This is a genomic window from Enterobacter kobei, assembly GCF_001729765.1.
GTDB lineage: Bacteria > Pseudomonadota > Gammaproteobacteria > Enterobacterales > Enterobacteriaceae > Enterobacter > Enterobacter kobei.
On the sequence record NZ_CP017181.1, the window covers coordinates 1,376,021 to 1,490,427 of the forward strand.

A 114,407-nucleotide genomic window follows, 5' to 3' on the forward strand; every position below is an offset into this window, starting at 1 on the left:
TCGTTACCGGAGCTCAATCAGGCATGGCAGTCGGTGGATGAACAGCCGCACGCCAACCGCTTTTTGTCATATGAGCAGGTTACGCAGGCCCTGGCAGGCTGGCGCTGTCGCAGTACGGTGCAGACCATCACTCTCGATTTTAGCGATGCTTTAAGCGCGATGCGCTCGCTGAAGGGCATTGGCGCCACGCATCTGCATGCCGGGCGCGAGAAAAAACCGCTGACCCGGGGCCAGCTGCAGCGCCTTGAGCTGGCCTGGCCGCAGCAGCGGGGCCAGTTCCCGCTCTCTTATCAACTTTTTCATGGGATTATTGAACGTGACTGAACGTTATTTTGTCACCGGGACGGATACGGAAGTGGGCAAGACGGTTGCCAGCGCTGCCCTTTTGCAGGCGGCGCGAAAGCTTTGGAAAAACACCGCCGGGTATAAGCCTGTGGCTTCCGGCAGCGAGATGACGGCGGAGGGGTTACGTAACACCGACGCGCTGGCGCTTCAGCGTAACAGCACGCTCGAACTCGCCTATTCAGCGGTGAACCCGTATACCTTTGCCGAGCCTACCTCGCCGCACATTATCAGCGCCGATGAAGGCCGTCCGATTGATTTTACCGTGCTCTCTGCCGGGTTACGAACCCTGGAAAGCCAGGCCGACTGGGTGCTGGTGGAAGGTGCAGGCGGGTGGTTTACGCCGCTCTCTCAGGACCAGACGTTTGCTGACTGGGTGCAGGCCGAGCAACTCCCGGTCATACTCGTTGTCGGCGTCAAGCTCGGCTGTATTAACCACGCCATGTTGACGGCGCAGGCCGTTCAGCAGGCAGGGCTGCGTCTCGCGGGCTGGATAGCCAACGACGTGGTCACGCCGGGCAAGCGACACCATGAGTATCTGACGACCCTCAAACGGGTGCTCCCCGCGCCATTCCTGGGGGAGATCCCCTGGCTTGCGGACGATGCCGAACAGGCCGAAACCGGTCAGTATCTTGACCTCAGCGTCTTGCTTCCAGCGACATCCAGTGGGCAATAAGCTCATCGTTGAGTTCGTTAACGTGGCCCTGTGCCACGTTACGTCCGCGGTAGAGCATGCAAAACCGATCCGCTACCCGGCGGATAAACGACAGCTGCTGTTCTGCTAGCAGCACCGTCATCCCAAGCTCCCGGTTTAGCCGTACCAGCAGTTGTGCAAGCTTATGGGCAAAGCCCTGGCCGGCACCGTGCATAGGTTCATCCAGAATCAACATACGCGGGCGATTGACCAGCGCATTTGCCAGAGCAAGCTGATACTGCGCCTCTGGCGAAAGGGCGTTGCCTCGCGTCTGACGCAGCGCGTAAAGTTCGGGAAAGAGCTCGTACACTTCACTTTTCGCTGCCGGGTCGGATTTATCCATCGCCCGCATGGCAATGTGCAAATTTTCCTCAATCGTCAGCTGAGAAAAAATCCGCCTGTCCTGCGGGACATAGCCAATCCCCGGTCCGGAACGTTGTTCGGCCGTCTGGCTGAGTAAATCACGCGGCGGCGCACCCGCTTCATGCCAGATGATGGTGCCGCTATCCACGGGCACTTTCCCGGCAATGCAATTCATTAGGGTGGTTTTTCCCATCCCTGGCAGGCCAACAACGCCGGTACACATCCCTTGCGGAAAATCTAAATCCACGTTCCATAGCGTATGTTGGCTTCCGTAAAACTGATTCACTGCACGCAGACTCAACATCTTTCTCTCCTTAAAAATGTGTCGGTGATGCTCGGTTTTTGATTGTGCAAAACCCCTGCCAGAAACCGTGAAGTGATTAAAAAAGCGGCTTTTTTAAGAATGTTCCACCACTAAGTGGGGTAAGGAAACCGGGAATTGCACATCGACGGTGCTGGCGGTGTTGAGTCGTGGTGCAGGGGAAAATGGCGGAAATGTGAGCAAGATCCCATCAGGTGGTTATGAATGACGCAACTGTTTATCGACAAAAAATAGCGATAAAAATTTTTTGTTGCCGTCCCGTGGGAAAATCCGGGAATTTGCCGAGCGGCACTCTGCACGGGCTGGAAGCAGTTATCCACTATTCCTGTGGATAACCATGTGCATTAGAGTTAGAAAACACGCGATAAGCGAGAGAAGACGCGGCTTTCGCCCAAATTGACGCGAAACGCGGCTTTAGAAAATATCGTTTAAAATTTAATTGCTTAGATAAAAGCAATTACCGTAATGAAAGTGTCACGCGCTGCCATAAAACTCTCATAACCTGGCTTGACAAATGTTAAAAAAGAAAAAGTTCTGGGGATAACCCACGTTGACTGGTTTTTTATCTCGTCAGAGTCGAAATTTTATCCATTAACGCGCTAATCCTTAAGCCGCTATGCTAAATATCCTGACATGATACTGGTTTTTCATCCAGTGTTTTTTACTGGCATTCCTGGCAACAACGAGTAAAATTACTCACCTGCCGCTTATAACGTCATCAGGTCGTCGCCCATGAGTAAACCGTTCAAACTGAATTCTGCTTTCCGTCCATCTGGCGATCAGCCTGGGGCGATCCGTCGTCTGGAAGAGGGGCTGGAAGATGGGCTTGCGCACCAGACGCTGCTGGGGGTAACCGGTTCCGGTAAAACGTTCACCATCGCCAACGTGATCGCGGATCTGCAGCGCCCTACGATGGTGCTTGCCCCCAACAAAACCCTCGCGGCACAGCTTTACGGCGAGATGAAAGAGTTCTTCCCGGAGAACGCCGTTGAGTATTTCGTCTCCTACTACGATTACTACCAGCCGGAAGCCTATGTGCCGAGCTCTGACACCTTCATCGAGAAAGATGCCTCAGTGAACGAACACATCGAGCAGATGCGACTGTCGGCGACCAAGGCGCTTCTGGAGCGTCGCGATGTGGTTGTGGTGGCGTCGGTTTCGGCGATTTACGGCCTGGGCGACCCGGACCTCTATCTGAAGATGATGCTCCACCTGACGCAGGGGATGATCATCGATCAGCGTGCGATTTTGCGCCGACTGGCGGAGTTGCAGTACACCCGTAACGACCAGGCATTTCAGCGCGGAACGTTCCGCGTGCGCGGGGAGGTGATCGACATCTTCCCGGCGGAATCGGACGATATGGCGCTGCGCGTTGAGCTGTTTGATGAAGAGGTTGAACGTTTATCGTTGTTTGACCCGCTAACCGGTCACGTTGAGTCGGTGATCCAGCGTTTTACCATCTACCCTAAAACGCACTACGTGACGCCGCGCGAGCGTATCGTGCAGGCGATGGAAGAGATCAAAGTGGAGCTGGCTGAACGCCGTAAGGTGCTTCTGGCGAACAATAAGCTGCTGGAAGAGCAGCGCCTGAGCCAGCGAACCCAGTTCGATCTGGAGATGATGAACGAGCTCGGCTACTGCTCCGGTATTGAAAACTACTCCCGTTTCCTCTCAGGTCGTGGGCCGGGTGAGCCGCCGCCGACGCTTTTTGACTACCTCCCGGCCGACGGCTTGCTGGTGATAGACGAATCCCACGTCACCATTCCGCAGATTGGCGGGATGTACCGCGGTGACCGCGCGCGTAAAGAGACGCTGGTGGAGTACGGCTTCCGTCTGCCGTCGGCACTGGATAACCGGCCGATGAAGTTTGAAGAGTTTGAGGCGCTGGCGCCGCAGACTATCTACGTGTCGGCCACGCCGGGCAACTACGAGCTGGAGAAATCGGGCGATGAGGTGATTGATCAGGTGGTTCGTCCGACCGGGCTGCTGGATCCGATTATCGAAGTGCGTCCGGTGGCGACCCAGGTGGACGATCTGCTCTCTGAGATCCGCAAGCGTGCCGCCATCAACGAGCGTGTGCTGGTGACCACGCTCACCAAGCGTATGGCGGAAGACCTGACGGAGTACCTGGGAGAGCACGGCGAGAAGGTGCGTTATCTGCACTCGGATATCGATACCGTGGAGCGTATGGAGATCATCCGCGATCTGCGTCTGGGTGAGTTTGACGTGCTGGTAGGGATCAACCTGTTGCGAGAGGGGCTGGATATGCCGGAAGTCTCGCTGGTGGCGATTCTGGACGCGGATAAAGAGGGCTTCCTGCGTTCCGAGCGCTCGCTGATCCAGACCATTGGCCGCGCCGCGCGTAACGTCAATGGCAAAGCGATTCTCTACGGCGACAAAATTACCCCGTCGATGGCGAAAGCGATTGGCGAAACGGAACGCCGCCGTGAGAAACAGCAGCGCTATAACGAAGAGCACGGCATTACTCCGCAGGGGCTGAACAAGAAAGTGGTGGATATGCTGGCGCTCGGTCAGAACATTGCGAAGACCAAAGCGAAAGGCCGCGGCAAGGCGCGTTCCGTGGTGGAAGAAGATACCGTCGTACTGACGCCGAAAGCGCTGCAGCAGAAGATCCACGAGCTGGAGGCGCAGATGATGCAGCACGCCCAGAACCTGGAGTTCGAAGAGGCGGCACAGATCCGCGATCAGCTTCATCAGCTGCGGGATTTGTTTATTGCGGCATCGTGAGTTGGTGATGTGTTTTCTCCCTCTCCCTGTGGGAGAGGGCCGGGGTGAGGGCAACAGGCCGCATAAAACGAACCTAACCCAGCGCCTGAATCGCCTTCTCCAGCGCTTCGCGCAGCAGATGGCGGTCGTGGCGGTATTTAATATCGCTGGCCTCCAGCGGCACCTGAATCACCACCCGCTCGCCGATACCGGAGACATCCACCTTAGGCCCAACCACCACGCCGTCGATGATTTTCTTGCCGACGTACTGCTCCACCAGGCTCAGTTTGTCTGCCAGCGACAGGCTTGCCGCCGCCGGGCTCAGCTCACGCCCCAGATTACCGATGTAAACCATCGGAGCAGGGGTGCGACGCAGCGCCTGCGCCAGCTCTTTGACCAGCAGGATCGGCATCAGGCTGGTATAAAAACTGCCCGGGCCAATCAGGATTAAATCCGCTTCGCCAATCGCTTCGACGGCTTCACGCGTTGCCGGTACGCTCGGGTAGGTCATCAGCTCTTTTGGCGGCAGCAGAAGCTGGTCGATATTCACTTCGCCGTACACTTCGTGATCGTCAGCATCAATGGCCATTAAATCCACCGGCTGTTCAGACATCGGGATCAGGAACGCATCCACTTTCAGCAGATTTCGTATCAAGTTGATGGCTTCAAGCGGGCGCACGCTCAGGTGATCCAGCGCCTTAAGCATTAAATTTCCAAGGTTATGCCCGGAAAGTTCCCCATTACCGCCAAAACGGTACTCAAACATCGCTGATGCGACGCTCGGTTCGGTAATCAGCTGGTTGAGACAGTTGCGCATATCCCCCCAGGCGATGCCGCCTTCGGCACGTCTGATCCGCCCGGTTGAGCCGCCATTATCGGTGGTTGTCACTATCCCTGTCAGCCTTGAGCCCAGTGACGACAAAGAGGACATCACCCGGCCCAGACCGTGGCCTCCGCCAAGAGCGACCACTCGGTCAAGATCCGCAAAAGTGCGATTGCGCATACCAATTCCTTATCACGTTTGATCTGCGTAACACTACCTGAACTACCCCTAAAAGACGATGCCTCATACGAAGCAAAATGACGTATATCAATGCGAAAAGAAGGTTTTTAGGTAATCTGTAGCGAAAATGCACGATTGAGTCGCTATATACATAATTATATAGCGAAAGGCGATGATGGCGAAGTGAGAATTTCCGCGCTACTATCGCCATAACCACGTTTTCGAATTTGAAAACATACACTCTAGCCTTTGTGCCTGTGTCGAAAGATATGGCGCTCTGGCCGTGGCGGATCTGCCACCAGGGTACAGAAAGAAATGACTGTGCCTCCCGTATCTGGAAAGGTGTACATGGCTTCACAACTGACTGATGCTTTCGCGCGTAAGTTTTATTACTTACGTCTGTCTATTACCGATGTGTGCAACTTCCGTTGCACCTACTGCCTGCCCGACGGTTACAAACCGGGCAGCGTCACCAATAACGGCTTTCTCTCCGTGGATGAGGTGCGCCGCGTTACGCGCGCGTTCTCCGGGCTTGGCACCGAAAAGGTCAGGCTGACCGGAGGCGAACCTTCTCTGCGCCGTGATTTCCCCGACATCATTGCCGCCGTGCGTGAAAACGAACATATCCGCCAGATTGCGGTGACCACCAACGGTTACCGGATGGCGCGTGATGTGGCGACCTGGCGCGACGCGGGCTTAACCGCCATCAACGTCAGCGTGGACAGCCTCGATGCCCGCCAGTTTCACGCCATTACCGGCCAGGACAAGTTCCGCCAGGTGATGGACGGCATCGACGCGGCATTTGCGGCCGGGTTCGAGAAAGTCAAAGTCAATACGGTGCTGATGCGTGATGTGAACCATCATCAGCTCGATACCTTCCTGGCGTGGATAAAATCTCGCCCAATCCAGCTGCGTTTTATCGAGCTGATGGAAACCGGTGAGGGCAGTGACCTGTTCCGCCGCCATCACATTTCCGGCATGGTGTTGCGCGACGAGCTGCTCAAACGCGGCTGGATCCACCAGATCCGCCAGCGCAGCGACGGCCCGGCGCAGGTCTTCTGCCACCCGGATTACGAGGGTGAGATTGGGCTTATCATGCCCTATGAGAAAGACTTCTGCGCCAGCTGTAACCGTCTGCGCGTCTCCTCCGTGGGCAAGCTCCATCTCTGCCTCTTCGGCGACGGCGGCGTAGATCTGCGCGATCTGCTGGAAGACGATACTCAGCAGGAAGCGCTTGAAGCGCGCATTTCTGAAGCGCTGACGCACAAAAAACAGACCCACTTCCTGCATCAGGGCAACACCGGCATTACTCAGAACCTGTCTTATATTGGCGGGTGATCAGGCTTAAGAAGGAATCAGAAGATGAGTCAGGTAAGCGCAGAATTTATCCCGACACGCATTGCTATTCTTACCGTTTCCGACCGCCGTGGCGAAGAGGATGATACGTCCGGCCACTGGCTGCGCGAGGCGGCCCATGATGCGGGGCATCACATCGTCGATAAAGCGATTGTGAAAGAGAACCGCTACGCCATTCGCGCGCAGGTTTCGCAGTGGATTGCCAGCGATGAAGTGCAGGTGGTATTGATCACCGGCGGCACCGGTTTTACCGCAGGCGATCAGGCGCCTGAAGCGCTGATCCCGCTGTTTGACCGCGAAGTGGAAGGCTTCGGCGAAGTATTCCGCATGCTCTCCTTTGAGGAGATTGGTACCTCCACGCTGCAATCGCGCGCCGTCGCCGGGGTGGCCAACAACACCCTGATTTTCGCCATGCCGGGCTCGACCAAAGCCTGCCGCACCGCATGGGAAAACATCATCGCCCCGCAGCTGGATGCCCGTACCCGTCCGTGTAATTTCCATCCCCATTTAAAGAAATAAGCTATGTCACAACTGACCCACATTAACGCCGCCGGCGAAGCGCATATGGTGGATGTCTCCGCCAAAGCGGAAACGGTGCGCGAGGCGCGCGCGGAAGCGTTCGTTACCATGCAGCCGGAAACGCTGGCGATGATTATCGACGGCAGCCACCACAAGGGTGACGTCTTTGCCACCGCCCGCATCGCCGGTATTCAGGCCGCCAAGCGCACCTGGGACCTCATTCCCCTTTGCCATCCGCTGATGCTTAGCAAGGTGGAAGTGAACCTGCAGGCGCAGCCGGAGCATAATCGGGTGCGCATTGAGTCCCTGTGCCGCTTAACCGGGAAGACCGGCGTTGAGATGGAAGCCCTGACGGCAGCCTCCGTTGCCGCGCTGACCATCTACGACATGTGTAAAGCGGTGCAGAAAGATATGGTGATTGGCCCGGTTCGCCTGCTGGCAAAAAGCGGCGGCAAATCCGGTGATTTTAAGGTGGACAGCCATGATTAAGGTGCTCTTTTTTGCCCAGGTGCGCGAGCTGGTGAATACCGACAGCCTGACGCTGGAGGGCTCTTTTGAAAACGTCGCCGCCCTGCGTGCGCATCTGGCCGCACAGGGCGAACGCTGGGCGCTGGCGCTGGACGAAAGTAAGCTGCTGGCCGCCGTGAACCAGACGCTGGTTGAGTTCAGCCATCCACTAACCGCAGGGGATGAAGTGGCCTTCTTTCCGCCGGTCACAGGGGGTTAAGATGGCTGAGACCCGAATTCTGGTGAGCCCGGCGCGTTTTAACGTGGGGACAGAATATGACTGGCTGGCCGAACGTGACGAAGACGGCGCGGTCGTGACGTTCACTGGCAAGGTGCGTAACCACAACCTCGGTGACAGCGTAAAGGCGCTGACGCTGGAGCACTACCCGGGCATGACGGAGAAATCGCTGGCGGCCATTGTGGAAGAAGCGCGAGGCCGCTGGCCGCTCGGGCGCGTCACGGTGATCCACCGCATCGGCGAGATGTGGCCAGGCGAAGAGATTGTCTTCGTGGGCGTGACCAGCGCGCACCGCGGCAGCGCGTTTGCGGCAGGGGAGTTCATGATGGATTACCTCAAAACTAAAGCGCCGTTCTGGAAGCGGGAAGCGACGCCGGAAGGGGAGCGCTGGGTGGAATCCCGCGATAGCGATAAACAAGCCGCCAGCCGTTGGTAGTCGGTTGACGTGGATGTGTTAATCTTAACGTGTGTGTCTACTTAATCTTAATCAGGAGTGAATCATGGACCGATTTCCGCGTTCCGATTCAATAGTACAGCAGACCCGTAGCGGCCTGCAGACGTATATGGCTCAGGTGTACGGCTGGATGACAGTTGGCCTGCTGCTTACCGCGTTTATCGCGTGGTATGCGGCGAACACGCCTGAACTGATGATGTTTATCTTCTCCAGCAAAATCACCTTCTTTGGGCTGATTATCGCGCAGCTGGCGCTGGTGTTTGTCCTCTCCGGGCTGGTGCAAAAGCTCAGTGCGGGGATGGCGACCACGCTGTTTATGCTCTATTCGGCGCTAACGGGGCTGACGCTTTCCAGTATTTTCATCGTCTACACCTACTCCTCCATTGCCAGCACGTTTGTGGTAACCGGCGGGATGTTCGGCGCGATGAGCCTTTACGGCTACACCACCAAACGTGACCTGAGTGGTTTCGGCAGCATGCTGTTTATGGGGCTGATCGGGATTGTGCTGGCGTCGCTGGTGAACCTGTGGCTGAAGAGTGAAGCGCTGATGTGGGCCGTGACCTACATTGGTGTGGTGGTCTTCGTTGGGCTGACGGCGTATGACACCCAGAAGCTGAAAAACATCGGCGAGCAGATCGACGTGCGCGACAGTTCAAACCTGCGCAAATACTCGATTCTGGGCGCGCTGACGCTCTATCTGGACTTCATCAACCTGTTCCTGATGTTGCTGCGTATTTTCGGCAACCGTCGTTAAGGTTGTTTTGCCGGGTGGCGGCTTCGCCTTACCCGGCCTACGAAACGCGAACCGTAGGTCGGGTAAGGCGAAGCAGCCACCCGACTTATTCACTTCGCTAACATCCTCTCATTCTTCGCCCGTAGTTTCTTCGCCCGACTCTCCAGCACCAGATAACAGACCGTGGCCAGCGCCAGCGGCAGGAAGTAATAGAGCATGCGGTAGGCGAGCAGGGCGGCAATAATCGCTCCCTGAGAAACATGCTCTCCGGCCAGAAGCGCAATGAACACCGCCTCCAGCACCCCAATCCCCGCCGGGATATGCACAATAACCCCGGCGATACTGCTCACCAGCAGCACGCCCAGCACGAAGAAGTAATTCACGTCCTCGCCAATCAACAGCCAGATAATTGCTCCCATCGCCATCCAGTTAGCGCTGGATACCGCCATCTGCAGCATGGCAAACTTCCACGACGGCAATACCAGTTTCTGCCCTCTGAGGGTCATATGACGGCGTTTAGCAAACGCGCAGGCCCACAGATAAAAAGCGATAATCAGCAGCAGCACGATGCCGAGAATACGCAGCGTGGCTTCATCGATGTACCAGTGCGCGGGCAGCTGGACCACGCCGATGGTGAAAATCACCCCGCCGAGCAGAATATAGCCCAGCCAGTTAGTGGTGATGCTCAGGGAAAAAATGCGTGTTATGGTCCCGCCCGGCAGCCCGAGACGCGAGTAGAGGCGATAGCGCATGCCAATCCCCCCGACCCAGGTACTCAGCGTCAGGTTGAAGGCGTAGCAAATAAACGACACCAGCATCACCTGGCGTTTAGCCAGCTTGTGGCCGCAGTATGCCCGGCCCAGCAGGTCGTAGCAGCCGTACATCAGGTAGCTCACGATCACCAGCCCTGTCGCGCCCAGCAGCACCATCCGGTTGTAGTTGCGGATAACTTTCCACACCTCCTCCCAGTCAACTTTTTGGGCATACACTACCAGCAGCACGGCGACCGCAATAAAGAACACCCAGGTGAGAATTTTTTTCGCCAGCCGCCAGCGCGGATGTGATTTCGACATCAGGGTTTGCCTCCATCTTCCGCTTCAACGCGGTCCTGGGTTTCCATTTCGGGTTGTACCGGCGGGTCCACCTGCGCCAGCTTCGGCGTATGCGCTGGCAGCCAGCCGACCATCGCCGGGAAATGACGCAGGAAGTGGAACACCACTACGCTGATGCCCAGGTTCCACCAGGTGCGTTTCGGCACCATAGACTCATCCACGCGCACGCAGTCGTTAACAATCAGGGCCTGCAAATTATCCCGCAGGGTCTGATTAAACTGGCGATCGTGGATGATCAGGTTAGCTTCGAGATTCAGCGATAAGCTCAGCGGATCCAGGTTGCTGGAGCCGACGGTGGCCCAGTGATCGTCCATCAGCGCGACTTTGCCATGTAGCGGCCGACGGCGATATTCGTAGATCTGAACGCCGCCTTTGACCAGATAGTTATACAGCAGCCGCGCGCCAACTTTGACTATCGGCATATCCGGCTCGCCCTGCACAATCAGCTTCACCCGTACGCCGCGCCGGGCCGCATTACGCATGGCATGCAGCAGGCGATAGCCCGGGAAAAAGTAGGCGTTAGCAATGATCACTTCGCGCTTCGCGTTGGCGAGCATCTTCAGGTAATGGCGTTCAATATCGTCCCGGTGCTCGCCGTTATCGCGCCAGACGAAAAGGGCCTGCGCTTCGCCGGGCTTGCGGTTCTCCTCCGGGCGATGGCGGCGTTTCCACCAGCGGCGAACGGCCTCTTTCCCCGGCAGGTTCTCCAGTTCGAATAATACGATGTCCTGTACTACCGGGCCCTCAATGCGAATGGCGTAATCCTGTTTTGCTTCCGGGCCGTAGTCGGACATATGTTCAGCGGAGTAGTTAATGCCGCCGACAAACGCCACCGTCTCATCCACCACCACAATTTTGCGGTGCATCCGCCGGAAAAGGTTGGTACGCATGCCAAACAGGCGCGGGCCGGGATCGTAGTAGCGGAACACCACGCCCGCAGCGGTCAGTTCATTCACGAACCCGTCGCTGAGGTCCGGTGAGCCATAGCCGTCCAGCAGCGCTTCAATTTTGACGCCGCGCCGGGCGGCACGCAGCAGTACGCTGTGTAACTGTTTGCCCACGTCGTCCTCGAACCAGATAAAGGTTTCGAGGATCACTCTCTGCTTAGCGTTATCAATCGCCTTAAAGACGGCCGGGTAATACTCGTCGCCGTTGACCAGCAGCGAGATCCGGTTGCCTTCCTGCCAGGAACATTTCATAAGTGGATCTCCGCGCTGAGCGGGGCATGGTCGGACAGATGTCGCCAGTTAAGTAAGGCCAGCGCCGTCGGGCTGCTGGCATGGGCATTTTTCACGTAGATACGGTCCAGGCGCAGCAGGGGAAAGCGCACCGGGAACGTCCGTGCCGGGCGACCATGGGCCCGGGTAAAAATCTCCTCCAGCCCTGCATTGACTTTCAGAGGATGGTTCGCGCGCTGCCGCCAGTCGTTAAAATCACCGGCCACGACCACGGGTTCTCCGTCGGGAAGCGCATTGGTCCAGTCAGCCAGCATCTGTAGCTGCGCCTGACGGTGGGCTTCGCGCAGGCCAAGATGCACGCAACCGACATGAATGGGCACCGTGAGTGCCGGTGGCGCGATGCGGCAGTATAGCAGCCCGCGCTTTTCGCTCTCACCCACGGAAACGTCCCGGTTCTCATAATGTTCGATAGGAAAACGTGACAGCACCGCGTTCCCGTGATGGCCTTCCGGATAGACCGCGTTGCGCCCGTAGGCGTAATCACTCCACATCGTGTCGGCCAGAAATTCATAGTGCGGCGTATCGGGCCAGTTCTCGAAATGCATGGGATGCACCTCGTGCGCGCCCATCACCTCCTGCAGGCAGACAATGTCCGCGCTGACGGTGCGAACCGCGTCGCGCAGCTCCGGTAAAATGAAGCGGCGATTAAATGCTGTGAAGCCTTTATGAATGTTTATCGTCAGCACTTTAAGCGAGAAATGCTGCATTTTTTGAGTCATAAGCCCCTTCCTGAGTGACTATCCCAATGAAAATAAAGTGTAGTCGGCGTCACAAAAAGATGCGGCGTTACGGAATTTTCCGTAAAGTGCGGTAGTCTGATTAAGCAGATAAAATCCTTCAGGAGAGAAGCCATGAAGTGGCAACAACGTGTTCGTGTCGCAACGGGGTTAAGTTGCTGGCAGATAATGTTGCATTTACTGGTCGTGGCCGTACTGGTGATGGGCTGGATGAGCGGCACGCTGGTGCGTGTTGGCCTGGGGCTATGCGTCCTCTATGGCGTCACCGTGCTGTCGATGCTGTTCTTACAGCGCCACCATGAAGCGCGCTGGCGCGAGGTGGGTGATGTGCTCGAAGAGCTCACCACCACCTGGTACTTTGGTGCCGCGATGATTGTGCTTTGGCTGCTGTCACGCGTGCTGCAAAACAACCTGCTGCTGGCCCTGGCGGGTCTCGCAATCCTTGCAGGGCCTGCGGTGGTCTCATTGCTCACCAAAGAGAAAAAGCTACGCAATGTTGCGTCTAAACATCGCGTACGCCACTGACCCCGTCGTGGCCGCTATGACCAGTAGCGGCCACAAACTCCCCCAGACAATATCCAGACTCGCATCCTTCAGATAGATCTGCTTGGTAATGTCCGTGAAGTGGCGTATCGGGTTTATCCATGTGATGTCCTGCAGCCACACCGGCATGTTCTCGACAGGGGAAACGTACCCGGAGAGCAAAATCGCTGGCATCATAAAGACAAACACGCCGATAAACGCCTGCTGCTGCGTCGAGCACAGCGCCGAAATTAACAGCCCAAACCCCACCAGCGACAGCCCGTAAATCACCATCGTGAAGTAAAACAGCGCCAGCGAACCGGCAAACGGGATTTGATAGGCCCAAATTCCCACGCCCAGCACGATAGTGGCCTGAAATGTCGCGACAATCAGCGCCGGCACCGCTTTGCCAACAAAGATTTGCCAGGTCGCGAGCGGGGAAACCAGCAGCTGATCCAGCGTACCTTGCTCCCGCTCGCGGGCGACGGACAGGGAGGTGACGATCATCACCCCGATGGTGGTGATCATGGCGATCAGCGACGGCACCACAAACCATTTGTAGTCCAGATTCGGGTTGTACCAGTTACGCACCACCAGCTCGCTGTTGTTGGGCTTTGGTTTGCCGTCCATCAGCTCCTGCTGATAATTCTTCACCACCTGCTGCAGATAGTTGGCCGCAATCTGGGCGCTGTTAGAGTTGCGCCCGTCGAGGATAAGCTGCATCGGCGCGGTCTGGAAGGTATCCAGGTTACGGGAAAAATCTGCCGGGAAGCGCACCAGCAGCAGGGCTTTTTGCGTATCGATGGTCGGCTGGATTTCCTGCGGGCTTTTCAGCAGCAGGATATGGGTAAACGCTTTTGCACGGGCAAAGCGCTGCGTCAGCTCGACGGAATGTTTACCGTTGTCTTCGTTGTAAATGGCGATGGTGGCGTTGGTCACCTCAAGCGTCGCGGCAAAGGGGAACAGCAACACCTGGATCAGCACCGGCAAAACCAGAATGGCGCGGGTTTGCGGCTCGCGCAGCAGGGATTGCAGCTCTTTTCGTATTAACGTCCATAGTCGGTGAAACATGTTCGCTCCTTAATCCAGACGCCGTTTGGTTTTCAACCACGTCAATCCGATAAACATCACCGCTGACGCCATTAAAAACAGCGTGTTGATAATCAGCACCACCGGAATATTCCCCGCCAGGAACAGGCTTTGCAGCGTGCTCACGAAATAACGCGCCGGAATGATGTAGGTCACGGCGCGGATCACCGCTGGCATACTGTCTATCTGGAAAATAAACCCGGACAGCATAATCGACGGTAAAAAGGCGGCGTTGAGCGCCACCTGCGCGGCGTTAAACTGGTTGCGGGTGATGGTGGAGATGAGCAGCCCCATCCCCAGCGTGCTGAGTAAAAACAGGCTGGTGATAAAAAACAGCACCACCAGCGAGCCGCGGTACGGCACGCCGAGGATAAAGACGGCGACAAGCATGCAGAGCAGCATCGCCAGCATGCCGAGGAAATAGTAGGGGATGAGCTTGCACAGCAGCAGCTCGACGCGCGTCACTTCTGTGGAGAGCAGCGCCTCCATGGTGCCACGCTCCCACTCGCGGGCGATCACCAGCGAGGTCAGGATCGCGCCAATCACCGTCATGATAATCGTCACCGCGCCCGGAATGATAAAGTGCTGGCTGATAGCGGCAGGGTTAAACCAGTAGCGTGTTTGCACGTCGATGAGCGGTTCAAACGTCTCCCCCCGGTCTTCGGCACGCTGCATCTGCCATAGCTGCCAGATCCCCTCCACGTAGCCCTGAACGAAGTTCGCAGTGTTCGGTTCGCTGCCGTCGGTAATCACCTGGATCGGCGCGTCGGCATTCGCCCGCGCCATATTGGCGGCGAAATCCACCGGGATGACCACCAGCCCGCGAATTTTCCCGGCCTGCATCTTCTGGATCAGCGCCTGCCGGTTATCGCTGATGGTGGCGTCAATGTACGGCGAGCCGGTCATGGCGTGGGTGAAGTCCAGCGCCTCTTCGCTCTGCTGCTCCAGCAAAATGCCGACCCGCAGCTTGCTGGAGTCGAGGTTGATGCCGTAGCCAAAGATGAACAGCAGCAGCAGGGGGATCACCACCGCAATCAGCCAGCTACTCGGGTCACGCACGATCTGCCGCGTCTCTTTTATGCATAACGCGCGCACCCGGCGCCAGGAAAGGGCGTTACTGCGCATGGGCATTCTCCTTATCCCAGTCGTGGATGAGGGTGATAAACGCCTGCTCCATGGTCGGGTCTGGCACGGCATCGTCGGCGGCCTGGTTTTTCAGGTCGTCCGGGGTGCCGTGGGCAATCAGCTTGCCGCGATAGACCAGCCCGATGCGGTCGCAGTATTCCGCCTCATCCATAAAGTGGGTGGTCACCATCACCGTCACCCCTTTCTCCACCATGCTGTTGATATGCAGCCAGAACTCGCGGCGGGTGAGGGGATCCACCCCGGAGGTCGGCTCATCGAGGAAAAGAATATCGGGCTCGTGCATCAGCGAGCAGGCCAGCGCGAGGCGCTGCTTAAAGCCGAGGGGCAGTTCGTCGGTGGCGTGGGAGGCAATATTCGTTAACCCGAAGGCATCGCTCATGCGGCGGATTTTCTCGTTCTGCGCGCGCCCGCGCAGGCCGTACACGCCGGAGAAAAAGCGCAGATTCTGCTCGACGGTCAGGTTGCCATACAACGAGAATTTCTGTGCCATATAGCCCAGATGCTGGCGCGCCTTGCCGGAGCTGACTTTGAGATCCATATCCAGCACCAGCGCCTTGCCGGACGTCGGCACCAGCAGGCCACACATCATTTTAAAGGTGGTGGATTTCCCCGCGCCGTTCGGCCCGAGCAGGCCAAAAATCTCGCCGCGTTTTACCGCAAAGTTGACGTTATCGGTGGCGGCGAAATCGCCGAACTTTTTGGTCAGGGATTTGGCTTCAATCACCGTCTCGCCCGGCGTACCTTCAACCGTGTGGAGGATCGCGCCGAGAGGCGATTCCGATGTCCCCGCACCGCCCAGCAGGTCGATAAACGCATCTTCAAAGCGCGGCGCCGTCTCTGCCATTTCAATTTCAGGCATGCCAGGCGCGCGGCGAATATCCTCGACGGTGGCCTCCTTTTTGAGGATTACGCGCACGGACCGACCCTGAATCATCCCGTCGCTCACCTGCGGCAGTTTCAGCACTCGCTGCAGCAGCCTGCGGTTGGACTCCTGCGGGCTGTGGAGGAGGAAACTGCGTCCGGCCATGCTCTGCGTCAACGTCGTTGGCTCGCCTTGATAAAGCAGCTCGCCTTCGTTCATCAGCAGCACGTCCCGGCACTGTTCCGCTTCGTCGAGGTAGGAGGTGCTCCAGAGGATCAGCATCCCGTCGCCTGCCAGCTCGTGCACCATCTGCCACAGCTCACGGCGGGAGATGGGGTCCACGCCGACGCCGGGCTCGTCCAGCAGCAGGACCTTTGGTTCGCCGACGAGCGTACAGGCCAGCCCCAGCTTTTGCTTCATCCCGCCGGAGAGCTTGCCCGCCAGCCGGTCGGTGAACGGGCCGAGGGAGGTGAACTCAAGCAGGCGGGCGAAGGTTTTCTGCCGGGTTTCGCCGGTCACGCTGCGCAGGTCGGCATACAGGTTCAGGTTTTCCATCACCGTCAGATCTTCATACAGACCAAACTTCTGCGGCATATAGCCGAGCATGGCGTGGAGCGCGCCGTCGTCTTTGATGGGGTCAAGGCCAAGCACGCTGGCTGTGCCTTCATCCGGCTTTAGCAAACCGGCCAGCATCCGCATCAGCGTGGTTTTGCCTGCGCCGTCCGGGCCGACCAGGCCGGTCACATAGCCTTTCTGAATGGTGCAGTTCAGCGGGGCGACCGCCGGTTTGTCCATCCCTGCGAAGCGTTTGACCAGATTGTTGAGCTGGATAACCGCGTCATTCATGTCGTTCCCCGTTGTTCACTTTTACGGTAACGGGCATGCCCTGACGCAGCGCGTCGTCCGCATCGGTGACGATGATGCGCAGACGGTACACCAGGTCGGTACGCAGGTCCGGCGTTTCAACGGTTTTCGGGGTGAATTCGGCGGTGGGGGAGACAAAGCCGACTTTGCCGTGATACGGCTTATCCGGACGACCATCGGTATAGAGCAGCAGCTCGCGGCCCGGCTGCATCTGGCCGAGATTTGGCTCGTCAATGTAGGCGCGCACCCAGACCGGGCGGGTCAGGGAGAGCGTTAATACGGTGCTGCCCGCGCTGAGCATGCTGCCCGGCTCCACGGCACGGGTCATCAGCGTACCGTCAGACGGGGCGATGAGGGTTGTATCATGCAGATCCAGCTCTGCCTGGGCCAGCTGCGCCTGCGCCTGTTCAAGGCTGGCTTTGGCCTGGGCAATGTCCTGCGGGCGGTTACCGGTGGTGTACTGGCTTAATTTATCCTGCGCGGATTTCAGCGTCGCCTGCGCCTGGTCGCGGGATGAACGCGCATTCTCCAGATCGTTGGCTGAAATGGTGCGGCTTTTCCACAGCCCCTGCTGACGGTTATAGAAATTCTGCGCGTAGTCGTAGGCAGCTTTCGCCTGCTTAACGGCAGCGGCGGCCTGGGCGATCTCTTCGTCACGATAACCCGCCAGCATCAGGTCATATTGCGCCTGGGCAACGGAAACGCCGGCTTTGGCCTGCATCAGGGCGTTCTCGTAGGGGGCTTTATCCAGCATGCCCAGCGTCTGCCCGCGTTTAATGGCATCGCCTTCGTCAACGCTCAGCGAGGCGAGACGGCCACCCACGCGGAAGCTCATATTCACGGTACGAATATCCACATTACCGTACAGCGTCAGGCCCCGGTCCTGATGGCTCTGATACCACAGCCAGCCACCGACGCCCGCGGCAAGCAAAACAACAACCACCAGAATGATGGCGACAGGTTTTTTCATGACTTCAGGCTCCTTTGCGTTAAGCCTTGCAGGATCAGATCGAGATGACAGGTGATGACCTGGCTAATCTGCGCGGCTTTATCCTCATCGAATTGTGTCCAGCCGGTGCGTAACAGGATGGTTTCCCGCCCCAGACGAAAGGCAAGGATTTCACCCAGCAGGGCATGGGTATGCAAAATGGTCACGGTATCGCTGGCGTCCCGCCCAGTATAGGCGGCGATCAGGTGGGTCAGGTGGGTATGCATCGGAGCAATGACCTGATCGTGTACCAGCTGATAGGCAGTTGTAGGGGAGAGCTGCTCGCGGGAGATAAACTTACTCAGGTTGAGCGTATCGTCGTGCGTCAGCAGGCGGATCATATTATGGCAGGCATTCAGGATAAGCCGCCGGATAGCGTCACGATCCGGCGTCGGCTGGCTCAACAGCTCGCTGGCTTCTTCAACGTGCGGACGAAAATGTGTGCCGATAAAATCGGCAATCCACTGGGCGCAGGCGAGGTACAAATCCTCTTTTGAGCCAAAATAGTAGGTGATCGCCGCAATGTTTTGCCCGGCCTGGGCGGCGATATCTCGCGTGGTCGCGTGCAGGCCATACTCGCCAAACTGCGCCAGCGCGGCAGCAATCAGCTGGCTTTTGGCCTGTTCACCTTTGGTTGTCGTTGGGGTCGTATTCATGGCGGCATTAAAAATCAATCAATCGATTGATTAAAAATAGCCCCGAATTGCTGAACCGTCGAGCGTTCGTGCTGGGATATTTTATGCGCCACGTCACAAAAGCTGCTACACTCCGCACCTTCACGACATTGTGGTTTTTGTCCTTCCCCTTTTCGTTATATCTCCCTGAAAACTACACCTGTGATGGTCGGGGCGGTTCGGAGTTTTTATGTCTTTTGATTCCCTTGGCCTGAACCCGGAAATTCTGCGTGCCATCGCAGAGCAGGGCTACGTTGAGCCAACCCCCATCCAGCAGCAGGCGATCCCCGCCGTTCTTCAGGGGCGTGACCTGATGGCCAGCGCCCAGACCGGCACCGGTAAAACCGCGGGCTTTACGCTGCCGCTGTTAGAGCTGCTGGTAAAAAACCAGCCGCACGCCAAAGGCCGTCGTCCGGTTCGTGCGCTGATCCTGACCCCAACCCGTGAGCTGGCGGCGCAGATTGGTGAGAATGTGCGTGACTACAGCCGCTATCTCAACATTCGCTCGCTGGTCGTTTTCGGTGGCGTCAGCATTAACCCACAGATGATGAAGCTGCGCGGCGGCGTGGACGTGCTGGTGGCAACGCCGGGCCGTCTGCTGGATCTCGAACACCAGAACGCGGTGAAGCTCGATCAGATTGAAATTCTGGTGCTGGACGAAGCCGACCGCATGCTCGACATGGGCTTTATCCACGACATCCGTCGCGTGCTGGCCAAGCTGCCTGCGCGTCGTCAGAACCTGCTGTTCTCTGCCACCTTCTCCGACGAGATCAAGGCGCTGGCAGAAAAGCTGCTGCATAACCCGCTGGAAGTGGAAGTGGCGCGTCGCAACACCGCCTCTGAGCAGGTGACACAGCACGTTCACTTTGTTGATAAAAAGCGTAAGCGGGAGCTGCTCTCCCAGATGATCGGCCAGGGTAACTGGCAGCAGGTGCTGGTCTTTACCCGCACCAAGCACGGTGCGAACCACCTGGCGGAACAGCTCAATAAAGACGGTATCCGCAGTGCCGCCATCCACGGTAACAAGAGCCAGGGTGCGCGTACCCGTGCGCTGGCGGACTTCAAATCTGGCGACATCCGCGTGCTGGTGGCAACCGACATCGCCGCGCGTGGTCTGGACATTGAAGAGCTGCCGCACGTAGTAAACTACGAGCTGCCAAACGTCCCGGAAGATTACGTTCACCGTATCGGTCGTACCGGCCGCGCGGCGGCAACCGGTGAAGCGCTGTCACTGGTCTGCGTCGATGAACACAAGCTGCTGCGCGACATCGAACGTCTGCTGAAGAAAGAGATCCCACGCATCGAAACCCCGGGCTACGAAGTGGATCCGTCCATCAAGGCGGAGCCGATTCAGAACGGTCGCCAGGGCGGCGGTGGTCGCGGTCAGCAGCCGCGTCGTGCTGAAGGCGGCGCGCCGAAATCATCCGGCAAACCCCCGCGTCGCAACAACGACAGCAAACCGGCCGGTGAAAGTCCGTGGCGCAGCGGTGAAGGGAAACCGGCAGGGGAAGGGCAGCGTCGACGCCGCCCGCGTAAACCTGCTAACCCGCAGTAATCTGGAAGCCCGGTCGTAAAGCCGGGCTTTTCTTTTTGCGGCAGCGAAGAGAAAGTGCCACAATAGTGGCTGTTTATACAGTATTTCAGGTTTTTCGATGGCTTTAACCGCGGCGCTGAAAGCGCAAATTGGCGCATGGTACAAGGCGCTACAACAGCAGATCCCCGACTTTATCCCCCGAGCGCCGCAGCGGCAGATGATTGCTGACGTGGCAAAAACGCTTGCCGGGGACGACGGGCGACATCTGGCGATTGAAGCGCCGACCGGCGTCGGGAAAACCCTGTCATATCTCATTCCCGGTATTGCCATCGCGCGGGAAGAGGACAAAACGCTGGTGGTCAGCACCGCCAACGTGGCCCTTCAGGATCAGATTTTCAGTAAAGATTTGCCGCTGCTGCGCAAAATCATCCCCGACCTGCGCTTTACCGCCGCCTTTGGGCGCGGGCGCTACGTGTGCCCACGTAACCTGGCGGCGCTCGCCAGCAGCGAGCCGAATCAACAGGATCTGCTCGCGTTTCTTGATGACGAGCTGACGCCGAACAATAAGGCCGAGCAGGAGCAGTGTGCAAAACTCAAAGCCGAACTCGACGGCTATAAGTGGGACGGCCTGCGGGATCACACCAGCCAGGCCATCAGCGACGACTTATGGCGCAGGCTCAGCACCGACAAAGCCAGCTGTCTGAACCGCAACTGCCACTACTACCGCGAGTGCCCGTTCTTTGTCGCCCGGCGCGAAATTCAGGAGGCGGAGGTGGTTGTCGCCAACCACGCGCTGGTGATGGCCGCGCTGGAGAGTGAGGCGGTGCTACCGGAGCCCAAAAATCTGCTGCTGGTGCTCGACGAAGGCCACCATCTGCCCGACGTGGCTCGGGACGCGCTGGAGATGAGCGCCGAGATCACCGCGCCCTGGTTCCGCCTGCAGCTGGATCTGTTCTGCAAGTTGGTGGCAACCTGCATGGAGCAGTTCCGCCCGAAAACCACGCCGCCGCTGGCGGTGCCGGAACGGCTAAGCGAGCATTGTGAAGAGGTTTACGGCCTGATCTCCTCGCTCAATAACATCCTCAACCTTTATCTTCCCGCAGCCCAGGAGGCGGAACATCGCTTTGCGATGGGCGAACTGCCGGAAGAGGTGATGGAAATTTGTCAGCAGCTGGCAAAGCACCTTGAAAAGCTGCGCGGGCTGGCGGAGATGTTCTTAAACGATCTGAGCGAGAAAACCGGCACGCATGACGTGGTGCGTCTGCACCGTATTCTGCTACAGATGAACCGCGCGCTGGGCATGTTCGAAGCGCAGAGCAAACTCTGGCGGCTGGCCTCAATGGCGCAGGCATCAGGCGCGCCGGTCACCAAATGGGCCACCCGCGACGTGCGGGACGGGCAGGTGCATCTCTTCTTCCACTGCGTGGGCATCCGCGTGGCCGATCAGCTGGAAAAGCTGATCTGGCGCAGCGTGCCGCACGTGGTGGTGACCTCTGCCACGCTGCGTTCTTTGAACAGTTTTTCTCGTTTGCAGGAGATGAGCGGGCTTAAAGAAAAAGCGGGTGACCGCTTTGTGGCGCTGGACTCGCCGTTTAACCACTGCGAGCAGGGCAAGCTGGTCATTCCGCGCATGACGTTTGAGCCGCTGATCGACAACGAAGAACAGCACATTGCGGAAATGGCGGCCTATTTCCGCGAACAGGTCGAGAGTAAAAAATACCCTGGCATGCTGGTGTTATTCGCCAGTGGACGCGCCATGCAGCGTTTTCTGGAACACGTCACCGATCTGCGTTTACTCCTGCTGGTGCAGGGTGACCAGCCGCGTTACAGGCTGGTGGAAACCCACCGTAAACGCATTGATAACGGCGAGCGTAGCGTGCTGGTGGGATTGCAGTCTTTCGCGGAAGGTCTTGACCTGAAAGGCGACTACCTGACGCAGGTCCACATTCATAAAATTGCCTTCCCCCCCATCGACAGCCCGGTGGTGATCACCGAGGGCGAATGGCTGAAAAGCCTTAACCGCTATCCGTTTGAGGTGCAGAGTCTGCCTGCGGCATCGTTTAACCTGATTCAGCAGGTGGGGCGTTTGATTCGAAGCCACGGCTGCTGGGGCGAAGTGGTGATCTACGATAAACGTCTGCTGACCAAAAATTATGGACAGCGGCTGCTCAACGCGCTACCGGTCTTCCCGATTGAACAGCCGTCGGTACCGGAGATAAAAAAACGCCCGGCAAAACAGGCTGCCGGGCGTCGAAAAAGCATCCGTGCTAAGGGGCGCGGTCCTACTGGTAAGTGAAGGTCACCTGAACGACGCTGCTGAACGTGCCTGCGGTAACAGGCATAGCGGTGGCGTAATAGCGTGCGGCCAGCGGGAAGGTGGCGGTATGGTCGTTCTGGTCAATCAGCGCGTTAAAGCTGGCCTGCGGTGCGATGAGTATATGGTCCTGGCTGTCCGCCAGCTCCAGCGCCAGCCCCTTCGCGCTGCCCGTGTTGGCAAATTTGGTTGGGTGCGTGGCATCCGCCTGACCGTAAAAGAAGGCAGTCGCCAGGGCGAGGGATTTCGGACAATGCGTTACCTTCAGGCTGAAGGTTTTCCACGCGCCGGTATCCCCCACGTCGTGGAATTCACTGGAAGCCGCCTGGCCTAAATCAACGGTTAAATCCTTACTGGCGCTGTCCACGAGGCAGGTGTTGGCATAAATGTTACCGACCATTTGCAGCTGAATATCGTCAGCCCGGGCCAGAAAGGTGAGCGTGCTGGCCAGCGCGGCCAGCACAAAGAGACGTTTCTTCATTTTCATCACTTATAGGCCAGAGTAATGGTGGCGACGGCGTTCGCCGGGCCAGGGGTGACTTCATCTGCCACCTGCAAATAGTTCAGCTTGACCGGGATATCCATCGTCTGGTTGGCATAGGCCAGGGTTTCAGTTGGGGTGTAGGTATCGAACGTTGCCAGCTCGTTGTCGATCACCATTTCAATCCCGACCCCCGTTGCCACGCCATCCTCCGGCGTGAGCTTAAGCACCCCCTGATAACCGGGTACGTAGCCGTCGCTGCTGGTGACCTTAAATTCCGGCTGAACGGTGGAGTTACAGTTCACCGTGATGTTGAACTCCTTCGCGGGCATCGCCAGCGTGCCGACCATGTTGAAATCGCTGACCGGGAAATCGCCCATGTTGACGGTCAGGCTTTTTGGCAGTACGGAGCAGGTGACGTTTTCAAGGTTTACGTTACCGGCATAGCTGACATTGTTGGGTGAACCGATGCCTTCGTGACCAAAAACGCCAATGCCAAAAACGGTCTGGCTTTGATTTAGCGTACCGGATTCTACGGCGGTATCCGTTTTTACCAGCTCCAGCGTGACGTTAAAATCGAACGTCTGGTTGCCGTCAGTTGAGACATAGCCAATTGGCGTGCCGCGGGAGTCACAGGTGACCCCGCCCGCACCGCTGATGCGCTGACCTTTGTCATTCATCAGCGCAATACCAACCCCCTTCACGCCGGATTCATAGACCCCGGAAAGGCCGGGAATTTCCGTGCCGTAGCCGTAGTAGCAGGAGACGATCTCCAAACCCTTATCTGCAGCATTATCACAGTGGCCCGCGACGTGTACCGTCTGTTCGGTGCCGGGGATGGTCGCGCCGACGGGAAGCGTGGTGGAGACGGAAACCGTGGACAGGTTAATGGTCTTTGGCATATCCGGCGACGTACAGGTGGCTTTTGCATGCGGCATAAACAGCGATGCGGTTGCCAGTATGAGTAAGAAAAAGCATTGTTTTACAAGCTGCATAGGTGAACCTGCTCGGTTGATTACTGACACTGCGCGGCAGCGTTAATAATGTCTGTTTTCTCTTTTTCATCCGTGAGCGTGTATTCCGCAACGCAGTGGTCGCTGGCTTCCTGTCCCCATGAGACGGAAAGCTTGCCGCGATCGGGCATTCCGGAAAGATAGGTTTGGCCATCAGTGCCGACGATAAATTCGCTGTCCTTATCCTCGGTGGTAACCGTTGCGCCGAAGGGCAGCGGCTTCCCGTTGTGCGTCAGCGTCATCAGGACGCGATGACCCACGCGGGTATTGAAGCTTGCCCGCACCACCGCACCGCGGGTTGGCGTGACGATCTGCGAAGCGTGCGTCACGTCAGCCTCGTCAGGCAGCGTTTCGGTATCCAGCGAAATCGTGTTGTGGCGATAGGCGGTGACAAAGGGCACCACGGTATAGCCGCGGAAGTCAGTTTCCACGCCCGTCTGGTTGGCGATGTGCGTGCCGCTGGCTCCGGGCGCTTTCACCAGCGCGATGGTCTCGCCCAGCGGCTGGCTCAGCGTCAGGCCGTTAGCGTGGGCTATCATGCCCCCCTGCAGACCGACGTTGGTGGTCCGCTGGTATTTGTCCTGGCTGAAACCGCCACTCACTTCCCCGTAGGTGGCTTTATAATCGGCGTTCAGACTGGTAGAGGTACCGTTCTCTGATGAGTCATAGCCTTCCTGCACGTTCCAGTTAAGGTTGTTCTCCTCCAGCGCCGTCCCGTTCAGGCCCAGCGTGTGCGTGGTGCCGTCTTTATTGTTATTCATGTTGTAGGAGGCCCAGGTGTTGCTCATCCAGCGATCCAGCGGTACCGACACGCTCAGCGCGAACAGGTTATCGTTACTGACCGAATCGCCTTCGTCATCACGGCTGTTGGTGTTTTTGTTGAGGCTATAGCTCATGCTGTAGGTGATTCCCTTCCAGCTGTTGTTATAGCTGACGCTCATCGAGGTCATGTCCTGACCCTGGTTCCAGTAGGTCTCTTTGACCAGGCTCAGCGTAAACGATCCCCAGCCTTCGCCGAGGGTTTGATCGATGGTGGCCTCGGTACGCGCGCGGCGCTGCTGCGGTGCTGACCAGTCATCGGCGCGGGTATAGGATTCCATGGTGTCTTCGAGGGTGTAAAACCCTTTACTGTTGTAGCGATAGCCAGCCAGAGCGAAGTTTGTGCCCGTACCCGCGAAATCTTTGCTGTAGCGCAGACGCCAGGATTGCCCCTTGCTGGCCTGCTGTTTTTTGAGCAGCGCTTTGGCGCGCGTCACGTCGACAGAAAACGCGCCAAGATCGCCAAAGTTTTTACCGGTGCCCAGCGCCTGTGACTGATAATGGCTGCTTTGCTGCACGCCACCGTAGGCGGTGAATCCGTACGGCAGGCCATAAATGACACTCCCCTGAGCGAAGGGCGTTTTTTCCACGTCTTTGTCATAAGAGCGGTAGCGCCCGGCAGTGACGCTGTATTTCAGATGCTTTTCGCGCTGGAGGACCGGTACGGAGGCGTAGGGCACCACAAAGTGACGTTCGCTGCCGTCCGTCTCTTTCACGGTGACCTGGAGATCGCCGCTGCTGCCGGTGGGATACAGGTCATTGATTTCAAATGCACCCGGCGCAACGGTATTTTGATAAATCACGTAGCCGTTCTGACGTACCACCACCAGCGCATTACTGTGGGCCGTGCCGCGGATGATCGGGGCATAGCCTTTTTCGCTGTCCGGCAGCATATCGTTGTCGGAGTTCAGCTGCGCGCCGGTATACGGAACGCTGTCAAATACGTCTGCCGGGGAGCTGCTTTGGCCTACGGTCAGATCGCTTTTTAACGCCACGATATCGCGCTGGGCATAGGTGTAGACCGAGTTAAAGGATTGCTCTTCTTCGTGACCGCTGGTGCTGCGACTCCAGGTGGAATAGTTGCGCAGGCGCCACGCGCCGACGTTCATGCCCGGACGCAGGTTAACGTACTGGCTGCTGTTGTCCTGCATGCCCTGCTGACGGGCGTGGCTCTGGCTGGCGCTGGCGCTGTAGTTGAGGATGCCCGCCGTGATCCCCTCATCAAATTCTGTTGGGTCAATATAGCCACGGGGAACCTGACCGAGCGCGGACTGCGGAATGCTCAACAGAAGCTGCTGGTTGCTGACGCGAAATGTCGCCGTCGCCGCCGGTATGGCGTGCAAATCCGCGCATGCGCCCTTCACGGCAAGCTGAGGATAGTCGTCAGTTTTAATACCCAGGCTTTTTAAATCGGACAGAGTAAAGCAGGGCTGAAGGGAATTTTCTCCATTATCCTGCTTTTGCAATATAAAGGTCACGTCGCGTGTATCAATTTTATTATTATTGATAAAGATCGTGACCTGATATTTCCCTGGCGCCTGTCCCGGGCCTTTTTCATAAATGGAGAGATCGGTTTTTCCCTGCTGTGGATTATCCACATCCAACAACGCTGGATTAAAATAATCATCCGCCCGCGTTTGCTGCGAAAAACCCACGGCCGCTAACCCGCATAGCAGGGTCAGCAGCGTAAGCATCCGATAAACGGAAGGCAATTGCCTTCTTGGGGTTGAAGAATAGGTAATCATAAGGTGCGTTATTGGGTACGGTATTAATGCACGGATGCAGAGAGCGTTTTGCTGATGCTGCCGTAATCAGTAATAATTGACCAGGACACGGTTGAACCGCCGGTATGTGCAGGCAACGCAAAATGGGTTTCGGTTTTTGGTACGGCCCAGGTCGCTTTATCGACCTTATGACCGTTAAGGGTGACCGACTGGAAATTCATATAAAACGGCGTCGGGTTGTTAACCACTAAATCATTGCCCTCGCGGTGCCACTCAAGCTGATCCGCGACCGCTTCCGGTTTACCCTTGACGGAGGCCGGGCGGTACATCAGCTTAATGCGCGTGTTAACCGCAATTTGCAGGGTATTGACCCCAGCCACCTTTTTTGAGGAGGGGATGGCTTTTATATTCAGCCAAAACATCGACTCGCGATCTTCAGGCAAATTTCCGCCGGTACGTACGACGCGCAGAACGTTTTCCTGCTTCGCATCAAGACGAAACAGTGGCGGCGTAATCAGAAAGGGAGCTTTGGCCAGGTCTTTACCGCCAGAATCCGCCCAGGATTGCACCAGATAATCCGTTGCATCTGGGTTTGAAATACCGATAGAGGATTCCTTTTTGCCTCCCTGGTAGACCAGGCGCGTGCCGTTAATAATAACGCCTGCATGTGCCGTTGCAGCTACCAGTAAAAGGGTGCTGAGTAAATAACCGTGACGCATAGTTTTTTCTCAAAATAAGACGGGACTATCTCTTTCTTGCAAAAGGAAATAGTCCCTGGTGAGCAATATCAGTTATAAATAACCGTGAATGTTGAAACAGAGTTTGCCGGGCCAGCGGTAATAGCCGCACCGGTTTGAATATAACGCGCGGCAAACTGCAGATCGTTTACTGCGGTGCCGGAGGCCAGCGGATACTCTTTTGACGGAGTATATAAACTGACGGGCTGTTCAGAAGAGTCGATCAGCTGAATGGCTACGCCGGTTGCGGCATCTGCATCGGGGGTTAACGCCAGGGTGCTGTTGTTATTGGCATCCGGGGTTCCACCGAAGTTGATTGCCGCCGCCGTAACGGTTTCCGGGCAGTTTTTTAACTCAATATCAAACTTCGTGGCGGTGCTGGTGGAGCCGGCACCGGTAAAGACCGTCTTGGAGACTTTGCCTAATGTCACGTTCAACGGGTTACTTAAACCATTCACAACCTGACAGGCGGAATCGATGATTTCGCCCGTAAAGTTGATCTGTCCTTCACCGTCTGTTGCTGCAAAAGCGGATGCCGAGCAGCCAATCACCGACGCGATAAAAAGACCTAACGCAATCTTGTTCATAATAGTTCCTGGTGTGTGGGTAAAAACGTGCCTAAGGTTTTTGCCCGTTGTCCTCAATGATTTCCGTTCGTTATTTAATCAAAGAATGGATGGATAAGAATCTTCTATAGGCATCACAAATAATTGAATCAGTGCTTGCATAATTTTTTTCTTCGGTAAAACAGATGGCTCTGGCGGTGGGGATAAAAAGCTACCTGGCAGGTTTCATCGGGGATATAGTGTTAACAAGGTGACGTTTTCAGGAGAGATACCGTGGATTATCGTAAAATTATCAAAGAGGTAGGGCGTGGAAAAAACCATGCCCGCGACCTGGATCATGAGACAGCGCGTGCGCTTTACACCCGTATGCTCAACGGTGAGGTTCCCGATCTCGAACTCGGCGGCATTCTTATCGCCCTGCGCATTAAGGGAGAAGGTGAAGCGGAGATGCGCGGCTTTTATGAGGCGATGCAGGCGCAAACGCTGCGTCTGACGCCACCGGTGGCAAAACCGATGCCGATCGTCATTCCCAGCTATAACGGCGCGCGCAAGCAGGCCAACCTGACGCCGCTGCTGGCTATTCTGTTACATAAGCTGGGTTTTCCGGTGGTGGTGCATGGGGTGAGTGAAGATCCGACCCGCGTGCTGACAGAAACGATTTTTGAACTGCTGGGGATCGAACCCACTCTCCACGCCGGGCAGGCGCAGGCGAAGCTCGATAGCCATCAGCCGGTCTATATTCCCGTAAAGGCTCTCTGCCCGCCGCTGGAAAAGCAGCTCGCAATGCGCTGGCGAATGGGCGTGCGTAACAGCGCGCATACGCTGGCGAAGCTGGCCACGCCGTTTGCCGAAAATGCCGCGCTGCGCCTTTCCAGCGTTTCGCACCCGGAATATGTGGGGCGCGTGGGGAAATTCTTTGAAGAGATTGGCGGCAACGCGTTGCTGATGCATGGGACGGAAGGCGAGGTCTACGCTAATCCGCAGCGCTGCCCGCAAATAATGCTGATCGACGCGGCTGGGACGCGTATCGCGCTTGAACGTGGGGAAGAGAACAGCGGCGTTATTCTGCCGGAGGCGAAAGATCCCTACATCACCGCGAAGTGGATTGAACAGTGCCTTGCCGGAAATGTGCCGGTGCCGCAGTCCATCAAGTTACAGATGGCCTGCTGCCTGCTGGCGACCGGGGAAGCTGACACGGTCGAGGCTGGCATGAAACGGGTTGAGGCGGCATTTTAGGCAAAAAAAAGCCCGTCCAGTGGCGGACGGGCAAGCAAGGGTAACAAACAACAGGGTCAATGAGGGTTGGAGCAGCTCACCAGAGGGTTTGGTGAGGGTACAGCATTCATTCAGGCGATTATTTGTAGATAACCGCAGTACCGCTCAGCTTGTTGTTGGTGTTAGCGGAGGTGATGGTGTATCCGCTTGCACCGGCAGCAGCCGCTTTCTCAGCCAGTTTGGCTTCCAGACCGTCCAGCGTGGTCGCGCCTTCTGCACTCACCACACCGATTTTATTCATGTTCTGCGCCTGAGTAGATGAAACAGGCTCTACAGCGAATGCGCCAAAAGACAGAGCGGACAGGGCAACAGCAGCAACAGCATATTTGATGGTTTTCATAATTAATCTCTCGCAGGTTATTCTGTTAAGGGGACGATGTTCCGTCGATGTGATAAGTATCACGTTTTTTCTGCAGAGATAAAATCGAAGAGAATTGACGTGGTTAATCAAAAAAATTGAATGACAAATAACTTATTGATTATTAATAAATTCAAATTACGGCTTTACACTTCTTGTTGATACGCTTTACAGAAGAAAGATGAATGGCACATTTTGCTACGCGGTTCGCTAAAAAGCGTGAGCGTAAAGGTAAGCATTCGGGCGGTTAAATTAGGTAAAGGAAAGTCAGCGTAACTGGCTGTCTTTCGATCCTCTGCGATTATATCCCGAATGTGAAGCGTTTTTTGAATCTTTATCCTGCTGGCAGGTTATACATAACCTTACCCCGGGAATGGCTTTTTGCCGCGCCTCAGGAATGGGCTCTCCGCACTCTTCGCATTCCGTTAAACTTTCGCCGCGCGGAATTTCGCCGCGAGCGCGCGCAACCGCATCTTCAATCGTACTGTTGATCTGTTCGTTCACGGCATCATCATTTGCCCAACCGGAAGCCATCTTGCTCTCCTGATATCGGTTTAAGCCATAGCGTTAATATGGGGTTAAAAAATGCACAATCAAGGTGAGAGGGGAGACAAACTGCATCTGGCTGGCAGATGCAGTCGGGTGAAAGGAAACACGTTATTTATAGATAGTCGCTGTGCCGTACATATGGTTATCTCCACCTGCGGAGTTCACCACGAAGCCTTTAGCGCCTTCCTGGCGAGCTTTTTCAGCCAGTTTATCCTGAAGATCGTCAAGGTTGCTTGCGCGGCTTACCGAGACGGTACCGGCCGGGCGCAGCTGGCTGGTGTCCGTGCTTTGGGTCAGGGACTGAACGGCCATAGCGGAGAAAGAGGCGCTCGCCAGGGTACCGGCGAGAAGAGCAAGGGTTAGATACTTTTTCATAATCACATCCTCATGAGGAAACAACAGGTGATTCCCTATAAGTTTAGAAGCCTGACGAGTGTGATTTAGCGCAAATATTTGATGATGATCTGCTTATTTTTTGAACGATAAAAGCTGACAATCCGCTGACAGATCATAGACATAAAGGTGTTTGATTTATGGCGGTTTTTTAAGGGTTGCAGAGAAAGATTTACCGTAGAGCCAGCACAAGGTATCTTACGCCGCTGTTTAAAGGAGAATGCCATGACTTCCCAAAAGCCGGGATTGCACCCACGAAATCGCCATCGCAGCCGCTACGACATGAACGCACTGTGCCAGAGTTGTCCGGCGCTGCAGGACTATATTGTCGAGACCCCCGCGGGTGAACCGTCGGTTAACTTTGCCGATCCGCTGGCGGTGAAAACCCTGAACAAGGCGCTGCTGGCGCATTTTTACGGTGTGGCGCACTGGGATATCCCGGAAGGCTTTCTCTGTCCTCCTGTTCCGGGCCGTGCTGATTACGTTCATCACCTTGCCGATCTTCTCGCCGACGATCGTGACGGCGCGATCCCCCAGCAGGCTTCAGTCCTGGATATTGGTACCGGGGCAAACCTGATTTACCCCCTGATTGGCGTGCATGAGTACCACTGGCGCTTTACCGGGAGCGAAATCGGTGCCGAGGCGTTTGCCAGCGCGCAGGCGATAATCAGCGCTAACGCTGGCCTGAGTCGTTCCATTCGTCTGCGTCGCCAGAAGGAGGCGACGTCAATCTTCAACGGCATCATTCACAAAAACGAAAGCTATGACGCCACGATGTGTAATCCGCCATTCCATGATTCGGCGGCAGCGGCCCGTGCAGGCAGCGAGCGCAAACGCCGCAACCTGGGTCAGGCCGAAGATGCCGCGCTGAACTTTGGTGGACAGCAGCAGGAGCTGTGGTACGAGGGCGGTGAAGTCGCCTTCATCCTGCGGATGATTGCCGAAAGCAAACAGTTTGGTCGCCAGGTGAAATGGTTCACCACGCTGGTTTCCCGCGGAGATAACCTGCCGCCACTCTACCGGGCCCTCACCGAAGCAGGCGCGGTGAAAGTGGTGAAAAAAGAGATGGCGCAGGGCCAGAAGCAGAGCCGCTTTATTGCCTGGTCGTTTATGGATGACAACAAACGCCGCAAATAAGGTGTCCCGCAGGCCGGGTCAGGCGAAGCCGCCACCCGGCAACACGGCTACAATGTCGGCTCCTGCGGAGGTGGCATCGATGCCGGTGAAGGCAACACCTGATACGTCTGCACCGGCATCCGCACGTTAGCCAGATCAAAATGTTTTTTCACCATGCTGTCGAGCGCAAAGCGCACCGTCCACTGCTTCAGCGGCTGGGTGGTGAACGACACGCGAAGCGTAAATGCCGTATTCGTCAGCCCGACGATCCCGGCAAATGACGGCTCGCCAATTACCAGGCCGCGAATATCCTCCATCTGCATTAACTCTTCAACGGCGTCCCGCAGCGCCTGCTTCGCTTTGTCCGCATCCTCATGACGATCCACATCGTAGTTCGCCACAACGGAGCCAATGCCGCGCACAAAGTTGGCGAAGGTGGTGATCGATGACCACGGAATAATGTGGTATGCCCCGGTATCCTGACGCACGCCCACAGAACGAATCGACATCCGCTCGACCGTGCCGGTCAGCGGCCCGATGGTTACCAGATCGCCGGTGTTCATTCCGTTCTCAAACTGGATAAAAATGCCGGTAATAATATCCTTCACCAGCGTTTGTGACCCGAAGGAGATCGCCAGTCCCAGCGCACCGGCACCTGCCAGCAGCGGAGCGATGTTTACGCCGATTTCCGACAGCACAATCATGATGGTGATGGTACTGATGATCACCGCCAGCGCATTGCGGAACAGGGTCAACAGCGTGCGCGCACGGGCGCTGGGGAGCGGTCTGCCGTGAATATCGGACACCAGACGGTTCTCGATAAGGCTCGCCAGCAGCGTCCAGCCTACGGCGGAGAAAAACAGAATCAGTGCGATACGAATTAAAATATCAACGGTCTTCTCACCTGCGCCGTTATGCAGCCAGTTCCAGAAATCAAACAGGTTCCACGCATTCAGCAGCAGCATAATCGCCACGCAGACGGTCAGAATGCGCGCCACTTTGAGGGAGACTGACATCCAGCCGTTCACGCGTTTTTGCAGTTCCGGATAATTACGCTGTACGTGCGGGGACAGGGTGATGGTTTTCGAAATCCAGCGCGACAACAGCCCCGACACAAATGCCGCGATGCCGATAATCGCCAGGCTTTTGAACGTCGCCCCCATCATAAATTTCAGGCTATTACCCGGGTCGAACAGCGAGAAGAAGCACAGCACTATGAAGTAAGCGCTTGCCAGCCAGTGCCACACCAGCGCGAAGGCGCGAATGAAGAGGCTGAAGAACGACAAAGAACGATCGGCCAGATGCAGCAGACTCTCCGTGATCGCCTTTTTATTGTGGAAGATAAGGTACAGCGACCAGACGGTAATACAGAGCATGATCAACACGTTCGCCAGCGCGCCAAACTGCACGTTGACCTGGTTGGAGATGATCGGCACCGCAACCAGCAGGCCGTAGCCAATCAGGCCGCTGAGCACGCTGAGCCGCACGGCCCAGTATTTCGCGCTGTCGTTACCGATCGTAAACGGGCGGAGTTCAGGCACGCGCGGGCAAAAGATGACGCGCAGTACCGCTTTAAAAAATTCGATGAGCGCAAACGCATTCAGAAAGAGCGCCTGCTGGAAGGCAATGGTTTTGTTGCCCGTATTGAGACGGTCCGCCAGCACCTGACCCACAAACAGCGTCAACGCCAGCAGCAGTAAATCAATAATAAAGGCTCCGGCGATCATAGCGGGGAGGTGCAGCCAGCTGTTTTTATGCTGGTTCTTTTTTCGACCCCAGTAGCCCATCTTGCGGTAAAGCGGCCAGGCACAGAGGCGTACCAGCCAGTAAAAAATAAATACCGCGCCCGCCAGCATCAAAAACTGGGTGGCGGCGGCGCTAAAGGTTTGCGGGTTAAATGCCTTATGGGGCGATCCCATCAGGTTGCGAAAGAGCTGGGCAAAGCGTGTGGAGAGCGCTTCACCAAAGCGTCGGCTCACGTCGGTGACGTTTTCCAGCACGGTTTTTTGTTCCTCTACCTGCGGCGGGGTGAGGGTGGGAACGGTCTCCTTTGGCGGCGTGGCGGCGGCTTTACGCAGCTGATCGATTAACTCTTTTCGGGAGGCATCGTTTTCAAGCACGTCGGCAAGTGCGCCGTAAGCCGCTTTTTTTTGTTCAACATCCGGTTCCGGGGGCGGCGTACTTTGCTGGGACGCGGTCGTTCCGGTGGTCACGCCGGGGATCGCCACGGCGAGGGATGGCGCACTAAACAGGCTTATCAACAGCAGCAGGAACCACGGCACGGCGTCCTCCGACAAAATATCGTGCAAAATGATAAGTATAGAGGGCGCGGGGAGGAGGAGAGTTTTTGGGAACAATCTGGCGTAAAAAAGCCGGGCAAGCCCGGCTCAGCGTGAAGCGTAAGATCAGGAGACGTGCTGCAGAAACTCCTGCAAACGCTGGCTCGGCGGATTGGCAATCAGTTCCTGCGGGTTACCGTCTTCCGCGATACGACCTTTATCGATAAAGATCAGGCGGGACGCGACTTTCTCCGCAAAGCCGATTTCGTGGGTCACGATAACCATCGTCATCCCTTCCTCTGCCAGATCCTGCATGACTTTCAGCACTTCGTGGCGCAGCTCCGGGTCGAGTGCGGACGTTGGCTCATCAAACAGCATCATCTTCGGCTTCACTGCCAGCGCGCGGGCAATCGCGACGCGCTGCTGTTGACCACCGGAGAGCTCGGAAGGGTAGTGGTGCGCACGTTCTGCCAGACCCACTTTTGCCAGCAGATCTTTTGCCAGCGCTTCCGCCGCCGCTTTGCTGGCACCGCGCACGCGCAGCGGGCCGAACATCACGTTTTCCAGCGCCGTCAGGTGAGGGAACAGGTAGAACTGCTGGAACACCATGCCCGCTTCCTGACGAATCAGGCGCTCGTCCACTTTCGGGTCATTGACCTTCAGACCGTCGACAATCAGATCGCCGCTGGTGACCCCTTCCAGTTTGTTAATGCAGCGCAGCAAAGTGGATTTACCGGAACCGGACGGCCCGATAATGACCACCACTTCACCCTGGGTAATGTTCAGATCAATATTGTGCAGCACCTGGGTTGGGCCAAAGTGCTTGGAAACGTTTTTAAATTCAATCACAGGATTTTCATCCTTCTTTCAAGACGACGCAGAACGAAGCTCAGAACCAGAGTAATGATCAGGTAGACAACGGCTACCGCACTCCAGATTTCCAGCGCGCGGAAGTTGCCAGCAATGATCTCCTGCCCCTGACGGGTCAGCTCAGCCACGCCGATAACGATGAACAGCGACGTATCTTTAATACTGATGATCCACTGGTTACCCAGCGGTGGCAGCATGCGACGCAGCGCCAGCGGAAGAATGACGTGGCGGATCGTTTCGCGACGCGAAAGGCCCAGCGCCAGACCCGCTTCACTGAAACCTTTATGAATCGACAGCACCGCACCGCGGGTGATTTCCGCAATGTAGGCGCCCGAGTTGATCATAATGGTCACGACGGCTGCGCTGAACGGATCGATACGCAGGTCGGTGAAGGCCATTGGCAGGGCGAAGTAGATGAACATGACCTGCACGACAATCGGGGTGCCGCGGATCACTTCGATGAAAACCAGTGCGATGTGGTTTGCAATCCAGCCGCCGTAGGTGCGGGCGAAACCGGCGACAAGACCGATAATCAACCCGCCCACCAGACCCAGGACCGAAATCCACAGGGTCATTTTAGCGCCTTCAAGCAAGAGTGGAATGGCAGGCCAGATGGCGCTCCAGTCAAACTGCATGATGTATTCCTGTATACCGTGGTGAAAAACGAAAAATGTAGGCCCGGTAAACGTTAGCGCCACCGGGCGTTACAAACCTGATTTCAGGTGAAATTATTTAGGCTCAGTACCGAACCATTTTTTGTAGATTTCGTTATACGTGCCGTTCTCTTTAAGCGTTTTCAGCGCGCCGTTCACTTTCGTGCGCAGATCGTCGCTGCCTTTCGGGAATGCGATACCGTACTGCTGTGCTTCCAGAGAGTCGCCTACCGCTTTAAACTTGCCGTTACCTGCGGTTTTGATGAAGTACAGGATGTTCGGTGTGTCGTGCAGAACAGCGTCAGCACGGTTGGTGCCGAGTTCCATGTACGCGTTGTCGATGTTCGGGAACTGACGCAGGTCTTTGGTTTTAATGTTCGCTTTTGCGTAATCCACGGAACCGGTACCGCCCTTCACGGCGACAACTTTACCGTCGAGGTCTTTCACGCTTTTGACGTCATTGTTATCGGCTTTGACCATGACCAGCAGACCACTTTTGTAGTAACCGTCAGAGAAGTCGATCGCTTTTTTACGCTCTTCGGTGATGGTGATACCCGCCAGGGCCAGATCAACGTTTTTGGTTTGCAGTGCCGGGATGATGCCGCTGAAGTCCATTGGCTTCAGGGTGTAATCCAGTTTGAGTTCTTTTGCGATAGCGGCCCACAAATCAACATCGAAACCAACGTATTTATCACCCTGTTTGAATTCAAACGGAACGAACGCCGTGTCGGTCGCCACAACCAGTTTGTCGGCAGCCTGAGAGGACACCGCAAAAGCCAGGGTAAGTGCAGCCAGTGAAACTTTTAATACAGACTTCATAGCATTTCCTTTTATATCCACGGGGCGATCCCCTGAGAGAACGACAGGCACAATGAAAAAATCGTGCCAACTTTACAAGCTGTTGTTTTGCAAAGGGGATAGAGTCATGCATTGCACAAAAAACGGGGCAATGATGTTATGTTGCACCATGATGGAGCACCATTTTGGTGCGCGTCGTTTGGCTCAACTGACGGGGAGATATTTAGCGTAAATTCTGACGAAAAAACAATCTTCCATTAACGGTTGTGTGAGGTGATTATTACAATTTCTTCACTTTTGCACCGTAGCAGGCCAAAAGTGTGCACCATAGATGTGCAAAACCCTCACCGGAAGGCGAGGGTTCGATAGAAAAATCGTATGGATTACTCGATGTTAGATTCGATAAACCACAGGAACTGATCCAGATCGCGGGAGGCGGCGGTGAAGATATCTGCCGTATCCTCATCTTTGGCTTCGCTAATCGCTTTGCGCACGTCATTGGCCACAATCGCGTAACGGTCTGCCAGCTCTTTCAGGTGATCCTGAACGGTATGGATATCCAGCGGGTAGCTTTTCAGTGGCGTTTTACTGTTAATCACCTGCGTGGTACCCAGCGCAACACCACCCAACTGTACGGCACGTTCAGCCATCGTATCGAGGTGTGTCACCAGTGCTGTGCGGAAGCCATCCAGCATTTCATGAACGGCAATAAAGTTTGCACCGCGCATATTCCAGTGGGCCTGTTTGGTGATCAGCGAAAGATCGATGAACTGGATCACCTGGCGATTCAGCAACTCAATGGTCGCTTTTTTGTCGCTATCCGATACATCGTTACGGGTATAAAGCAGATTAGACGCTTTCGTTTTCACCAGTTTAGCGGTACTCATAATCTCATATCCTCTTGATGTTAATGTCCCAGGTAATTACGGAACTAAGTATAGCACCGGATTTTTTCTCTGCGGTCTGGCTGTGCCTATCGGTTTAATAGCAACAAGGAGGTTGATAATATAATTTACTGATATAAATAGATTATTTTAGAATTGATACAGATCAATCTTAATTGAGGACAGAGAAAACAGGCCTGGCAGGATATTTCGATAATATGACAAAGTATGTAAGAAATTATAACGCCTGACGATCTGGCCTTTATTCTGCATGGCCAGAAATCCATGCAGAATATATGGCATCAGTTGATGTCGATTTTCTCAACTTTGGGTTCCGGGCGCATGGTGAGCGTTGACCCCATTGAGGCTGCAATAATAGAGCAGAGTGCCAGCGTCTGGGTAAACGTCAGCGTTTCGCCAAGGAATACCATTCCGGAGATTGCCGCCAGGGCAGGCTCCATGCTCATCAGGGTGCCAAAAATGCGTGTCGGCAGACGCGTCAGGGCGATCATCTCCAGAGAATAGGGGAGCGCCGTTGAGAGCACTGCGACCGCCAGCCCAATGGGCATAACTGACCATTGCCAGATAGACGCCGTGGCCTGCGCCATACCGATCGGCACAAAAACGATAGCCGCAATCACGGAACCCAGGGCGACCGTTGCCGGGCCATGTTCTTCGCCTGCGCGCTGCCCGGTGAGGATATAAACGGCCCAGCAGGCACCGGCTCCGAGAGCCAGCGCGGCACCCGTAAGATCAATCTCAGTGACATTCTGGCCGAGCGGCAACAGGAACCATAAGCCCAGCACCGCCAATACGACCCAGATAAAATCCACCGGACGACGGGAAGAGAAAAGTGCCACCGCAAGCGGACCGGTAAACTCCAGCGCGACGGCGATCCCGAGGGGGATGGTCTGGATGGAGAGGTAGAACATATAGTTCATCGCCCCAAGGGACAGACCATAAAACAGCAGGGGGAGACGTTGCTCTTTTTTGAAGCGCAGACGCCAGGGTTTGAAAATGGCAACCAGTATCGCCGTGCCCAGCACGATACGCAGGGCCGTCACCCCGGGTGCCCCTACCAGTGGAAAGAGCGATTTTGCCAGCGAGGCACCGCTTTGAATGGACAACATGGCAATGAGTATGACTGCTACCGGCAACCAGACCGACGACGTGCGGGATAACCCAGGCATCCTTTCTCCTGTCAGCTTCTGTCAAATGAAGTAAAGGTTGCAGTGTAAAGGAAATATACAGCGACGGTTGAGACTCTGTTGAAAAAAAAGCCCCATGAAATCCGTAAAATGGTTAACTACTGCTGGATTAATCGTCTTAAAGATTAGGAATAATCTGGATGAATGTAACAGCACAGACGCGCAATATGGGCGTTTTGTAGGAAAAATCGCATGTGATTTGAAAGAGTTAGCTGAGGTTGGAAACGTTCTGTTACAGGAAAGACTTCGTTAGACATCACGAATCACAAAGAGTTTCGCAAAATTTTTTGATATATTTAAAACTTACGGACTTACTTGAAGCACATTTGAGGTGGTTATGAAAAAAATTGCATGTCTTTCAGCACTGGCCGCTGTACTGGCTGTTTCCGCAGGTACCGCTGTAGCGGCTACTTCTACTGTAACCGGTGGTTACGCTCAGAGCGATATGCAGGGCGTAATGAACAAAACTAACGGTTTCAACCTGAAGTATCGTTACGAGCAGGATAACAACCCGCTGGGCGTGATCGGTTCTTTCACCTACACCGAGAAAGATCGTACTGAAAACGGCGCGTACAACAAAGGCCAGTACTACGGTATCACTGCTGGTCCAGCTTACCGTCTGAATGACTGGGCAAGCATCTACGGTGTTGTAGGTGTTGGCTACGGTAAATTCCAGCAGACCGAAAACCAGGGTCTGAACCGCACTGCAAGCACCAGCGACTACGGCTTCTCCTATGGCGCAGGCCTGCAGTTCAACCCAATCCAGGACGTTGCTCTGGACTTCTCCTATGAGCAGAGCCGTATCCGCAACGTTGACGTTGGCACCTGGATCGCGGGCGTAGGTTACCGCTTCTAATCACTCCGGTGATCGAATAAAAAATCCGCCCAATGTGGCGGATTTTTTTTTGTTTGTTCCCTCTCCACGTGGGAGAGGGTCAGGGTGAGGGCATCAGTCTGACGGCAGAAATCACTTACTCTTAATATCAAAAATATCCGTACCCAGATGGTTATAGTCAACTTTCTGTAACTTGAAGTTGGTAACGTACACTGGGGGCGCTTTCTTGTTGGAGATAAATGGATACGCATTTTTTATCTCTTCGGCTTTAATCCCCGTCCACTGAGAGAAGAACTGCAGGAAATCATTCGCCGAACGGCGCGCTTTAATCACGCGATGCGTTTTATCATCACTCGACAGCACCATAAACGGTACCTGGAAGTTCTGCTGGAACTTGTCGTCATGGGCCAGGTATTGCACTTCTTTGCCACGCTCTTTAAACGCCAGCCCGTGATCCGAGAAATAGACCACAGAGAAACTGTCGCCCGTGTTGCGCAGCTGATCGTACAGCTTGCTGAGTAGGTCGTCGGTTTGCGTCATGGTGTAGAGATAACAAGAGGTCTCTTTGGACTGCACGAAATCCGCGTATTTCCCGTCAGTACGATCGCAGGCCTGCGGGTGTGAGCCCATCAGGTGAAGGACAATCAGCTGAGGCTGGGTGCGTGGGGTGGCAAACACCTGCGCCGTCATCTTCAGCAGCGCCTCGTCTTTCGTATTTTTGTCGGCCTCAAAATCACCGCTCTTCAGGAACTGCACTTCGTCAGCACGCTTCGCGATACTGGCGATGGCCGTATCGTATTCGCCAATTTGCCCCTGATTGGAGAACCACCATGTCTGGAAACCTGCGCGGTTTGCCAGGGTAACAAAATTATCCTGGTACTGGGGTTTGCCCTCTACCACACGGTTCAGCGTCAGGCCCAGCGATTTCTGCGTCGAGCCACTGGCCGCGACATAATCAGTAAACAGGGTGCCATTGACCGAGCTGGCAAACGGCGTGTTATTCCAGTGTCCACCGAATGCGCCCATTGCGTCGCGACGGGCACTCTCGCCGATCACCACCACGTAGGTATGGTATTTCGGCTTCACCGCCAGCACGTTCCAGGTGTCTTTCTTATTGGAAAGTTCAGCCATGCGGGCCTGCTCGTCGAGCACTTCTCTGTTATTCACGACAACGTCTTTCACGAAGCGGAAAACCGGATAGCCTACGTTAATGAGCCTTAACTTACCGTCCCAGGGAATATTCTGGATGGGGGCGACGAACGCCACGGCAATACTGAATACCAGACAGAGAATTTCGATCTTGCCCCAGGATTTTTTCTCAACTGACTGACGGCGGAGGGCAATAATCCCCAGCGCGAAGATAAAGAGCCCTACCACGTAGCTGTACCACGGGAAGATGGTCAGGATCTCCGTCGACTCTTCCATATTGGTCGAGTGCAGCGCGAGCAGGGTATTAAAGTTTGGCGAGCCATAAGCCTGGCCAAACGGGAAATAGAGGGCAGCGACCAGCGAACAGATTCCAATCAGCGTTTTTTGCACGCGCGGTGCTGCCCGCCACAGTACATGCAGAATGCAGGTGAACGCCACCGCATACAGCAGGCTGAAGGGATAGCCGAGTGCAAAGTTAATCAGCAATGACTGCAAAAAGTAAAACGCCGTCCACGGGCTTAAGGCCCGGCTACGGGTAACGACAGAATCTATCAGGGTTAAATTCATAGGTCACTATCATGGATAAAAACGCCATGTGCTCACCCTGGCGTCAAGGGTCATAACCTGCCTGACAGTGCGTAGAAAGGGAATGAGGGTCCGCTTCAGCGAGCCGCAAATAGTGCAGGGCTGCAAGAAGATAGTGCGAGCGCAAAATAATAGCAACAGTTGCTCAACAGATGTTTTGCGAAGAGGATTGCAAATCCGTAAAAAAGATCGGGAATAGGGCGGCCGGAAGCCAGTTTACAGCGGGAATGTGACGCAGAGATGAAGCGGCGTACCGCAACGCCGCTTAGTGGGAAGGTTTGTCGTCCTGATGCGGTTTGTTGTTAAACATATCGCACAGCATGTTCAACAGCATCAAGCGCACTTTAAAGGGAGAGTGGGTAAACACGGTCATACACCTCTTGAATTCGTTCATAAGACCTCCTGATTTTTGATCCCTTCGATCCGTGAAGGGTGACTGCATTACATACAGATATAGCACAGGCTATATTGTATAGCTATGGCTATTTCGTTAATTTTTTGTGCTTGCAGAGGGATGGTTTACAATGTGCGCTCTCGATACCGGGCGCTGGAAGCGTCACCCCACTGAGGAAGTACAATGAACCGTCGCGCAGGTAAGCCAACAATCAGAAAAACGACGCAGCTGGTGAATGTTGAAGAACATGTCGAAGGGTTTCGCCAGGTCCGTGAAGCGCACCGTCGTGAACTGATTGATGACTATGTTGAGCTGATTTCCGATCTGATCCGTGAAGTCGGGGAAGCGCGGCAGGTCGATATGGCCGCCAGACTGGGGGTATCACAGCCGACAGTGGCTAAAATGTTAAAACGTCTGGCTTCGGTGGGCTTAATTGAAATGATCCCCTGGCGCGGTGTATTTCTGACGCCGGAAGGGGAGAAGCTTGCACAGGAGAGCCGCGAGCGTCACCAGTTAGTCGAGAACTTTTTACTGGTACTGGGCGTTAGCCCGGAGATTGCCCGCCGGGATGCGGAAGGAATGGAGCACCACGTAAGTGAAGAGACGCTGGTGAAGTTTCGTGAATTTACCCTTAAATACGGTCCCTCCGCTGAATGAAAATCCCCGGACTGCATGCCCTGGCACGCGATCGTTTCTTCCATCTCTTATTAATCATTGGCGCAGGGTTAAGCCTCTTTGTGCCGTTTGCGCCCCGCGCCTGGGTTGCCGCCATTGACTGGCGCACCATCATTACCCTGAGTGGGTTAATGATGCTGACCAAAGGGGTTGAGCTGAGCGGCTATTTTGACGTGCTGGGCCGTAAAATGGTGCGCCGTTTTGCCACCGAGCGCAGGCTGGCGCTGTTTATGGTCTTCTCCGCTGCGGTGCTGTCGACGTTTCTGACCAACGATGTGGCACTGTTTATCATCGTGCCCCTCACGCTGACGCTACGCAGGCTTTGCGAGATCCCGGTCAGCCGGCTGATCATCTTTGAAGCGCTGGCCGTGAACGCCGGTTCTCTGTTGACCCCTATCGGCAACCCGCAAAATATCCTGCTCTGGGGGCGGTCCGGCCTGTCGTTTGCCGCCTTTACCTGGCAGATGGCCCCGCTGGCACTGGTGATGATGCTGTCGCTACTGGCGGTATGCTGGTTTGCTTTTCCGGATAAAAAACTGCAGTACCATAGCGGAACCGCGGGCCCGCAGTGGCAGCCGCGTCTGGTCTGGAGCTGCCTCGGGTTGTACATCGTCTTTCTCATCGCGCTGGAACTGAAGGTTGAGCTGGCGGGTGTACTGCTGGTCGCCGCAGGCTTTGTCGTGCTGGCACGCCGGGTGCTGGTGAGCGTGGACTGGACGCTGCTGCTGGTCTTTATGGCGATGTTTATTGATGTGCATCTTCTTATCCAGCTTCCGGTGCTGCAAAACGTGTTGCACAGCGTCAGCACGCTGTCTCAGCCGGGTCTGTGGCTGACGGCCATTGGCCTGTCGCAGTTTATCAGCAACGTGCCTTCCACCATTCTGCTGCTCAACTATGTTCCGCCTGACACCCTTCTGGCCTGGGCGGTGAACATTGGCGGGTTTGGGCTGCTGCCCGGCTCGCTGGCAAACCTCATCGCCCTGCGTATGGCCAGCGATCGTCGTATCTGGTGGCGCTTCCATCTCTGGTCTCTCCCCATGCTGGTGTGGGCTGCGGCGATCGGTTTCGGATTATTCCTTCTCAGATAGTGCGCAATTTGTCAGTTTTTCCTGGCAAACGTATAGCAACGTCCTAGCTTTAGTGAACGGCATAGTGTGATGCCGCTCACTGACAGGACCGTTGCTGAACTATGGCTGAAGATCAAAAAACGCCTGCTGACGAGCAGGAAAACAACAATAATGAACGTAAGCGACCGGGCAAAAAACCGTTAATTATCCTCGGCATTGTCGTGGTAGTGATGGTTGTCGTGGCGCTGGTCTGGTGGTTTTTAACCCGTAACGAAGAGACAACTGACGACGCCTTTACCGATGGCGATGTGGTGACGATTGCCCCCAAAACAGCGGGCTATGTCACCGGGCTGCACGTGCGCGATAACCAGCGCGTGAAAAAAGGCGATCTGCTGGTGGTTATCGATCCACGCGATACCACCGCCCAGCGCGATCAGGCTCAGGCTCAGCTTGGACTGGCTATCGCGCAGCTCCATCAGGCCCAGGCGCAGCTGGCGCTCTCAAAAGTGCAGTATCCTGCCCAGCGTGACGAAGCGAAAGCGCAGGTACTGAAAGCGCAGGCCGATCTGGCGAACGCGCAGGCGGAGTACCGTCGTCAACGCGGCGTCGACCCGCGGGCGACCACGCAACAAAGTATTGATTCTGCGAACGCACAGCTGCGCAGCGCGCAGGCTGCACTGGCCAGCGCCCAGGCGCAGCTGGAAGTGGCGGAGCAGGTTCAACTGCAAATTCGCCAGCAGGAAACCAACGTTGAAGCACGTGAGCGTCAGGTCGAGCAGGCGAAAGCGCAGCTCGAAACGGCCAATCTGAATCTCTCCTACACTGAAGTCCGCGCCCCGTTCGACGGCTTTGTCACCAAACGCAACGTGCAGCCCGGGACGCTGGTGCAGGCGGGCACCGCGCTGTTCTCACTGGTTTCCCCTAACGTATGGGTGGTGGCGAACTTTAAAGAGTCCCAGCTTGAACGCATGAAGCCCGGCGATAAGGTCACCGTCTCCGTGGATGCGTGGCCGGATATGGAACTTGAGGGCCACGTCGACAGTATTCAGCAGGGCAGTGGCTCACGCTTCTCCGCTTTCCCGGCAGAAAATGCCACCGGCAACTTCGTCAAAATTGTGCAGCGCGTGCCGGTGAAAATCGTGATTGATAAGGGACTCGACCCGAATAAACCGCTGCCGCTGGGGCTGTCGGTGGCGCCGAAGGTGACAGTGGAATGACGGATCATAGCCACGACAGCTGGAAACCCGCCAGTAACCCGTGGGCGGTGGCGATTGTTGTCACCCTGGCGGTGTTTATGGAAATTCTGGACACCACCATCGTTAACGTGGCGCTGCCGCACGTCGCGGGTTCGCTCTCCTCCAGCTATGACGAATCGACCTGGGTTTTAACCAGCTATCTGGTGGCGAACGGCATCGTGCTGCCCATCTCGGCGTTTCTGAGCCGGGTGTTTGGCCGCAAGCAGTTCTTCTTAATCTGCATTGTGATGTTCACCGTCTGCTCGTTCCTGTGCGGGATCGCCACCGAGCTGTGGCAGATCATCCTGTTCCGCGTGATGCAGGGCTTCTTTGGCGGCGGGTTGCAGCCTACCCAGCAGTCGGTGCTGCTCGACTACTTCAAGCCGGAGGACCGGGGCAAAGCGTTTGGTCTCTCCTCTATTGCGATTATCGTTGCGCCGGTGCTCGGCCCGACGCTCGGCGGCTGGATCACCGACAACTACTCCTGGCGCTGGGTGTTCTTTATCAACATCCCGGTGGGGATCGTCACGGTACTGGCGATCTATCAGCTGCTGGAAGATCCGCCGTGGGAGAGTAAATCGAAAGAGAAGCTAACCATCGACTGGACGGGGATCGGGCTGATCGCCTTAGGGCTCGGTTGTTTGCAGGTGATGCTGGACCGGGGAGAGGATGAAGACTGGTTCTACTCAAACTTTATCCGCACTTTCGCCGTGCTGACGCTGATCGGCATCATCGGCGCGATCTACTGGCTGGTGTATGCCAGAAAGCCGGTGGTGGATCTCTACTGCCTGAAAGACCGCAACTTCGCGATCTCCAGCCTGTTAATGGCTGGGATGGCGATGATTTTATACGGCAGCTCGGTGGTGATCCCGCAGCTGGCGCAGCAGGATCTGGGCTATACCGCCACCTGGTCCGGGCTGGTGCTGTCGCCCGGCGCGGTGCTGATTGTACTCACCATCCCGCTGGTGCTGAAGCTCATGCCGGTGGTGCAGACGCGCTGGATTATCGCCTTTGGCTTTACCTGCCTGGCGGTTTCGTTCTTCTGGTCGCGCACGCTGACGCCGGATATCGACTTCGAGACCCTGGTGCTGTTCCGCAGCGCTCAGTCGATTGGGCTGGGGTTCCTGTTTGTGCCGCTCACCACGATTGCCTTCATCTCGATACCGAGACGGCTCAACGCCGACGCTGCGGCGCTGTTTACCATGTTCCGCAACGTGGCGGGCTCGATTGGGATTTCGCTCTCGACGGCGGCCATTACCGAGCGCTCGCAGGCCCATAGCGCGCATCTGGCGTATCACGCTTCACCGTTTAACGAGCAGTTTCAGCAGGCGATACGCGAAAGCGCCCAGGCGATCCAGAACTTCACGACTCAGGTGGGTGACCCAACCGGCATTGCCACCGGGCGGATGTACCAGACCATGATCGAGCAGTCGCGCTTCCTGGCCTACATCGACGTCTTCACCCTGCTGAGCGTGGTGGCCTTGTTACTGATTCCGTTTTGTTTGTTGCTCTCGCCGGTTAAGAGCGAGGGGAGTGCAGGAGCACATTGATGATACACAGACGTTTACACCCCCTGATGATAATGCTGCTGCTGGCTGGCTGTGCCGTGGGACCGGATTACCAGCCACCCGCGCCGCCGGCCGTCACGCACTGGAACGATAAGGGCGACAGCGGCGTGAAATCGCAAACCATCTCCGCTGCGACCAACCCGCGCTGGTGGAAAACCTTCGGCTCGCCGCAGCTCGATAGCCTCGTTGAACGGGCTATTGCCGGAAACTTGACCCTGCAGCAAACGGTGCTACGCATTGCCGGGGCACGTGAACAGATTAATCAGGCAGGCGGAGCATTTTTCCCGTCGGTTAATGGCAATCTACAGGCGACGCGCCAACAGCTCGGGCTGGAAGGCGAGCTGAAATCCCACGGCGTGTATGACCAACTGGATAATGTCGATCCAGCCCTGCGGGGCGCGTTAGGCCCGCTGACGCAGCCGATCAACCTCTACCAGGGCAGTTTCGACGCCCAGTGGGAAATTGACCTGTGGGGCAAGGTGCGCCGTCAGGTGGAAGCCGCGGAAGCCCAGCAGAAGGCGGCTATCGAGCAGCGTAACGACGCGCTGGTGTCGCTGGAAGCGGAAGTGGCGCGGGCGTGGCTACAGCTGCGCGGCGCGCAGAGCATTATCGCCACCCTGAACACCCAGATTGAGAGCGCACAGCAGACGCTGGATCTCACCGAAAGCCGTCAGCGCGGCGGGCTCTCGCCACAGATGGACGTAGAAAATGCCCGGGCGCAGCTGGGAAATCTGGAAGCGCAACTGCCGCAATATCAGGCGCAGGCGCGGCAGGCGATGAACGGCCTGGCAATCCTCCTCGGCAAGCCGCCGGGCGCACTGGATGCCGAACTCCAGTCAGCGCAGCCAATGCCTGCGCTACCGGATATCGTGCAAACGGGCATTCCGTCCACGCTGGCGCGCCGTCGTCCGGACGTGCGTGAGGCGGAGGCGAATCTTCATGCCGCCACGGCGCAAATCGGCGTCTCGGTGGCCGAGCTGTTCCCGAGCTTAACCCTCTCCGGGCAGTTTGGCCTGCGTAACAGCGAAACCAACTGGCTGACCGACTGGAGCAGCCATTTCTACAGCTTCGGTCCGCAGGTTTCTATTCCGATCTTCCAGGGCGGACGACTGGTCTCCAGCGTGAAGGTGGCGCGCGCGCAGCAGGGGGCAGCGGTGCTGGACTATCGGCAGACGGTGCTCACCGCGCTCGGCGATGTTGAAAACGCGCTGGTCAGCTACCGCACCGACCAGCAGCGTGAAGCGGGCCTCGCAAAAACGATCGACGCCCTGCAAAACGCCTTTGACTTAGCCAGCGACAGCTACCGACAGGGCATCGCCAGCTTTATCGACGTACTGGATGCCCAGCGTCAGCTCGCCCAGGCTCAGCAGCAGCGCGCTCAGGCGCAGGTGCAAAGCGCGCTCGATCTGGTGGCGCTCTACAAGGCGCTTGGCGGCGGCTGGGAGCCGTATCAGCAGGTGCAGCTCCCGGATTACAGCGTCTTTGGCGACGCCCCGCGCGGATAAATTCAGAGGATTGGGCAAGAAACGGACAGGAACGCCACATTCGCGATGACAGAGGGGCGGGTATAACTAACTGGCACCCATTCGACATGTGAGGAATGACTTATGCGTTATCAAAAACTGGGCAACACCGGTCTGTTTGTTTCTGAACTCTGCCTCGGGACCATGACCTTCGGCGGAGAAGGCGGCATGTGGGGCAAGATTGGCCAGCTGCAGCAGAGCGAAGCCGAACAGCTGGTGGGCCGCGCGCTGGATGCCGGGATCAACTTTATCGACACCGCCGACGTTTACTCGGAAGGGCGCTCGGAGGAGATCACCGGCCAGGCGCTGAAGAACCTGAAAGTTCCGCGGGAGAACGTGGTGGTCGCGACCAAAGTGTTCGGTGAAACCGGCACCGCGGGCGTGAACTCGCGCGGCAGCTCGCGGTATCACATCATCGGCAGCGTGAAGGAGAGTCTGCGCCGCCTGCAGCTGGATCATATCGATCTCTACCAGCTGCACGGCTTTGACCCTGCCACCCCCATTGAAGAGACGCTCCGTGCGCTGGATACCCTGGTACAGCACGGCCACGTGCGCTATATCGGCGTCTCGAACTGGGCAGCGTGGCAGATTGCCAAAGCGCTTGGCATCTCCGAGCGTCTGGGGTTGGCACGCTTCGCGTCTTTGCAGGCGTATTACACCATCGCCGGGCGCGATCTTGAGCGCGAGCTGGTGCCGATGATGCAGAGCGAAGGCGTCGGGCTGATGGTCTGGAGCCCGCTGGCGGGCGGTCTGCTGAGCGGGAAATACGATCGCAACGGGCAGAGCGAATCGGGCGGGCGCCGTCTGGAGTTTGACTTCCCGCCGGTCAATAAAGATCGTGCCTTCGACTGCGTGGATGTAATGCGCACGATTGCCGAAAGCAAAGGCGTCTCCGTCGCGCAGATCGCGCTGGCGTGGCTGCTTCATCAGAAAGCGGTAACTAGCGTGATCGTGGGCGCGAAACGCGTCGATCAGTTGAATGACAATATCGCCGCAACCGGGATCCGCTTAAGCGAAGACGAGCTTAAAAAGCTTGATGCCGTCAGCGCGTTGCCGGGGGAATACCCGGGCTGGATGCTTGAGCGCCAGGGGGAATATCGTCGTAACCAGCTTGCACAGCAATAACCGTCCTCTCCCCGGTGGCGCTTCGCTTACCGGGGCTACTTTCCGTAGGCATTATTTCAATCCATCTCACAAAAAACGATCCTCCCCTTTGATCACCTTTTCATCTTCGCCTATATGACTAGTCATGAAATTTAAAATGACTAGTCATATAGGGAGAGAGCATGAATACATCGCTGCCAGCCAATTTTTTATGGGGTAACTCGGTCTCCAGCATGCAGACGGAAGGGGCATGGAACGAGGGCGGAAAGGGCATGTCGGTCTACGACATTCGTGAAGCCGGGGAAAATATCTCCGACTGGAAAGTGGCGACCGACTCCTACCACCGCTACAGGGAAGATTTCGACCTGATGCAGGATCTGGGCATGAACTGCTACCGCTTTCAGATCTCATGGAGCCGTGTCTGCCCGCAGGGCGATGGCGCGTTCAACGACGAGGGGATCGCCTTTTACGACCGCTTTATTGACGATCTTATCGCGCGCGGCATCGAGCCGATGATCTGCCTCTATCACTTCGATATGCCGTTGGCGCTGGCGCAGGAGTACAACGGATTTAACGACCGCCGCGTGATGGAGGCCTTTATCCGCTACGGCAAGAAGATGATCGACTGCTTTGGTGACCGGGTGAAGTACTGGCTGACCTTCAACGAGCAGAACATTTTCCATATGCCGGAAGCCTTCCGCATTTCCGGTTACCTGAAAGGGGAGCAAACCCTTCGCGAGCTCTATGAGTTACAGCACCATGCGATGGTGGCGCATATGTCGCTGACCGAGTATCTGCACCAGACCAAACCGGGCCAGCTGATGGGCGGCATGCTGGCGCACCAGCTGATTTACCCGGCCACCTGCAAACCGCGCGATATCTTCTGCGCCCAGCAGTACGATGAATTCCTCAACCAGAACCTGCTGCGCGTTTTTGCGGGTCAGGGTTACAGCCCGGCGGTGATGGCGGTGGTGGAGCAGGAAGGCTTTGGCGATATCTACCGCGACGAAGATTTAGCGCTGCTGGCGCGCACCAAAAACGACTTTATGGCCTTCAGCTATTACGCCAGCAAAACGCTGGACAGCGATGCCATCCCGGAAGGCACGCCGGTCAACTATTACCTGCTACACGGTGAGAAAAATAACCCGTACCTGAAAGCCACCGAGTGGAACTGGCAGATCGACCCTATGGGCTTTCGCACCATCATCACCCGCTACGCCAACGACTGGCGGATGCCGGTCTTCCCGATTGAAAACGGTATTGGCGTGATTGAGTCCTGGGACGGCGTCAACCCGATTGAGGACACCTACCGCATCGACTACCACCGGGCGCATATCGACGCAATGAAAGCGGCGATGTTCGAAGATGGCGCAGAGGTCATCGGCTACCTCGGCTGGGGGTTAATCGACATTCTCAGCTCCCAGGGCGACATGCGTAAGCGCTACGGCGTGGTCTACGTCAACCGAGAAAACCACGACCTGAAAGACCTGAAGCGCGTGCCGAAGAAAAGCTACGCCTGGCTGAAACAGGTCATTCATACCAACGGACGCGAGATGTAAGCCGTACGCTGCCGGGCCGTTTTTGTGACTGATTGATGGGAACTATCCGCTATGTCTGAAACAAAAATCACACCGCATATGCAGTCCTTTGTCGATAAATTTGTTGAGTTCTCGGCGCGCCTGGCAAACCAGGTGCACCTGCGCTCCCTGCGCGATGCCTTCGCCACGGTGATGCCGATTTTCATCCTCGCCGGTCTGGCGGTGCTGGTGAACAACGTGGTGTTCCCGTGGATTTTTGACGGCGACACGCTCACGCAGTTTAAGGTCTGGGGGGAGGCGATAATCAACGGCACGCTGAATATCGCCGCGCTGCTGCTGGCCCCGATGATTGCCTGGTCGCTGGCGCGCAATAAAGATTTCGACAATCCGGTTTCGGCAGTGGTTATCGCCGTCAGCAGTTTTATCATCATGATGCCGATGCGCCTGCAGTTGACGCCCGTCGGCAGTGAGACCACGGTGAACGTCACTCAGGTACTGACGTTCGCCAATATCGGCTCTACCGGGATTTTTGCCGGAGTGCTGATCGGGCTACTCTCAACGGAGCTGTTTATTGCCATTTCGCGGCTAAAGGCGCTGCACATTTCGCTGGGGGAAAATGTGCCTCCGGCGGTGAGTAAATCCTTTACCGCGCTGATCCCAACCATTCTGACATTGTCAGTATTTGCCGTGCTGGCAGCACTGCTGGCAAACGTGCTGCACACGGACCTGATCCATCTCATCACGACCTTTATCCAGCAGCCGCTGCGGCTGATCAACACCAGCCTGCCGGGAACGATTTTTATCTACAGCTTCGGTAACTTCCTGTTCACGCTCGGGATTCATCAGTCGGTGGTCAACAGCGTGGTACTGGAACCGTTCCTGCTGATCAACACCAACGAGAACATGCTGGCCTTTGCCAATGGCCAGCCCATCCCGCATATCATCAACAACATCTTCGTGCCGACGTTTGGAATGGTGGGCGGGACGGGCAGCACCATTTCGCTGCTGATCGCCATCTTTATCTTCTCCCGGCAGAAGTCGGCGAAGCAGGTGGCGCGCCTGTCGCTGGCGCCCGGTTTATTCAACATCAACGAGCCGGTGATTTTTGGCCTGCCGATTGTCTTTAACCTGCCGCTGATGATCCCGTTTGTGCTGTTGCCCGCGATTGGCATTTACGTTGCCTGGCTCTGCACCACGCTGGGGTTAATGTCGCGCTGCGTGGTGATGATCCCGTGGACCACGCCGCCGATTCTGAGCGCCTGGCTGGCCACGGCAGGGGACTGGCGGGCGGTGGTGGTGCAGTTGGCAATCATTGTTTTTGGTGTATTCTTCTACCTGCCTTTCCTCAAGATTGCCGAGCGAGTGGCGTTGAAAAACAGCGGGATAGAAAACTAACTGAAAGGAAGGACGATGGCGGCGAAGTACATCACCATAGCGCGGGAAATTAAAAAACGCATTATCAGCCAGCAGTACGCCGCCAACGAACCCCTGCCGGACCAGTTTGCGCTGGCGGCGGAGTTCAGCACCAGCCGGATGACCATCCAGCAGGCGATGCGCCAGCTGATTGTCGAAGGTCTGGTTTATACCCGTCAGGGGCAGGGCACCTTTATCCGCAAAAACTTCCTTCAGCTTTCCCAGTGGGATCTCTCCGGCAGCGACTATTTTGGTGCCACCAAAACCTGGGAACATCTGGGTAAGGTCACGAGCCAGGTGGTGCATTTTGAACTGCGCTTCCCGAACGAGAAAGAGCAGGCGTCGCTGATGATTAATGCCGATGCCCCGGTCTATGACTTTATTCGCCTGCGTTTATTAAACGGTGAACCGATGTCGCTGGATTCAACGGTCATGCCGATGACCCTGGTGCCCGGCCTGACGAAAAGCCATCTTGACGGTTCGGTGTTTCAGTATGTTCAGGAGACGCTGGGGCTGAAAATTATGGGGTCATACAGGGTGGTGCGGGCGCTAAAACCCAATGCGCTGGACAGGCAACATCTGGTCTGCGAGGAAACCGATCCGGTGCTGGAGGTGGAGCAGGTCATTTATCTGGAAGATGGCACGCCGCTGGAATATGCCCACTGCCACTATCGGTACGACCACGGCGGGATCGTTATCGTGAATAACGGGTAAAAAAAAAGCGGGCATCGAAGCCCGCTTTTTTAATGCTCGTTATTAGTTCAAACGCACCGGCATACCGGAGCGGTTCTGCACGGCCTGGTCAACGATGGTCGTTTCCACGTCAGGCTGAGAGGTCACCGCCTGCACCGCGCTGTTCAGCGTAACAGGGACGACTTCGTTGTTGTTGATCTGGTCTTCGCTGGTAGACAGCGGGTTGTGCACTTCAATGTAACGGCTACCGTCTGGCTCAGTGGTGGCTTTTACCGGTTCGTTAATGAACTGCACGCGCGTACCGACCGGCACGTTTTCGAACAGGAACTTGATGTCGTCGTTACGCAGACGCACGCAGCCGTGGCTTACGCGCAGGCCGATACCGAAGTTGGCGTTGGTGCCGTGAATGGCGTACAGACGGCCAATGTACAGCGCGTACAGACCCATCGGGTTATCCGGGCCGGCTGGCACAACGGCTGGCAGCGGTTCGCCGGCAGCAATGTATTCTGCGTGCATTTTGGCGGTAGGGGTCCAGGTTGGGCCCGCTTTCTTACGCTCAACTTTGGTGGTCCAGTTCATTGGGGTGTCTTTACCCAGCTGGCCGATACCGATTGGCAGCACGATAACGGTGTTGGTGCCTTTCGGGTAGTAATACAGACGCATTTCGGCGCTGTTAATGACGATACCTTCATGAACGGTATCCGGCAGGATCAGCTGCTGAGGAATATTCAGTACGGTACCCGCTTTTGGCAGATACGGGTCAACGCCCGGGTTTGCTTCCAGCATGTTGGACAGGCCCAGCTGGTACTGTGCGGCGAAATACTCCAGCGGCTGAGAGTTACCTTCTGGTACCGTCACCACCTGGTTTTCGCCCACCAGACGGCTTCCGTCTGTCGGCAGGGGATACGTCACCGCAGACGCGGTCTTACAAAAACCTACTACGGCTAACGCCGCCGCAAAAAGCGTTGTTAATTTCATGTTCATGTTGTGCGAGGTATCTAAGCCATTCAGGCGATGAGTTGATAAGTCTGAATCTATGATGGGAGCGCATTATATGTGCATTCCCGCTCGCAGGGAATTCAGATGTGTACGAAATCACATTTTTTTCGATTTTGTTAAAGTTTAGTGGATTGCCGCAACACGGGATCTCAATTCGGAATTGTGGCATAATGCCGTGTTTATCACACTTTTCGCAGGAATCTCCCCGTGTTAGTTACCAGCAACGTCACTATGCAGTTTGGCAGTAAGCCGCTGTTCGAAAACATTTCCGTCAAATTTGGCGGCGGCAACCGTTACGGCCTGATTGGTGCCAACGGTAGCGGAAAATCCACCTTTATGAAGATCCTCGGCGGCGACCTGGAGCCGACGCTTGGCAACGTGTCGCTCGATCCGAACGAGCGCATCGGTAAGCTGCGTCAGGATCAGTTCGCCTTCGAAGAGTTCACCGTGCTGGACACCGTGATCATGGGGCACGCGGAGCTGTGGGAAGTGAAGCAGGAGCGCGATCGCATTTACGCCCTGGCTGAAATGAGCGAAGAGGACGGCTACAAAGTGGCCGAACTGGAAACGCATTACGGCGAGATGGATGGCTATTCAGCTGAAGCGCGTGCGGGCGAGCTGCTGCTGGGCGTGGGCATTCCTGTTGAACAGCATTACGGCCCGATGAGTGAAGTCGCGCCAGGCTGGAAGCTGCGTGTCCTGCTGGCGCAGGCGCTGTTCTCTAACCCGGACATCCTGCTTCTCGACGAACCAACGAACAACCTGGACATCGACACCATCCGCTGGCTGGAGCAGACGCTGAACGACCGCGACAGCACCATGATCATCATTTCGCACGACCGTCACTTCCTGAACATGGTCTGTACGCACATGGCGGATCTGGACTACGGCGAGCTGCGCGTGTACCCGGGCAACTACGACGAATACATGACGGCTGCGACCCAGGCGCGTGAACGCCTGCTGGCCGACAACGCCAAGAAGAAAGCGCAGATTGCGGACCTGCAATCCTTCGTCAGCCGCTTCAGCGCGAACGCCTCTAAGTCTCGTCAGGCGACGTCCCGCGCCCGTCAGATCGACAAAATCAAGCTGGAAGAAGTCAAAGCTTCCAGCCGTCAGAACCCGTTCATCCGCTTCGAGCAGGACAAGAAACTGTTCCGTAACGCGCTGGAAGTGGAAGCCCTTACCAAAGGCTTCGATGAAGGTCCGCTGTTTAAAAACTTCAACCTGCTGCTGGAAGTGGGCGAGAAGATTGCCATTCTGGGGGCCAACGGCGTGGGTAAATCCACCATGCTGAAAACCCTGGTGGGTGAACTGCAGCCGGACAACGGCACCGTGAAGTGGTCAGAAAATGCGCAGATTGGTTACTACGCGCAGGACCATGAATACGAGTTCGAAAACGACCTGACCGTGTTTGACTGGATGAGCCAGTGGAAGCAGGAAGGCGACGACGAGCAGGCGGTGCGTAGCATTCTGGGTCGTCTGCTGTTCAGTCAGGACGACATCAAAAAGCCGGCGAAAGTGCTGTCCGGTGGTGAAAAGGGTCGCATGCTGTTCGGCAAGCTGATGATGGAAAAACCCAATATTCTGGTAATGGACGAACCGACTAACCACCTGGATATGGAATCTATCGAATCGCTTAACATGGCGCTGGAGATGTATCAGGGCACGCTGATCTTCGTCTCTCACGACCGTGAATTCGTCAGCTCGCTGGCGACCCGCGTGATCGAAATTACGCCAGAGCGCGTGGTGGACTTCACCGGTAACTACGAAGATTACCTGCGCAGCAAAGGTATCGAGAGTTAAAAAAAGCCGGGTGGCGGCTTAGCCTTACCCGGCCTACGTTCCATTCCCTCTCCCTGTGGGAGAGGGTCAGGGTGAGGGCATCAGGCCGCACTACACCACCCAATCACACCTTTCTTCACCATTCACCAGCAGCTTACGTTTTTCCCCCGTCGGTAACGACACCTTCAGCGCGTTCCATGCCGGACGATAATCACCGCGTGCACCGATGTTCAGGTTGACGGTTGCCCCGTCGCACACCATTTCCCACGCCACCCACAGCGCATTGCCGTTCTGGTAGCCCCAGGACTCGCCGTCATCTTCAAACAGCAGGCCGGACGTGGTGCCGACGCCTTTCACCGGGAACAGCTTCAGCTCGCGGGTATCGTCTTTTTCGGCGCTCACGTGACGGATGCGCTCGCTGAGCGGCAGAGCGGCACCGGCGCGCACCAGCAGCGGCAGTTTCTCCAGCGGCGCGTCGAGGACGATCGCTTGCCCGCCAGCGAACCATTCGTGAGTGTAGAAATCGTACCAGCCGGTTTCGTTATCCGGCAGCCAGACGTGGCGTTTACGCTGCCCGGCCTCGACGATGCTGGCGACAAGGAGGTCGCGGCCCAGCAGGAAGTCATCGCACTCTTCGAAGGTCCGCGCGTCGTGCTCGTGGTCGAGGAAGGTCGGGCGCAGCATCGGTTCGTCGTCGGCGTGCGCCTGCCAGAGCAGGGTGTAGAGATAGGGCAGCAGACGGTAGCGCAGCTCAATCGCACCGCGAATAGCGGGGGTGACGCCCGGGTACATCCACGGCTCGTTGACCGTGTGGTCATCGTTCCACGAGTGAATGGTAAAGCGCGGATGCATCACGCCGTTTTGCACCCAGCGCACGAACAGTTCGGCGTCTGGCTTGTCGCCGGAGAAACCGCCGACGTCGTGGCCGACGTTGAACAGCCCGGAGAGGCTCATGCCCAGCCCCATGCGGATGTTATAGCGCAGGGTATCCCAGTGAGTGCGGTTATCGCCGCTCCAGGTCTGGACGTAGCGCTGCATCCCGGCGCAGCCGGAGCGGGAAATGAGATACGGACGTTTTTCCGGCGCGAAACGCTGCTGCGCTTCCAGCGAGGCGCGCATCATCAGCAGCGGCATCACCGGGCGAATGTGTTTGATGGCAATCTCTTTGCCGAAGCCAAAACAGCGTGCTTCCCCGTCCCATACTTCATATTCGTTGTTATCGTTCCAGGTCGAGTCTATCCCCATCTCCAGCAGCTGCGTGGTCACGCCGTTCTGCCACCACTGCACCGTCTGCGGGTTGGTGAAATCGAGATGCGATCCTTCGTCATCCCAGAAGCTGGAACGTTCAGGTACATCAGTTTCTGAGTCGCGAATGAACAGGCCACGTTCCGCCACTTCGTTATAGCGGGGATGATCCTGCAGCAGACACGGCTTGATGTTGGCGGCCAGCTTTAACCCGGCATCGTGGAACGCCTGGCTCATCACCTTCGGCTGCGGCACTTTGTCATGGTTCCAGTTAAAGACGTAGCGCTTGCCGTTAATGGAGGTATAGCCGGAGGAGAGCTGGAACGAGTCGCATGGAATCGCGTGTTCTTCACACAGGCGGATAAAGTTCATCAGCTGGTTTTGCGCGTCCGGCGCGTCGGTATAGTGCATGGTCGAGCCGCTGTAGCCCAGGCTCCATTTCGGTCCGAACAGCGTTTTCCCGGTCAGGCGCACGAAGGCTTTGGTGACGTCCAGTACGCGCTTGCCGGTAAAGATGTAGTAATCGATATCGCCCGCTTCCGCCTGCCAGCGCCGATAGGCGGTGTGGTAGTTGTCGATCTCGTTGCCCAGATCCAGCCAGCAGCTGCTCAGGTTATCGTAGAACAGGCCGTAGCTCACGTCGTCGCGACGGGTGAGGGTGAACGGAATGTGCTTGTACAGCGGGTCGGTGCTGGCGGCGTTGTAGCCCATCGCATCCAGGTTGCGCATCTCGTAGCGTTTACCGTTGCGCTGTAGATCGCCCGCTTTCTCGCCCAGCCCGTAGAAACGTTCGTCCTTGCGACGGCTCAGATAGTGCGCCACGCCGTCACCGTGCGCGTTCAGCAGGTACGCACTGGTCGGACGGTCATTGACCAGCGGCTGCCACTCGCCTGCGTCATTGCGGTAGTGCCACTCCAGCCACAGGGGCTGGTGGACGGTCACCCGAAGCTGCTCCGTCGCCACCGTCACGGTATTTTCCTGCCGCGTCAGCGTCCAGGCCGGGCAGGTAAAGCCACTGACATCGTCACGACGGCGACCTTCCCACGGCACGTCTTGCGCCGGGGCGATGCTCCAGGTGCGGTCCAGCGCCAGTTCACCTTTGCGTTTGATCAGCACGCGGAACAGGTTCTCTTCCAGCACATACAGGCACAGGCGGTGCTGGTTATCCACCAGCAGTTCCAGATGGTTTGCCGACTGCGTATCAACGGTCCAGTTTTTCAGGGTTTTCATATGCGATACATCCACTATCAGGCGCGCTTGGCGCGACGTTCAGCAATAAATGCTACCAGGAAGACAGCGCCAATCAGGTCAAAGAAGCCCATGGCAATAAAGAGCGGGTTAAAGCCGATTTTGTCGGCGGTCACACCGATTAACAGCGAGAACAGGAAGCTGGCGATCCACGCCGCCGAGCCGCGCATGCCGTTGACGGTCGCCATCTGGCCCTTATCAAACGACTCCACGACCAGGGCGCTGAGCATGCAGGAGATAATCTGGTGCCCAAAGCCGCCGATGGAGATCAGCACGATGGTGATATACGGATCGCGGGTAATGGCGACAATGCCCAGAGAAATCATCAGAAACGCGCCGGTGACGGAGCTGGCGACGACGGAGTTAACGCGGGAGCAGCCGAACAGGCGGGTGTACAATCGCGTCAGGTAGCCACTTGCCACGCTGCCGAGGTCAGCAGCGAGGAATGGCAGCCAGGCGAACATCGCAATCTGCTTCAGGTCCATGTCGTGTTCTTTGGCGAGATACAGCGGCACCCAGAAGCTCAACACCGCCCAGGCCGGTTCCGCCATAAAGGCCGGGATGGCGATACCGTAGAAACGTTTGTTTTTCGAGACGGTTTTCAGTGCGGTCAGGAACGGCAGTTTGACCGCAGGCGGTTCGTTATCCTGCTTGATAAATGCCAGCTCATCCTTGCTCAGGTTCGGGTGCTGCTCCGGGTTGTGGTAGAACGCCCACCAGAGGATCACCCACAGCAGCGCCAGCACGCCGGTAAACATAAACGCACCCTGCCAGCCAAACGACGCGTGAGCAAAGTAGATAATTGGCGGGGCCAGCATCGCACCGATGGAGAAGCCCACGCCCGCCCAACCGGCGGCAACAGGACGTTCCGATTTCGGGAACCATTCACCGATGGTTTTGGCGTTCGCCGGGGTTGCGGCGGCCTCAGAGGCCCCCATAAAGAAGCGCAGGATAGCCAGGTGCAGCCAGCTTCCGGCCCCCGCGTGGAAGATACACATCAGCGCCCAGATCCCGGCGCAGACCATAAAGCCAATCTTCAGGCCGATGACGTCAATCAGCCAGCCGCACAGGGGCTGGAAAATGGTGTAGGCGATCTGGAATGCGCCGACGATCCAGGAGTATTGCTCGGTGGTGATCCCGAGGCTCTCTTTCAGTTCCGGCGCGAGGATCCCCAATGAGTTTCGGGTTATGTAGTTAACGGTGACGCCCAGTAAAAACAGCACCAGCACGTACCAGCGCAGGTTCTTGATGACGCGACGGGTTTTGCTTCTCGCAACGGTGTTATTGATGTCCTGACTCATTTTACTCTCCACAAGACGGACGCTAAGGGGACGGAGGTTCAGGTGTCACACAGATTGTTATGCCTTTGATTTCTATCCGTTTAGAATGCTTAAGTTGCTATACAACTAGTATGGAAGTTGTGTGACAAGTTCACCTTAAGGGAGAAAATGAGTGGGCAATAGTGGATTTTGTGCAAAGTTTCTCATAACGGGTGCAAACCCTCTGGCATGATGGTCGTTATGCCCGTTATTACCTGACAGATACGCTATGAAAATTTTTTCATTTCGCAAATGGAGCCAGATCACAAAATGGACAAAAGGCTAAAAATCACCGAAATCGCCGCCCGTACGCAACTCTCTATCAGTACCGTTTCCCGCGTGCTGGCGGGCAAAGCGAACACCAGCGAAAAAGCGCGTGCAAAGGTGCTGGCGTGCGCACGGGAGCTGGGGGTGATGGATGGCATGGCGGCGGGGCGTCTGCTGCTTAACAGCCTGGTGGTTTTTGCTCCCCAGCGAGCCTTTGACGAGCGGTCCGACATCTTTTACTACCGCGTGATCCAGAGCGTCAGCAAAGGGCTGGCTTCGCACGAGGTTCGGCTACGCTACTGTGCGCTGGAGGAGAACGACAGCGACGCGCAGCTTTTTCTGGCACGCATGAACGAGCCGGATACCCAGGCAGCCATTCTGCTCGGTATTGACGATCCGCATATCCACGATCTGGCGGTGGACGTGGGGAAACCCTGCATGCTGATTAACTGCCGTGACCGCCACATGCGTCTGCCTGCCGTAGCACCGGACCATCGCGCCATTGGCGAGCGGGCGGCGGAATACCTGTTCGAAATGGGACACCGCGACGTGATGAACGTGCTGTGCCTGCGCCGTTACACCATGGAGCTGCGCCTGGCAGGGATCCGCGACGCGTGGCACGCCCATAACCTGACGTTCAGCGACAAGCGCGATCTGCTGGTGGTGCCGAGCTTTAGCGCACGCGAAACGGAACAGCTGGTTAGCGAGTGGCTTAACCAGCAGAAGGGAAAAGATCTGCCCACCGCGTTTTTGGTCGGCGGCGACTTTATGGCGGCGGGCACCATCAGCGCTTTGCAGAAACAGGGATTGCGGGTACCGCAGGACGTTTCCGTCATGAGCATCGACGGCTTTAATCTGGCGGCGATTCAGGATGTGCCCCTGACGGCAGTGCATGTCCCGCGTGATGAACTGGGAACGGAAGCGGTACATATGCTCCAGCAGCGGCTGATGCGCCCGGACGCCCCGGTGGGAACCTTGCTGCTGAACGGCACGTTGACCGTGCGGGAATCGGTACGGCGGATACGTCAGGGGAAACGACGCACCGCCGTTGAGCGGGAAGGGCTGTACGACAGTTAAACCATGCCCAGCGCGCGCTTGCCGTGGATGTTGAGATCGTTCACGGTAAAGCGGTCCTGCCAGCTTTTTTCATAATCTTCACGCGGGAAATCTCCCGGTGACGCACCGGTTTCCAGCGCTTCCTTCACCTTTTTCGCGTAGGCGAGGTTCTTCTCGCACATTGGCGCGGCAGGGATGTACATCACGTTGCCCCAGCCCTGCTGATTTTCCACCGGAGCGACGGAGTGGATCACATCGCAGTGCCACCACACGGAATCCCCTGCGTCCAGCGCCGGTATGCTGGTTAATGCTTCGATGAGCAGCGGGTGCCATTTTTCCGAAATCGGCAGCACGCGGCCCGGCGCGACGCCGCAGAGTTCATCTTCCGGCACGTCGTCCAGCAGCGGACGCAGCAGAATGTAGGCCATCGCTTCCGGGATGGGCACCACGTGCAGCAGTCCCTGGCCCGGGATCATGTCCGACAGCGCCGTCCAGCCCTGGAAAGTACGGAACACCGAACACTTGGTGGTGTTATCCACGGTGTACTCTTCCACTTCGGTGCGGTGCGCGGCGTTCCATGGATCGTACTTATCAACATTGCCGTCAAACACGCGGGCAAACACCTGCTGATAGGCAGGCAGCAGCCAGCGCTCCAGCGCGCCGGAATCGGTATGCGCGCCCAGCCCTTTAGAGGTGGTGCCCGGTGGGCGGTGGCGAATACGATCCGGATAAATCACGCTGACATCCGGGTCGAACCACTGCTTGCCGTTGCTCTCGAATGTCCATAAACGGTTCAGGAACGACTGCACCTGCGCCATCTCTTCGCTCTGACGCGCCTGCATTTGCGCCTGCGACCAGTAGATCGGGTAAATCTCCGGACGAGAGGCGGTTAAGGTGCCGAAGAAGTTATCGCCCGGCCCTTTGTACACCTCGTCAAAGTTATTGAGATCGAGATAGTCGAGCATCGACTGATCCCACGCCAGCGCCTGTTCGCGCGGAAAATGACCTTTGATCACCGCGCAGCCCCGACGCTTAACCGCCTCGCGCTGTTCAGCGGTGATTGTGCCGTTTTTCACATCCGCGAACGGGATCGTCGGCCAGACGGGTTGGCCTTTATTCTTGAGGGCGTTGATCTCTGCCACGCGGGTGGCAATGTTGTCGCTGAGCTTGTCGAACACCGCCTGAACATCACCGATCTGGGCGCGTAGCTCGCGCTTCATCTGGCGAATTGCCGCTTTGTGGTCCGCTGGCAAAGTTTCACTGGTAAAGGTCATAACTGCCTCGCATCTTTCATTCGAAAGTAAAAATATCTACAAATGATACTTTAAGTTAAAAATAAGTTAATGCAAGTTTAAAAACTTGACGCAAGCCACAGGACGGAAAAAGAGTGAGAGGCCGGAGCGGGGCTCCGGCGGGAGAGAGATTAGGCGTCGAACGGGGAATGGTTATCGAGCACGGCCTGAATGACGTTCAGCGCGCCCTGATGGTTGTTGTCGTCGGTGCTGTAGCGGGCGATCTGTTTGATGCTTTCTGCCGCGTTGTTCATCGCAAATGAGTATTTCACCAGCTTCAGCATCTCCGCGTCATTGCCGCTGTCGCCAATTGCCACGCACTGCTGCGGGGAGAGCTCCCAGCGCTTCAGCAGGCGGCTGATGCCGTTGGCTTTATGCAGGCCAGGAATGATCAAGTCCACAAACCCAAAGCCGCTGGTGACCGGTTTCATAATGCCGTCGAGAGAAACATGCAGCGCGTCGATCAGGTTCGGGATATCGCTGTCGGGCAGGTTCAGTGAGAACTTGAACAGCACATCGTCAATCTCGTGATAATCGCTGACGCGCGTTAAGCGATGGTAGTGCTTAGACATCAGCGCCACAAATTCGTCCGGGGCTTTATCGCTGACGTAAGCGCTCTGCAGCCCGCAGGCCACGAAGTTCAGCGCGTTATCTTTCAGCAGTTCGCCAATGACGATCTGCGACTCATGGCGAGTCAGTTCGCCGTGGAAAACGTGTTCCCCGTGATCGAACACCAGCGCGCCGTTTTCCGCCACGAAGGAGATTCGATCTTTAAGCTCAGGGAAGAAAGAGATGAGCTGATAATACTGATTGCCGCTGGCGACAACGAATTCAATGCCGCGGGCGTTAAGCTGCTCAAACTGTGCCTGGAAGCGGTCACGATCGTACTGCTTGGCATCATCAAGGAAAGTTCCGTCCATATCGGTGACGATAACTTTTACGGTCATACTGTGCTCCTGGGTCACTGCGTTTTGAAACATTCTAATAACAAGGTGACGGGGAGCACAAATTTAATTTCGAATGAAAGTCAGAAAGCCGGGTGGCGGCTTCGCCTTACCCGGCCTGCGGGGGAGACAATGTAGGCCCGGTAAGCGCAGCGCCACCGGGCGTTTTTTTACAGCGTATGCTCGGTACGCGCAATAATATCGTCCTGTGCATCCGGCGACAGGGCGGTGAAGAACGCCGAGTAGCCCGCCACGCGTACCACTAAATCTCGGTACTGGTCAGGGTGTTTCTTCGCTTCCAGCAGCGTTTCGCGCGAGACGATGTTGTACTGAATATGCCAGCCTTTATGCACCTCGAAGAAAGTGCGCAGCAGCACCATCAGCTTCTGGCGATCGCTGTCGTTTTCCAGCGTCGACGGGTTCAGCTTCTGGTTCAGCAGCACGCCGCCCAGAATCGCCTCGGTAGGGAGTTTACCCACGGAGCCGATGACCGCCGTCGGGCCGAGGTGGTCGGTACCGGACGCCGGGCTTGCCCCTTCCGCCAGCGGGGTATGCGCCTTACGTCCGTCCGGAGTCGCCATCGTTGCCGCACCAAACGGCACGTTTGCGGAGATGGAGGAGGTGCCCGCGTAGTAGTTACCGCCAATCGGACCACGACCATAGCGCGGGTTGTGGTACTGCTTCAGCTCTTCAATGTAGGTCTGGTAAGCACGCGTCAGCAGCATATCCACGCTGTCGTCGTCGTTACCGTACTTTGGCGCGCCGTTGATCAGACGCTGACGCAGCTGCTCGTGGGTCAGCCCGTCGAAATCATCCGCCAGCGCCGCCGCCAGCTGCTGTTGACCGATGAAGCCCTGTTCAAACACCAGCTTCTTCACCGCCGCCAGACTGTTGCCGAGGTTGGCGATACCCACCTGCAGGCCGGAAACCCAGTCATACTTCGCGCCGCCCTGCTTGATGCTTTTCGCGCGTTCGATGCAGTCGTCCACCAGCGCCGAGCAGAGAATATCGTGCACGTTCTCTTCCAGCATGGTGTCCACCACGTACTCAATTTCGATGGATTTGCGGGTGTAGTAGCGAATCTGCGTATCCCACGCCGCCATCACCTCCTCGAAGTTATCGAAGTTACCGGCAGAGAGCGCTTTTTCCTGCGGCAGGAATACCTTACCGCTGGTGGCGTCGCGGCCGCCTTCCAGCGCGGCGAGCATCACGCGGGCAAAGTTGATAAAGCTCATGCCGGTGCAGCGATAGCCCCACTTGCCGCCCACGGCGGTTTCGATACAGCCGATGGCCGCGTAGTCATAGGCGTCATCACGTTCAACGCCGAGCTTGATAAATTCCGGGATAACGATTTCATCGTTGTTGAACGCCGGCATCCCGAAGCCGCAGCGGATCACCTGTACGCAGGCGTCAAGGAAGTCGTTGCTCATGCCTGCGTGGTAACGCACGCTCAGGTTCGGCTGAGTGGAGCGCAGGCGACCGCAGGATTCCAGAATCGCGTAGGAGAGCGGGTTGACCGCGTCCATTGGCTCACCGTTGACCAGCTTCTGGCCGCCGATGGTGACGTTCTGGTACAGCGGGCTACCGGCAGAGGCCTTAGAGTGCGAGCCGGAGCGGATCTTGTTCACTTCCAGCAGCTTCAGCCAGCAGCTGTGGAGCAGCTCGATAGCGTGTTCGCGGCCGAGGCTCTGGTTAAGCTCGACGTCGCGGCGGTAGTAAGGATAGAGATACTGGTCCATACGCGCGAAGGAGACGGAATGGCCGTTAGACTCAATCTGCAGGATCAGCTGAATGAAATAGCACAGCTGCAGCGCCTGCCAGAAGGTTTTTGGCGGCTCGTGGGCAATCACGTCGCAGTTTTCCGCCATTGCCAGCAGCTCGTCGCGGCGGCTTTCGCGGGTTTCCGTGGCCGCCATTTCACGTGCCAGAGCGGCAAAACGTTTGATGTGCAGGCTCACCGCGTCCAGCACGATATCGATCGCTTTCAGGAACTGGTCGCCGTGCAGATCGTCCAGCACCGTCAGGTTGATACGCGAGCGGCGCTCGGCGACTTTAGCGCGCAGGCCGTCGAGACCTTTCTCCAGCACCAGCGGGAAGTTTACCGCCAGGTGCGCGTCGCCGGAGGTCATGTTGCCTTCGGCTTTGATAATACCGGTTTCCAGCAGGCCTTTTTGCTCGTCGGTGAACATGCCGTAGCAGCGATCCTGCACCGTCTGGCCGCGCCACCACGGGCAGATCGCATGCAGGACGCGCTTGTTCTCTTCGCTTACCGCAAAGCCCGCGCCCGGACGGTCCGCCAGATCGTCGATCTCTTTTTCAATCCAGGAGACGGTGTATTCCGGGAAGATAGGTGCGGCGCGAACTTCGCTTGCCTGGTTACCGATAATCAGCTCGTCGTGTTTGATCCAGATGGTACGCTCAGCCAGATGATGCGCCAGCGCCAGGGCGCGACGCACCGGGATCGGCTTGTCCATGTGCTGCTGGTACATTTCGGTGTAATGCTGCGCGCGCTCGGTACAGACCGGCGGCTTAATGATATGGACCAGCGCGGTTTTGTGCGCCTTGATGCGCTCGCTGAGGGTGTTGAGATTTAACGTCGTCATAGGTTTATCCTCGTAAGGTCGCGGTTAACCCTTTCTGGCAGGCGTACTGCTGCGCGAAGTCCAGCAGGGCAGGGTTATCCAGCGGTTTGTCAGGGGCAGAGTAGGGTTGGCCAAGCAGGGTGTATTTGTTCATGCCCAGCGTGTGATACGGCAGAAAATGAATATCATCGACGCCAAGTTCATCGGCGGCGAAGTTGGTAATGGCGGTCACGGACGCTTCATCGGCATTGAACCCCTGAATCAGCGGTACGCGAATGGTGATTTTTTTCCCGGCAGCGGCAAGGCGCTTCAGGTTATCGAGGATCCGTTTGGCCGAGCCGTCCGTCCACTGTTTGAACACCTCAGGATCGACGTGTTTCAGGTCGGCGAGGAACAGATCGACGTACGGTAATGAAGGCTCGATATAGTGCCACGGCACGTGAAGACAGGTTTCAACGGCGGTGTGGATCCCCTGTTCGTGGCTGGCTTTAAACAGCGCGTGCGCCAGCTCCGGGTTCATAAACGGCTCGCCGCCGGAAAGCGTAATACCGCCGCCGCTGCGGTCGTAAAAGGGCTTATCGCGCAGCACGGTCGCCATGATCTCGCCCACCTGCCGTTCTTCACCGCATACGGTCAGCGCCTGCGTCGGGCAGCAGTCAGTGAGGGCGTTGAGCGTCTCTTCACGCAATTTTTCACGGTGGATGACGAGACCATTCAGCGCGCGTTCGATACAGCCAGGCGCCGCCTGCTGACACAGGTCGCAGCCGTCAAGGCACAGGCGCGCATCAAACAGCACGTCCCGGCTACGGGAACGGCTTTCCGGGTTCTGGCACCAGCGACAGCCCAGCGAGCAGCCTTTCAGGAAAACCACGGTACGAATACCGGGGCCATCGTGGGTGGAGTAACGCTGAATATTGAAGATCATGTTTTTACCCTCAAGTTGCATATGAAGATTAAATGACTTTCGAATGAAAGTTATCTTGATGCAGGTCAACTCCTGAGCAGGTTTTCCTGTGATAGGTTAAGTGCAGGCTAATTTTGAGGGTGACATCATGGAACTTTATCTCGACACATCTGACGTTTGACGTTGCGGCAGTCAAAAAGCTGGCGCGTATCTTCCCGCTGGCGGGCGTGACCACCAACCCAAGCATTGTGGCGGCAGGTAAAACGCCGCTGGATGAGCTTCTGCCCGCGCTGCACGACGCGATGGGCGGTAAAGGCCGTCTGTTCGCGCAGGTGATGGCGACGACCGCTGAAGGTATGGTGGAAGACGCGCGTAAGCTGCGCGCGATGATTAACGACCTGGTGGTGAAAGTGCCGGTAACTGCCGAAGGGCTGGCAGCCATCAAGATGCTGAAAGCGGAAGGCATTCCGACGCTGGGTACGGCGGTGTACGGCGCGGCCCAGGGTATGCTCTCCGCGCTGGCAGGAGCAGAGTATGTCGCGCCATACGTGAACCGCGTGGACGCGCAGGGCGGGGACGGTATCCAGACCGTGGTTGAGCTGCAACAGCTGCTGACGCTGCACGCCCCGCAATCAAAAGTGCTGGCCGCGAGCTTTAAAACCCCACGTCAGGCGCTGGACTGCCTGCTGGCAGGATGCGAGTCCATCACGCTGCCGCTGGACGTGGCGCAGCAGTTTATTACCTCTCCTGCGGTAGACGCAGCGATTGTGAAGTTTGAGCAGGACTGGCAGGGGGCGTTTGGTCGGACGTCGATCTGACGGGTGCGGCCTGATGCCCTCACCCCAACCCTCTCCCACAGGGAGAGGGAGCAAACACTAAAACGGCAACCTGAAGGTTGCCGTTTGCTTTAACCTCCACAAACCTCACATCCCGGATTACGCATCAGCTTCATCTCGCGGAACTGGCAGGTCATCGCGTCATACATCACGATTTTTCCTGCGGCAGGCGTACCGTAATGTGCCAGCACTTTAATCGCTTCCATCGCCTGCAGCGACCCAATCACGCCGACGAGCGGCGCCATCACGCCCGCCTCAACGCAGGTTAGCGCATTCTCACCAAACAGACGGCTCAGGCAGCGGTAGCAGGGGGCCCCCTCCGCATAGGTGAAGACGCTGATCTGCCCTTCCATGCGGATCGCCGCGCCGGAGACCAGCGGGGTTGTGTGGGCAAAACAGCCTGCATTAAGCTGGTTACGAACGGCGACGTTATCGGTGCAGTCGAGCACCAGATCGTGCTGCGCAATCTGCGCAAATAACGCCTCGTCATCCAGCATCGCGTCAAGCAGGGTGAACTGAACGTTGGGGTTGATGCGCGCCAGGGCAGCCCGGGCGGATTCCACTTTTGGCTCGCCAATGGTCGCGTCGCTGTGCAGCGTCTGGCGCTGGAGATTAGACACCGATACGGTATCAAAATCCAGCAGCGTCATCCTGCCCACGCCCGCCGCGGCCAGGTATTGCGCGGCGGCGCAGCCGAGCCCGCCGAGGCCAACAACCAGCACGCTGGCCGCCTTGAGTGCTTCCTGTCCCTCGAAATCAAATCCGCGCAGGACAATCTGGCGGTTGTAGCGCATCATCTCCTGGTCGCTCAGTTCCACCGTCATGTCAGCCTCCGAACAGGTGGTTGAAGCGCTCTACCTCAACCCATTCACCCGCTTCCACGTTGCCGCGCTCGCGCTCCAGCACGATAAAGCAGTTGCCCAGGCTGAAGGAGCTGAAAATGTGCGAACCCTGGTGCCCGGTCGTGCTGACTTCCAACTCACCGTGCGCGTTATGCGCCAGAATGCCGCGCTGGAAATCAAGCCGACCCGGCGATTTTTTCAGGCGCGTCGCGGCGCGCACGCGCAGGCGTTCCGGCAGCGGGCTGGCGGCGTTGCCGGAAAGCTTCGCCAGCAGCGGGATCACCAGCTGGTAAAAGGTGAGTGCCGCTGAGACCGGGTTACCCGGCAGACCGCAGAACCAGCTGTGCGGAAGCTTGCCAAACGCGAACGGTTTGCCCGGTTTGATTGCCAGCTTCCAGAAGGCGATTTCGCCCAGCTCTTCAAGAAGGGTTTTGGTGTAATCCGCTTCCCCCACGGAGACGCCGCCGGAGCTGATGACCACATCTGCGGATTTATCCGCCTCAATAAATGCCGCGCGCAGTTTTTCCGGATCGTCAGGAATGATGCCGAGATTAATCACTTCGCAGCCCAGCTGCTCCAGCATCAGGTGGACGGCCAGCCGGTTGGTGTCGTAAATCTGACCGTCCTGCAGCGGCTGGCCCGGCAGCTGCAGCTCGTCACCGGTGGAGAACACCGCGACGCGCACTTTCCGGATAACGTCAATGTCCGCGATGCCGAGCGAGGCCAGCACCGGAAGCTCCGCCACCGTCAGCTTCTGCCCGGCGGCAAAGACCGTTGCGCCAAGGTTAATGTCCTCGCCGGTACGGCGGATGTTCTGGCCCGCTTTGACGCTGGCGGTAAAACGCACGCCGTCGTCCGTCTGTTCGGTTTCTTCCTGCATCACCACGGCATCGCAGCCTGGCGGAACCGGCGCGCCGGTCATGATGCGCACGCAGGTGCCCACAGGCCTTTCACCGCTAAACGGCTGACCGGCAAAGGCTTTACCCGCCACCGGCAGGGCGTTGCCCGTCTGGAGGTCCGCCAGGCGTACCGCGTAACCGTCCATCGCGGAATTATCGAACCCCGGCACGTTAAGCGGAGAGACGATATCGCGCGCGGCGATTCGGCCAAAACAGCGCACGAGGGGCAGCGTTTCGACGTCTTGCAGCGGGGAAAGTCGGTCAAGCATCTGCGTGAGTGCCGTCTCAAGCGGCATCAGTCCGGCGGTAAAATCCATGGTGGGCTCCTGAGGAGTAACAACGAAAGCGTCCATTATGGCAGAAAAGTGCGGCTAACTGTATGACCCGATGGGTGTACGCTTTACATCACAGTTGCGTCTTTCTATATTCAAAAATCATCTGAAGTTTCATCGACGATAATGATATTTATAGAAAAAGCCGCGAATCAGGCTAACGGGTGATGCGAATGGTTAATGCGGTAATCGCAATTCATGGTGGCGCAGGGGCAATCACCCGTGCACAGCTCAGTCCTGAGCAGGAAAAGCGTTATATTGACGCGCTGTACGCCATTGTTGAAACAGGTCAGAAAATGCTGGAAGCGGGCGAGAGCGCGCTGGATGTGGTCACCGAGGCGGTGCGTCTGCTGGAGGAGTGTCCGCTCTTTAATGCTGGCATCGGTTCAGTCTTTACCCGGGATGAAACCCACGAGCTTGATGCTTGCGTGATGGACGGCGTCACCCTGAAGGCAGGGGCCGTTGCGGGCGTGAGTCATCTGCGTAATCCGGTGCTGGCGGCGCGTCTGGTGATGGAAGAGAGCCCGCACGTTCTGCTGACGGGCGCCGGGGCGGAGAAATTTGCCCGTGAGCACGGAATGGAACCGGTATCGCCCGATCTTTTTTCCACGGAGGAGCGCTATCAGCAACTGCTGGAAGCCCGTTCAGCGGGTATGACGCAGCTTGATCATGCTGCGCCGCTGGATGAGACCACCAAAATGGGCACGGTCGGCGCGGTGGCGCTGGATAAGGCCGGCAACCTCGCGGCGGCGACCTCAACGGGCGGCATGACCAACAAGCTGCCCGGCCGCGTCGGCGACAGCCCGCTGCCGGGCGCCGGCTGCTATGCCAATAACGCCACGGCGGCGGTGTCGTGTACCGGCACCGGGGAAGTGTTTATTCGCGCCCTCGCGGCCTACGACATCACCGCGCTGATGGATTACGGCGGTTTAAGCCTGAGCGAGGCCTGCGAGCGCGTGGTGATGGAAAAATTGCCTGCTCTGGGCGGCGTTGGCGGCCTAATTGCCGTGGACCGTGAGGGCAACGTGGCCCTGCCGTTTAACAGCGAAGGGATGTATCGCGCCTGGGGTTACGCCGGTGATGAACCGAGCACGGGCATCTATCGTGAATAAGGGGGCCGCGCGTGCCGCACAGTGAAGAGCTGGACAACGGCGAAGTACTGGCTGTCCATCAGCTGAATATTGCGTTTCAGGAAGAGCGGCAGTTCATCCCCGCAGTAGAAAATTTATCGTTCTCGCTCAGACGCGGCGAGACGCTGGCAATTGTTGGCGAATCCGGTTCCGGTAAATCGGTCACCGCGCTGGCGCTGATGCGTCTGCTGGAACAGACGGGCGGGCAAATCAGCAGCGAGAAGATGCTCCTGCGCCGCCGTAATCGTCAGGTCATTGATTTAAACGAGCTGAGCGGCGCGCAGATGCAGGGCGTGCGCGGGGCAGATATTGCGATGATCTTTCAGGAGCCGATGACTTCGCTTAACCCGGTTTTCCCGGTAGGGGAACAGATTGCCGAGTCCATCCGGCTGCATCAGGGGCTAAGCGGCGATGAGGCGCTCAACGAAGCCAGAAGGATGCTGGAGCTGGTGCGCATTCCCGAGGCGCAGGCCATTCTGGGACGTTACCCGCATCAGCTTTCCGGCGGTATGCGCCAGCGGGTGATGATTGCCATGGCGCTCTCCTGCCGTCCGGCGGTACTGATTGCGGATGAACCGACAACGGCGCTGGACGTGACGATTCAGGCGCAGATCCTGCAGCTTATCAAAGTGCTGCAGCAAGAGATGGAGATGGGGGTAATATTTATCACCCACGATATGGGCGTGGTGGCTGACATCGCCGACCGGGTGCTGGTGATGCACAAGGGCAATGCGGTGGAAACCGGCACGGTCGAACAGATTTTTCATGCCCCTGTGCATCCTTATACTAAAGCGCTGCTGGCGGCGGTGCCGCGTCTTGGCGCGATGAACGGCAGCGACCTGCCGCGTCGTTTTCCGCTGATTTCCCTTGAAGCGACAGGGCAGCAGGAGGATGAACGCGAGCAGGATACCGTGGTGCCGGGCAAACCCATTCTTGAAGTGCGCGACCTGGTGACCCGTTTTCCGCTGCGCAGCGGGATTTTCAATCGCCTGAAGCGCGAAGTCCACGCGGTCGAAAACGTCAGTTTCGATTTATGGCCGGGCGAAACGCTGGCGCTGGTGGGGGAGTCCGGCTGCGGGAAATCCACCACCGGACGCGCACTGCTTCGGCTGGTGGAGACGCAGGAAGGGACAATCACCTTTAACGGCGAACGAATCGATACCCTGCCAGACAACAAATTACAGGCGGTACGCCGGGATATTCAGTTTATTTTCCAGGATCCGTATGCCTCCCTCGATCCGCGCCATACGGTGGGGTACTCCATTATGGAGCCGCTGCGGGTGCATAATCTGCTCGACGGCGAAGCAGCGCAGCGCCGCGTGGCCTGGCTGCTGGAGCGCGTCGGCCTCAAGCCGGAACATGCCTGGCGTTATCCGCACGAGTTTTCCGGCGGGCAGCGGCAGCGTATCTGCATTGCCCGTGCGCTGGCGCTGAACCCGAAAGTGGTGATTGCGGATGAATCCGTTTCGGCGCTGGATGTCTCAATCCGGGCGCAAATCATCAACTTATTGCTCGATTTACAGCGGGATATGGGCATCGCTTTCCTGTTTATCTCGCACGATATGGCGGTGGTCGAGCGCATCAGCCATCGCGTGGCGGTGATGTTCATGGGGCAAATCGTGGAGATAGGTCCGCGAAGGGCAGTGTTTGAGAACCCGCAACATCCTTACACTCGCAAGCTTATCGCGGCGGTACCGGTTGCTGACCCCGCGCATCGTCACGGCCAGCGCGTGCTGCTGCAGGATGAAATGCCGAGCAATATTCGCAAACGCGGCGAGGCCGTGGAGCGCGTGACGCTGCGCGAAGTCGGGCCGGGTCATTTCGTCGCTCCCCCGCGTCAGGACAATGCGTTTTCGCGGTTATAACTTACAACAGGCAGGAGAACACAATGGTTACTTTTGTAGCGCGTAGATGGTTGTTAGCCGCGAGCGTGACGGCAGCCCTGGCCGCTGCCCCCGCGTTCGCTGCCAAAGATGTGGTGGTTGCTGTCGGCTCCAACTTCACCACGCTGGATCCGTATGACGCCAACGATACGCTTTCCCAGGCGGTGGCGAAATCGTTCTATCAGGGGCTGTTCGGCCTGGATAACGAGATGAAGCTCAAAAATGTTCTGGCGCAGGGGTATACCGTCTCCGACGACGGTCTGGTCTATACTATCAAGCTTCGTTCCGGCGTGAAGTTCCAGGACGGTACCGATTTCAATGCGGAGGCGGTAAAGGTCAACCTTGACCGTGCCAGCAACCCGGAAAACAGCCTGAAGCGCTATAACCTTTATAAAAACATCGCCAGCACCGAGGCGGTGGATCCGACGACGGTCAAAATCACGCTGAAAGCGCCATTCTCGGCGTTTATCAATATACTGGCGCACCCGGCAACGGCGATGATCTCGCCTGCCGCGTTGAAAAAGTACGGCAAGGAGATTGGCTTCCACCCGGTCGGTACCGGCCCGTACGAGCTGCTCACCTGGAACCAGACCGATTTTGTGAAGGTGAAGAAATTCCCAGGGTACTGGCAGAAAGGGCTGCCGAAGCTGGACACCATCACCTGGCGTCCGGTGGTGGATAACAATACCCGCGCAGCGATGCTGCAAACGGGTGAGGCGCAGTTTGCTTTCCCCATCCCGTATGAGCAGGCCGCTATTCTGCAGAAAAACAGCAAGCTGGAGCTGGTGGCCAGTCCGTCAATCATGCAGCGCTATATCAGCATGAACGTCACGCAGAAGCCGTTTGATAACCCAAAGGTACGTGAAGCGATCAACTATGCGATTAACCGTCAGGCGCTGGTGAAGGTCGCTTTTGCGGGCTATGCCACCCCGGCGACCGGCGTGCTGCCTCCGGCTATTGCCTATGCGCAAAGCTATCAGCCGTGGCCGTACGATCCGGCTAAAGCGCGCGAGCTGCTCAAAGAGGCGGGCTTCCCGAACGGTTTCAGCACCACGCTGTGGTCGTCGCATAATCACAGTACCGCCCAGAAGGTGCTGCAGTTCACCCAGCAGCAGCTGGCGCAGGTGGGCATCAAGGTGCAGGTCACCGCGATGGATGCCGGTCAGCGGGCCGCGGAGGTCGAGGGGAAAGGGCAGAAAGAGAGCGGCGTGCGGATGTTCTATACCGGTTGGTCGGCGTCGACCGGTGAAGCCGACTGGGCGCTTGCACCGCTGTTTGCTTCGCAAAACTGGCCGCCAACCCTGTTTAACACCGCGTTTTACAGCAATCCGCAGGTGGACAACGATCTGGCCGATGCCCTGAAAACCACTAAACCGGAAGAGAAAGCGCGCCTTTACAAAGACGCCCAGGACCTTATCTGGAAAGAGTCGCCGTGGGTACCGCTGGTGGTGGAGAAACTGGTTTCAGCCCATAACAGAGCGCTGACCGGATTCTACATCATGCCGGATACGGGCTTTAGCTTTGACGATGCGGATTTAAAATAACACTCATGCTGAATTATGTTTGTAAACGCTTGCTTGGGCTTATCCCGACGCTGCTGATTGTGGCGATACTGGTATTTTTGTTTGTGCATATGCTGCCGGGCGATCCGGCGCGTCTGGTTGCCGGGCCGGAAGCAGATGCCGCCGTCATTGAGCTGGTGCGCAAGCAACTGGGCCTCGATCAGCCACTGTATATGCAGTTTCTTCATTACATTTGCAACGTTCTGCAGGGCGATTTTGGCATCTCGATGGTGTCGCGTCGTCCGGTAGCGGAGGAAATCGCCAGCCGCTTTATGCCCACGTTCTGGCTAACGATTGCCAGTATGAGCTGGGCAGTGGTGTTTGGGCTGGGCGCCGGGATTGTTGCGGCGGTCTGGCGCAACCGCTGGCCAGATAAGCTTGGTATGGCGCTGGCGGTCACCGGTATCTCTTTTCCGGCGTTCGCGCTGGGGATGCTGCTGATGCAAATCTTCTCCGTTGAGCTGGGCTGGCTGCCGACCGTTGGGGCCGATACCTGGAAGCATTACATTCTGCCCTCTATGACGCTGGGGGCTGCCGTCTCGGCGGTAATGGCCCGCTTTACCCGCGCCTCCTTCGTTGACGTGCTGAGTGAAGATTATATACGCACCGCGCGGGCGAAAGGGGTCAGCGAGAAGTGGGTCATTCTTAAGCACGGGTTTCGTAATGCGATGATCCCGGTGGTGACGATGATGGGGCTGCAGTTTGGCTTTCTGCTGGGCGGCTCTATCGTCGTGGAAAAGGTCTTCAACTGGCCGGGGCTGGGGCGTCTGCTGGTCGATTCGGTCGAGATGCGCGACTACCCGGTAATTCAGGCGGAAGTCCTGCTTTTCTCCCTGGAGTTTATTCTTATCAATTTAGTGGTGGATGTGCTCTACGCCGCCATTAACCCGGCCATCAGGTATAAGTAAAATGCGATTGTTGAACTGGCGACGTCAGGCCGTTTTAAACGCTATGCCGGGGCTGAAACCGGAGCATATCCGCACGCCGTGGTCGGAATTCTGGCGGCGTTTTCGCCGTCAGCCGGTCGCCATGACGGCGGGGCTGTTTGTGCTGCTGCTGATTGCGGTGGCCATCGTTGCACCCTGGGTGGCGCCGTTTGATGCGGAAAACTATTTTGACTACGACCGCCTGAACGATGGGCCGTCCATGCTCCACTGGTTCGGCGTGGATTCCCTTGGGCGCGATATCTTCAGCCGCGTGCTGGTGGGGGCGCAAATCTCGCTTGCCGCCGGGGTGTTTGCGGTACTGATCGGCGCGGCAATCGGTACCGTGCTGGGTCTCGTCGCCGGATATTACGAAGGCTGGTGGGACCGCATCATCATGCGAATCTGTGACGTGCTGTTTGCCTTCCCGGGTATTCTGCTGGCCATTGCCGTGGTGGCCATTATGGGCAGCGGCATGGCGAACGTGATTATTGCCGTTGCGGTATTTTCGATTCCCGCCTTTGCCCGCCTTGTGCGCGGCAACACGCTGGTGCTTAAACAGCAGACGTTTATCGAGTCCGCCCGCAGCATGGGGGCCAGCGATGCCACCATTCTGTTCAGCCATATTCTGCCGGGAACGGTGTCGTCTATTGTGGTCTATTTCACCATGCGCATCGGCGTGTCGATTATTTCTGCGGCCAGCCTGTCGTTTCTGGGGTTAGGCGCACAGCCACCGACGCCGGAGTGGGGCGCGATGCTGAACGAGGCGAGGGCAGATATGGTGATTGCCCCGCACGTGGCGATCTTCCCGAGTCTGGCGATTTTCCTGACCGTGCTGGCGTTTAACCTGCTGGGGGATGGGCTGCGCGACGCGCTGGATCCGAGGATTAAGGGGTAGGGCAGTGGAATGTGCCGGGTGGCGGCTACGCCTTACCCGGCCTGGAAATGAGGTGCAGTGCGATTAAACCCGGCTACCCCAGAGGTCATATTCGTCCGCGTTTTCAACCTTCACGCGAATAATATCACCCGGCTTAACGCGAGTTTCGCCGTTCAGGTACACCGCGCCGTCGATTTCAGGGGCATCCGCCATGCTGCGGCCAATTGCGCCTTCTTCGTCCACTTCGTCAATGATAACCATGATCTCACGGCCCACTTTCTCCTGCAGACGTTCAGCAGAGATCTGCTGTTGCAGCTGCATAAAGCGGTTCCAGCGCTCTTCTTTCACCTCTTCGGGCACCTGATCCGCCAGTTCGTTGGCGGTTGCGCCTTCAACCGGGCTGTACTTGAAGCAGCCTACGCGGTCCAGACGCGCTTCTTTCAGGAAATCGAGCAGCATCTGGAAATCTTCTTCGGTTTCACCCGGGAAGCCGACGATGAAGGTTGAGCGCAGGGTCAGATCCGGGCAGATTTCGCGCCACTGTTTAATGCGTGCCAGCTGACGGTCAACGGAGCCAGGACGTTTCATCAGCTTCAGGATACGCGGACTGGCGTGCTGCAGCGGGATGTCCAGATACGGCAGGATTTTGCCTTCCGCCATCAACGGAATGACGTCGTCAACGTGCGGATATGGGTAGACGTAATGCAGACGCGTCCAGATCCCCAGCTTCGCGAGCTGCTCGCACAGGCCCACCATGCTGGTTTTCACCGGCTCGCCGTTGTGGAAACCGGAACGGTGCTTCACGTCTACGCCGTAAGCAGAGGTATCCTGGGAAATCACCAGCAGTTCTTTCACGCCAGCATCGGCCAGACGTTTAGCTTCCGCCAGCACGTCGCCAATCGGACGGCTCACCAGATCGCCACGCATGGACGGGATGATGCAGAAGGTGCAGCGATGGTTGCAGCCTTCGGAAATTTTCAGGTAAGCGTAGTGACGCGGCGTCAGCTTCACGCCCTGTTCCGGCACCAGGCTCAGGAACGGATTGTGCTTTGGTTTTGGCACGTAGTGATGAACATGTTCCAGCACCTGCTCGTAACTGTGCGGGCCGGTGATCTCCAGCACCTTCGGATGCACTTCGCGGATCTGGTCCTCTTTCGCGCCCAGACAGCCGGTCACAATGACTTTGCCGTTTTCCGTCAGGGCTTCACCGATGGCTTCCAGGGACTCCTGAACCGCGCTGTCGATAAACCCGCAGGTGTTCACAATCACCATATCGGCGTTGTCGTAGCTTGGCACCACGTCATAGCCTTCGGTACGAAGTTCGGTAAGGATGCGTTCGGAATCCACCAGGTTTTTCGGGCAGCCGAGGGAGACGAAGCCGATTTTCGGCGGGTGCGTAACATTGCTCATAGGTTAAAAATTGTTCGATTTTTGGAATGGTCAGGCAGGGATTCTACAGAGGTTGGGGGGAAATTTGTACTGAAGAATTGCGGTTAGCGCGGCTTTTTGGTCCTAACCGATTTTTCTGGTTATTACTGTTACAAATCAACCGAGTGGATTCAGGTCAGAATGTACGTGTAGTTGAGCCGGATTACTATTGGCTACTGGAGCGAGGCAGCATGTTCCTACTTGTGTATAGGGTACTTGAACGTTCTTAATAACTGTCTGTATTTGCAATAAGGCCGCGAAAGCGACCTTTTTTTGCTGGTTGCCCGGAATGCGTTCCCTTGCAAGGCGTGGAGATCTTGCATCCTGATTGATTTAAGTTAAGTCACTTTTTGGATATTATGCTTTCTATATCAGTATGATTCATGAGGGATTATGACCAGAGCACTGGTAAGGCTTGGAGACAAGACTACGAGCGGCGGGGAGGTGATTTCAGCTTCATCGACGATTATCGAAGAAAGAAATATTGCCCTGAATGGCGATATGGCATGGTGCCCACTAGAAACCTGCAACGGGCCATTTCAGATCAATGGGACCGCGTACCACTTTGCGGAAGACAAAGCCTGTGTAGCCACTGGCGATCGGGTACTTTGTAACTGTAAAAACAATCAGGTGCTGGGTAGCACAACACTTTGGGTGGAAGACAGCCCCGGCGACCATTTCGAAGAGCACCGTAAACGGGCTGCGGAATGGCCCATTACCAAAATGGCAGCTGCGGCAGCAGCAATTACCGCTATCCCTGTATTTGCTAAATCAGTACTTCGCGGTACTGGCAATACTGATGCAAGAATAGCGGAAGAACCACAAGCCAACATTGGCGAAATGAGTTTCTATCAGTCCAGACCATCGCAGCCAGCCCCCGAGCCAGAACAGCACGCACAGGCCGCAAAGAAGAAAACTCCACCGCCGCCAGAGCCACCGAAGAAAAAATCACTGTTTGATAAAGTGACAGGTTTCTTTTTTGGTGAAGCGGAAGCAATGCCACTTCCCCCGCCTCCGGTTGTTATGGGCGGTTCAGCACAAGCAGGAATGGCAGCAGCAGCGGGAGGGGCTACAGCAAAAGCGAATCAGGACGCAGCGAAAGCCCTTACGCATACGATGAAACACCTTTCCGGCCCTGAAGTCTGGAGCGGTTCGCTTGCGATGAATTTGCCGTTTGTTGTTATGGGGGCGATCGTCCAGTCAAAACTCAAGGGTGAAAAGAGCGATCTGCTAACGCCTGAAAAGTTATTGGAAGTCGCACACAGAAAGGGAACCGTACTAACACGTGTACGCTACAACTGGATCACTGACGATGAAACCGGGCGATTAAAAGCCGTTGGCTATCATACCAGTACTGAAAGTGGGCGTGATCAGGTTCGTGTCCGGATGCTCGAAAAGCAGATGGATGGTAGCTATGAATTTTGGGGTGACGAGCGAATCGATAAGCCTCTGATCACATGGACACCAGCGAGTACGCCGGGATCGCAAGATAGCTGGAATACTGGGAACAACAGCCCGCAAGCGGGTACTGTAACGATTCCGGGGCTTGAACATCCCGAAATTCAGGGCGTAACTATCACCACAACACCAGTACCGGAAGAGAAGGATTTTCGGGATTACATTCTGGTGTTTCCGGGGAACATACACCCGCCGATCTACATCTACCTCAGCAAGCCCCCAGTTGAACTACTGGAAGTTGAATTGTACAAGGATTTCACAGGGCGTTCTCGACAAGGCAAGTATGAGGCTGATCATATGCCGTCAAGAGCCGCAGTTGAACAATTCTTAATGGATGAGTATCCTGGACTTGATCAAAAACTGATCAGGAAAATGGCAGATCGGGTAGCTGCAATTGTTGTGCCAAAAGAAGTTCACCAGAAAATCAGTCAAACTTACGGTGGACGTAACAAACCAGAGCAAATTGCAAGGGATGCGAAGAATTTGAGGAGTGCCTTGGATCGGAATTTTGATGCAATAAAACCGGCCCTTAAAGATTATGGGGCTACTGAAGAACAAGTTGAATCCGCCAGAGCTAAAATGCACAAGCTGAATACAGAGCAAGGATTGTACTAATGACAGTAAATGTTACAGCATTGATCCGTAGTTTAGGTAAATCTTATAAAGATTTGGTTGATTCTGGATTGATAACCTATAAAAGCGATCCCAAAGGAGCATCAGGTTCACCAACAATTAGCCTTGATATGGCGAAAGAGGGCGTGTTTTTAGCGTTCAAACGTGATGGTCGTTTACTTAAAGAAATTACATTAAGCATACAACATGATACTTTGAGTGATTGGACATTCCCTAACGAGTTACCAACGCCTCTTAAGAAAAGCATGTCTCGCAATTGGATTCATGAAAACTTTGGTGAACCAGAAAACAGCATTCCGCCGAGAGTAATCATGAAGCAGGAAATCGGCAGGATTGAGCGATTCACTGTTGAAGATTTCCACATCCCAATCACAATGCAAATCCGCTATGACATGGCAGATATGGTTGTTGCTGTTACTTTCTTGCCAACCTCGGAACTTCGTTGGTGATCTACCGTACGCGGCCTTATGTAGGCCGCTTTTTCGTCCTCGCTAAAAGTACTCACCTTAAGATCACAAAATAATCAAATCCTAGGCATCCCGATTTTTGACAAAAAATTAAAGGGATCGTTTACTGAGATAAAAGTACAGTCAGTTTTTTTCTGCACGATTTGAAATCTCGTTCGTATAATCAGATTCAACCCTGCCCCCGCAGGGATGGCAACAGCAAGGGCCGCGACTACAGCAGGGATCGCCAATGATGCAGCAATTGAGGCCGGATACGCAGCAGTGCAGAAAATTGGAGGAAATCTTTCGACGGCTGGTCGCTGGATAGCCCCGAGTCCTCCAACCGTTTTTCTGTTTGGCATGTTCTACTCGCCAAAGCTCAACAGTGGCGAACAGGACAACATTAATAAAATGCGCCTTGAGCAGGCCGCACGGAATAAAGAAGATGTTCCGACCCGTGTTCGCTTTCGCTGGGAGGCTGACCAGTTCGGCATTATGAGGCCGAAAGGCTTCCATGTCAGCGCCGGAGGCGGACAGGACCGAGTGCCAGTGCGCATGCTTCAGAAGAACACCACCACCGGGAACTATGAGTTCTGGGAGGATGGCGCAGATAAGCCGATAGTCGTTTGGACTCCTGACTATCCGGGATATTCTTCCCCGACCAATACCGGCAGCCAGGACAACGTCTATATTCCTCCGAATGTACTGGTTTACCCGGAAAGTGAAATCAACAGCCTGTGGTCAACAGTTACCCCAGCACCGGGAGAACGTTCATTCCGGGATTATATTCTGGTGCATCCAGCAGGGACCTTCGATCCGATTTATGTCTATCTGAATGCGGATCACAAATACCACACTGCACCAAAAGGGACCCCTCCATTACCAGCATTCCCTGATGCGAAAAGAGCACCACGTAAGACAGCTATTCAAGGTGGCGGACAACTTCGGGCAAGATGGAAAGATGCCAAAGGTAAAATTTATGAATGGGATTCTCAACATGGCACAGTCGAAGTTTATGACCGTTCGGGCCGCAACCATTTAGGAGAGTTCAATCACATAACAGGTGAGCAAACCAAGCCAGCAGATCCAACCAGAAAGGTAGAAAAGTGATGGTAATCTATTCTGTGGAAGTCTTTGATAAACAAAGCGAAGAATTGGTTTTAGAGGTTGAGATCCCTAAGAGCAAACTGAAAGGAGTTGCTGCTATTATGGGGTGGGGGTCGGATGACGAAGAGGCATTTGTCAAAGGCATCGCAGGGTTCAATGTTAGCCAAACACAGGCATTGGATTTAGAAAATTTACTCGGCGAAAAATTCTATTCTAAAGACGTTATCGTGCAAATCGCTGGCGGAGAAATATCTTGAAGCGGTCATTTCGTGGCTACACAGAAAGTGAATTCTTGGAGTTTGTTCGTTCAGTCTAAAATGTTGCGGATACTTCAAAATGTGAAGATATCAAAAACATACTGGAGTTTAAGCGCCTGACCCAACATCCTGACGGCTCTGACATCATTTTTTATCCCCGAGATGACCGCGAAGATAGTCCTAAAGGAGTTGTTCAAGAGGTCTAAGGATGACGCAAAGCCAATGTTAAACCGGGCTTTCTTGAGAAATGAGCCTTTGACACTAAGCATTAAATGTTGATTAAAAGCGCCGGGTTTTTATCACGGCGTTTTTGCGTCAGGGTCAGAACTACCGGGGTTTAGAGCCAAGGCAGCAACGTATTATTTTCGCCCTTTAGGCAGCCGAGGGAGACGAAGCCGATTTCGGCGGATGCGTAACATTGCTCATAGGTTAAAAATTCATCAATTATGGAGTTATCAGGGCGGGATTTTACAGCGTATCGCGTGGGATTTATACACTCTTTGCAAGCGGGATGTACCGGGCAGAGGTTGTAACATTGTAAATAATGTTAATCAGTTAAGAATAATTGATCTCAGGCATTAAACTGTACAATAAATGAACTTATTCTGACTGTGCAACATGGCTTACAGAGGAGGAAATAGCATGTCCGTTGACAGACTGAAACGCGATCTGCTTAACAAGCTGATCAACGCCCGAATCGACCTGGCCGCTTATCTGCAGCTCAGGAAGGCCAAAGGCTATATGTCAGTCAGCGAAAGCGAACATCTGCGTGATAATCTGTTTGAACTTTGCAATTTCATGCGTGAAAAAGCACCGATCCTGAGGGCGGAATACGATGAATGCGAGTTAATGGCGCTGCGTCGTGCCGCTGAGGTGCTCTCCATTGCTGGGGTATGTTTGATGAACGGACGCCACGACTGCCCGAATTTTATCGCTGTAAACGCGGAGAAGCTTGAAAACTGCCTGACAACGCTCTCTCTATGCATCATGTGTCTGTCCGAGCATGAGAAGCTTGAACAACACTGAGCCCGGGGGAGGCAACTCCCCCTTCTGATTAAGCTTTTGTAAAAGTGGTAACGCGCCCGGAGGTACTGGCTAATCTTTATGCCATCTGCCGAAAAAGGAGCGCGTCATGCCACGGTCCTCGTTGATTTTCCTTCCTGCGTTGTGCTTTTCCTTTTCACTTCTTGCGGCGCCAGAGGCGGTGAAGGTCGAGGTGCTGCAAAACCGACTCGATCGCCCCTGGTCGATGGCGTTCCTGCCGGACAATAAAGGGCTTCTGGTCACCCTCAAGGGCGGGCAGCTCAAACACTGGCAGGCCGGAAAAGGGCTTTCCGATCCCATTGTCGGCGTTCCGAAGGTCTGGGCGAACGGTCAGGGAGGATTGCTGGACGTGGTGCTGGCGCCGGATTTTGCAACGTCGCGCCGCGTCTGGCTGAGTTACGCCGAAGCAGGGCATGACGGCAAAGCCGGAACGACGGTGGGTTATGGCCGCTTAAGCGACGATCTTTCCCGCATCGAGGCATTCCAGGTCGTGTTTCGCCAGATGCCGAAACTCTCTACCGGTAACCATTTTGGCGGACGGCTGGTGTTTGACGGCAAAGGCTACCTCTTTATCGGACTCGGCGAGAACAACCAGCGCCCGACGGCGCAGGACCTGGACAAGCTGCAGGGGAAAGTGGTGCGCCTGACCGAGGACGGTAAAGTGCCTGCGGATAACCCCTTTGTGAACACCGCCGGCGCACGGCCGGAAATCTGGTCTTATGGCATTCGCAACCCGCAGGGAATGGCGATGAATCCGTGGAGCGACACGCTCTGGCTGAACGAACATGGCCCGCGCGGCGGGGATGAAATCAACATCCCGGAGAAAGGCAAAAATTACGGCTGGCCGCTGGCGACACACGGCATTAATTACAGTGGCCTGAAAATCCCCGAAGCCAAAGGTGAACACGTCGAGGGAACCGAGAAGCCGCTGTTTGTCTGGAAAGTCTCGCCCGCGGTCAGCGGCATGGCGTTCTACAACAGCGACGTTTTCCCGCAGTGGAAAAACAAACTGTTTATTGGGGCGCTGAAGGAGAAAGACGTTATCGTCCTGAGCGTGGACGGAAACAAGGTCACGGAGGACGGGCGCATCCTGGGCGATCGGGATCAACGTATTCGCGATGTGCGGGTGGGGCCGGACGGGTATCTGTATGTGCTCACCGATGAAACGGACGGGCAACTGCTAAAAGTCAGCCCGTCCGGTGCGTAATCAGGTGACCGGGGTCATCACGACGTTACGGTACGCCGGACGCTCGCTCAGTTGCTTGAGCCAGCGTTCAAGGTGAGGGCGCGGCGTCCAGTTCAGCCCCATATTGGTCAGGTTCCAGACAAACGGCGCCACGGCAATATCCCCCACGCCGAACGTCTCGCCGGAGAACCAGGCGTGCTTCGCCAGTTCGTCATCCATCATGGCAAACAGGTTTTCACAGGCATCCTGAGCGGCATGAATAGCGGGATAGTCGCGCTCGGCCTCGGGGGTTCTCACCAGCCCCATCAGGATCACCCGGTGAACAGGAGAGAATGTCTGGTTTGCCCAGTCCATCCACTTTTCACCCTGGGCGCGCTGCGCCGGGTTTTCAACCCACAGACGGCCAAGGCCGTACTGGGCGGCGAGGTAGCGCACAATGGTGTTAGATTCCCAAAGCGTTGCGTCGGTTTCGTCATCGCGCAGCAGCGGCACCAGGCCGTTCGGGTTCATCGCCAGATAGTCGGCCTCTCTGTTTACCCCGTATGCCATGCCAGCCATAATTTGATTAAACGGTAAATCCAGCTCTTCCAGCGTCCAGAGCACTTTCTTCACGTTGGTCGAATTGTTCCTGCCCCACAGCGTAATCATATTTACTCCTGATGAGTTGTGAATCCGGGTCACCTTTTTCGCCATGGTGAGATAAACCTAACAATTACGCAACAGAAGACAAAAAAATCGCCTGAATCAAAGCGTAAATGAATGTTATTGCATAAACTTTAATAACTTTACCCTCGCTGGGTTTCTTTCACCGTTTTAGTGCGCTATTACTCATCGCTTCTTGCGACACGGTGATGTGACGTAATTTTTGAATGGACACTCGGGTGGCATTTATGACGCGAAAAATGACTTCTCTGCGCAGCCTGGCGGCAGGCTCTGCGCTCCTTTTCCTGTTTGCACCAACTCTCTACGCAGCAGAACAGGCTGCGCCCGAAGCGCCACCGGTGGATGCGCGCGCCTGGATCCTGATGGACTATGCCAGCGGGAAAGTGCTGGCGGAAGGCAATGCCGATGAGAAACTCGATCCGGCCAGCCTGACCAAAATCATGACCAGCTATGTGGTCGGCCAGGCCTTGAAAGCCGGAAAGATCAAGCTGGACGATATGGTCACCATCGGAAAGGACGCCTGGGCGACCGGTAACCCCGCGCTGCGCGGGTCATCGGTGATGTTCCTGAAGCCAGGGGATCAGGTGTCCGTTTCCGATCTGAATAAAGGGGTAATTATTCAGTCGGGAAATGACGCGTGTATCGCGCTGGCCGATTATGTGGCCGGCAGTCAGGATTCTTTCATTGGTTTGATGAATGGCTATGCGCAGAAACTCGGCTTAACCAACACGACATTCAAAACGGTTCACGGCCTGGATGCGCCTGGACAGTTCAGTACCGCGCGCGACATGGCGCTGTTGGGGAAAGCGCTGATCCACGACGTACCGGATGAATACGCGATCCACAAAGAGAAAGAGTTTACCTTCAACAAAATTCGCCAGCCGAACCGTAACCGTCTCCTGTGGAGCAGCAACGTTAACGTGGACGGCATGAAGACCGGCACCACGGCGGGCGCGGGCTATAACCTGGTGGCCTCTGCGACGCAGGGCGACATGCGTTTGATCTCGGTTGTGCTGGGCACCAAAACCGACCGCATCCGGTTTAACGAATCAGAAAAACTGCTGACCTGGGGCTTCCGTTTCTATGAAACCGTGACGCCGATTAAACCGGATGCCACGTTCGTCAGCCAGCGCGTCTGGTTTGGGGATAAGAGTGAAGTGAATCTCGGGGCGGGAGAAGCCGGTTCCGTGACCATTCCACGCGGTCAGCTGAAAAACCTGAAGGCCAGCTTTACCCTGACCGACCCGCAGCTCACCGCGCCGTTGAAAAAAGGCCAGGTGGTCGGGACGATTGATTTCCAGTTAAACGGGAAGTCAATTGAACAGCGTCCGCTGATCGTGATGGAAGCGGTAGAAGAGGGTGGCTTCTTCAGCCGGATGTGGGATTTCGTATTGATGAAATTCCACAGCTGGTTTGGCAGCTGGTTCAGCTAATCCATCATACTTTTCTCCCTCTCCCTGTGGGAGAGGGGCGGGGTGCGGGCATCAGGCCGCACCCCTCTCAATACATCAACTTCACCTGCTGCGCCTTCGCATGGACCACAATTTCCTCATCCGGGCGGCAATCGCTGACGATGGCGTCAAACTGCGCCAGCTCGCCCATTCTTGCCGACCGCACCTTACCAAACTTACTGTGATCGACCACCAGCACATGGTATTGCGCGGCGCTTAATGCCCAGTGCTTTACCGGCAGCTCCTCCAGGTTAAAGCAGGTCGCCCCCTGACGCACATTCACGCCCGCGGCGGAATAGAACGCGATGTCCGGACATAAGTTGCTGAGCGTGTCCTGCAGGTTGAGCGGCTTAAAGATAGCGTTGCTGGCGTGAAACTCACCGCCGCAGAGGATCACCCGGCACTCGGGTTTCTCCTGCAGCGCCAGAAAGGTGTTCAGGGAGTAACACACGGCGGTAAAGGGAATACTGCTGTCGATGGCTTCGATAATCCACGGCGTGGTGGTGCCGCAGTCAAAAAACAGCGTCTGGTGCGGCTGTACCAGCGTGGCGGCCAGGCGCGCGGCTTTGCGTTTCTCTTCCACCAGACGCGTTTTCTGATCGCTTATCAGATAATGGCTGGCGCTACGCGGCTCAAGCACAATGTACCCGCCCAGCAGCACCACGGGAGCGCTGTCGCTGTTCAGATCACGACGAATGGTCATCTCTGAGACGCCGAGGAGGTTGGCGGCTTCCTTAAGATGCAGCTTATCACTACGCTTCAGCGCCTGAAGCAGCTGAGCTATGCGGTCATCGCGTCGTGTTTCCATAGTTCCTCAGGATAAAAAAAATGAGCCCCCGCAGGGCGGGGGCTCAGTGTAACCTGTCCGGTTGGGGTTAGTCACGTATCCAGCCTTTGCGGATCGGGAGGGCAAAAATGGCGCGATAAAGGGAAGAGAGCCCCCGGTAGAGCGCTTCACCGAAGAGATTCCACAGGATTGCCGCGCTCACGCAGCCAATCAGTCCTACCAGGAAACCGCCGACCATATCCAGCGGCCAGTGGACGCCAAGATACACGCGGGACCAGGCAATCGCCGCGGCTGCGACCATCAGCACCGCACCAGACCACAGGCGATGCCAGAACAGGAAAGCCAGCGCGAAGGTGAAGATAACCGTACCGTGATCGCTCGGGAAGGAGTCATCCGGCGCGTGGTGCAGGAAGGTATAACCGACATGGTCGACAAAAGGACGATCGTGCGGGAACGCATGGCCGAGAATATAACTAACCAGTACGCTGACCCCGAGCGCCATCGCGACTTTGATCACCAGCTGGCGCTGTGCCTTCACCTGGCTGCGAGGGCCCCAGAGCCAGAGGATAGCGGCCAACACAGGCACGATACTAATCAGATCTTTTGCCAGGAAGGTGGCAAAATCAATCATCCACTCTGGCGAGGCCGGTGTGGCGTTGATCTGATAAAACAGCTGATAATTCAGATTCTCTAGCATAGCGTTATCACTCTTTTGCAAACCGGGTGGAAACCAGCCCGTAGACGGCCACCTGGGAAAACCAAACCCACCACCCGGCCCACAGGTTGTGAGAGAAAAAATGTGCCCCGCGCATCACCTGACCGAAGCCCATCGCCAGACCCAGCAGCACGCCGAGGGCAACAAAGCTCCAGGCGAGACGTGGACGCTCGCGCCAGAAGTCAAAAAACAGCCCCATCACCATAAAACCGCTGGAGGCATGGCCGCCGGGGAAACAGCGCCCCGGCCCGCTGTCTGTCGGGACGGCGCTAAACAGGGGGTAAGACATCGCCTTCCCGCCATACTCCACCAGATCCCACGGGCAGCTGTGGTGGCTAATGCTTTTCAGTACGCCCACTACCAGCGCGCCAAGCCCCATCAGCAGCGCCGCCGTAACCAGCCTGGCGTTACGTTTGTAAGCGCCGTAAAGCAGCGCCACGGCACCTAAGGCGATGGCGATATACTTCGCCAGACGATGGTTGAGCAAATCCAGCAGGTGGTCTTTCTGCAGCGGGAAGCTCTGCGTCGCCGCGTCATACCAAAAACCAGTGATCCATCTGTCGAGCGCTTCATCGCGCGAAAGCCACGTAAACACCACGGCAAGGACTAACAGCACGAAAAGCTGATAACCATAAAAGCGGGAGGGTAAGCGGTAAAGTCGTTTTGTCTTATTTGTCTGTAAGTTAGACAATTCTGAACGGCTGGAAGTGAGTGCCATAATTTGGGATCGTTGACGAGTAATCGGGCTATCATAAATCTGTCAACTTAAGGAAACCTTAAACGAAGACGATATGTGCTTTATTTCTGTTTATCCTCGATAAATCACTATCTCGGGCTGCGGCATTTCATTACACTCGTCGCGATTTTGTCATTTTAAAGAGATTGCATGTTAAACCGTTCTTCTTCTGGTTCACGTCTGGGTCGTCAGGCGTTGCTTTTCCCCCTGTGTCTGGTGCTCTACGAATTCTCCACCTATATCGGCAACGATATGATCCAGCCCGGCATGCTGGCCGTTGTGGAGCAGTACAACGCGGGAATTGAATGGGTGCCGACCTCCATGACCGCCTATCTGGCTGGCGGCATGTTTTTACAGTGGCTGTTAGGGCCGCTGTCGGATCGTATTGGCCGCCGTCCGGTGATGCTGACCGGCGTGGTGTGGTTTATCGTCACCTGCCTCGCTACGCTGCTGGCGCAAAACATTGAGCAATTTACCCTGCTGCGTTTCCTGCAGGGGGTGAGCCTGTGCTTTATCGGTGCCGTGGGGTATGCCGCCATTCAGGAGTCGTTTGAAGAGGCGGTGTGTATCAAAATTACCGCGCTCATGGCAAACGTGGCGCTGATTGCCCCTTTACTCGGGCCGCTGGTGGGCGCCGCGTGGGTACATGTTGCGCCCTGGGAAGGGATGTTTATCCTCTTTGCGGTTCTCGCCGCTATCGCGTTCTTTGGCCTGCACCGCGCAATGCCGGAAACGGCGACCCGTCTGGGTGAAAAACTCTCGCTCAAGGAGCTGGGCCGGGATTACAAAGAAGTGCTGAAGAATGGCCGCTTTCTGGCGGGGGCGCTGGCGACCGGGTTTGTGAGCCTGCCGCTGCTGGCGTGGATTGCGCAGTCTCCGGTCATTATCATCAGCGGTGAAAAGCTCAGCAGCTACGAGTATGGTCTGCTGCAGGTGCCGATTTTTGGCGCGCTGATTATCGGTAACCTGGTGCTGGCACGTCTGACGTCACGCCGCACCGTGCGTTCACTGATTATTATGGGTGGCTGGCCGATTGCAGCAGGGCTGATTCTGGCCGCGGTGGCGACCGTTGCGTCATCCCACGCTTATCTGTGGATGACGGCGGGGCTCAGCCTTTATGCTTTCGGGATTGGCGTGGCGAACGCCGGGCTGGTGCGCCTGACGCTGTTTGCCAGCGAGATGAGTAAAGGCACGGTGTCCGCGGCGATGGGTATGCTGCAGATGCTGATCTTTACCGTCGGTATCGAGGTGAGCAAGCACGCTTACGCGATGGGTGGCAACGGTCTGTTCAGTCTGTTTAACCTCGCCAATGGCGTGCTGTGGGTTGGCCTGATGATGGTGTTCCTGAAGGACAAACGCGTCGGCAACGCCCTGCAACCGTAATCTGTTTATTCCCTCTCCCACAGGGAGAGGGTTAGGGTGAAGGCACCAGACCGCACGATATCAATTAAACGGTGCCTCCCCGTTCAACACCTTCTCAATCACATCCAGCACACCTTCCTCGTTATTATGCGGCGCTTCAAACCGCGCCACTGCTTTAATATGCGGTCTGGCATTCGCCATCGCGAAGCTGAACCCGGACTGACGCAACATCTCCACGTCGTTGCCGCTGTCACCGAAGGCAACCACTTCACTGTCCTCTATGCCCCAGCGCTGTTGCAGGATCCGCAGGCCGTTGGCTTTGTGCACGCCGGGGATAATCAGGTCGATACTGCCGTGGCCGGTTGTCACGGGCACCATAATGTCGTTAAGCTTTTCATGCAGCATCGCCTGGATGCGCGGAATTTCATGGTCTGACACGTTCAGCCCAAACTTGAAGAAAATGTCGTTCAGGTTGTCGAAATCACTCACCATTTCGAGCCGGTGATAGTACTTCGCGGCGATATCCTTAAAGCTATCGTCATAGCATTTCAGCGTATAGGCGCTGTTTTTTCCGCAGGCGATAATCTCAATGCCCGGAACGTCGTTTAATACATTCGCGACGGTCTCGAAATGGGCTTTCGACAATTCACCGTTAAAGACATCCTCTCCGGCGCTCACGACCCAGCCGCCGTTCTCAGCGACGAACGCAATTTCATGGGCAATCTCCGGGAAAAAGGAGATCAGCTGGTAGTACTGGTTGCCGCTGGCGACCACGAAGCGAATGCCTTGCGCCTTCATGCGGGCGTACTGCGCCAGAAAGCGCGGGCGGTTATAGGTCTTGGCATCGCTCAGGAATGTGCCATCCATGTCGACGGCGATCAGTTTAACGCTCATATCCCTTCTCCAGTGTCGTTTGTTTCGTTTCCGGCTTTGCCACCGCGCGCGCCACCAGCGCAGCGATGATCACCAACCCTAACACCACCAGCATGGCGCTGCGCAGCCCGTAGTGTTCACCCAGGAAGCCGAGCAGCGGCGGCCCCACCAGGAAGGCGAGGTAGCCCGTTGTCGCCACCACGCTGACGCGCGTCGGGGCATCCGGCCCGGTGTCGCTGGCGGCGGAAATGGTCAGCGGGAAGCCGAGTGACGCCCCCAGTCCCCAGAGGATCACCGAGACGCCGGCAATCCAGTCCACGTCCACAAAGATAATCATCGCAATCCCCAGGCCGCCCAGCAGGGCGCTGGCGCGCACCACCGCCACGCGGCTGTAGCGGTCGATAAACCAGCCGCCGGTGAAGCGCCCGACGGTCATCCCCAGCGTAAACCCGGCGTAAATCAGCGAGCCGGAGGTCGGGCTAAAGCCGTGACCGTCCACCATCAGCAGCGGGAGCCAGTCGTTGGCGGAGCCTTCTGCAAACGCCATCGCCAGTACCACCACGCCGATCAGCATCAGCTGGAAATCGCGGTAGAAGGGGAGTCCTTTTTCGGCTGACGAGCGTTCGTCAGCAGAGTTTTTACCGGTGCCGTCCGGGATGGCCCGGATGCCGGTGAGGATCGGAATGATGCACACCAGCGCCGCCAGCAGGATATGCAGATTGGCGGTCACACCCGTGGCCGTCAGCGCCATTCCCACGCCCGCACCGGCCAGCGTACCGAGGCTATAGAAGCCATGCATCATGGGCAGCACGGTTTTGTTCATCTCACGCTCGACCGCCGCCCCTTCAACGTTGATGGCTACCTCCGCAGAACCGAAGCTGCCGCCAAATACCGTCAGCCCCAGCGCGAACAACACCGGCGAGGCAAACCACAGCGCGATGCTCAATACCACCATCCCGAACACCGCGCAGCACATGGTGGTGCGGATCACTGCTCGCGTACCAAAGCGCTTCACCAGCCATGCGGAACAGAGAATGCCGCTCATGGAACCGATCGACAGGCCGAACAGCACGATGCCCATCTCAGCCGTAGAGACAGACAAAATATCGCGAATGGCGGGCGTGCGCGTGGCCCAGGAGGCCATCAGCAGACCGGGAATAAAGAAGAACATAAATAGCGCCCACATGCGGAGCTGCAGGGTTTTACGGGGAGAGGTCAGCGTCATTGGGGTAGCACCAGAAGTACAACAATAGCGACAACACTAGCAAGTTTGTGTACATTTGTACACAAACCACGTGAGGAATTTATGAGCAGACCACCGAACGATCCGCATCGCCGGGAGAAGATCCTGCAGGCAACACTCGATACCATTGCCGAGCACGGTATTCACGCCGTCACGCACCGTAAAATCGCCGCCTGCGCGGGCGTGCCGCTGGGGTCGATGACCTACTATTTCGACGGTATGGAGCCACTGCTGGAGGAAGCGTTCACATGGTTTACGCAGCAGATGTCGCAGCAGTATCGGAATTTCTTTGCGGGCGTCACCGGGCCTGAAATGGCGTGCGAGTCCATCACCACCCTGATCCACAGTTCGCAGGTGACGACGCCGCACAACATGGCGCTGATGTACCAGCTTTACGCCTTTATGCACCGCAGCGCGGCGCTCAAAACGGTGATGCAGGACTGGATGAAGATGAGCCAGACTACGCTGGAGCAGTGGTTCGATCCGGTTACCACCCGCGCGCTGGATGCGTTTATCGAAGGGATGACGTTGCACTATGTGACCGACCGGGCGCCGTTAACCCGGGACGAGATTCGGGCGATGGTTGGGAGGATTGCGGGGGAGGGAAACACTTAGACATCGCTCGTTAAGCCTGACATTACGTATGCTCACGTTTAGAAAAGCTGGATAACGGGCTTTGGTTATTCTTTGTTGGGGTTTATTTAAGGCAACAAAAAACCCATCAACCTTGAACCAAAACGGCGGGGTTGATGGGCTCCACAAATTGGGGACATCAAAGAAAAGCAGTGGCACTAGTTATGACTGCCCCCTGATAAAAAAGTTCTGCGCGTAACAAAAATTTTTTCATTACGCGCAAACTTCAGAGTTATCCGAGTCCTGGCCAGATGATGATGATCAGCGTACCTGCCAGCGTCAGCAGTACGTTGGCGATAGCGTAGGTGCCTGCATAGCCCAGCGCCGGGATGTTGCTGCGCGCGGTGTCGCTGATAATTTCCATGGCCGGCGCACAGGTACGCGCCCCCATCATTGCTCCGAAGAGCAGGGCGCGGTTCATGCGCAGCACGTAGGCACCAAACAGGAAGCAGATCACCACCGGCACCAGGCTGACGATAAGGCCGGAAACCAGCATCTGCCAGCCGACAGCACCCAGGCTGTGTCCAATGCCGCTGCCGGCGCTTAAGCCGACACCCGCCATAAACACCATCAGACCGAACTCTTTCACCATGTTCAATGCGCCCTGCGGAATGTAACCGAACGTCGGATGGTTCGCTCGCAGGAAGCCCAGCATGATCCCGGCAAACAGCAGACCGGCGGCGTTACCGATTCCGAAACTGAAGTTGCTGAACTGGAAGGTGATCATCCCGATCATCAGGCCCACAATAAAGAAGGCGCAGAAAGCCAGCAGGTCAGTGACCTGGCTGTGAATGGAGATAAAGCCGATGCGGTCGGCAACGGTTTTTACGCGTCGCGCGTCGCCGCTGACCTGCAAAACGTCGCCTTTGTTGAGCACGACGTTGTCGTCGATGGGCATCTCAATCTGGCTGCGGATGACGCGGTTAAGGAAGCAGCCGTGGTCGGTCAGCTTGAGCTGCGCCAGACGACGGCCAACGGCGTTATGGTTTTTCACCACGATCTCTTCGGTGACGATGCGCATGTCGAGCAGATCGCGGTCGAACACTTCTTTGCCGTTTCGGAAGCTTGGGTCGAGACGGGCATGCGCGTCCGGGTAACCCACCAGCGCGATGTCGTCGCCCATCTGCAGCACCGCGTCACCGTCCGGGTTCGCCAGAATGCCGTTACGGCGGATACGTTCGATGTAGCACCCGGTCTGGCGGTAAATCCCCAGCTCGCGAAGATTTTTCCCGTCTGCCCATGCCACCAGCTCAGGTCCGACGCGGTAGGCGCGGATCACCGGGAGGTAGACTTTACGTTTGCTGTCGGTATCCAGCCCGCGCTCACGGGCGATTTGCTGGGCACTGGTCTGCAGATCCTGATGCTGCAGTTTTGGCAGATAGCGCGCGCCGACAATCAGGCTCACCAGACCAATCAGATAGGTCAGGGCATAGCCCAGGCTCAGGTGGTCGAGCGCGGTCGAAAGCTGTGCGCCAGCCATGCCCGAATGGCGCAGGGTATCGCCTGCACCCACCAGCACTGGCGTAGAGGTCATGGAGCCTGCCAGCATACCGGCCGTTAACCCGATATCCCAGCCAAACAGCTTACCCAGTCCTAAGGCGATCAGCAGTGCGCTGCCGACCATCACCAGCGCCAGCATCAGATAATTTTTGCCGTCGCGGAAGAAAATCGAAAAAAAGTTCGGTCCTGCTTCCACGCCAACACAAAAAATAAACAACATAAAACCTAAGTTGAGCGCATCCGTGTTAATGCTGAAGTGCTGCTGGCCTAATAATAAGGAGACGACTAAAACGCCAATGGAATTACCAAGTTGAACCGATCCCAGGCGCAATTTACCCAGGCAAAGACCCAGCGCCAGTACCACAAATAATAACAGGATGTAATTCCCATTTAACAAGTCTGCGACGTTTATATTCACGGAGGCTAACTTCTTGTTTACCAGTAAGTTGTTGAATGAAAGGACTTTTTGGGCTACTGTTTTCTGGGTCAGGGAAAGGCGTTAACGCTCCCTGTTTCCTGCTTTATTCCCTAAAACATTAGCTGGCGTGTAGTTTAATCGCATTAGCTACTGACAGCTACTGATTATCGCATCACCCTGTGCGTACTTTGGCAAGGATTGCCGCATTGCTTTATCTGACTGGGCGTCTACCCGACGAAAGTGTATTTGATAGAGATAAGTCAGGAGGATTGTTTGAATATGAAACGAAACTGGGCGGGGGTGATCAGCTGCTTTTTGCTGTTCACGGTCGTATGCATGTCGCTCGCATTTAATGTGAAGGGCGCATTCAGGGCGTCCGGGCATCCGGAGCTGGGGTTGCTCTTCTTCACGCTACCGGGAGCCGCCGCCAGTTTTCTCTCCCGTAAAGGGGAAGTGGTGAAACCGTTACTGGGGGCGATACTTGCAGCGCCATTATGTCTGCTGCTAATGCGCCTGCTGTATGTTTCAACGCGGAGTTTCTGGCAGGAGCTGGCGTGGTTGCTAAGTGCCATATTCTGGTGCGCCCTTGGCGCGCTCTGCTACCTATTTGTGCGCAGCCTGATTCAGCACCGACGGCACCACAAATAAAAACGCCCTCAGGGTGAGGGCGTCCTTTCATTACTGCTCGGCAAACAGGCCAAGATGTTCTTTGGCGTAGGCTTCAAAGTCGGTGCAACCGCCGATGTGTTTCTGATCGAGGAAGATCTGTGGGACGGTTTCAACCGGCTTACCGACTGTTTTTTCCAGATCGGCTTTGGTGATGCCTTCCACGTGGATGTCCACATAGCGGAAATTGAAGTCATCGCGTTCTGCGGTCAGTTTCTCTGCCAGCTCTTTTGCGCGCACACAGTAAGGGCACCCTGGACGACCAAAAATTACTGCAAACATTTCTCTCTCCTCAAAAAACAAGCCTGACGGCGAATGACACGTATAGTGCCCCATAACCTGTCGTCATTAAAGAAGGTTTCGCCTGTCGTTATAATACCTATGAGCTATGTTTCGCCAATTACACCGTGCAGATCATTGCCTATACTGGCTGCCATACGTTTTAAGCAAGCAAAGAGAGAGAAGATGACACCCACGATTGACCTGCTCCTTTCCCACCGTTCCATTCGCCACTTCACCGATGAGCCGATCACCGAGGCGCAGCGTACCGCCATTATTAACAGCGCAAGGGCGACCTCCAGCTCCAGTTTCCTGCAGTGCAGCTCCATTATTCGCATTACCGACCCGGCGATGCGTGAACAGCTGGTGACGCTGACCGGCGGGCAGAAGCATGTGGCCCAGGCCGCCGAGTTCTGGGTATTTTGTGCCGACTTTAACCGCCATCTGCAGATTTGCCCTGAAGCGCAACTGGGGCTGGCCGAACAGCTGCTGCTGGGCGTCGTGGATACCGCGCTGATGGCGCAAAACGCCTTTACGGCGGCGGAATCGTTGGGACTAGGCGGGGTCTATATCGGCGGGTTGCGTAACAACATTGAAAGCGTCACCGAACTGCTGAAGCTGCCAAAACATGTACTGCCGCTGTTTGGCCTCTGCCTCGGCTGGCCGGCGGATAATCCGGATCTGAAACCGCGTATTCCTGCGGCAATGCTGGTGCACGAGAACCACTACCAGCCGGTCGATCGTGATGTCCTGAATCACTATGATGAAGAGCTGGCGAATTACTATCTGACGCGTGACAGCAATAACCGCCGCGATACCTGGAGCGACCACATTCGCCGCACCATCATTAAAGAAAATCGCCCGTTTATTCTCGATTATCTGCATAAACAGGGCTGGGCGACGCGATAGTCCATTCTGTATGATATGAAGGCTTTTTCCATGTCTTCAGAGAGGTGCAGGGTGAAAATTGCCATATTGTCCCGGGATGGAACGCTCTATTCATGTAAACGCCTGCGAGAAGCGGCGGCAAAACGCGGACATCAGGTTGAGATCCTTGACCCGATGTCCTGCTATATGAACATCGACCCCGCCGCTTCATCTATACACTACAAAGGCCGCAAGCTGCCGCATTTTGATGCGGTGATCCCGCGTATCGGCTCCCAGATCACCTATTACGGCACCGCCGCGCTGCGCCAGTTTGAGATGCTGGGCAGCTATCCGCTCAATGAATCCGTGGCCATTTCCCGCGCCCGCGACAAGTTGCGCTCGCTGCAGCTGCTCGCCCGTCAGGGGATCGATCTCCCCGTTACCGGAATAGCCCATTCGCCGGACGACACCAGCGATCTGATCGACATGGTGGGCGGCGCGCCTTTAGTGATCAAGCTGGTAGAAGGCACGCAGGGTATCGGCGTGGTGCTGGCGGAGACGCGGCAGGCTGCAGAAAGTGTGGTCGACGCCTTTCGGGGACTGAATGCGCACATTCTGGTGCAGGAGTATATCGAAGAGGCGAAAGGGCGTGATATTCGCTGTTTCGTGGTCGGAAATGAAGTGGTGGCGGCCATTGAGCGTCAGGCCAAAGAGGGCGATTTCCGCTCTAATCTTCACCGCGGCGGCATAGCGAGAGTCGCTGATATTAGCGATCGCGAGCGGGACATTGCCGTAAAAGCCGCGCAAACGTTGGGGCTGGACGTGGCGGGCGTTGACCTCCTGCGGGCGACGCGCGGGCCGCTGGTCATGGAGGTGAATGCCTCACCGGGGCTGGAAGGCGTGGAAAAAACCACGGGGGTCGATATTGCAGGTAAAATGATCACATGGATCGAGCGTCATGCCACGCCGGGCTACTGTCTGAAAACGGGCGGTTAAATGGCATTGAACGCACTTTTTGCGTAATCTATGCGAAGTTTTTATTAGAGAGGCTGCACCGCGATGGATTTACAGGTCGTACCAACACTGGATACGTTACGTCAATGGCTCGATGATGCCGGTATTACGTTCTTTGAATGTGATTCCTGCCAGGCGCTGCATCTGCCTCATATGCAAAATTTCGACGGTATTTTTGATGCCAAAATCGATCTGATTAACGACGTGATCCTTTTCTCCGCGCTGGCCGAAGTGAAGCCGTCTGCGCTACTGGCGCTGGCCTCCGACCTGTCGGCCATCAATGCCAGTTCTTTGACGGTGAAAGCATTTCTCGATATACAGGATGATAATCTGCCAAAACTGGTCGTTTGCCAGTCTTTATTCTCCGGGGCAGGGCTCTCCTTTAAGCAGTTCGCCTGGTTTATGCGCTTGAGTGAAGAGCAAATTTCCATGGTCATGATGGAAGCCAATGCACACCATCTGCTGTATAGCGCGGAAGATGATGCAGAGAATAATGATGCATCTCCCAATTTTCTTCACTAAGGCTGCCTGACTTTTGCGCAGTCGCTGCCATGGCGGCTGCATTAGGCCATTTTTTCTGCTGCTTTTAACCTTTCTTTAAAGAATTTTTCACCTCCCCAAAGGCCGTTTCGGCTTATCACGTAGACTAAACCTGCATAAAAAATTGATAAAAGGCGTTTTTTCGTCTGGGCTATAGCCGGAGACACGGGCTACAGTTATTCTTGCGATGCTTCAAAAAGCGAGCGGATCCTGCCGGGTAAAGAGGTTTCTTTTTATTTTGAGCAGAGCGACAAACTATGCATGATTTTTGCATATATCCAGATTGGACAGTTTTAGTTCGTTTGTTAACGAGCTTTCAGAAGGAATAACACTATGATCGCCTTGAATAAAAAATGGTTATCGGGTCTGGTTGCGGGTGCTCTGATGGCCGTCTCTGCCGGCACGCTCGCTGCGGAACAAAAAACGCTGCACGTTTATAACTGGTCTGACTATATTGCGCCGGATACCGTGGCCAATTTTGAGAAAGAGACCGGCATTAAAGTGGTCTACGACGTTTTCGATTCCAACGAAGTGCTGGAAGGAAAACTGATGGCAGGCAGCACCGGGTTTGACCTGGTCGTGCCTTCCGCGAGCTTCCTGGAGCGTCAGCTGACCGCGGGTGTCTTCCAGCCACTGGACAAGAGCAAATTACCGAACTGGAAAAACCTCGATCCAGAAGTCCTGAAGCTGGTGGCTAAGCATGACCCGGATAACAAATACGCCATGCCTTACCTGTGGGCGACCACCGGTATCGGCTACAACGTGGATAAAGTCAAAGCGGCGCTGGGCCCGGACGTCAAGCTGGACAGCTGGGACGTGGTGCTGAAGCCGGAAAACCTTGAGAAGCTGAAAAGCTGCGGCGTCTCTTTCCTGGACGCGCCAGAAGAGATTTTTGCCACCGTGCTGAACTACCTGGGCAAAGATCCGAACAGCAACAAGGCGGATGACTACACCGGTCCGGCGACCGATCTGCTGCTGAAGCTGCGTCCAAACATTCGCTATTTCCACTCTTCCCAGTACATCAATGACCTGGCGAACGGTGACATCTGCGTTGCGATTGGCTGGGCCGGGGATGTGTGGCAGGCGGCGAACCGCGCGAAAGAGGCGAAAAACGGCGTGAATGTGTCCTACTTCATCCCGAAAGAGGGGGCGCTGGCCTTCTTCGACGTCTTCGCGATGCCAGCTGATGCGAAAAACAAAGACGAAGCGTATCAGTTCCTTAACTACCTGATGCGTCCGGACGTGATCGCCCACATCAGCGACCACGTTTATTACGCCAACGGTAACAAGGCTTCCGTGCCGCTGGTGAGTGAAGCGATCCGCAGTAATCCGGCAATTTATCCGCCAGCGGACGTGTTCGCCAAGCTCTTCACCCTGAAAGTACAGGATCCAAAAATTGACCGCGTACGTACCCGTGCGTGGACCAAGGTGAAAAGCGGTAAGTAACCCTTTGTCACAGGCCGGGCAAGCGAAGCGCCCCCGGCAACAGGCGCACCGTTCTGGTGCGCCTGCACCATGATTTGATTTCTGCCGGAGAGCACCCCGTGAATGACGCGATCCCCCGCCCGCAGGCGAAAGTCCGTAAAGCGCTGACCCCGCTTCTTGAAATTCGTAACCTCACCAAATCTTTCGATGGCCAGCATGCCGTGGACGACGTCAGCCTGACTATCTATAAAGGTGAAATATTCGCGCTACTGGGCGCATCGGGCTGTGGCAAATCAACCCTGCTGCGTATGTTAGCCGGTTTTGAACAACCCACGGCCGGGCAAATCATGCTTGATGGCGTGGATCTCTCCAGCGTGCCGCCGTACCAGCGCCCGATTAACATGATGTTCCAGTCCTACGCACTGTTCCCGCACATGACGGTGGAGCAGAACATCGCCTTTGGCCTGAAGCAGGATAAATTGCCAAAAGCCGAAATCACCGCGCGCGTGGCCGAGATGCTGAGTCTGGTCCACATGCAGGAGTTCGCGAAGCGTAAACCGCACCAGCTTTCAGGCGGCCAGCGCCAGCGCGTGGCGCTCGCCAGAAGCCTGGCAAAACGCCCGAAACTGCTGCTGCTCGACGAGCCGATGGGGGCCCTGGATAAAAAACTGCGTGACCGTATGCAGCTGGAAGTGGTGGATATTCTTGAGCGCGTCGGCGTGACCTGCGTAATGGTGACCCACGACCAGGAAGAAGCCATGACCATGGCCGGACGTATTGCGATCATGAACCGCGGGAAGTTTGTGCAAATTGGCGAGCCGGAGGAGATTTATGAGCATCCGACCACCCGCTACAGCGCCGAGTTCATCGGTTCGGTCAACGTCTTCGAAGGGCTACTGAAAGAGCGTCAGGAGGATGGCCTGGTCATTGAATCGCCGGGTCTGCAGCATCCGCTCAAGGTCGATCCTGACAGCGCCGTGGTGGACAACGTGCCGGTCTACGTCGCGCTGCGTCCGGAGAAGATCATGCTCTGTGACGATCCGCCAGCCGATGGCTATAACTTCGCCGTGGGTGAAGTGGTGCACATTGCTTACCTGGGCGATTTGTCTATCTATCACGTGCGTCTGAAAAGCGGTCAGATGCTGAGCGCCCAGCTGCAAAACGAACATCGCTACCGCAAAGGTCAGCCGACCTGGGGCGACGAAGTGCGCCTGTGCTGGGATGCTGACAGTTGTGTCGTGCTGACGGTATAAGGAGCGGCCAATGAGTACACTTGAACCTCCAGCCCGCGCAGCCAGCTGGCTGACGCGCCTTAAGATGAAGCACGGCCGCAAGCTGGTGATTGCCATGCCTTACGTGTGGCTGATCCTGCTGTTCCTGCTGCCATTCCTGATCGTTTTCAAGATCAGCCTGGCGGAGATGGCGCGGGCGATCCCGCCGTATACCGACCTGTGGGAGTGGGCAGACGGGCAGCTGACGCTGACCTTAAACCTCGGTAACTACCTGCAGCTCACCGAGGACCCGCTCTATATTGAAGCCTATCTGCAGTCGCTGCAGGTGGCGGCGATCTCGACGCTCTGCTGTCTGGTGATGGGCTACCCGCTGGCGTGGGCCGTGGCGCACAGTAAACCCTCGACGCGTAATATCCTCCTGCTGCTGGTGATTTTGCCGTCGTGGACCTCATTCCTGATCCGCGTTTACGCCTGGATGGGGATCCTGAAAAACAACGGCGTGCTGAATAACGTCCTGATGTGGCTTGGGGTTATCGATCAGCCGCTGACGATCCTGCACACCAACCTCGCGGTTTATATTGGCATTGTGTATGCCTATCTGCCGTTTATGGTTCTGCCGATCTATACGGCGCTGACGCGGATAGATTACTCGCTGGTGGAAGCCTCGCTTGACCTCGGTGCGCGTCCGCTGAAAACCTTCTTCAGCGTCATTGTCCCGTTGACCAAAGGCGGGATTATCGCCGGGTCGATGCTGGTCTTTATTCCGGCGGTAGGGGAGTTTGTGATCCCGGAGCTGCTCGGCGGGCCGGACAGCATCATGATTGGCCGCGTGCTGTGGCAGGAGTTCTTCAATAACCGCGACTGGCCGGTGGCGTCTGCGGTGGCGATTATCATGCTGCTGCTGTTGATCGTGCCGATCATGTGGTTCCACAAACATCAGCAGAAACAGATGGGAGACCACGGATGAATAACTTACCGGTAGTGCGCTCTCCGTGGCGAATTGCGATCCTGGCGATCGGCTTTACCTTCCTGTATGCGCCGATGCTGATGCTGGTGATCTACTCGTTCAACAGTTCCAAACTGGTGACGGTCTGGGCGGGCTGGTCGACGCGCTGGTACAGTGAGCTGTTCCACGACGATGCAATGATGAGCGCGGTAGGGCTGAGCCTGACCATCGCCGCACTGGCGGCAACGATGGCCTCTGTTCTGGGCACCATCGCCGCGCTGGTGATGGTGCGTTTCGGCCGTTTTCGCGGTTCGAACGGCTTCGCCTTTATGATCACCGCGCCGTTGGTCATGCCGGACGTGATTACCGGCCTTGCGCTGCTGCTGCTGTTCGTGGCGCTGGCGCATGCCATTGGCTGGCCGGCGGATCGCGGCATGCTCACCATCTGGCTGGCGCACGTCACGTTCTGTACCGCCTATGTCGCCGTGGTGATCTCCTCGCGTCTGCGCGAGCTGGATCGCTCGATAGAAGAGGCGGCGATGGATCTCGGCGCGACCCCGCTGAAGGTCTTTTTCATCATTACCCTGCCGATGATCATGCCGGCGGTGATCTCCGGCTGGCTGCTGGCATTTACCCTGTCGCTCGACGATCTGGTGATCGCCAGCTTTGTCTCCGGCCCGGGGGCGACAACGCTGCCGATGCTGGTCTTCTCCAGCGTGCGCATGGGGGTTAACCCGGAGATCAACGCCCTGGCCTCTATCATCCTCGGCGTGGTCGGAATTGTCGGATTTATTGCCTGGTATTTGATGGCGCGCGCGGAAAAACAGCGCGTGCGTGATATCCAGCGTGCAAGACGCGGCTGAAGCATTTAAAATTTCCAGTGATGTGCCGCGTATCACGCGGCACTGTTTTTCAGGGAAGTAAAACATTGGGATTATTAAAAAAATCACGGCTTACGCACGCTCGTCCTAACGTTCCTGCGCTGGTACAGGTGGCGGCGCTCGCCATTATTATGATCCGCTGCCTGGACGTGCTGATGATTCTGAATACCCTGGGCGTGCGCGGTATCGGTGAATTCATTCACCGCAGCGTGCAGACGTGGAATCTGACGCTGGTTTTTCTGAGCAGCCTGGTGCTGGTGTTCATTGAGATCTACTGTGCGTTTTCGCTGGTCAAAGGGCGCAACTGGGCGCGCTGGGTCTATCTGCTGACGCAGGTGACCGCCGCCAGCTACCTGTGGGCCGCCTCGCTGGGGTATGGCTATCCCGAACTGTTCAGCATTGCGGGCGGATCAAAACGCGAGATTTTGCTCGCGCTGTTTTTGCAAAAACTGCCGGATATGCTGGTGCTGTTCTTCCTGTTCGTGCCTGCGTCCAGTCGACGGTTCTTCCTGTTGCAATAATGTGTATAATCGCAGCCCCCGTTATTCTTAAGGTTTTCATATGCAGTGCGCACTCTATGACGCCGGACGCTGCCGCTCCTGTCAGTGGATAGAACAGCCGGTCTCTCAACAACTCACCGCCAAAATGGCCGACCTGCAACAGCTGCTGGCTGAACACGCGGTGGGGGAGTGGTGCGCACCCATCAGCGGACCGGAGCAGGGCTTTCGCAACAAAGCCAAAATGGTGGTCAGCGGCAGCGTCGAAAAACCGCTGCTGGGGATGCTGCACCGCGACGGCACGCCGGAAGATTTAACCGACTGCCCGCTGTATCCCGCGTCGTTTGAACCCGTCTTTGCCGCACTCAAACCGTTTATTGCGCGGGCAGGGTTAACGCCCTACCACGTCGCCCGCAAGCGCGGCGAGCTGAAATATCTCCTGCTGACGGAAAGCCAGCTAGACGGCGGCATGATGCTGCGTTTTGTGCTGCGCTCGGAAGCGAAGCTGGCGCAGCTTCGTGCGGCGCTGCCGTGGCTGCAGGCGCAACTGCCGCAGCTTAAGGTCATTACGGCAAACATACAGCCGGTGCACATGGCGATTATGGAAGGGGAGAAAGAGATCTTCTTCACCGAACAGCCTGCGCTGGCCGAAAATTTCAACGGCGTACCGCTGTGGATCCGCCCGCAAAGCTTCTTCCAGACCAACCCGACCGTCGCGAGTGCGTTGTATGCCACCGCCCGTGACTGGGTTCGGGCGTTAAACATTCATCATATGTGGGATCTGTTCTGCGGCGTGGGCGGTTTCGGCCTGCACTGCGCCACGCCTGAAATGCAGCTGACCGGGATTGAGATCTCGGCCGAAGCGATTGCCTGCGCGAAACAGTCCGCCGCCGGGCTGGGGTTAACGAATCTCCACTTCCAGGCGCTTGACTCTACCCAGTTCGCCACCGGCCAGGGCAATGTGCCGGAACTGGTGCTGGTCAACCCGCCGCGACGGGGCATCGGAAACGCACTCTGCGATTACCTGAGCCAGATGGCACCGGATTACATCGTCTACTCCAGCTGCAATGCGCAGACCATGGCGAAAGATATCGCCAGCCTGCCGGGCTACCGCATTGAACGCGTTCAGCTTTTCGATATGTTCCCGCATACCGCGCATTACGAAGTGTTGACCTTGTTAACCCGTAGGCCGGGTAAGGCGTAGCCGCCACCCGGCAAGAACCCGGCACAATGTTCAACAAAATGTGAACTCTTCCCCCGCTCGAAATCAGGTAAGCTTACGTCATAAGAAATGATTGAAGGCTGACCCATGAAGCACATCCTGCTGGTGGAAGACGACCACGATATCGCGGCGCTTCTGCGACTCAATTTAGAAGACGAAGGCTACGCCATCACCCACGAGCCCGACGGGGGCAACGCCCTGCAGCGCCTGGAAAAACAGCCGTGGGATGCGGTGATCCTCGACCTGATGCTCCCGAACGTTGACGGGCTGGAGATTTGCCGACGCATCCGTCAGATGACGCGCTACCTGCCGGTCATCATCATCAGCGCCCGCAGCAGCGAAACCGACCGCATTACCGGGCTGGAAACCGGTGCCGATGACTATCTGGCTAAGCCGTTTTCGGTGCAGGAGCTGATTGCCCGCATTAAAGCGCTGTTCCGCCGTCAGCAGGCGATGGGGCAGGCACAAACGGACGGGCAAATTCAGGCGCACGGTTTGACGATCGATCCGCTGGCGCGCAGCGTCCTGCTCCACGGACAGGTGGTGGATCTCACCCCGCGCGAATTCGAACTGCTTTACTTCTTTGCCCGCCACCCTGGCGAAGTGTTTTCCCGTCTGGCGCTGCTGGAGCAGGTCTGGGGTTATCAGCACGAAGGCTATGAGCATACCGTCAACACCCATATCAACCGCCTGCGCATCAAGATTGAGAAGGACGCTGCCGAGCCGGAAATCGTTCGCACCGTCTGGGGTAAGGGATACAAATTTGCGGAGCCAACGCCTGATGCGTCGCTTTAGCCTCAGCCAGCGCCTGACGCTGCTGTTCATTCTGCTGATGATGCTCTGCGCCACCGTCGCCTGCGCGGTACAGCTCTACACCAGTACGCAATACGGCAACGCCATGGTTCAACGGTTGTCGGGCGGACTGGCGCAGCAGATCGTCCAGCGGGAACCGATTCTCGACGCGCAGGGCAGGGTTGACCGCAGTTCGCTGAAACCGCTCTTTGACCGTCTGATGACCTTTAATCCGAGCGTGGAGCTCTATGTTGTCTCACCCGACGGCGACATCCTGGCCGATGCCGCCCCGCCGGGCCATATTCAGCGGCAAAAAATCGATCTGGCACCGGTTCAGACCTTCCTGAGCGGCACCGCCATCCCGGTACTCGGCGACGATCCGCGCAGCCAGAACAAAAAAGTCTTCAGCGCCACGCCGCTGCGTCAGGACGGCGAGCTTAAGGGCTACCTGTACATTATTTTGCAGGGCGAGGAGTCGAATGCGCTGGCGGACATGGCCTGGCATAAGGCGCTGTGGAGCACGGTGCTCTGGTCATTGCTGTGGGTTGCACTGTTCGGCCTGCTGGCGGGATTACTGGTCTGGTACTGGGTGACGCGTCCGGTTAAACGCCTGACGGAAGAGGTCACCGGGCTTGAGCAGGACAGCATTAGCGCAATCAGGCTGCTGGCAGCAGAGCCGCCGGACGTCGCGGCCAATGACGAAGTGGCACGCCTGCGCAACAGTTTTATCGAGCTGGCGCGCAAAATCACCCGCCAGTGGGATCAGCTGGCCGACAGCGATCGCCAGCGCCGGGAGTTTATCGCCAATATTTCGCACGATCTCCGCACGCCGCTGACCTCTCTGCTGGGTTATCTGGAAACGCTATCGCTGAAATCCACCACGCTGACGCCTCAGGAGCACCAGCAATATCTCGCCACCGCCCTGCGTCAGGGGCAAAAGGTACGCCATCTTTCCCAGCAGTTGTTTGAGCTGGCGCGTCTTGAACATGGCGGCATTAAACCGCAGCGCGAGCGTTTCGCGATGGCGGAGCTGATTTCCGACGTGGCGCAGAAGTTTGAGCTCACTGCCCGCACGCGAGAGGTCAATCTGCATATTGACGTGCCTGGGCCGTTGCCGCTGGTCAATGCCGATGTATCAATGATCGAGCGCGTGGTGACCAATTTGCTGGATAACGCAATGCGTCATACGCCGACCGGCGGGGAAATTCGTCTGGCGGTCTGGCAGGAGAATGAACAGCTTCAGGTCGAAGTGGCTGACAGCGGTACGGGCGTGGATGCGTCGCTGCGCGACGATCTGTTCCAGCGGCCTTCGGCGTTGAACACTCAGGCCTCGCGGGAGAACCGCGGCGGGTTAGGGCTGTTAATCGTCAAACGGATGCTGGAGCTGCACGGCGGTGGAATACGGCTGATGGAGTCGGTGAGTGGGGCACGATTCAGGTTCTTTGTGCCGTTGTGAGAATTGCCGGGTGGCGCTGTTGTATGACCGGATACATAGGTGACAGATCAGACCGGGAACATAGGTAACACTTTTAGTCTATCCGGAGCACACTCTGGGTTTTTCGGTCGTAGTACGCAAGCGTTATCCCATTAAAGATGATGGCCTCAAGGCCATCATCTTGTTCTTCCAGCATGATGTACTCCCCAGTCAGTGCTTCACTCAGGAACACCGTACCCTTTTTTCCCATATAGAGGGTCCCCCTCGATTTCACCCTGTAGACTGTACCTCCTTCCGGATAAGCATATTCAGGAACACGGCCATCCCAGTGTCGGTTTGAGGGTTGCCATACCGTTCCGGGCGTTGCTCCCGCCAGTGCTTCATGCGGCCTTTCGTAGTTAAATTCTTTCCGGTAGTCACTGAACCACCGCTGTTGTTCTTCCATCGTCATGAAGGTGTTGCCCTGTTTCACCGCACTTTTCAGGGAGCGGTGCATTCGCTCATGGCGGCCATTTTCTTCCGGATGCCCCTTTCTGATACGCTCCGGCCTGATGCCCAGCTTGATTAGCCAGACGGCAAGACGACTTAATCCGGCTATTCCTGTTCCCGCGAAGGGCTGGCCGTTATCGGTTCTAAGCACTTCCGGCAGACCATATTCCAGGAACGCATCCGTCAGGCACTCTCTGACAAAGGGTTCACTCTCACGGTGTGTTCCCCGGCAGCTGAGCAGATACCGGCTGTGATTATCGGTCAGGGTGAAAGGATGGCAGTACTCTCTGCTGAGCAGCCTGAACTTGCCTTTAAAATCAGCGCTCCAGACCTGATTGTTCTCACTGATGATGGTCAGGGGCTGGCGATTGCCTGGTGTTCTGCGTTTTCGTTTTTTATCCGGAACCAGGCCTTCGCACTTGAGGATATCGCCGATAGTGCTGGCGGCAGGTACGGTAAAATCGACGTGATGATTGAGCAACCACATCCGCAGTTTTTTTGGCCCCCAGTCAGGGTGTTTTTGACGCAGGGCAGTCAGGTGTCCGGCGATATCATCAGGAACCGTCCGGGAGTGGGAGCGTGGCGCACGCGACCGGTCCGAGAGAGATGACAGGTCAGAAGGGTCAAAACGCTGAAGCCATTTATAGCCGGTTTTACGGCTGATGCCAAAAAGACGGCAAAGCGCGGAGAAGGAATCCGTACCTGCATGGCAGGCACGGATAAAATCAAGGCGTTGCATAGGTCGGGTCTCAGTCCAGGGCATAGCGAGTCTCCTCTTCTATGCCAGTTATAACTGTTACCCATGTATCCGGTCTAAAGTGTTACCCATGTTTCCGGTTCATACCCTGTGCTTATCCGGCCTACAAAACCCCCCTCGTAGGCCGGGTAAGGCGAAGCCGTCACCCGGCAAAACACCTTACTGCGGGAACCACTGCTCGCGGATTTTCTGGTACGTACCGTCAGCTTTAATCGCTTTCAGCGCGCCGTTCAGTTTTGCAAGCAAGGCTTTGTTATCCGGACGTACCGCGATGCCGAGGCCGGTACCGAAGTACTGTGGATCGGTCACTTTCTCGGTCGCCGTGCCCAGCTGCGGGTTGGTTTTCAGCCACTCGTTGACCACGGCGGTATCGCCGAAGACGCCATCAATACGGCCATTTTTCAGGTCGATAATCGCATTCTGATAGCTGTCATAGGCCACGGTTTTCACTTCAGGATGTTTGTCCTGCAGGTATTTCTGGTGCGTGGTGCCGTTTTCCATCCCGATGCGTTTGCCTTTCAGCTCGTCGAAGGACTTATACGCCCCTTTCTTCGCAATCACTACCGCCGAGTTGGCGTAGTACGGGTCGGTGAACGCTACCTGCTTGCTGCGCTCTGGGGTGATGTCCATTCCGGAGATTACCGCATCGTATTTTTTGAACTTCAGCGACGGGATCAGGCTGTCAAAGGCGTGGTTGGTAAAGGTGCAGTCGGCCTGCATCTGTTTGCACAGCGCTTTCGCCAGGTCGATATCGAAACCGACGATCTGGTTGCTGGCATCCAGCGATTCAAACGGCGGATAGGTGGCGGACACGCCAAAATTGATTTTATCCGCTGCGGATGCGCCTGCGGCGAACGTTGCCAGTAATGCGGCCAGAACTAACTTTTTCATGGTAATGCTCCCGTCTGTCTTATTGATGCGCCGTGTCTGCGGCCTGGATGTACAATGCCAGTTAATGAATTTATATGCAATAAAAATGATTAAATATTATCTTTATGGCAAAAAAAAGCGGATAACCAGAAAGTTATCCGCATTGATTAATCACATTTATGCACTTCTTGCCGGGTGGCGCTGCGCTTACCTGGCCTACGATCTGCGCTCAAACGCTAAAGCTTTACGCTCAATCAGGCGCATCATCAGCGTCAACAGGCCGTTCACGACCAGATACACCACGCCCGCCGCGCCGAAGACCATCACGTCATAGGTGCGTCCATACAGCAGCTGTCCGTGGCCCATCACTTCCATCAGGGTGATGGTATAGGCCAGAGAGGTACTCTTGAACACCAGCACCACTTCGTTGGAGTAAGAGGAGAGCGCACGCTTAAAGGCATACGGCAGCAGGATCGCCAGCGTGTCTTTCTTGCTCATGCCGAGCGCCCCACAGGACTGCCATTGCCCTTCCGGGATTGCACGAATCGCGCCGTAGAACAGCTGGGTGGTATAGGCCGCGCTGTTCAGGGAAAGGGCTATCAGGGCGCACAGCCACGGCTCAGAGAGCAGATGCCAGATAACAGGATATTCCTGCAGCGACGGGAACTGTCCCGGGCCGTAGTAAATCAGGAAGATCTGCACCAGCAGCGGCGTTCCGGTAAACAGGGTGATGTAGCCGCGCACAATCCATACCAGTACCGGCGTTTTCAGCGTCAGGACGATGGTGAAGATGAGCGCCAGGATCAGCGCCACGATAATGGACGCCACGGTCAGCGTCAGGCTGGTGTGCAGCCCTTTCATGAGCTCCGGGAAATATTCAAGCATCAGCCTGGTCTCCGTTCAAAGCGCGTCGCCCGCAGGTCAATACGCTTGAGGATGTACTGACTGAGCAACGTGATCACCAGGTAGATCGCCGCCGCCACAATGTACCAGGTAAAGGGCTCCTGAGTACGGGTGGCGATGCTTTTGGTTTGCAGCATCAAATCGTTAACGCTGATCAGGCTCACCAGCGCGGTATCTTTCAGCAGCACCAGCCACTGGTTACCAAGGCCCGGCAGGGCATGGCGCCACATCTGCGGCATGACCAGACGGAAGAAGATCGCTGATTTCGACATACCCAACGCCTGACCCGACTCCCACTGCCCCTGCGGCACGGCTTTCAGCGCACCACGCAGGGTTTGCGACGCGTACGCCGAGTAGAGCAGGGAGAGGGCTATCACGCCGCACAGGAACGGGCTGACGTCGAAGTTTTCAATCTGCATCTGCACCGGGATCTGCGCAAAGCCAAGATTGACAGTGAAGCCATCCGACAGCGTAAGCAGCAGCTGCGAGGAGCCGAAATAGATAAACAGGACCACCAGAATTTCCGGTAGTCCACGCAGCACAGTGACCAGCGCGGAGCCTGTCCAGGCGACGGGGAACCATTTCGCGGACTCCCACACCGCAAAGAACATCGCCAGCACCAGGCCGATAATCAGTGCGCAAACGGCAAGGCCGACGGTCATCCCGGCGGCGCTTGCTAAAGGAAAAATTTCATTCATCAGGAATTACTTCTGGAACCATTTTTTGTAGATGGTTTCGTAGGTGCCGTCTTTCTTCACTTTTTCCAGCGCAGCGTTGAACTTCTGCTGCAGCTCAGTGTTGCCCTGACGAACGGCAATCCCCAGACCGGTACCGAAGTAGTCCTTATCGGTCACTTTGTCGCCTACTGGCGCCAGTTTATCGTTCGCTTTCAGCCACTCGGTCACGACCGCGGTGTCGCCAAAGACGCCGTCAATACGACCATTTTGCAGATCCAGCTTCGCGTTCTGGTAGCTGTCATACGGAACGGTGGTGATTTCCGGATGCTTATCCATGATGAATTTCTGGTGCGTGGTGCCGTTCTGCACGCCCACTTTTTTGCCTTTCAGCTGATCAACAGAGGTGAATTTCCCTTTCTGACCAATGAACAGCGCCGAGTTGTCGTAGTAAGGGGTCGTAAACAGCACCTGCTTTTCACGCTCAGGGGTGATGTCCATACCGGCCATGACGGCATCGATACGGCGGAACTTCAGGCTTGGGATCAGGCTGTCAAACGCCTGGTTGCTGAAAGTGCAGGTCGCATCGATCTCTTTGCACAGGGCGTTTGCCAGGTCTACGTCAAAGCCAACAATTTTATTGTTTGCATCAATGGACTCAAACGGAGGGTAAGACGCTTCCGTGGCAAAACGAATGGTCTGGGCTGCGGTAGCGGAAAGGGTAACGCCAGCAAGCAGCACGGCAAGTAATACTTTTTTCATTATATTTCCCCTGACACAATCAATGAGATAAATAGTTTTTGAAGGCATCGGTTTGCGGGTTAGCGAAGCAGCTCGCATCACCTTGCTCAACGATATACCCGTTTTCCATGTAGACCACACGGCTGGCGGTTTTACGCGCCACTTCCACTTCGTGGGTAACGATGACTTGCGTGATATTGGTTTCCGCCAGCTCACGAATAATGCTGACGATCTGAGCGGTGATTTCCGGGTCCAGCGCCGCGGTCGGTTCATCAAACAGCAAAACCGCCGGTTCCATCATCAACGCACGGGCAATCGCCACACGCTGCTGCTGACCACCCGAAAGATGCAGCGGATAACGGTCACTGTAAGGCTTAAGGCGCAGACGCTCCAGCAGCTTTTCGGCACGGCCGATGGCCTGATCCTTACTTAACTCCAGCACGCGGCACGGGGCTTCAATCAGGTTTTGCTGCACCGTCAGATGTGGCCAGAGATTGTATTGCTGGAAGACCATGCCGACGTTTTGACGCAGCTCGCGAATCGCTTTATCAGACGGCGTTTTCGCGAAATCAAAATGGTTACCGGCAATCGCCAGCGTACCTGAACGGGGCATTTCAAGCAGATTAAGGACACGCAGAAGGGAGCTTTTACCTGCACCGCTTGGGCCAAGCAAAACCAGCGTTTCGCCTTCCGGGCAGTTCAGCGTGATGTCAAACAGCGCCTGGTGTGCGCCGTAGAAGCAGTTAATGCCGTTTAGTTTAATACTCATCGGGGCAGTCTTTACTCATCCAGGCAATCTATAGCAATTGAGGCCGCAGATAGTACCGTTGACAGAATAGTTATGCAATATTTCTGCGTTAAAAGTTAAATATAACCCGTATTTCCTCTTAAACATAGCACAAAATAGCGAAGGGCAAAGGCGGCGAGTATAAATGTCGGCATTCCGCGAGAAATGCCGGACATTTTACGGGGGTAACATTTTTATAACTGATGATTTAGCGGTTCTCAATCGACTGGCGCAGCGTGCCTGCCGGGGCATGAACGCTGCCGCCAATGTAGCGTACGTCGTCGACAGCCCAGCACTGACCTTCACGGATCATCAGTACCTCATCCTGCCAGGACTGGGTCCCCTGGGTCAGCTTGACGCGCAGCGGAATGTTTCGCGCATCGGTGTTGGGAATGGTAGAAGCGCTGGCCACTTCCGCACTGTCCGGCAGCGTGGTACGGCTGGAGAACGGATCGGATTTAAGCAGGGTATTATGCTGCGGATCGCGGGTGGCGTCGTTGAGCAGTTTTGCCAGACCGTCACTCAGGTAAGGGCGCAGGCCGGTGAGATCGTTGCTGCGGTGCTGAATGCGGTAATCATAGAACTGCTGCGCCACGGTGTCCGGGCCGCCGTCAATGCAGGGGCCGCTGCGGGTACCAATATCCTTAAAGGCTGGCGTGACCGTGGTGGTACAGGCGCTGAGCACCAGCGCGCAGGGCACCAAAAGTGTTAAAGCAGAGTAGCGCATGTTGATTTCCTTATTTATTAACTATCCTTTCAATCATAGCGTAACGAACCGATAATGCTGTGCCTAAGGCATTGAACGCTAAAGAAGGAGAGAAACTATGCAGTTTTCAACAACGCCAACCCTGGAAGGGCAAACAATAACCGAGTATTGCGGCGTGGTGACCGGTGAAGCAATTCTCGGTGCCAATATTTTCCGCGACTTTTTTGCTGGCATCCGTGACATCGTGGGTGGACGATCCGGTGCCTACGAAAAAGAGCTGCGTAAAGCGCGAGAAATTGCTTTTAAGGAACTGGGCGAGCAGGCCAAGGCGCTGGGTGCGGATGCGGTAGTCGGCATTGATATCGACTACGAAACGGTCGGGAAAGATGCCAGCATGCTGATGGTGAGCGTCAGTGGAACGGCGGTGAAAACTCGTCGATGAAGCGTTCGCTCTCCACTCTCCTGCTGGCGCTGTTGCTGGCAGGATGTACCTCGGAAAAGGGCATTGTTGATAAAGGCGCGTACGAGCTGGATACCCGTCATCAGGCGCAGGCGGCCTACCCGCGAATAAAGGTGCTGGTGATCCACTACACCGCCGATGATTTTGACACGTCGCTGGCGACCCTAACCGATAAAAACGTCAGCTCTCATTATTTGATCCCCGCAAAGCCGCCAGCACCGGACGGCAAGCCGCGTATCTGGCAACTGGTACCCGAGAGCGAACTGGCCTGGCATGCAGGTATCAGCTTCTGGCGCGGTACCAACCGAATTAATGATACGTCTGTGGGCATTGAACTTGAAAATCGTGGCTGGCAAACGTCTGCTGGCGTAAAGCGTTTTACACCTTTCGAACCCGCGCAGATTGCGGCGCTGGTGCCACTCGCCAAAGACATCATTGCCCGCTACAACATCAGACCTGAGAACGTGGTGGCCCATTCGGACATTGCGCCGCAGCGCAAAGACGATCCCGGTCCGTTGTTCCCATGGCGACAGCTGGCTCAGCAGGGGATAGGCGCATGGCCCGATCCCGCGCGCGTCGCATTTTATATCAACGGACGACCACGCTTTCAGGCGGTGGATACCGCAGCGTTACTCGATTTGCTTGCGCGCTACGGCTATGACGTACCGGCCAACAGCACCCCAGCGCAGCAAAAACGTATCATCATGGTCTTCCAGATGCACTTCAGGCCTGACCTGTGGAATGGCGTCGCAGATGTCGAAACGATGGCCATTGCTGAAGCGCTTTTAGAGAAATACGGGCAGGGGTAATCCTTCGGATATCCCCGAAAGCGCCCGTTACTCCTGATTTACTTGAGATTAATCTTAGGTACAAACTCAATTCATTTTTAGTTAATTGACTTAAAATTATCCGCATTTAAGATAGACACATAGCTTGCTAATTAATGCAGCAAATAAATATATCTCATTCATCTTTTATTTTTCTCCTTGAGCGTATCATCAGGAAAAATATTCTTAGGCTAAGGTTTTTTTTGCTTTGGTCTGCATGCTAAAAATTAACATCTTAAATCGGGTATAACAATGTTAAGTATTTACGGTAAAAAGTTACGTCCACAGGACGAAATGAATAGTATTATTTCTGCAACCTCAGGTTTTGAAGAGAAAACCTTAAAGAAATGGCAGAAAATATCCACCTCTGATTCACAATATATTCATATTATCGTCAGCGGCGAAGTTGAATTCCGACGTGAATCCGACGAACTGTGTATGTTCACGGTTACCGGCCAGTGCATTTTTGGTCTCTCTTCGATGTACTACGACGCGACCCATATGTACGGCCTCGTTCGGGCCAATACCGTGGTGCGCTCAATTAAAAAAGAGACCTTCGCACAGCTTATGACGGATAACAATTTGTGGCCTCAACTGACCAAAGTTCTCTCCTGGTATATTTGTATGTTGAGCAAACGTGACGATGTTCTGGTTGCCCGCAGTGCGTATTCAGTCGTACGTGAGTTTTTATACGAGATCAATGACCTGATTGTTCATCAGCAACGCGATATTAACGTTTATGATTATATTCAGGAGTACACCAACCTGGCTCGTAGCACCATCATTAAAATTCTTTCCGATCTCAAAAAAGGTCAATATATTGTTGTGGAAAAGGGAAGACTCCTTAACCTGACAGCCTTGCCTGAAAAATATTAACTACTCCAGCCGGTCTCCTTTCTCACTCAAAGGGGACCGGGCATCCACTTTATGATTCACATCCCTCTGCGAATTATCCTGCGTTTCGTCAACCGGCGGCGCGGGAATTTTGCCTTGCGAATAATCTTGCTCTTGTTCTTTTAACGCCTGCTTAAGTAACTCGCTTATAGAGGCGTCATCACTGCCTGTGCTGGCGGAGGCGGCTTCGTGTGCTTCGGTTCCGGGTAACGTATCCCGGGAAGTATCATGGGGCACGTCACCATCAGGTGCCTGCTGCCAGTCGGCATCATCGCTGTTGATGGGCAGATCCTGCATGGCAGGAACATCCTCCTGCACCGGAGCAGGTTTTGGCTGCGGATGCGGATGGGGATGCGGGAACGGCTTGCTCACATACACATAGTGCATATCTGAAAGCTGCGTTTCCGGTTTCGCGGCGCTTGCTTTGACCGGTTCCGGCGCCGGATGGCGCAGGTTCCAGTAAACATGCGCGTACAGCCCTGCCATGATCATGGCGCACAGAGCCACCATTCCTAAAAAGGCATGGCTAACGATGTTTCTCAGACGGGGGAGGCGGTATGAAAACCAGACCGCCTCGCCGGTGGTGTAACTGCGCTGAGCCGCAAGACAGATGGTAGACATTAGGAATGCTTCTCCTGCGTGTTGGCGTCGGGTGTGGCATGCGTGGTCTGGAGCAGTACGCTCGGCGCGGTATGGGTTTCACGCATCAACTGCATCAACGTATCTTCGCCAGGAATGCCATCCACATGCAGATGCATTTTTTGCTGGAATTCGCGGGTGCGTTTCATCATCTCCGCCGTCCAGGTCTGCGAATGGGTTTCTGGCTGGCCAAGCGCCAGACTCAACTGCTGGTCAAGCCAGCCCATGTCTTTCGTGTCGCTGGCGGCACTGATAGCGTCTTTACCTTCCGGCGTCAGGCGGTGCAACTGGGTAAAGTTGCCGGTCGCATGCTGGTTAAACCAGCGGCGGCTTACCTGCCAGGTACGGTTATTCATCAGCAGGTCGAGTGACGTATCTCCGACGCGGGCGACCACGGCATAGTTAAGATGATCGCCGGTTTTCAGCTCGCTCACCCACGGGTACCCCTCCTGGGCCAACGCATCGGGTGAGGCATTCCCCTGTTTACACATCAGGTTCACCTTCGCGGCGTTCTGGCACAGGGCATCATCCGCCGAGGCGTCATACCCCCACATCAGGTAGAGCTGATGCATGGCATCCGGCTGATTAACCATTTCGTTGTCGATGACCGGCACCACCGGTGCTTCAACTTTTGGCGCCTGCTGTTTCCAGCTGACGGGTACCGGGAGTTGAACCGGAAGTTTTCCGGCGATCGACGACGTTAAATACCAGCCGCAGGCGGCGAACAGCACTGAGGCAAAAAGCCCCACGGTTGCCAGGCGCTTACCGTGTTTTTTCGCCGGGAGGATCTCCCCTGCCGCCAGCCGTAAATGACGCGGGCTGACCTGGGCTGCACGTTCGGTCCAGGCAGCCAGCATCGACAGATGCGACAGTTCATTCAGTTTGCTGATATTCCCTTTGGTCAGCGCATGCATTTTACGCACGCGTGCCGGGGATAACGGTGCGTTCTCGCACCCGTGTTCTTCACACTGCGCCTGTACATAGCTGAGATATTCCCGGCAGGTAAGGGGACGCAAAGTGTGGCGGGTGTGCGCATATTCACGCAGTTCAGATTGCTGCATCAGAACAATGTCCCGATCCGCCGCGCCCGTCAGCACCACCGACAGGCGAAACGCCAGCTCCTGGGCACGGGTGAGTAGCATCGCCAGCACCTCGTGACAGC

General features: G+C 56.2%; 109 protein-coding genes, 1 pseudogene and 1 riboswitch (2 of these 111 running past the window's edge). Of the genes and pseudogenes, 57 read left to right on the forward strand and 53 right to left on the reverse strand.

Annotation, left to right across the window (positions count from 1 at the left end; all coding sequences use genetic code 11):
• Positions 1–324 carry the 3' portion of a malonyl-ACP O-methyltransferase BioC gene (gene bioC / locus BFV64_RS06535; protein WP_045134236.1) on the forward strand. Its footprint begins 432 nt before the window's first position, so the window shows 324 of its 756 coding nt (coding positions 433–756); its start codon lies off the left edge, out of view; it ends in the stop codon at positions 322–324.
• Positions 317–1,018 carry a dethiobiotin synthase gene (bioD, locus tag BFV64_RS06540; protein WP_045134235.1) on the forward strand — a complete coding sequence of 234 codons (702 nt, stop codon included), beginning with the start codon at positions 317–319 and terminating at the stop codon, positions 1,016–1,018. The genes bioC and bioD overlap by 8 nt, the downstream gene beginning before the upstream one ends.
• Here the strand turns inward: bioD and BFV64_RS06545 are convergent.
• Entirely contained in the window at positions 981–1,703 is a 723-nt protein-coding gene (locus tag BFV64_RS06545) for an ABC transporter ATP-binding protein (protein WP_023332449.1), read from the reverse strand. The two genes, bioD and BFV64_RS06545, sit on opposite strands and share 38 nt — an antisense overlap.
• Before the next feature lie 750 nt (positions 1,704–2,453).
• On the opposite strand from BFV64_RS06545, the gene uvrB reads away from it, so the two are divergent.
• Positions 2,454–4,469, forward strand: coding sequence for an excinuclease ABC subunit UvrB (gene uvrB / locus BFV64_RS06550; protein ID WP_069601831.1), 2,016 nt, complete (start codon positions 2,454–2,456; stop codon positions 4,467–4,469).
• 73 nt (positions 4,470–4,542) lie between these two features.
• On the opposite strand, the gene yvcK is transcribed toward uvrB, so the two are convergent.
• Positions 4,543–5,451, reverse strand: coding sequence for a uridine diphosphate-N-acetylglucosamine-binding protein YvcK (yvcK, locus tag BFV64_RS06555; protein ID WP_069601832.1), 909 nt, complete (start codon positions 5,449–5,451; stop codon positions 4,543–4,545).
• A 226-nt stretch (positions 5,452–5,677) separates the two neighbouring features.
• A riboswitch (molybdenum cofactor riboswitch) is annotated at positions 5,678–5,812 on the forward strand.
• On the opposite strand from yvcK, the gene moaA reads away from it, so the two are divergent.
• From moaA to BFV64_RS06585, 6 genes are all read left to right on the forward strand, one after another.
• Positions 5,800–6,789: a GTP 3',8-cyclase MoaA gene (gene moaA / locus BFV64_RS06560; protein WP_032637145.1), complete on the forward strand. Its 990-nt coding sequence runs from the start codon at positions 5,800–5,802 to the stop codon at positions 6,787–6,789. (Overlaps the previous riboswitch by 13 nt.)
• A gap of 24 nt (positions 6,790–6,813) precedes the next feature.
• Positions 6,814–7,326, forward strand: a complete 513-nt coding sequence (gene moaB / locus BFV64_RS06565; protein ID WP_023292963.1) for a molybdenum cofactor biosynthesis protein B — start codon at positions 6,814–6,816, stop codon at positions 7,324–7,326.
• Between the two features lie 3 nt (positions 7,327–7,329).
• The gene (gene moaC / locus BFV64_RS06570) at positions 7,330–7,815 is read left to right on the forward strand and encodes a cyclic pyranopterin monophosphate synthase MoaC (protein WP_014883081.1); all 486 of its coding nucleotides are present in this window, start codon (positions 7,330–7,332) and stop codon (positions 7,813–7,815) included.
• Positions 7,808–8,053: a molybdopterin synthase sulfur carrier subunit gene (moaD, locus tag BFV64_RS06575; protein WP_014883082.1), complete on the forward strand. Its 246-nt coding sequence runs from the start codon at positions 7,808–7,810 to the stop codon at positions 8,051–8,053. Before moaC ends, moaD begins: the two co-directional genes overlap by 8 nt.
• 1 nt (position 8,054) lies before the next feature.
• Complete coding sequence (gene moaE / locus BFV64_RS06580) at positions 8,055–8,507, forward strand: molybdopterin synthase catalytic subunit MoaE (protein ID WP_014883083.1); 453 nt, start codon at positions 8,055–8,057, stop codon at positions 8,505–8,507.
• Between the two features lie 64 nt (positions 8,508–8,571).
• The gene (locus BFV64_RS06585) at positions 8,572–9,279 is read left to right on the forward strand and encodes a Bax inhibitor-1/YccA family protein (protein ID WP_014883084.1); all 708 of its coding nucleotides are present in this window, start codon (positions 8,572–8,574) and stop codon (positions 9,277–9,279) included.
• An 89-nt stretch (positions 9,280–9,368) separates the two neighbouring features.
• On the opposite strand, the gene BFV64_RS06590 is transcribed toward BFV64_RS06585, so the two are convergent.
• Genes BFV64_RS06590 through BFV64_RS06600 form a run of 3 tightly spaced genes read right to left on the reverse strand, consistent with a single transcriptional unit; the run spans position 9,369 to position 12,327 of the window.
• Positions 9,369–10,331 carry a lysylphosphatidylglycerol synthase transmembrane domain-containing protein gene (locus BFV64_RS06590; protein ID WP_014883085.1) on the reverse strand — a complete coding sequence of 321 codons (963 nt, stop codon included), beginning with the start codon at positions 10,329–10,331 and terminating at the stop codon, positions 9,369–9,371.
• Positions 10,331–11,569, reverse strand: a complete 1,239-nt coding sequence (clsB, locus tag BFV64_RS06595) for a cardiolipin synthase ClsB (protein WP_014883086.1) — start codon at positions 11,567–11,569, stop codon at positions 10,331–10,333. The genes BFV64_RS06590 and clsB overlap by 1 nt, the downstream gene beginning before the upstream one ends.
• Positions 11,566–12,327, reverse strand: a complete 762-nt coding sequence (locus BFV64_RS06600) for an endonuclease/exonuclease/phosphatase family protein (RefSeq protein ID WP_023332454.1) — start codon at positions 12,325–12,327, stop codon at positions 11,566–11,568. The genes clsB and BFV64_RS06600 overlap by 4 nt, the downstream gene beginning before the upstream one ends.
• Before the next feature lie 132 nt (positions 12,328–12,459).
• Between BFV64_RS06600 and BFV64_RS06605 the strand changes: the two genes are divergently transcribed.
• Positions 12,460–12,870: a YbhQ family protein gene (locus BFV64_RS06605; RefSeq protein ID WP_014883088.1), complete on the forward strand. Its 411-nt coding sequence runs from the start codon at positions 12,460–12,462 to the stop codon at positions 12,868–12,870.
• Here BFV64_RS06605 and BFV64_RS06610 read toward each other — a convergent pair.
• Genes BFV64_RS06610 through cecR form a run of 5 tightly spaced genes read right to left on the reverse strand, consistent with a single transcriptional unit; the run spans position 12,832 to position 18,472 of the window.
• Positions 12,832–13,938, reverse strand: coding sequence for an ABC transporter permease (locus BFV64_RS06610; RefSeq protein ID WP_023332455.1), 1,107 nt, complete (start codon positions 13,936–13,938; stop codon positions 12,832–12,834). The genes BFV64_RS06605 and BFV64_RS06610 overlap by 39 nt on opposite strands.
• Positions 13,939–13,947: 9 nt before the next feature.
• A complete protein-coding gene (locus BFV64_RS06615) occupies positions 13,948–15,081 on the reverse strand; it encodes an ABC transporter permease (RefSeq protein ID WP_023332456.1) in 1,134 nt (377 codons plus the stop codon).
• The gene (locus BFV64_RS06620; RefSeq protein ID WP_023336950.1) at positions 15,071–16,810 is read right to left on the reverse strand and encodes an ATP-binding cassette domain-containing protein; all 1,740 of its coding nucleotides are present in this window, start codon (positions 16,808–16,810) and stop codon (positions 15,071–15,073) included. Before BFV64_RS06620 ends, BFV64_RS06615 begins: the two co-directional genes overlap by 11 nt.
• On the reverse strand, positions 16,803–17,798 hold the full coding sequence (hlyD, locus tag BFV64_RS06625; RefSeq protein WP_023332458.1) for a secretion protein HlyD: 996 nt from the start codon (positions 17,796–17,798) through the stop codon (positions 16,803–16,805). The genes BFV64_RS06620 and hlyD overlap by 8 nt, the downstream gene beginning before the upstream one ends.
• Complete coding sequence (gene cecR / locus BFV64_RS06630) at positions 17,795–18,472, reverse strand: transcriptional regulator CecR (RefSeq protein ID WP_014883093.1); 678 nt, start codon at positions 18,470–18,472, stop codon at positions 17,795–17,797. Before cecR ends, hlyD begins: the two co-directional genes overlap by 4 nt.
• A gap of 208 nt (positions 18,473–18,680) precedes the next feature.
• On the opposite strand from cecR, the gene rhlE reads away from it, so the two are divergent.
• Positions 18,681–20,045, forward strand: coding sequence for an ATP-dependent RNA helicase RhlE (gene rhlE, locus BFV64_RS06635; RefSeq protein WP_069601833.1), 1,365 nt, complete (start codon positions 18,681–18,683; stop codon positions 20,043–20,045).
• Between the two features lie 97 nt (positions 20,046–20,142).
• On the forward strand, positions 20,143–22,320 hold the full coding sequence (dinG, locus tag BFV64_RS06640) for an ATP-dependent DNA helicase DinG (protein WP_014883095.1): 2,178 nt from the start codon (positions 20,143–20,145) through the stop codon (positions 22,318–22,320).
• On the opposite strand, the gene BFV64_RS06645 is transcribed toward dinG, so the two are convergent.
• The 5 genes from BFV64_RS06645 to BFV64_RS06665 all read right to left on the reverse strand — a co-directional run bounded on the left by BFV64_RS06645 (position 22,307) and on the right by BFV64_RS06665 (position 27,699).
• On the reverse strand, positions 22,307–22,819 hold the full coding sequence (locus BFV64_RS06645; RefSeq protein WP_041163089.1) for a fimbrial protein: 513 nt from the start codon (positions 22,817–22,819) through the stop codon (positions 22,307–22,309). The genes dinG and BFV64_RS06645 overlap by 14 nt on opposite strands.
• Positions 22,820–22,824: 5 nt before the next feature.
• A complete protein-coding gene (locus tag BFV64_RS06650) occupies positions 22,825–23,814 on the reverse strand; it encodes a fimbrial protein (protein ID WP_045134229.1) in 990 nt (329 codons plus the stop codon).
• A gap of 20 nt (positions 23,815–23,834) precedes the next feature.
• Positions 23,835–26,345 (reverse strand): fimbria/pilus outer membrane usher protein, encoded by a 2,511-nt coding sequence (locus BFV64_RS06655; protein WP_069601834.1) that lies wholly within the window; start codon positions 26,343–26,345, stop codon positions 23,835–23,837.
• 74 nt (positions 26,346–26,419) lie between these two features.
• The gene (locus BFV64_RS06660) at positions 26,420–27,094 is read right to left on the reverse strand and encodes a fimbrial biogenesis chaperone (protein ID WP_023332465.1); all 675 of its coding nucleotides are present in this window, start codon (positions 27,092–27,094) and stop codon (positions 26,420–26,422) included.
• A 68-nt stretch (positions 27,095–27,162) separates the two neighbouring features.
• The gene (locus BFV64_RS06665) at positions 27,163–27,699 is read right to left on the reverse strand and encodes a fimbrial protein (protein WP_014883100.1); all 537 of its coding nucleotides are present in this window, start codon (positions 27,697–27,699) and stop codon (positions 27,163–27,165) included.
• Positions 27,700–27,951: 252 nt separating this feature from the next.
• On the opposite strand from BFV64_RS06665, the gene ybiB reads away from it, so the two are divergent.
• On the forward strand, positions 27,952–28,914 hold the full coding sequence (ybiB, locus tag BFV64_RS06670; protein ID WP_047343491.1) for a DNA-binding protein YbiB: 963 nt from the start codon (positions 27,952–27,954) through the stop codon (positions 28,912–28,914).
• Between the two features lie 118 nt (positions 28,915–29,032).
• On the opposite strand, the gene ybiJ is transcribed toward ybiB, so the two are convergent.
• The 3 genes from ybiJ to mcbA all read right to left on the reverse strand — a co-directional run bounded on the left by ybiJ (position 29,033) and on the right by mcbA (position 30,235).
• Positions 29,033–29,293 carry a DUF1471 family protein YbiJ gene (gene ybiJ, locus BFV64_RS06675; protein ID WP_023336954.1) on the reverse strand — a complete coding sequence of 87 codons (261 nt, stop codon included), beginning with the start codon at positions 29,291–29,293 and terminating at the stop codon, positions 29,033–29,035.
• 285 nt (positions 29,294–29,578) lie between these two features.
• Positions 29,579–29,845, reverse strand: a complete 267-nt coding sequence (locus BFV64_RS06680) for a DksA/TraR family C4-type zinc finger protein (protein WP_014883103.1) — start codon at positions 29,843–29,845, stop codon at positions 29,579–29,581.
• Between the two features lie 123 nt (positions 29,846–29,968).
• Complete coding sequence (gene mcbA, locus BFV64_RS06685; protein WP_014883104.1) at positions 29,969–30,235, reverse strand: DUF1471 family periplasmic protein McbA; 267 nt, start codon at positions 30,233–30,235, stop codon at positions 29,969–29,971.
• A 243-nt stretch (positions 30,236–30,478) separates the two neighbouring features.
• Here mcbA and rlmF point away from each other — a divergent pair, with 243 nt between their 5' ends.
• Entirely contained in the window at positions 30,479–31,390 is a 912-nt protein-coding gene (rlmF, locus tag BFV64_RS06695; protein ID WP_069601835.1) for a 23S rRNA (adenine(1618)-N(6))-methyltransferase RlmF, read from the forward strand.
• Between the two features lie 47 nt (positions 31,391–31,437).
• Here the strand turns inward: rlmF and ybiO are convergent, their stop codons facing one another.
• From ybiO to rhtA, 6 genes are all read right to left on the reverse strand, one after another.
• Positions 31,438–33,651: a mechanosensitive channel protein gene (ybiO, locus tag BFV64_RS06700; protein ID WP_069601836.1), complete on the reverse strand. Its 2,214-nt coding sequence runs from the start codon at positions 33,649–33,651 to the stop codon at positions 31,438–31,440.
• Between the two features lie 123 nt (positions 33,652–33,774).
• Positions 33,775–34,497, reverse strand: coding sequence for a glutamine ABC transporter ATP-binding protein GlnQ (gene glnQ, locus BFV64_RS06705; RefSeq protein ID WP_069601837.1), 723 nt, complete (start codon positions 34,495–34,497; stop codon positions 33,775–33,777).
• On the reverse strand, positions 34,494–35,153 hold the full coding sequence (gene glnP, locus BFV64_RS06710; protein WP_003858462.1) for a glutamine ABC transporter permease GlnP: 660 nt from the start codon (positions 35,151–35,153) through the stop codon (positions 34,494–34,496). Before glnP ends, glnQ begins: the two co-directional genes overlap by 4 nt.
• A gap of 93 nt (positions 35,154–35,246) precedes the next feature.
• The gene (gene glnH / locus BFV64_RS06715) at positions 35,247–35,990 is read right to left on the reverse strand and encodes a glutamine ABC transporter substrate-binding protein GlnH (RefSeq protein ID WP_014883108.1); all 744 of its coding nucleotides are present in this window, start codon (positions 35,988–35,990) and stop codon (positions 35,247–35,249) included.
• 362 nt (positions 35,991–36,352) lie between these two features.
• Complete coding sequence (gene dps / locus BFV64_RS06720) at positions 36,353–36,856, reverse strand: DNA starvation/stationary phase protection protein Dps (RefSeq protein WP_008501171.1); 504 nt, start codon at positions 36,854–36,856, stop codon at positions 36,353–36,355.
• A gap of 299 nt (positions 36,857–37,155) precedes the next feature.
• A complete protein-coding gene (rhtA, locus tag BFV64_RS06725) occupies positions 37,156–38,043 on the reverse strand; it encodes a threonine/homoserine exporter RhtA (protein WP_014883109.1) in 888 nt (295 codons plus the stop codon).
• 355 nt (positions 38,044–38,398) lie between these two features.
• Between rhtA and ompX the strand changes: the two genes are divergently transcribed.
• Positions 38,399–38,917: an outer membrane protein OmpX gene (gene ompX / locus BFV64_RS06730; protein WP_014883110.1), complete on the forward strand. Its 519-nt coding sequence runs from the start codon at positions 38,399–38,401 to the stop codon at positions 38,915–38,917.
• A gap of 111 nt (positions 38,918–39,028) precedes the next feature.
• On the opposite strand, the gene BFV64_RS06735 is transcribed toward ompX, so the two are convergent.
• Positions 39,029–40,612, reverse strand: coding sequence for a phosphoethanolamine transferase (locus BFV64_RS06735; protein ID WP_045134223.1), 1,584 nt, complete (start codon positions 40,610–40,612; stop codon positions 39,029–39,031).
• Positions 40,613–40,895: 283 nt separating this feature from the next.
• Positions 40,896–41,024: a manganase accumulation protein MntS gene (gene mntS / locus BFV64_RS06740; protein ID WP_014831181.1), complete on the reverse strand. Its 129-nt coding sequence runs from the start codon at positions 41,022–41,024 to the stop codon at positions 40,896–40,898.
• Between the two features lie 183 nt (positions 41,025–41,207).
• Between mntS and mntR the strand changes: the two genes are divergently transcribed.
• From mntR to BFV64_RS06785, 9 genes are all read left to right on the forward strand, one after another.
• Positions 41,208–41,681, forward strand: a complete 474-nt coding sequence (mntR, locus tag BFV64_RS06745) for a manganese-binding transcriptional regulator MntR (protein WP_014169260.1) — start codon at positions 41,208–41,210, stop codon at positions 41,679–41,681.
• Positions 41,678–42,787, forward strand: coding sequence for an anion transporter (locus BFV64_RS06750; RefSeq protein WP_045134222.1), 1,110 nt, complete (start codon positions 41,678–41,680; stop codon positions 42,785–42,787). Before mntR ends, BFV64_RS06750 begins: the two co-directional genes overlap by 4 nt.
• A 101-nt stretch (positions 42,788–42,888) precedes the next feature.
• On the forward strand, positions 42,889–43,983 hold the full coding sequence (locus tag BFV64_RS06755) for an HlyD family secretion protein (RefSeq protein WP_014883112.1): 1,095 nt from the start codon (positions 42,889–42,891) through the stop codon (positions 43,981–43,983).
• Positions 43,980–45,551, forward strand: a complete 1,572-nt coding sequence (locus BFV64_RS06760) for a DHA2 family efflux MFS transporter permease subunit (protein WP_023332472.1) — start codon at positions 43,980–43,982, stop codon at positions 45,549–45,551. Before BFV64_RS06755 ends, BFV64_RS06760 begins: the two co-directional genes overlap by 4 nt.
• Positions 45,551–47,074, forward strand: coding sequence for an efflux transporter outer membrane subunit (locus BFV64_RS06765; protein WP_069601838.1), 1,524 nt, complete (start codon positions 45,551–45,553; stop codon positions 47,072–47,074). Before BFV64_RS06760 ends, BFV64_RS06765 begins: the two co-directional genes overlap by 1 nt.
• Before the next feature lie 102 nt (positions 47,075–47,176).
• Entirely contained in the window at positions 47,177–48,217 is a 1,041-nt protein-coding gene (locus BFV64_RS06770) for an aldo/keto reductase (protein WP_014883115.1), read from the forward strand.
• Between the two features lie 161 nt (positions 48,218–48,378).
• Entirely contained in the window at positions 48,379–49,755 is a 1,377-nt protein-coding gene (locus BFV64_RS06775) for a glycoside hydrolase family 1 protein (protein WP_023336963.1), read from the forward strand.
• Positions 49,756–49,806: 51 nt separating this feature from the next.
• Positions 49,807–51,129: a PTS sugar transporter subunit IIC gene (locus BFV64_RS06780; protein ID WP_014883117.1), complete on the forward strand. Its 1,323-nt coding sequence runs from the start codon at positions 49,807–49,809 to the stop codon at positions 51,127–51,129.
• Between the two features lie 15 nt (positions 51,130–51,144).
• Entirely contained in the window at positions 51,145–51,861 is a 717-nt protein-coding gene (locus tag BFV64_RS06785; RefSeq protein ID WP_069601839.1) for a GntR family transcriptional regulator, read from the forward strand.
• Positions 51,862–51,903: 42 nt separating this feature from the next.
• On the opposite strand, the gene ldtB is transcribed toward BFV64_RS06785, so the two are convergent.
• On the reverse strand, positions 51,904–52,824 hold the full coding sequence (ldtB, locus tag BFV64_RS06790; RefSeq protein ID WP_014883119.1) for a L,D-transpeptidase: 921 nt from the start codon (positions 52,822–52,824) through the stop codon (positions 51,904–51,906).
• Positions 52,825–53,046: 222 nt separating this feature from the next.
• On the opposite strand from ldtB, the gene BFV64_RS06795 reads away from it, so the two are divergent.
• Positions 53,047–54,642 carry an ABC-F family ATPase gene (locus BFV64_RS06795; RefSeq protein ID WP_014883120.1) on the forward strand — a complete coding sequence of 532 codons (1,596 nt, stop codon included), beginning with the start codon at positions 53,047–53,049 and terminating at the stop codon, positions 54,640–54,642.
• 90 nt (positions 54,643–54,732) lie between these two features.
• On the opposite strand, the gene BFV64_RS06800 is transcribed toward BFV64_RS06795, so the two are convergent.
• On the reverse strand, positions 54,733–57,096 hold the full coding sequence (locus BFV64_RS06800; RefSeq protein ID WP_069601840.1) for a glycoside hydrolase family 31 protein: 2,364 nt from the start codon (positions 57,094–57,096) through the stop codon (positions 54,733–54,735).
• Positions 57,097–57,113: 17 nt separating this feature from the next.
• Positions 57,114–58,415: an MFS transporter gene (locus tag BFV64_RS06805; protein WP_069601841.1), complete on the reverse strand. Its 1,302-nt coding sequence runs from the start codon at positions 58,413–58,415 to the stop codon at positions 57,114–57,116.
• Between the two features lie 288 nt (positions 58,416–58,703).
• Between BFV64_RS06805 and BFV64_RS06810 the strand changes: the two genes are divergently transcribed.
• Positions 58,704–59,777, forward strand: a complete 1,074-nt coding sequence (locus tag BFV64_RS06810) for a LacI family DNA-binding transcriptional regulator (protein ID WP_023332477.1) — start codon at positions 58,704–58,706, stop codon at positions 59,775–59,777.
• Here the strand turns inward: BFV64_RS06810 and BFV64_RS06815 are convergent.
• From BFV64_RS06815 to BFV64_RS06830, 4 genes are all read right to left on the reverse strand, one after another.
• On the reverse strand, positions 59,774–61,030 hold the full coding sequence (locus tag BFV64_RS06815; protein ID WP_069601842.1) for a DUF1479 domain-containing protein: 1,257 nt from the start codon (positions 61,028–61,030) through the stop codon (positions 59,774–59,776). The genes BFV64_RS06810 and BFV64_RS06815 overlap by 4 nt on opposite strands.
• A gap of 149 nt (positions 61,031–61,179) precedes the next feature.
• Complete coding sequence (locus BFV64_RS06820; protein WP_023336967.1) at positions 61,180–61,995, reverse strand: Cof-type HAD-IIB family hydrolase; 816 nt, start codon at positions 61,993–61,995, stop codon at positions 61,180–61,182.
• Between the two features lie 167 nt (positions 61,996–62,162).
• Complete coding sequence (locus tag BFV64_RS06825; RefSeq protein ID WP_069601843.1) at positions 62,163–64,595, reverse strand: formate C-acetyltransferase/glycerol dehydratase family glycyl radical enzyme; 2,433 nt, start codon at positions 64,593–64,595, stop codon at positions 62,163–62,165.
• Between the two features lie 4 nt (positions 64,596–64,599).
• Positions 64,600–65,499, reverse strand: a complete 900-nt coding sequence (locus tag BFV64_RS06830; protein ID WP_069601844.1) for a glycyl-radical enzyme activating protein — start codon at positions 65,497–65,499, stop codon at positions 64,600–64,602.
• 127 nt (positions 65,500–65,626) lie between these two features.
• Here BFV64_RS06830 and fsa point away from each other — a divergent pair.
• Positions 65,627–66,296: pseudogene (fsa, locus tag BFV64_RS06835) on the forward strand (fructose-6-phosphate aldolase).
• An 89-nt stretch (positions 66,297–66,385) separates the two neighbouring features.
• Here the strand turns inward: fsa and moeB are convergent.
• Positions 66,386–67,138, reverse strand: coding sequence for a molybdopterin-synthase adenylyltransferase MoeB (gene moeB, locus BFV64_RS06840; RefSeq protein ID WP_069601845.1), 753 nt, complete (start codon positions 67,136–67,138; stop codon positions 66,386–66,388).
• A gap of 1 nt (position 67,139) precedes the next feature.
• Positions 67,140–68,372: a molybdopterin molybdotransferase MoeA gene (gene moeA / locus BFV64_RS06845; protein WP_069601846.1), complete on the reverse strand. Its 1,233-nt coding sequence runs from the start codon at positions 68,370–68,372 to the stop codon at positions 67,140–67,142.
• Between the two features lie 188 nt (positions 68,373–68,560).
• Between moeA and iaaA the strand changes: the two genes are divergently transcribed.
• The 5 genes from iaaA to gsiD are packed head-to-tail and all read left to right on the forward strand — an operon-like array spanning position 68,561 to position 74,783.
• Complete coding sequence (iaaA, locus tag BFV64_RS06850; RefSeq protein WP_032637926.1) at positions 68,561–69,499, forward strand: beta-aspartyl-peptidase; 939 nt, start codon at positions 68,561–68,563, stop codon at positions 69,497–69,499.
• 11 nt (positions 69,500–69,510) lie between these two features.
• A complete protein-coding gene (gsiA, locus tag BFV64_RS06855; protein ID WP_023338180.1) occupies positions 69,511–71,382 on the forward strand; it encodes a glutathione ABC transporter ATP-binding protein GsiA in 1,872 nt (623 codons plus the stop codon).
• Between the two features lie 23 nt (positions 71,383–71,405).
• Positions 71,406–72,944: a glutathione ABC transporter substrate-binding protein GsiB gene (gsiB, locus tag BFV64_RS06860; RefSeq protein ID WP_023332485.1), complete on the forward strand. Its 1,539-nt coding sequence runs from the start codon at positions 71,406–71,408 to the stop codon at positions 72,942–72,944.
• Positions 72,945–72,949: 5 nt separating this feature from the next.
• Positions 72,950–73,870 (forward strand): glutathione ABC transporter permease GsiC, encoded by a 921-nt coding sequence (gsiC, locus tag BFV64_RS06865; RefSeq protein ID WP_014883134.1) that lies wholly within the window; start codon positions 72,950–72,952, stop codon positions 73,868–73,870.
• A 1-nt stretch (position 73,871) separates the two neighbouring features.
• The gene (gene gsiD, locus BFV64_RS06870) at positions 73,872–74,783 is read left to right on the forward strand and encodes a glutathione ABC transporter permease GsiD (protein ID WP_014883135.1); all 912 of its coding nucleotides are present in this window, start codon (positions 73,872–73,874) and stop codon (positions 74,781–74,783) included.
• Between the two features lie 63 nt (positions 74,784–74,846).
• Here gsiD and rimO read toward each other — a convergent pair whose 3' ends face one another.
• Entirely contained in the window at positions 74,847–76,172 is a 1,326-nt protein-coding gene (rimO, locus tag BFV64_RS06875) for a 30S ribosomal protein S12 methylthiotransferase RimO (RefSeq protein ID WP_045134211.1), read from the reverse strand.
• 411 nt (positions 76,173–76,583) lie between these two features.
• On the opposite strand from rimO, the gene BFV64_RS06880 reads away from it, so the two are divergent.
• The 7 genes from BFV64_RS06880 (at position 76,584) to BFV64_RS06910 (ending at position 82,342) form a co-directional block, all read left to right on the forward strand.
• The gene (locus tag BFV64_RS06880) at positions 76,584–78,263 is read left to right on the forward strand and encodes an S-type pyocin domain-containing protein (RefSeq protein ID WP_045134210.1); all 1,680 of its coding nucleotides are present in this window, start codon (positions 76,584–76,586) and stop codon (positions 78,261–78,263) included.
• A complete protein-coding gene (locus tag BFV64_RS06885) occupies positions 78,263–78,730 on the forward strand; it encodes a DUF6392 family protein (protein ID WP_023332490.1) in 468 nt (155 codons plus the stop codon). The genes BFV64_RS06880 and BFV64_RS06885 overlap by 1 nt, the downstream gene beginning before the upstream one ends.
• A 207-nt stretch (positions 78,731–78,937) precedes the next feature.
• Positions 78,938–79,837, forward strand: a complete 900-nt coding sequence (locus BFV64_RS06890) for an S-type pyocin domain-containing protein (RefSeq protein WP_052687573.1) — start codon at positions 78,938–78,940, stop codon at positions 79,835–79,837.
• Positions 79,837–80,091, forward strand: a complete 255-nt coding sequence (locus BFV64_RS06895) for a DUF7683 domain-containing protein (RefSeq protein WP_023332492.1) — start codon at positions 79,837–79,839, stop codon at positions 80,089–80,091. The genes BFV64_RS06890 and BFV64_RS06895 overlap by 1 nt, the downstream gene beginning before the upstream one ends.
• An 89-nt stretch (positions 80,092–80,180) precedes the next feature.
• The gene (locus tag BFV64_RS26105; protein ID WP_369796275.1) at positions 80,181–80,297 is read left to right on the forward strand and encodes a bacteriocin immunity protein; all 117 of its coding nucleotides are present in this window, start codon (positions 80,181–80,183) and stop codon (positions 80,295–80,297) included.
• 436 nt (positions 80,298–80,733) lie between these two features.
• Positions 80,734–81,117 (forward strand): biofilm formation regulator BssR, encoded by a 384-nt coding sequence (gene bssR, locus BFV64_RS06905; RefSeq protein ID WP_023332493.1) that lies wholly within the window; start codon positions 80,734–80,736, stop codon positions 81,115–81,117.
• A gap of 106 nt (positions 81,118–81,223) precedes the next feature.
• A complete protein-coding gene (locus tag BFV64_RS06910) occupies positions 81,224–82,342 on the forward strand; it encodes a PQQ-dependent sugar dehydrogenase (protein WP_023332494.1) in 1,119 nt (372 codons plus the stop codon).
• Here the strand turns inward: BFV64_RS06910 and BFV64_RS06915 are convergent, their stop codons facing one another.
• Positions 82,343–82,969, reverse strand: a complete 627-nt coding sequence (locus BFV64_RS06915) for a glutathione S-transferase family protein (RefSeq protein WP_023332495.1) — start codon at positions 82,967–82,969, stop codon at positions 82,343–82,345. It lies immediately after the preceding gene.
• A 242-nt stretch (positions 82,970–83,211) separates the two neighbouring features.
• On the opposite strand from BFV64_RS06915, the gene dacC reads away from it, so the two are divergent.
• Positions 83,212–84,417 (forward strand): serine-type D-Ala-D-Ala carboxypeptidase, encoded by a 1,206-nt coding sequence (gene dacC / locus BFV64_RS06920; protein ID WP_014883140.1) that lies wholly within the window; start codon positions 83,212–83,214, stop codon positions 84,415–84,417.
• A gap of 67 nt (positions 84,418–84,484) precedes the next feature.
• On the opposite strand, the gene deoR is transcribed toward dacC, so the two are convergent.
• From deoR to BFV64_RS06935, 3 genes are all read right to left on the reverse strand, one after another.
• Positions 84,485–85,243 carry a DNA-binding transcriptional repressor DeoR gene (gene deoR / locus BFV64_RS06925; RefSeq protein ID WP_023332496.1) on the reverse strand — a complete coding sequence of 253 codons (759 nt, stop codon included), beginning with the start codon at positions 85,241–85,243 and terminating at the stop codon, positions 84,485–84,487.
• A gap of 67 nt (positions 85,244–85,310) precedes the next feature.
• Positions 85,311–85,919, reverse strand: a complete 609-nt coding sequence (ybjG, locus tag BFV64_RS06930) for an undecaprenyl-diphosphate phosphatase (RefSeq protein ID WP_023332497.1) — start codon at positions 85,917–85,919, stop codon at positions 85,311–85,313.
• 7 nt (positions 85,920–85,926) lie between these two features.
• A complete protein-coding gene (locus BFV64_RS06935) occupies positions 85,927–86,655 on the reverse strand; it encodes a phosphatase PAP2 family protein (RefSeq protein ID WP_069601847.1) in 729 nt (242 codons plus the stop codon).
• A 168-nt stretch (positions 86,656–86,823) separates the two neighbouring features.
• Between BFV64_RS06935 and BFV64_RS06940 the strand changes: the two genes are divergently transcribed.
• Positions 86,824–88,056, forward strand: a complete 1,233-nt coding sequence (locus BFV64_RS06940; protein WP_014883144.1) for an MFS transporter — start codon at positions 86,824–86,826, stop codon at positions 88,054–88,056.
• A gap of 60 nt (positions 88,057–88,116) precedes the next feature.
• On the opposite strand, the gene BFV64_RS06945 is transcribed toward BFV64_RS06940, so the two are convergent.
• Together BFV64_RS06945 and BFV64_RS06950 are read right to left on the reverse strand one after the other, a co-directional pair.
• On the reverse strand, positions 88,117–88,929 hold the full coding sequence (locus BFV64_RS06945) for a Cof-type HAD-IIB family hydrolase (RefSeq protein ID WP_045134207.1): 813 nt from the start codon (positions 88,927–88,929) through the stop codon (positions 88,117–88,119).
• Positions 88,919–90,133, reverse strand: coding sequence for an MFS transporter (locus BFV64_RS06950; RefSeq protein ID WP_014883146.1), 1,215 nt, complete (start codon positions 90,131–90,133; stop codon positions 88,919–88,921). Before BFV64_RS06950 ends, BFV64_RS06945 begins: the two co-directional genes overlap by 11 nt.
• An 81-nt stretch (positions 90,134–90,214) precedes the next feature.
• Here BFV64_RS06950 and BFV64_RS06955 point away from each other — a divergent pair, with 81 nt between their 5' ends.
• Positions 90,215–90,766, forward strand: a complete 552-nt coding sequence (locus BFV64_RS06955; RefSeq protein WP_045281083.1) for a TetR/AcrR family transcriptional regulator — start codon at positions 90,215–90,217, stop codon at positions 90,764–90,766.
• Positions 90,767–91,016: 250 nt separating this feature from the next.
• Here BFV64_RS06955 and BFV64_RS06960 read toward each other — a convergent pair whose 3' ends face one another.
• Positions 91,017–92,702: an aspartate:alanine antiporter gene (locus BFV64_RS06960; RefSeq protein ID WP_014169303.1), complete on the reverse strand. Its 1,686-nt coding sequence runs from the start codon at positions 92,700–92,702 to the stop codon at positions 91,017–91,019.
• Between the two features lie 279 nt (positions 92,703–92,981).
• Between BFV64_RS06960 and BFV64_RS06965 the strand changes: the two genes are divergently transcribed.
• A complete protein-coding gene (locus BFV64_RS06965; protein ID WP_014883148.1) occupies positions 92,982–93,350 on the forward strand; it encodes an inner membrane protein YbjM in 369 nt (122 codons plus the stop codon).
• A gap of 30 nt (positions 93,351–93,380) precedes the next feature.
• Here the strand turns inward: BFV64_RS06965 and BFV64_RS06970 are convergent, their stop codons facing one another.
• Positions 93,381–93,650, reverse strand: coding sequence for a GrxA family glutaredoxin (locus tag BFV64_RS06970; protein ID WP_069601848.1), 270 nt, complete (start codon positions 93,648–93,650; stop codon positions 93,381–93,383).
• 183 nt (positions 93,651–93,833) lie between these two features.
• Here BFV64_RS06970 and nfsA point away from each other — a divergent pair, with 183 nt between their 5' ends.
• The 11 genes from nfsA to BFV64_RS07030 all read left to right on the forward strand — a co-directional run bounded on the left by nfsA (position 93,834) and on the right by BFV64_RS07030 (position 104,519).
• Positions 93,834–94,556 carry a nitroreductase NfsA gene (nfsA, locus tag BFV64_RS06975; RefSeq protein WP_014883150.1) on the forward strand — a complete coding sequence of 241 codons (723 nt, stop codon included), beginning with the start codon at positions 93,834–93,836 and terminating at the stop codon, positions 94,554–94,556.
• Between the two features lie 51 nt (positions 94,557–94,607).
• A complete protein-coding gene (gene rimK, locus BFV64_RS06980) occupies positions 94,608–95,510 on the forward strand; it encodes a 30S ribosomal protein S6--L-glutamate ligase (RefSeq protein WP_032628797.1) in 903 nt (300 codons plus the stop codon).
• A gap of 63 nt (positions 95,511–95,573) precedes the next feature.
• Complete coding sequence (locus BFV64_RS06985) at positions 95,574–96,050, forward strand: YbjN domain-containing protein (protein ID WP_003858385.1); 477 nt, start codon at positions 95,574–95,576, stop codon at positions 96,048–96,050.
• A 351-nt stretch (positions 96,051–96,401) separates the two neighbouring features.
• Entirely contained in the window at positions 96,402–97,514 is a 1,113-nt protein-coding gene (gene potF, locus BFV64_RS06990) for a spermidine/putrescine ABC transporter substrate-binding protein PotF (RefSeq protein ID WP_014883152.1), read from the forward strand.
• Between the two features lie 98 nt (positions 97,515–97,612).
• On the forward strand, positions 97,613–98,746 hold the full coding sequence (gene potG, locus BFV64_RS06995) for a putrescine ABC transporter ATP-binding subunit PotG (protein WP_023336982.1): 1,134 nt from the start codon (positions 97,613–97,615) through the stop codon (positions 98,744–98,746).
• A gap of 10 nt (positions 98,747–98,756) precedes the next feature.
• Positions 98,757–99,692 (forward strand): putrescine ABC transporter permease PotH, encoded by a 936-nt coding sequence (gene potH, locus BFV64_RS07000; protein ID WP_014883154.1) that lies wholly within the window; start codon positions 98,757–98,759, stop codon positions 99,690–99,692.
• The gene (gene potI, locus BFV64_RS07005) at positions 99,689–100,534 is read left to right on the forward strand and encodes a putrescine ABC transporter permease PotI (protein WP_014883155.1); all 846 of its coding nucleotides are present in this window, start codon (positions 99,689–99,691) and stop codon (positions 100,532–100,534) included. Before potH ends, potI begins: the two co-directional genes overlap by 4 nt.
• Positions 100,535–100,554: 20 nt before the next feature.
• Positions 100,555–101,073: a YbjO family protein gene (locus tag BFV64_RS07010; RefSeq protein ID WP_059372056.1), complete on the forward strand. Its 519-nt coding sequence runs from the start codon at positions 100,555–100,557 to the stop codon at positions 101,071–101,073.
• Positions 101,074–101,113: 40 nt separating this feature from the next.
• Complete coding sequence (rlmC, locus tag BFV64_RS07015; protein ID WP_023336984.1) at positions 101,114–102,253, forward strand: 23S rRNA (uracil(747)-C(5))-methyltransferase RlmC; 1,140 nt, start codon at positions 101,114–101,116, stop codon at positions 102,251–102,253.
• 105 nt (positions 102,254–102,358) lie between these two features.
• Complete coding sequence (locus tag BFV64_RS07025) at positions 102,359–103,066, forward strand: response regulator transcription factor (protein WP_023332505.1); 708 nt, start codon at positions 102,359–102,361, stop codon at positions 103,064–103,066.
• Positions 103,050–104,519: a sensor histidine kinase gene (locus BFV64_RS07030; RefSeq protein WP_045281115.1), complete on the forward strand. Its 1,470-nt coding sequence runs from the start codon at positions 103,050–103,052 to the stop codon at positions 104,517–104,519. Before BFV64_RS07025 ends, BFV64_RS07030 begins: the two co-directional genes overlap by 17 nt.
• Before the next feature lie 73 nt (positions 104,520–104,592).
• Here BFV64_RS07030 and BFV64_RS07035 read toward each other — a convergent pair whose 3' ends face one another.
• The 7 genes from BFV64_RS07035 to BFV64_RS07065 form a co-directional block, all read right to left on the reverse strand.
• Positions 104,593–105,750, reverse strand: a complete 1,158-nt coding sequence (locus BFV64_RS07035) for a DDE-type integrase/transposase/recombinase (protein WP_069601850.1) — start codon at positions 105,748–105,750, stop codon at positions 104,593–104,595.
• 153 nt (positions 105,751–105,903) lie between these two features.
• Positions 105,904–106,635 carry an arginine ABC transporter substrate-binding protein ArtJ gene (gene artJ / locus BFV64_RS07040; protein ID WP_045134891.1) on the reverse strand — a complete coding sequence of 244 codons (732 nt, stop codon included), beginning with the start codon at positions 106,633–106,635 and terminating at the stop codon, positions 105,904–105,906.
• Positions 106,636–106,830: 195 nt separating this feature from the next.
• Positions 106,831–107,499, reverse strand: a complete 669-nt coding sequence (gene artM / locus BFV64_RS07045; protein ID WP_014883161.1) for an arginine ABC transporter permease ArtM — start codon at positions 107,497–107,499, stop codon at positions 106,831–106,833.
• The gene (gene artQ / locus BFV64_RS07050) at positions 107,499–108,215 is read right to left on the reverse strand and encodes an arginine ABC transporter permease ArtQ (protein WP_014883162.1); all 717 of its coding nucleotides are present in this window, start codon (positions 108,213–108,215) and stop codon (positions 107,499–107,501) included. The genes artM and artQ overlap by 1 nt, the downstream gene beginning before the upstream one ends.
• A 6-nt stretch (positions 108,216–108,221) precedes the next feature.
• On the reverse strand, positions 108,222–108,953 hold the full coding sequence (gene artI / locus BFV64_RS07055; protein WP_008500032.1) for an arginine ABC transporter substrate-binding protein ArtI: 732 nt from the start codon (positions 108,951–108,953) through the stop codon (positions 108,222–108,224).
• 19 nt (positions 108,954–108,972) lie between these two features.
• On the reverse strand, positions 108,973–109,701 hold the full coding sequence (gene artP, locus BFV64_RS07060; protein WP_069601851.1) for an arginine ABC transporter ATP-binding protein ArtP: 729 nt from the start codon (positions 109,699–109,701) through the stop codon (positions 108,973–108,975).
• 226 nt (positions 109,702–109,927) lie between these two features.
• Positions 109,928–110,446 carry a lipoprotein gene (locus BFV64_RS07065; protein ID WP_014883164.1) on the reverse strand — a complete coding sequence of 173 codons (519 nt, stop codon included), beginning with the start codon at positions 110,444–110,446 and terminating at the stop codon, positions 109,928–109,930.
• A gap of 97 nt (positions 110,447–110,543) precedes the next feature.
• Here BFV64_RS07065 and BFV64_RS07070 point away from each other — a divergent pair, with 97 nt between their 5' ends.
• The 3 genes from BFV64_RS07070 to BFV64_RS07080 all read left to right on the forward strand — a co-directional run bounded on the left by BFV64_RS07070 (position 110,544) and on the right by BFV64_RS07080 (position 112,588).
• Complete coding sequence (locus tag BFV64_RS07070) at positions 110,544–110,867, forward strand: heavy metal-binding domain-containing protein (RefSeq protein WP_023332507.1); 324 nt, start codon at positions 110,544–110,546, stop codon at positions 110,865–110,867.
• Entirely contained in the window at positions 110,864–111,694 is an 831-nt protein-coding gene (locus BFV64_RS07075) for an N-acetylmuramoyl-L-alanine amidase (RefSeq protein ID WP_023338189.1), read from the forward strand. The genes BFV64_RS07070 and BFV64_RS07075 overlap by 4 nt, the downstream gene beginning before the upstream one ends.
• Positions 111,695–111,964: 270 nt before the next feature.
• Positions 111,965–112,588: a helix-turn-helix domain-containing protein gene (locus tag BFV64_RS07080; protein ID WP_014883167.1), complete on the forward strand. Its 624-nt coding sequence runs from the start codon at positions 111,965–111,967 to the stop codon at positions 112,586–112,588.
• Here the strand turns inward: BFV64_RS07080 and BFV64_RS07085 are convergent, their stop codons facing one another.
• Together BFV64_RS07085 and BFV64_RS07090 are read right to left on the reverse strand one after the other, a co-directional pair.
• On the reverse strand, positions 112,589–113,227 hold the full coding sequence (locus tag BFV64_RS07085) for a type II secretion system protein GspB, cryptic system variant (protein WP_023332510.1): 639 nt from the start codon (positions 113,225–113,227) through the stop codon (positions 112,589–112,591). It abuts the gene before it with no gap.
• A protein-coding gene (locus BFV64_RS07090) for an ExeA family protein (protein WP_045134888.1) crosses the window boundary here: on the reverse strand, positions 113,227–114,407 show its 3' portion. It continues 385 nt past the right edge of the window; only the last 1,181 of its 1,566 coding nucleotides appear in the window; its start codon lies beyond the right edge, outside the window — the gene reads right to left on this strand; its stop codon occupies positions 113,227–113,229. Before BFV64_RS07090 ends, BFV64_RS07085 begins: the two co-directional genes overlap by 1 nt.

Excerpts from the sequence above, each read along its gene's own strand:
- BFV64_RS07080 (WP_014883167.1), top strand. The coding sequence starts at position 111,965 with ATGTTAAGTATTTACGGTAAAAAGTTACGTCCACAGGACGAAATGAAT.
- potF (WP_014883152.1), top strand. The coding sequence starts at position 96,402 with ATGATCGCCTTGAATAAAAAATGGTTATCGGGTCTGGTTGCGGGTGCT.
- BFV64_RS07070 (WP_023332507.1), top strand. The coding sequence starts at position 110,544 with ATGCAGTTTTCAACAACGCCAACCCTGGAAGGGCAAACAATAACCGAG.
- BFV64_RS06585 (WP_014883084.1), top strand. The coding sequence starts at position 8,572 with ATGGACCGATTTCCGCGTTCCGATTCAATAGTACAGCAGACCCGTAGC.
- BFV64_RS06955 (WP_045281083.1), top strand. The coding sequence starts at position 90,215 with ATGAGCAGACCACCGAACGATCCGCATCGCCGGGAGAAGATCCTGCAG.
- uvrB (WP_069601831.1), top strand. The coding sequence starts at position 2,454 with ATGAGTAAACCGTTCAAACTGAATTCTGCTTTCCGTCCATCTGGCGAT.
- moaE (WP_014883083.1), top strand. The coding sequence starts at position 8,055 with ATGGCTGAGACCCGAATTCTGGTGAGCCCGGCGCGTTTTAACGTGGGG.
- BFV64_RS07065 (WP_014883164.1), bottom strand. The coding sequence starts at position 110,446 with ATGCGCTACTCTGCTTTAACACTTTTGGTGCCCTGCGCGCTGGTGCTC.
- ompX (WP_014883110.1), top strand. The coding sequence starts at position 38,399 with ATGAAAAAAATTGCATGTCTTTCAGCACTGGCCGCTGTACTGGCTGTT.
- dinG (WP_014883095.1), top strand. The coding sequence starts at position 20,143 with ATGGCTTTAACCGCGGCGCTGAAAGCGCAAATTGGCGCATGGTACAAG.
- BFV64_RS06885 (WP_023332490.1), top strand. The coding sequence starts at position 78,263 with ATGACAGTAAATGTTACAGCATTGATCCGTAGTTTAGGTAAATCTTAT.
- BFV64_RS06605 (WP_014883088.1), top strand. The coding sequence starts at position 12,460 with ATGAAGTGGCAACAACGTGTTCGTGTCGCAACGGGGTTAAGTTGCTGG.
- bssR (WP_023332493.1), top strand. The coding sequence starts at position 80,734 with ATGTCCGTTGACAGACTGAAACGCGATCTGCTTAACAAGCTGATCAAC.
- mntR (WP_014169260.1), top strand. The coding sequence starts at position 41,208 with ATGAACCGTCGCGCAGGTAAGCCAACAATCAGAAAAACGACGCAGCTG.
- BFV64_RS06770 (WP_014883115.1), top strand. The coding sequence starts at position 47,177 with ATGCGTTATCAAAAACTGGGCAACACCGGTCTGTTTGTTTCTGAACTC.
- BFV64_RS06815 (WP_069601842.1), bottom strand. The coding sequence starts at position 61,030 with ATGACCTTTACCAGTGAAACTTTGCCAGCGGACCACAAAGCGGCAATT.
- dps (WP_008501171.1), bottom strand. The coding sequence starts at position 36,856 with ATGAGTACCGCTAAACTGGTGAAAACGAAAGCGTCTAATCTGCTTTAT.
- BFV64_RS06665 (WP_014883100.1), bottom strand. The coding sequence starts at position 27,699 with ATGAACAAGATTGCGTTAGGTCTTTTTATCGCGTCGGTGATTGGCTGC.
- BFV64_RS06660 (WP_023332465.1), bottom strand. The coding sequence starts at position 27,094 with ATGCGTCACGGTTATTTACTCAGCACCCTTTTACTGGTAGCTGCAACG.
- deoR (WP_023332496.1), bottom strand. The coding sequence starts at position 85,243 with ATGGAAACACGACGCGATGACCGCATAGCTCAGCTGCTTCAGGCGCTG.
- BFV64_RS06545 (WP_023332449.1), bottom strand. The coding sequence starts at position 1,703 with ATGTTGAGTCTGCGTGCAGTGAATCAGTTTTACGGAAGCCAACATACG.
- BFV64_RS07085 (WP_023332510.1), bottom strand. The coding sequence starts at position 113,227 with ATGTCTACCATCTGTCTTGCGGCTCAGCGCAGTTACACCACCGGCGAG.
- nfsA (WP_014883150.1), top strand. The coding sequence starts at position 93,834 with ATGACACCCACGATTGACCTGCTCCTTTCCCACCGTTCCATTCGCCAC.
- cecR (WP_014883093.1), bottom strand. The coding sequence starts at position 18,472 with ATGAATACGACCCCAACGACAACCAAAGGTGAACAGGCCAAAAGCCAG.
- gsiC (WP_014883134.1), top strand. The coding sequence starts at position 72,950 with ATGCTGAATTATGTTTGTAAACGCTTGCTTGGGCTTATCCCGACGCTG.
- BFV64_RS06760 (WP_023332472.1), top strand. The coding sequence starts at position 43,980 with ATGACGGATCATAGCCACGACAGCTGGAAACCCGCCAGTAACCCGTGG.
- moaA (WP_032637145.1), top strand. The coding sequence starts at position 5,800 with ATGGCTTCACAACTGACTGATGCTTTCGCGCGTAAGTTTTATTACTTA.
- gsiB (WP_023332485.1), top strand. The coding sequence starts at position 71,406 with ATGGTTACTTTTGTAGCGCGTAGATGGTTGTTAGCCGCGAGCGTGACG.
- moeA (WP_069601846.1), bottom strand. The coding sequence starts at position 68,372 with ATGGATTTTACCGCCGGACTGATGCCGCTTGAGACGGCACTCACGCAG.
- rlmF (WP_069601835.1), top strand. The coding sequence starts at position 30,479 with ATGACTTCCCAAAAGCCGGGATTGCACCCACGAAATCGCCATCGCAGC.
- BFV64_RS06805 (WP_069601841.1), bottom strand. The coding sequence starts at position 58,415 with ATGAGTCAGGACATCAATAACACCGTTGCGAGAAGCAAAACCCGTCGC.
- BFV64_RS06645 (WP_041163089.1), bottom strand. The coding sequence starts at position 22,819 with ATGAAGAAACGTCTCTTTGTGCTGGCCGCGCTGGCCAGCACGCTCACC.
- BFV64_RS06610 (WP_023332455.1), bottom strand. The coding sequence starts at position 13,938 with ATGTTTCACCGACTATGGACGTTAATACGAAAAGAGCTGCAATCCCTG.
- artM (WP_014883161.1), bottom strand. The coding sequence starts at position 107,499 with ATGCTTGAATATTTCCCGGAGCTCATGAAAGGGCTGCACACCAGCCTG.
- BFV64_RS07075 (WP_023338189.1), top strand. The coding sequence starts at position 110,864 with ATGAAGCGTTCGCTCTCCACTCTCCTGCTGGCGCTGTTGCTGGCAGGA.
- BFV64_RS06735 (WP_045134223.1), bottom strand. The coding sequence starts at position 40,612 with ATGAATTTAACCCTGATAGATTCTGTCGTTACCCGTAGCCGGGCCTTA.
- mntS (WP_014831181.1), bottom strand. The coding sequence starts at position 41,024 with ATGAACGAATTCAAGAGGTGTATGACCGTGTTTACCCACTCTCCCTTT.
- clsB (WP_014883086.1), bottom strand. The coding sequence starts at position 11,569 with ATGAAATGTTCCTGGCAGGAAGGCAACCGGATCTCGCTGCTGGTCAAC.
- BFV64_RS06820 (WP_023336967.1), bottom strand. The coding sequence starts at position 61,995 with ATGACCGTAAAAGTTATCGTCACCGATATGGACGGAACTTTCCTTGAT.
- BFV64_RS06880 (WP_045134210.1), top strand. The coding sequence starts at position 76,584 with ATGACCAGAGCACTGGTAAGGCTTGGAGACAAGACTACGAGCGGCGGG.
- BFV64_RS06965 (WP_014883148.1), top strand. The coding sequence starts at position 92,982 with ATGAAACGAAACTGGGCGGGGGTGATCAGCTGCTTTTTGCTGTTCACG.
- moaC (WP_014883081.1), top strand. The coding sequence starts at position 7,330 with ATGTCACAACTGACCCACATTAACGCCGCCGGCGAAGCGCATATGGTG.
- BFV64_RS06680 (WP_014883103.1), bottom strand. The coding sequence starts at position 29,845 with ATGGCTTCCGGTTGGGCAAATGATGATGCCGTGAACGAACAGATCAAC.
- glnH (WP_014883108.1), bottom strand. The coding sequence starts at position 35,990 with ATGAAGTCTGTATTAAAAGTTTCACTGGCTGCACTTACCCTGGCTTTT.
- BFV64_RS06945 (WP_045134207.1), bottom strand. The coding sequence starts at position 88,929 with ATGAGCGTTAAACTGATCGCCGTCGACATGGATGGCACATTCCTGAGC.
- ldtB (WP_014883119.1), bottom strand. The coding sequence starts at position 52,824 with ATGAACATGAAATTAACAACGCTTTTTGCGGCGGCGTTAGCCGTAGTA.
- glnP (WP_003858462.1), bottom strand. The coding sequence starts at position 35,153 with ATGCAGTTTGACTGGAGCGCCATCTGGCCTGCCATTCCACTCTTGCTT.
- artJ (WP_045134891.1), bottom strand. The coding sequence starts at position 106,635 with ATGAAAAAGTTAGTTCTGGCCGCATTACTGGCAACGTTCGCCGCAGGC.
- BFV64_RS06935 (WP_069601847.1), bottom strand. The coding sequence starts at position 86,655 with ATGGCACTCACTTCCAGCCGTTCAGAATTGTCTAACTTACAGACAAAT.
- rlmC (WP_023336984.1), top strand. The coding sequence starts at position 101,114 with ATGCAGTGCGCACTCTATGACGCCGGACGCTGCCGCTCCTGTCAGTGG.
- moaB (WP_023292963.1), top strand. The coding sequence starts at position 6,814 with ATGAGTCAGGTAAGCGCAGAATTTATCCCGACACGCATTGCTATTCTT.
- BFV64_RS06825 (WP_069601843.1), bottom strand. The coding sequence starts at position 64,595 with ATGACGACGTTAAATCTCAACACCCTCAGCGAGCGCATCAAGGCGCAC.
- BFV64_RS06620 (WP_023336950.1), bottom strand. The coding sequence starts at position 16,810 with ATGAATGACGCGGTTATCCAGCTCAACAATCTGGTCAAACGCTTCGCA.
- BFV64_RS06940 (WP_014883144.1), top strand. The coding sequence starts at position 86,824 with ATGTTAAACCGTTCTTCTTCTGGTTCACGTCTGGGTCGTCAGGCGTTG.
- BFV64_RS06600 (WP_023332454.1), bottom strand. The coding sequence starts at position 12,327 with ATGACTCAAAAAATGCAGCATTTCTCGCTTAAAGTGCTGACGATAAAC.
- rhlE (WP_069601833.1), top strand. The coding sequence starts at position 18,681 with ATGTCTTTTGATTCCCTTGGCCTGAACCCGGAAATTCTGCGTGCCATC.
- mcbA (WP_014883104.1), bottom strand. The coding sequence starts at position 30,235 with ATGAAAAAGTATCTAACCCTTGCTCTTCTCGCCGGTACCCTGGCGAGC.
- BFV64_RS06765 (WP_069601838.1), top strand. The coding sequence starts at position 45,551 with ATGATACACAGACGTTTACACCCCCTGATGATAATGCTGCTGCTGGCT.
- BFV64_RS06890 (WP_052687573.1), top strand. The coding sequence starts at position 78,938 with ATGGCAACAGCAAGGGCCGCGACTACAGCAGGGATCGCCAATGATGCA.
- dacC (WP_014883140.1), top strand. The coding sequence starts at position 83,212 with ATGACGCGAAAAATGACTTCTCTGCGCAGCCTGGCGGCAGGCTCTGCG.
- BFV64_RS06950 (WP_014883146.1), bottom strand. The coding sequence starts at position 90,133 with ATGACGCTGACCTCTCCCCGTAAAACCCTGCAGCTCCGCATGTGGGCG.
- moeB (WP_069601845.1), bottom strand. The coding sequence starts at position 67,138 with ATGACGGTGGAACTGAGCGACCAGGAGATGATGCGCTACAACCGCCAG.
- BFV64_RS06775 (WP_023336963.1), top strand. The coding sequence starts at position 48,379 with ATGAATACATCGCTGCCAGCCAATTTTTTATGGGGTAACTCGGTCTCC.
- artI (WP_008500032.1), bottom strand. The coding sequence starts at position 108,953 with ATGAAAAAAGTATTACTTGCCGTGCTGCTTGCTGGCGTTACCCTTTCC.
- BFV64_RS06895 (WP_023332492.1), top strand. The coding sequence starts at position 79,837 with ATGGTAATCTATTCTGTGGAAGTCTTTGATAAACAAAGCGAAGAATTG.
- BFV64_RS06970 (WP_069601848.1), bottom strand. The coding sequence starts at position 93,650 with ATGTTTGCAGTAATTTTTGGTCGTCCAGGGTGCCCTTACTGTGTGCGC.
- BFV64_RS07035 (WP_069601850.1), bottom strand. The coding sequence starts at position 105,750 with ATGCCCTGGACTGAGACCCGACCTATGCAACGCCTTGATTTTATCCGT.
- BFV64_RS06810 (WP_023332477.1), top strand. The coding sequence starts at position 58,704 with ATGGACAAAAGGCTAAAAATCACCGAAATCGCCGCCCGTACGCAACTC.
- BFV64_RS07025 (WP_023332505.1), top strand. The coding sequence starts at position 102,359 with ATGAAGCACATCCTGCTGGTGGAAGACGACCACGATATCGCGGCGCTT.
- potI (WP_014883155.1), top strand. The coding sequence starts at position 99,689 with ATGAATAACTTACCGGTAGTGCGCTCTCCGTGGCGAATTGCGATCCTG.
- rhtA (WP_014883109.1), bottom strand. The coding sequence starts at position 38,043 with ATGCCTGGGTTATCCCGCACGTCGTCGGTCTGGTTGCCGGTAGCAGTC.
- artQ (WP_014883162.1), bottom strand. The coding sequence starts at position 108,215 with ATGAATGAAATTTTTCCTTTAGCAAGCGCCGCCGGGATGACCGTCGGC.
- ybjG (WP_023332497.1), bottom strand. The coding sequence starts at position 85,919 with ATGCTAGAGAATCTGAATTATCAGCTGTTTTATCAGATCAACGCCACA.
- gsiD (WP_014883135.1), top strand. The coding sequence starts at position 73,872 with ATGCGATTGTTGAACTGGCGACGTCAGGCCGTTTTAAACGCTATGCCG.
- BFV64_RS06750 (WP_045134222.1), top strand. The coding sequence starts at position 41,678 with ATGAAAATCCCCGGACTGCATGCCCTGGCACGCGATCGTTTCTTCCAT.
- hlyD (WP_023332458.1), bottom strand. The coding sequence starts at position 17,798 with ATGAAAAAACCTGTCGCCATCATTCTGGTGGTTGTTGTTTTGCTTGCC.
- artP (WP_069601851.1), bottom strand. The coding sequence starts at position 109,701 with ATGAGTATTAAACTAAACGGCATTAACTGCTTCTACGGCGCACACCAG.
- BFV64_RS06615 (WP_023332456.1), bottom strand. The coding sequence starts at position 15,081 with ATGCGCAGTAACGCCCTTTCCTGGCGCCGGGTGCGCGCGTTATGCATA.
- BFV64_RS06755 (WP_014883112.1), top strand. The coding sequence starts at position 42,889 with ATGGCTGAAGATCAAAAAACGCCTGCTGACGAGCAGGAAAACAACAAT.
- BFV64_RS06910 (WP_023332494.1), top strand. The coding sequence starts at position 81,224 with ATGCCACGGTCCTCGTTGATTTTCCTTCCTGCGTTGTGCTTTTCCTTT.
- BFV64_RS06590 (WP_014883085.1), bottom strand. The coding sequence starts at position 10,331 with ATGTCGAAATCACATCCGCGCTGGCGGCTGGCGAAAAAAATTCTCACC.
- BFV64_RS06985 (WP_003858385.1), top strand. The coding sequence starts at position 95,574 with ATGGATTTACAGGTCGTACCAACACTGGATACGTTACGTCAATGGCTC.
- BFV64_RS06650 (WP_045134229.1), bottom strand. The coding sequence starts at position 23,814 with ATGCAGCTTGTAAAACAATGCTTTTTCTTACTCATACTGGCAACCGCA.
- iaaA (WP_032637926.1), top strand. The coding sequence starts at position 68,561 with ATGGTTAATGCGGTAATCGCAATTCATGGTGGCGCAGGGGCAATCACC.
- potH (WP_014883154.1), top strand. The coding sequence starts at position 98,757 with ATGAGTACACTTGAACCTCCAGCCCGCGCAGCCAGCTGGCTGACGCGC.
- yvcK (WP_069601832.1), bottom strand. The coding sequence starts at position 5,451 with ATGCGCAATCGCACTTTTGCGGATCTTGACCGAGTGGTCGCTCTTGGC.
- rimO (WP_045134211.1), bottom strand. The coding sequence starts at position 76,172 with ATGAGCAATGTTACGCACCCGCCGAAAATCGGCTTCGTCTCCCTCGGC.
- BFV64_RS07010 (WP_059372056.1), top strand. The coding sequence starts at position 100,555 with ATGTGCCGCGTATCACGCGGCACTGTTTTTCAGGGAAGTAAAACATTG.
- BFV64_RS06830 (WP_069601844.1), bottom strand. The coding sequence starts at position 65,499 with ATGATCTTCAATATTCAGCGTTACTCCACCCACGATGGCCCCGGTATT.
- ybiJ (WP_023336954.1), bottom strand. The coding sequence starts at position 29,293 with ATGAAAACCATCAAATATGCTGTTGCTGCTGTTGCCCTGTCCGCTCTG.
- BFV64_RS06915 (WP_023332495.1), bottom strand. The coding sequence starts at position 82,969 with ATGATTACGCTGTGGGGCAGGAACAATTCGACCAACGTGAAGAAAGTG.
- BFV64_RS06785 (WP_069601839.1), top strand. The coding sequence starts at position 51,145 with ATGGCGGCGAAGTACATCACCATAGCGCGGGAAATTAAAAAACGCATT.
- moaD (WP_014883082.1), top strand. The coding sequence starts at position 7,808 with ATGATTAAGGTGCTCTTTTTTGCCCAGGTGCGCGAGCTGGTGAATACC.
- BFV64_RS06800 (WP_069601840.1), bottom strand. The coding sequence starts at position 57,096 with ATGAAAACCCTGAAAAACTGGACCGTTGATACGCAGTCGGCAAACCAT.
- BFV64_RS06780 (WP_014883117.1), top strand. The coding sequence starts at position 49,807 with ATGTCTGAAACAAAAATCACACCGCATATGCAGTCCTTTGTCGATAAA.
- BFV64_RS06655 (WP_069601834.1), bottom strand. The coding sequence starts at position 26,345 with ATGCTTACGCTGCTGACCCTGCTATGCGGGTTAGCGGCCGTGGGTTTT.